Below are 92,166 nucleotides of genomic sequence, written 5' to 3'. Positions count from 1 at the left end.
GGGGGGGTCCCCCCCTGCCGGGGCGCGGGGGGCGCTTGGCCGGGGGGGGGGGGGGGCGCGCCCCCCGGGGGCCCGGCGCCCCGGGCCCCGCGGGGCCCCCCCGCCCCCCCCGGCTGCGACGGGAGGAGCGACCGCAGCCCGTCCCGGTAGTGCACGGCCAGCGCCTCGCGCTCCGCCGGCAGCACCAGGCGGTACGGATCGCTGTTCTCCTTGAGTTGTCCCGCTGCCGCCTCCATCAGCGGATCGGCCCCCGGTCTCGGCGCGGCGTGCAGCACGACGGTGCCCCGCCTCCCGGGCATGAGCGTCACCGACGCCAACGCCTCGTACGGCACCCGCCTTTCGCGCAGCGCTTGGAAGAGCCTCGGCGTGCGGATCCCCCGTTCGAAGCGGATGACGAGGGCGTCGCTCTCGAGTTCCCAGGTGGCATGAATTCCGGCCAGCACATCACCCATACGGCTCATCGTAAGCGGCGTGCGCCCGTGCGTCGCCCCTATGAAAGGTCCCGACATTGCGTGATCTACGCGCGTCAGTGCCCTTCCGGGCCGGATATTCCTTCGCGACAGGCACTGTCGGGGCGTGCGCGGACCAGGCGCGGTGCGCTCCGACGACCTCCGGGCGCGGCCGCGCCGGTCACCCGGGCAGCCCCCGGGCCCCGTGGGGCCTCAGGGGCGGGGCCTCATGCCGGTCGGTCCCGCCAGCGCTGGGCGAGGGCCGGTCCGAGGTGGTCGAGGTACTCCTCGGTGAGGGCGCGGATGGACTCCAGGCTCTGCTCGCCACCCCGGCCCCACATCTGCCCGGTCACCCGCATCACCCCGCTGAACGCGGCCACCGCGATCCGGGGGCGCGGGTCCTCGTCGACGTCGAGGCCCTCGCGCCCGGCGATGATCCGGGCGATGGTCTCCTCCATCTCGGTCGACCGGCGCAGATGGACGGCGAGGAGCGCGGGCGTCGACTCGATCATCTGATAGGTGCGCAGGTAGAGCTCCACCGGGACGACCTCTTCAATGGCCTCGCCGATGGTGTCCCAGGCGCACAGCACGGCGTTGCGCATCGCGTCGAAGGGGCCCTCGTCCGGGGGGCGCCGCCCGAGGGCCCGGACGAAGCGCTCCTCCACCATCTGCTGGACGTCGAAGGCGACCTCCTCCTTGGAGGAGAAGTAGCGGAAGAAGGTGCGCTGGGAGACCTCGACGGCGTCGACGATCTCGTCGACGGTGGTCTGCTCGTACCCCTGGGTCGTGAAGAGTTCCAGCGCCACCCGAATCAGTGCGTCGCGCGTGCGCTGCTTCTTCCGCTCGCGCAGTCCGGGCACGGGAACGGTCACGTCTCAGGTCCTCTTTCCAGCCGTTTCGTCCGACTCAGCGTACCTGTGAGCTACGTGACAGTTACCGTCGCGTGAATCGCTTTGTCAATTGTCAGTGACTGTCATTAGCCTCGTTCCCATGACTAGTCAGACCACCGTGGAAAAGGCCCCGCAGGGTCAGGGGGGTGCCCGGGAACCCGCCTCGGTCCCGGCGAAGGGACTGCGCGGCCACCCGTGGTTGACGCTGTTCGCCGTCGCCGTGGGCGTCATGATGGTGGCGCTGGACGGCACGATCGTCGCCATCGCCAATCCCGCCATCAAGAACGACCTCGGCGCCACCCTCGCCCAGGTCCAATGGATCACCAACGGCTATCTGCTCGCACTGGCCGTCGCCCTGATCACCGCCGGCAAGCTCGGCGACCGCTTCGGTCACCGGCAGACCTTCCTCATCGGCATCGCCGGTTTCGCCGCCGCCTCCGGCGCGATCGGCCTGTCCCACTCCATCGGCGCGGTGATCGCCTTCCGCGTGCTGCAGGGCCTCTTCGGCGCCCTGCTGATGCCGGCCGCCCTCGGCCTGTTGCGCGCCACCTTCCCCGCCGAGAAGCTCAACATGGCGATCGGCATCTGGGGCATGGTCATCGGCGCCTCCACGGCCGGCGGCCCGATCGTCGGCGGCCTGCTCGTCGAGCACGTCAGCTGGCAGTCCGTCTTCTTCGTCAACGTGCCGGTGGGCGTGGTCGCGCTCGTCCTCGGCCTGCTCATCCTCAAGGACCACCGCGCCGAGAACGCGCCGCGCTCCTTCGACCTCCTCGGCATCCTGCTGCTCTCCGGTGCCATGGCGTCCCTGGTCTGGAGCCTCATCAAGGCCGGTGAGTCCTGGGGCTGGTCGAGCGGCATGACCTGGGGCTGCCTGCTCGGCGCGCTCCTGCTGTTCCTGGTGTTCGCCCTCTGGGAGACCAAGGCCAAGGAGCCGCTGATCCCGCTGGCGATGTTCCGCTCCCTGCCGCTCTCGGCCGGCGTGGTGCTGATGGTGCTGATGGCCTTCGCCTTCATGGGCGGCCTCTTCTTCGTGACCTTCTACCTCCAGGGCGTGCAGGGGCTCAGCCCGGTCGACAGCGGCCTGCACCTGCTGCCGCTGACCGCGATGATGATCGTCTCCTCGCCGCTGGCCGGCGCCCTGATCACCAAGTTCGGCCCGCGCGTGCCGCTCGTCGGCGGCATGGTCTGCACGGCCGTCGCCATGTTCGGCATGATCTCGCTCACCGCCGACACCGGAACCCTCGCGATGTCGCTCTGGTTCGCGCTCCTCGGTCTGGGCCTCGCCCCGGTCATGGTCGGCGCCACCGAGGTCATCGTCGGCAATGCGCCGCTGGAGCTCTCCGGCGTGGCCGGTGGCCTGCAGCAGGCGGCCATGCAGGTCGGCGGCGCGCTCGGCACGGCGGTGCTCGGTGCCGTCATGTCCTCGAAGGTCGCCGATGCCTTCGCGGGCAACTGGCAGGAGGCCGGCATCCCGGCCCCCTTCGACCCGCGACTGGAGCAGGCCGCCGAGTTCGGCATGGCTCCGCCCGAGCTGGCCCAGGCGCCGGGCATGACCCCCGGTCTCCTCCAGCAGATCACCGGCGTCATCCACGACACCTTCCTGGAGGGCATGGGCCTCGCCTTCACCGTTGCCGGCGTCGTCGCGGTCGTCGCGGCCCTCGTCGCCATGCTCACCAAGCGTGGCGAGAACGCCGAGGCCGGCGGCATGGGCGGCGGTCACATCTGACGTCGACCGGTTCCCCTCGGGGGTTCCGTCGACCGGTTCCCTTCGGGGTTCCCGTAGGGGGTCGTCACCCGTTCGCGTGAACGGGGGCGGCCCCCCTTCCGTCGCCGGGTTCGCCTCCGCCATGCTCTTCATTACAGAGAGTGACGAAACGGGGGTTCCTCGACATGCAGAAGAAGACCATTCCCCTGGGCACGGCCCTCACGGCCGCCCTCCTTGCCGCCCTGCTGGCGGCCCCGGCCGCGCCGGCGGTGGCGAGCCCGGTCACGGCCCCGTCCGCCCGGACGGCGGCGGTGCCCCCACCGGTCGCAGCACCCCGGACCGCCCCCCGGTCGGGCACGGCCCTCGGGGCGTGCGGCCCCGGTCGGCTCTGCCTCTGGCCCAAGCCCGACTTCAAGGGCAGGCCCTGGACGTACGAACTGGCCGGCACCGACATCGAGAGCTGCATCGCCCTGCCGCCGGGCACCTCGGCCCAGTCCCTCGCGAACCGCACCGGGCGGCCGGTCACCACGTACCAGTCGGCCGAGTGCGGGGAGACGGGAGAGTTCGAGACCTATCCGGGACGGGGGACGTGGGTGCCGCGGGAGGCCTATGAGGTCAGGGCCTTCAAGATTTGGGAGCGCTAGGCGAGGGCACCTCGTGGTGCTCCCGTTGCTCCGGCGGGGTCGAGAGGCGCGCCACCTCCGCACGGAGCTCGCGGACCTCCAGGGTGAGCGACTCCAGGAGCTCGATCTGCCGGCGTTCCATCACGTCGTCGCGCTCGAAGCGGGAGATGAACCACGCTGCGATGTTGGCCGTGACGACACCGAGCAGCGCGATGCCCGAGAGCATCAGGCCCACCGCGAGGACCCGGCCGAGCCCCGTGGTCGGGGCGAGGTCTCCGTAACCGACCGTGGTCATCGTGGTGAAGGACCACCAGACCGCGTCGCCGAGCGTCTTGATGTTGCCGTCCGGGGCGTCCCGCTCGACGTGCAGCACGGCCAACGAGCCGAACATCATCAGTCCGGCCACCGAGCCCGCCACATAGGTGGTGAGCGTTATCTGCGGGGCCATTCTGGCCCGCCGGCCCACGAGGAGGAGCGTGGCGACGAGTCGCAGCAGCCGCAGCGGCTGCATCATCGGCAGTATCACCGCGAGCAGGTCCAGCAGATGGCTGCGTACGAAGGACCAGCGGTCCGGGGCGAGCCAGAGACGGGCGAGGTAGTCGAAGGCGAAGGCAGCCCAGACGATCCACTCGACGTAGGTGCAGATCTGGTGCACCCACGGCTCGGCGCCGGGCGTCACGATCGGCACCGCATAGGCGGCGCCGAAGGCGATCGCGAGCACCAGGAGCGGCGTTTGGGTGCGCTCTTCCCAGCGGGACTTCATCACGGGCATGCCTGGCATGGTAGGTAATGGCGAAGGGCGGCGGAATCGGGTCCCACCGCCCTTCACCAGCTGAAATCAGGTCGACCGGAAGGTCTCGATCAGGCGTCGCCGCCCGCGGCGCCCGGGTCGGCGGCCGTCACGTCGAGCAACTGGTAGCGGTCCACGGCCTGCTTCAGGGCCGACCGCTCGACCTTGCCCGTGCGGGCGAGCTCGGTCAGCACCGCGAGCACGATCGACTGCGCGTCGATGTGGAAGTAGCGGCGGGCCGCACCCCGGGTGTCCGCGAAGCCGAAGCCGTCCGCGCCCAGCGAGGTGTACGGGCCGGGCACCCAGCGTGCGATCTGGTCCGGCACCGCGCGCATCCAGTCCGAGACCGCGACGAAGGGTCCCCCGGCGCCCTGGAGCTTGCGCGTCACGTAGGGGACGCGCTGCTCTTCGTCCGGGTGGAGCAGGTTGTGCTCCTCGACGGCCACGGCCTCCCGGCGCAGCTCGGTCCAGGAGGTCGCGGACCACACGTCGGCCCGGACGTTCCACTCCTCGGCGAGGATGCGCTGTGCTTCGATCGCCCAGGGGACCGCGACGCCGGAGGCCATGATCTGTGCCGGGATCGCGCCGGCCTCGCCCGCCTTCAGACGGTGGATGCCCTGGAGGATGCCGTCCACGTCCACGTCCTCGGGCTCTGCCGGGTGCTGGATCGGCTCGTTGTAGACGCTCAGGTAGTAGAAGACGTCCTCGGCCTCGGGACCGTACATGCGGCGCAGGCCGTCCTTGACGATGTGCGCGATCTCGAAGCCGAACGCCGGGTCGTAGGAGATGCAGGCCGGGTTGGTCGAGGCCAGCAGGTGGGAGTGGCCGTCGGCGTGCTGGAGGCCCTCACCCGTCAGGGTCGTCCGACCGGCCGTCGCACCGAGCACGAAGCCGCGTGCCAGTTGGTCGGCCATCTGCCAGAACTGGTCGCCGGTCCGCTGGAAACCGAACATCGAGTAGAAGACGTACACCGGGATCAGCGGTTCGCCGTGCGTGGCGTAGGCGGAGCCCGCCGCGATCAGCGAGGCCGTGCAGCCGGCCTCGGAGATGCCGTCGTGCAGCATCTGGCCGGTCGGCGACTCCTTGTAGGCGAGGAGGAGTTCGCGGTCCACCGCCTCGTACTGCTGGCCCAGCGGGTTGTAGATCTTGGCGCTCGGGAAGAAGGCGTCCATGCCGAAGGTGCGGTACTCGTCGGGGGCGATCAGCACGAAGCGCTTGCCGATCTCCTTGTCCCGCATGAGGTCCTTCAGGATGCGGACGAAGGCCATCGTGGTGGCGATCGACTGCTGCCCCGAGCCCTTCTTGGCCGCCGCATAGGTCTTGTCGTCGGGGAGGGCCAGCGGCTTCGCCCGCACGACGCGGGTGGGGACGTACCCGCCCAGCGCCTTGCGGCGGTCGTGCATGTACTGGATCTCTTCGGAGTTCCGGCCCGGGTGGTAGTACGGCGGCAGGCCGTCCTCCAGCTGCCGGTCCGTCACCGGGATGTGCAGCCGGTCGCGGAAGCGCTTGAGGTCGTCGACCGTCAGCTTCTTCATCTGGTGGGTCGCGTTGCGGCCCTCGAAGTTCGGACCCAGCGTCCAGCCCTTGACGGTCTGCGCGAGGATCACGGTCGGCTGGCCGGCATGGGCCTTCGCCGCCGCGTAGGCCGCGTAGATCTTCTTGTGGTCGTGGCCGCCACGGCCCAGGTGCAGCACCTGTTGGTCCGACATGTTCTCGACCATGGCCCGCAGCCGGTGGTCGTCTCCGAAGAAGTGGTCCCGGATGTAGCCGCCGGTCTCCGTGGCGTAGGTCTGGAACTGCCCGTCCGGGGTGGTGTTCAGCTTGTTCACCAGGATGCCGTCGCGGTCCTGGGCGAGCAGCGGGTCCCAGGAGCGGTCCCAGATGAGCTTGATGACGTTCCAGCCGTTGCCGCGGAAGATCGACTCCAGCTCCTGGATGATCTTGCCGTTGCCGCGGACCGGGCCGTCGAGCCGCTGGAGGTTGCAGTTGACGACGAAGGTGAGGTTGTCCAGTCCCTCGCGGGCGGCGATGGAGAGCTGGCCGAGCGACTCGACCTCGTCCATCTCGCCGTCGCCGAGGAACGCCCAGACGTGCGACTTCGAGGTGTCGGCGATGCCGCGCGCCTCCATGTACCGGTTCATCCGGGCCTGGTAGATCGCTCCGAGCGGGCCGAGGCCCATGGAGACGGTCGGGAACTCCCAGAAGTCCGGCATCAGCCGCGGGTGCGGATACGAGGACAGGCCGTTCGGGAACTTCGACCTCTCCTGGCGGAAGGCGTCGAGCTGGGTCTCGTTCAGCCGGTCGAGCAGGAAGGCGCGGGCGTAGATGCCGGGGGAGGCGTGTCCCTGGAAGAAGATCTGGTCGCCGCCGTCCCCCTCGTCCTTGCCACGGAAGAAGTGGTTGAAACCGACGTCGTAGAGCGAGGCGGAGGAGGCGAAGGTCGCGATGTGGCCGCCGACGCCGATGCCCGGGCGCTGGGCGCGCGAGACCATCACGGCCGCGTTCCAGCGGGTGGCGTTGAGGACCTTGCGCTCGATCTCCTCGTTTCCGGGGAAGAAGGGCTCGTCCTTGGTGGCGATGGTGTTGACGTAGTCCGTGCTGCGCATCTCGGGCACGGCCACGCGCTTCTCGCGGGCCCGCTCGATCAGGCGGAGCATGAGGTAACGGGCCCGCTCGCGGCCCCGCTCGTCCACGGCCGCGTCGAGGGAGTCGAGCCATTCCTGGGTCTCTTCCGGGTCGAAATCCGGGACCTGGCTGGGAAGGCCGCCAATGATGATCGGGTTGCGATCGGATCCGGGAGCCACGCTCTTCCTTCGCTGTTCGGTGGTGCCCACGGGGCCACGGGCTGGTCGGGATGTCCATCGTGTACCCCGCCGACGCCAGACGTCACATTTACCGAGGGGTAACCCCCGGGGGGTGCTTCGCCCTGCCTTCCAGGTGTCCGGTGCGGTCAAATCGCAACCTTACGCCCAACTCGCGCATGCGTTTCGTCCGGGCGTTCGGCAGACTGAAACCGCAGAAGTCAGCAAACCGGGATGAAGCATCTGTCCACGAGTGAGGCGGAAGGGGCGACGATGCCGGAAGTTGCGGCGAGACGGCCCCAAACGTCACCGTTTCGGCGGTCTCCAGGGCCGGGTACTTGCGCGATCCACCCCGGCACGTGTGGACTACGGCCAGAGCCACGCGCCCACGCGTGGCCCACAGCATTTTCCGAATGAGCAGGAGGCAAGCCGTGAGCGCGACCGCGGACCACGCGGAGGAGCGGACCAACCCGGCAGCGAGGCTGGGGTTCGAGCCCGGACAGGTGGTCCAGGAGATCGGCTACGACGACGACGTCGACCAGGATCTCCGTGAAGGCATCGAGTCCGTCATCGGGACCGAGCTCATGGATGAGGACTACGACGACGTCGCCGACGCCGTCGTGCTCTGGTTCCGTGACGAGGACGGGGACCTCACCGACGCACTGGTGGACTCCATCGGTCTCCTGGAGGACGGCGGCGTGATCTGGCTGCTGACGCCGAAGACCGGCCGTGACGGCTACATCGAGCCGTCCGACATCAACGATGCCGCGCAGACAGCGGGTCTCTCCCAGACCAAGAGCATCAGCGTCGCCAAGGACTGGGCGGGTGCCCGCCTGGTCGCCCCCAAGCGCTGACCGACACGTGGTGAGAAGCCCCCGCCGCCCGCCGGCGGGGGCTTTCGCGTGCAGGCCGTAGGGTGGGTTTCACCAGTACGGCCCCGTGCCCGGGCCCCGTTGGAAGGGACGAGTGAGCGATGGCGATCGAGGTCGGCACCAAGGCTCCGGAATTCGAGCTCAAGGACAACCACGGCAGGACCGTGCGGCTCTCCGACTTCCGGGGCGAGAAGAACGTGGTGCTGCTCTTCTACCCGTTCGCCTTCACCGGCGTCTGCACCGGTGAGCTCCGTGAGCTCCGGGACAACCTCCCGACCTTCGTCAACGACGACACGCAGCTGCTCGCCGTCTCCAACGACTCCATCCACACCCTTCGGGTCTTCGCCGACCAGGAGGAGCTGGAGTTCCCGCTGCTCTCCGACTTCTGGAAGCACGGCGAGGCGTCCCGCGCCTACGGCGTCTTCGACGAGGACAAGGGCTGCGCGGTCCGCGGGACCTTCGTCATCGACAAGGAGGGCATCGTCCGCTGGACCGTGGTGAACGCCCTGTCGGACGCCCGCGAGCTGGACCAGTACGTCAACGCCCTCGACGCCCTTTGAGCGGTTCCGGACCGACACCAGTCGATTCACGGGGTGAATCGACTGTTTCGACCGGGAACCCGTCACTAGGATCCAGACGTTGATCCGATGCCAATGCACGACTGGGGGCGCTGCCCCTGGAAACCTATGGAGGGACTCGTGGGAGTCAGCCTCAGCAAGGGCGGCAACGTCTCGCTGACCAAGGAGGCCCCTGGCCTCACCGCCGTGACCGTCGGTCTGGGCTGGGACGTCCGCACCACCACCGGTACGGACTTCGACCTCGACGCCAGCGCCATTCTGGTGAGCGAGGCCGGCAAGGTCCGCAACGACCAGGACTTCGTCTTCTTCAACAACCTGAAGAGCGCCGACGGATCGGTCGAGCACACCGGCGACAACCTCACCGGCGAGGGCGAGGGCGACGACGAGCAGGTCAAGGTCAACCTGGCCGGCGTCCCGGCCGACGTGGCCAAGATCGTCTTCCCGGTCTCGATCTACGACGCCGAGAACCGCCAGCAGTCCTTCGGCCAGGTGCGCAACGCGTTCATCCGCGTCGTGAACCAGGCCGGCGGCACCGAGATCGCGCGGTACGACCTCTCCGAGGACGCCTCGACCGAGACCGCGATGGTCTTCGGCGAGCTGTACCGCCACGGCGCGGAGTGGAAGTTCCGTGCCGTCGGCCAGGGGTACGCCTCGGGTCTGCGCGGCATCGCGCAGGACTTCGGCGTCAACGTCTGAGCCGAACCGTTCGAACCGTCCGGCGCCGCACGTCCCGTGCGGCGCCGGACGTGCCTCATTACCACCGGGGAGGAACCCGATCATGGGCGTCACGCTCGCCAAGGGAGGCAATGTCTCCCTCTCCAAGGCCGCACCCAACCTCACCCAGGTCCTCGTGGGGCTCGGTTGGGATGCGCGCTCCACCACCGGAGCCCCCTTCGACCTCGATGCCAGCGCCCTGCTGTGCCAGGCCGGCCGGGTGCTCGGGGACGAGTACTTCGTGTTCTACAACCAGCTCCGCAGTCCCGAGGGGTCCGTCGAACACACCGGCGACAACCTCACCGGCGAGGGTGAAGGCGACGACGAGTCCCTGATCGTCGACCTCACCAAGGTGCCGGCCCACTGCGACAAGATCGTCTTTCCGGTGTCCATCCATGACGCCGATAACCGCGGGCAGAGCTTCGGCCAGGTCAGCAATGCCTTCATCCGCGTGGTGAACCAGATGGACGGGCAGGAACTCGCCCGCTACGACCTCTCCGAGGACGCTTCCACGGAGACCGCAATGATCTTCGGCGAGCTCTACCGGTACAACGGCGAATGGAAGTTCCGTGCCGTTGGCCAGGGGTACGCGTCCGGCCTGCGGGGCATCGCTCTAGACTTCGGGGTCAACGTTTCGTAAAGCCATGTAATTTCATGATGGGGTAGACAGTGATTCTGAAAACCTTCGGCTGGTCGTTCGCGATCACTGCCCTCGGTCTGGCGACGGCGGTGCTCTACGGAGGCTGGGAGGCCTTCGGGATCGTTGCGATCCTCTGCGTTCTCGAGATCTCGCTCTCCTTCGACAACGCCGTGGTCAACGCCGGAATCCTGCAGAAGATGAATGCCTTCTGGCAGAAGATCTTCCTCACGATCGGCGTGCTCATCGCCGTCTTCGGCATGCGCCTCGTCTTCCCCGTCGTGATCGTCGCCATCAGTGCGAAGATCGGCCCGATCGAGGCCGTGGACCTCGCGCTCAACGATGCGGACAGGTACCAGGAGCTGGTGACCGACGCGCACCCGTCGATCGCCGCCTTCGGTGGCATGTTCCTCTTGATGATCTTCCTCGACTTCATCTTCGAGGACCGTGACATCCAGTGGCTGCGCTGGATCGAGCGTCCGCTCGCCAAGCTCGGCAAGGTCGACATGCTGTCGGTCTGCATCGCGCTGATCATCCTGCTCATCACGTCGATGACCTTCGCGACCCACGCCCACCAGCACGGTGGCGCACACGTCGACAAGGCGCAGACGGTCCTGATCTCCGGCATCGCCGGCCTCATCACGTACCTCGTCGTCGGCGGCCTCTCCGGCTACTTCGAGAACCGGCTGGAGGAGGAAGAGGAGCGCGAGCACGAGGTCGAGGAAGAGGCCCGGCGCAGCGGCAAGAAGGTTTCCGCGGTCCAGCTCGCCGGCAAGGCCGCCTTCTTCATGTTCCTCTACCTGGAGGTCCTCGACGCGTCCTTCTCCTTCGACGGCGTCATCGGAGCCTTCGCCATCACCAACGACATCGTCCTGATGGCCCTCGGCCTCGGCGTCGGTGCCATGTACGTCCGTTCGCTGACGGTCTACCTGGTCCGCCAGGGCACCCTCGACGACTACGTCTACCTGGAGCACGGCGCCCACTACGCCATCGGCGCCCTGGCCGTGATCCTGATGGTCACCATCCAGTACGAGATCAACGAGGTCATCACCGGCCTCGTCGGCGTCGTCCTGATCGCCTGGTCCTTCTGGTCCTCCGTCCGCCGCAACAAGGCGCTCGCGGCGGCCGAAGGCGGATCGGGTTCCTCGGACGACAAGACCGAGGTGCCGTCCGGGGTGTGACGCCCCCGGCAACGAGGAACGCTTCACTGCGGGGCGGCGGGTGCACCCGCCGCCCCGCAGGCGTGCGCACGGCAATGACGATCAGTGGGGGTGAAGGCGGCATGGCCTTCTGGGACAACCTTTTTCCGGGGAGGGCGGCGCAGTTCGACTCGGGCAGCGCGGCGTCGAACGCGATCGACCTGACGAAACGGCGGCCGTCCGTCTCGCTGACCAAACAGGACGCCGCCGGCGGCAACCTGCGGGTGAACCTCTCCTGGCGGATGCGCAGCTCCGACATCGAAGGACGGTCCCGCCAGAGCGGGCGACTGCTGCGCAACCCCTCCCAGCTCTTCAAGCCCGAGGTCGTCCAGGCCCACACCCAGGGCATGGTCAACGTCGACCTCGACCTCGGCTGCCTCTACGAGCTCGCCGACGGCAGCAAGGGCGTCGTGCAGCCGCTCGGAGGCTTCTTCGGGGACCTCAACACCGCCCCGTACGTGAAGCTGAGCGGGGACGACCGCTTCGGCGGCTCCTCGGGAGAGACGATCTTCGTCAACCTGGACCACAAGGACGAGATCAAGAGGCTGCTGTTCTTCGCGTACATCTACGACCAGACGCCCGCCTTCGACCGCACCCACGCCAAGGTCACGCTCTACCCGAGCAACGGCCCCCGCATCGAGATCGAACTCGACGAGCGCGCCCCGCAGGCCCGCTCCTGCGCGGTCTTCTCGATGGACACCGTGAAGGGCGAGCTGATGGTGCGCCGCGAGGTGCGCTTCGTGTACGGCTTCCAGGCCGAACTGGACCGGCTCTACGGCTGGGGACTCCAGTGGGGGCGCGGCTACAAGACCAAGGCGTAGCGCCCTGCGGTCACGTGCGGACGAACTGCGGACCCATCGGCGGCATCCGGAACTCCGCCACCGGGTTCTGCTCCGGAGCGGCCACCGGCTGCGGATAGCCGTACGCCGGTGCCGGGGCGCTCTCCGGCCGCTGCGGATAGCCGTACGAGGGCGCCCGGTCCGGCATCGGAGGCACGGCCGGCTGCGGCGGCACGGGGCGGTGGACCACGGTCGCGTCGAGGTCGGGGGAGGCGGAACCGGTGGCGTGCGGCTCCTCGGCCGCCGCGGGCCCCTGGGCTTCGGAGGCGTCGTCGGAGCCCGGGGCGTTCGAGGCGGCCTCCTCGTCGGCGTCCTCGTCGACCGAGACGCCGAAGTCCGTGGCGAGGCCCACGAGCCCCGTCGGATAGCCCTGACCCACGGCGCGGAACTTCCAGCCGTCCCCGCGCCGGTAGAGCTCCCCGCAGATCACCGCTGTCTCCTCGCCGGTCTCCGCCGTCACGTCGAACAGGGCCAAGGGCTCCTGCTCGGGCCCGGCCGCCGCGTCGTACAGCAGGATCCGCAGGTCGGAGACGGACCGGAAGGTGCCGCCGTCGGAGGACGCCGCGACCACCACCCGGTCGACCGAGTCGTCGAGCGCGGCCAGATCGGCTTCCAGGGTGTCCGTCAGCCCGTCGGAGACCCGCTTCTTCGGCAGGTGCCGCACCAGGCCCGAGGGATGGCGCGGCTGGTTGTAGAAGACGAAGTCCTCGTCGGACCGCACACGCCCGGAAGGCCCGACGAGGAGGGCCGAGGCATCCACGTCGGGGACCCCGGGGCCCGGGGTCCAGCAGAGCACGGCCCGTACGGCCGCGGTGTCGAGAGGGACGTTGGAGCCCTTCAGCATCGCGTGCGTCATGACCGCAATCCTGCCCTCCCGCCCGACCCGCGGACAACGCGGGGGCACCATCGAAGGTGGGAAGGGGAGACGGATGCTGACGAGTTACCTGAATGTCATGCATGGAGGGAACTACGGACACCCGCACCTACGTACTATTACCGGCCACATCTCATCAGGGCCTGGAGAGGCAGACGGGGGCTTTACATGCGTCATTTCGGGCACCTCCCGCCCGCTGTGCGGGCAGGACTGTTCCACCGCGAGCCGGCCGAGTTCACGGCCGACTCGCCCGCCCGTACGCTTGCCGTGGCCCTGGGGGCCACCCTCTACAGCCCGGCCACCCGGCCCCAGCTCGCCGACGCCGTCCGCAAACAAGCCCGGCGCGGAGTGGTCTCCATGGTCCTCTGCCTGGAGGATTCCATCAGCGATGCCGAGGTCGAGACGGGCGAGGCCAACCTCGTCCGGCACTTCGCCGACCTCGCGGCCGGAGCCGCGGCCGACGCCACCCCGCTGCCCCTGCTCTTCATCCGGGTCCGGGAACCGCACCAGATCACCGACCTCGTCGACCGCCTCGGCGACTCGATCGGGCTGCTGTCCGGATTCGTACTTCCCAAGTTCACCGAGCACCGTGGACGCCCCTTCCTCGAAGCGCTCACCCAGGCCGAGCAGACGAGCGGCAGGCCCCTCTTCGCCATGCCCGTCCTCGAGTCCCCCGAGCTCCTCCACCTGGAGACCCGGGCCGAGACCCTCGCCGGGATCGCTTCGATCACCAACAAGTACCGCGACCGCGTCCTCGCCCTCCGCCTCGGCGTCACCGACTTCTGCTCCGCCTACGGGCTCCGCCGCTCGCCCGACATGACGGCCTATGACGTCAAGATCGTCGCGAGCGTGATCGCCGACGTCGTCAACGTCCTCGGTCGTTCCGACGGCACCGGCTTCACCGTCACCGGACCCGTCTGGGAGTACTTCCGCCCCGGCGAGCGCATGTTCAAGCCCCAGCTGCGCCGCAGCCCCTTCCTGGAGGGCAGCGCCGAAGACCTCCGCACCGCCCTCATCGAGCACGACCTCGACGGACTGCTCCGCGAGATCGAACTCGACCGGGCCAACGGCCTCCTCGGCAAGACCTGCATCCACCCCACCCACGTGGTGCCGGTGCACGCCCTCTCCGTCGTCAGCCACGAGGAGTGGAGCGACGCCCAGGACATCCTCCGACCCGAACGGGACGGGGGCGGAGTGCTTCGCTCCGCGTATACGAACAAGATGAACGAGGTGAAGCCGCATCGCGCGTGGGCCGAGCGCACCCTCCTGCGCGCCGAGGCCTTCGGCGTCGCCAGGGAGGACGTCGGCTTCGTGGATCTGCTCACCGCCGGGCTCGCCGGCTGACGAAGGGACATCGACGACGTGGTGTGGACCGGAACGTGGGTCGCGGAGCGACTGGGCGTCGAACTGATCGGCGACGAGGCGCTACCGGCCCTGTTGGGCCTCGCACTGCGCCGCAACCCCAAACGCGCGCACCTGCTGGTCTCCAGCGTGCTCGGCAAGCACGTGCCGCAGCGCCCCTCCGTCGTGTACGGCTCCGGCCTCGACCTCGGCCGGCGCGTCCGCGAACTCCTCGGCGACGAGGAGGCCGCCCGGTCCGTCGTCCTCGGCTACGCGGAGACCGCCACCGCCCTGGGACACGCCGTCGCCGACGGCCTCGGCCCCGCCCCCTACCTCCACTCCACCCGGCGACCGGTGGCCGGCGCCGTCCGCGCGGGCGGCTTCGAGGAGTCCCACTCCCACGCCACCTCCCACCTGCTGCTCCCCGAGGACCCGGAGCTCCTCGCGGGCAACGGGCCGCTGGTCCTCGTCGACGACGAGTTCTCCACCGGCAACACCGTCCTCAACACCATCCGCGCCCTGCACGGGGACCACCCGCGGGAGCGGTACGTCGTCGTGGCCCTCGTCGACATGCGGTCCGCCGCCGACCACGACCGCCTGGACGCCTTCGCGACCGAGATCGGCGCCCGCATCGACCTGATCGCCGGTGCGGCCGGCACGGTCCGCCTCCCGGACGGCGTCCTGGAGAAGGGCCAGGCCCTGGTGGCGGAACACGAAGGCGCACCCGGGACCCACGCCCCCGCACGAGCACCGGAGACCGGCCCCGCCGGGGACGTCCCGGGCCTTCCCGCAGCACCGCCCCCCGAGCCCCTCCCACCGGCGTCCCGGGGGCCGCACGTGCGGGTGGAGCTCGGATGGCCCGGGGGGCTGCCCGACGGCGGCCGGCACGGCTTCACGACCGAGCACCGGGAACGCCTGGAGACGGCCCTGCCCGCCATGGCGGACACGATCGCCCTGGCCCTCCCGCCGGCGGCACGCCCCGCAGGCCCCCGGCCCCGCGTCCTCGTCCTCGGCTGCGAGGAACTGATGTACGCGCCGCTGCGCCTCGGCACCGCCCTGGAGGACGCCGGCCACGACGTCCGCTACTCCACCACCACCCGCTCGCCCGTCCTCGCCGTGGACGACCCCGGCTACGCGATCCGCACCCGGATCGTCTTCCCCGCCCACGACGACCCCGCGGACGGCCCCGGCGAGCGCTACGCCTACAACGTGGCGGGCGCCGGCTTCGACGCCGTCGTGCTCGTCGTCGACTCCGCCGCCGACACCCCGTTCCTCCACGCGGCGGACGGCCTGCTGGCCCGACTCGCCGCGCACGTTCCGCACGTCGTGCTCGCCGTCGTCCCCTCGTACGTGCCCCGGGGCACCGGAGCGCCCGAGGCGCCCGACACCCCCGAAGCTCCCGAAGCTCCCGAAAGGAGCTCCATGCTGCCCGAGCCCCTCCGCGGCCCCGCCTTCTCCTCGTACGCCCCCGAAGAGGTCGGCTGGCTGCTCCAGGACCTCTCGGACGTCGAACTCGAAGCCCCCACCGAGGAACGCGAGGAGGCCATCCAGAGCGGCGGCGCCCACTACGCCGAATCGCTCCCCGTCGAGTACCAGCCCAGCGCCCGCTACCAGGAGCTCTTCCGCACAGCCCTGGAAAGCTCCGCCACACGGATGGCGCGCGCCGTCGGCACCGTCACCGAAACCGTCCTCGCCGAACGCTCCCCCCGGCCCGTGCTCGTCTCCCTCGCCCGTGCCGGCACCCCCGTCGGCGTCCTCATGCGCCGCTGGGCGCAGGCCCGGCACGGCCTCGACCTCCCGCACTACGCCGTCTCCATCGTCCGCGGTCGCGGCATCGACGCCAACGCGCTGCGCTGGCTCGCCGCCCACCACGACCCCACCGACGTCGTCTTCGTCGACGGCTGGACCGGCAAGGGCGCCATCACCCGCGAACTCGCCGAAGCGATCGGCGGGTTCGCGGGCTTCGACCCGGAGATCGCGGTCCTCGCCGACCCCGGCTCCTGCGTCCGCACCTACGGCACCCGCGAGGACTTCCTCATCCCCTCCGCCTGCCTCAACTCCACCGTCTCCGGACTGATATCGCGCACCGTCCTCCGCTCCGACCTCGTCGGACCGAACGACTTCCACGGCGCCAAGTTCTACCGCGAGCTCGCCGGAGCCGATGTCTCCCGGGCCTTCCTCGACGCCGTCGCCGACCGCTTCGACGAGGTCGCCGCGGCCGTCGACACGGACGTCAAAGAACTCCTGGCCACCGACCGCACCCCCACCTGGGAGGGCTGGGCGGCCGTCGAGCGGATCAGCGAGGAGTACGGCATCCACGACGTCAACCTGGTCAAGCCGGGCGTCGGCGAGACCACCCGCGTCCTGCTGCGCCGCGTCCCCTGGAAGATCCTCGCCAAGCGGGGCGCCGGCGCCGACCTCGCACACGTCCGCCTGCTCGCCGAACAACGCGGCGTACCCGTCGAAGAGGTCGACCACCTCCCCTACAGCTGCGTGGGACTCATCCACCCCCAGTACACGAAGGGCGCGACGGGCGCCGACGGGAAGGCGGTGGCGTCCCAGTGAGCACCCCCACGCACGCCCGGACCCTGGTCGCGAGCGACCTCGACCGCACCCTCATCTACTCGTCCGCGGCCCTCGCCCTCGGCATGCCCGACACCCAGGCGCCCCGACTGCTCTGCGTCGAGGTGCACGAGTCCAAACCGCTCTCCTACATGACCGAGCAGGCGGCGGACCTCCTCGCGCGACTCACCGACGAGACCGTCTTCGTCCCCACCACGACGCGCACCCGCAAGCAGTACCAGCGCATCCAACTCCCGGGCACCGCACCGGCGTACGCGATCTGCGCCAACGGCGGACACATCCTCGTCGACGGCGTCCCCGACCAGGACTGGCACGCCACCGTCCTGCGCAGGATCGCCGACGCATGCGCCCCGCTCTCCGAGATCCGCGCCTACCTGACCGCCACCACGGACCTCTCCTGGGTGCGCAAGCACCGGGTGGCCGAGGACCTGTTCGCCTATCTCGTCGTCGAGCGGGAACGACTTCCCGGCGACTGGCTGGACCGCTTCGACGGCTGGGCGGGCGACCGCGGCTGGACGGTCTCCCTCCAGGGCCGCAAGGTCTACGCCGTTCCGAAGCCGCTCACCAAGAGCGCGGCCGTCCGCGAAGTCGCCCGCCGAACCGGCGCCACCCTCACCCTGGCAGCCGGCGACTCCCTCCTCGACGCCGATCTCCTGCTCGCCGCCGACCGGGCCTGGCGCCCGGGCCACGGGGAGCTCGCCGACAGCGACTGGACCGCACCCCACCTCGACGTCCTCGCCGAACGCGGAGTGGCGGCGGGGGAGGAGATCCTCCGCCGCTTCCGGGCCGCAGCCGCCGCCTGAACCGGGCTCAGCCGCAACAACCCCCACCGCAACAACCGCCACCACCACCGCCGCCACCCGCGCTCCGCGCGGGCGCGGCGGTGCTTCCGCCGACGGCCACGGCCGACAGCAACTTCACGGTGTCGTCGTGACCGGCCGGGCAGTCGGCCGGAGCGGAGGACTCGGCCATGGGACGGCTGAGCTCGAAGGTGTCGCCGCAGGTGCGGCAGCGGTATTCGTAACGAGGCATGCCACCAGGCTAGCGGCGCGGGCCCTCCGACAGCAGGGCCCGGCCCCGTCCTCAGTGCCCCGGACCGGAGCCCCGTTCCTCCCGGATCTGGCCGACGACCCGCGAGACCGTGGCACGCACCGCCTCCAGCTCGCCCAAGAAGTGCCAATAGTCGGGATGGCGCCCCTCCAGCCCCTCCACCGCCCGGTCGATCCGGGCGACGGCGTCGTCAAGGGGCCGGGCATGGCGCGGATCGGGAGTGTTCCGCCCCGCCATCGCGAGCCGCTGGGCGTCCCGCACCGCGAACCGGGTGCGGTCGATCTCCGCCTTCGGATCCTTCGCGACGGCGTCCAGACGGCGCAACCGCTCCCCGGCGGCCGAGACGGCCTCGTCGGTCGAGTCCAGCAGCGCACGGACCGTGGCGAGCAGCGACGTCGCATCGGGCCAGCGCTGCTCGGCCCGCGCCTGCCCGGCCTCCGCCAACCGCTCCCCGGCCTGCCGAAGGGACGCGGCGGCCTGCTCGGGAACCTGCTGGAGGTCCTGCCAACAAGCCGCCGAGAAACGCCGCCGCAGCTCGGACAGGACGGGCTCGACGCCCCCCGTCCGGGTGGTCAGCGCCTCGGTACGGGTACGCAGCGAAACCAGGCGCCGGTCGATCTCGGCGGCCCGCTCGGGCAGCCGCTCGGCCTCGGCCCGCACCGCCTCGGCGGCCCGCAGCACCCGATCGGCCCGCTGCAGGGTCTCGGCCACACCGTGCTGCCCCGCCCCCTCGTTGAGCCGGGTCAACTCGGGCCCCAGCTGGGCGAGGCGCAGGGCGAGGTCATCGGCGCGCAGCCCGCCCTCCCGCACCGCATCGAGGGCGCCGCTCGCACCCCGCAGTGCCTGACGGGCCCGCTCCACGGCCGGCGCGAGCCGGGCGAGCTGCGTCTCGGCCCGCCCGAGGAGCGGCCCGAGCCCCTCCTCGAACCGGTCCAACTCGCCCTTGACCCGGTCCAGCTCCTCCTTGGCCCGGGTCAGCTCGGAGCGGGCCCGACCGGCCGTGGCCGCGTCCAGCTCGTCCCGGTCGAGGTCGTGGGCGTCGACGGCGGAGATGTATGCGTGGCTGACCTCGTCGATCCGCCTCCCGAGGGCCTCGAAGCCCTCGACGGCACGACGGGCCTCGGGCGAACCGTCCACGGCAGTGATCGTCTCGATGGAGATGCGCAAGCCGCGCTGCGCGGTGTCCAACTCGTAGAAGGCGGCAGCGGCGGCGTCCTTGGCGGCCTGCGCCTCGGCCCGCTGTCCCTCACCGCGCCCGCCGAACCAGCGCCGGGTGCCGCCGCCCGCGAAGGACTGCGGCAACAGCGCACCCACCAGGAGCGGCAGCGCCCACGCCAGCCGGAACGTGGAGGAAATCCTGGGCGTCGCACTGCCCCTTGCGTCGCTCGCCGCCACGTACCTCTCCCGTGCTGTGTCCGTCGTGCCCGGTCCGGTTCATTCTCCCACCCGGTGAGGACGAACACACGGGCCGGTCAGTTCACCGTCCGGGCGGTGACGTCGCCGTTGTTGCTCCGCAGGTTCACGGAGCGCCCGCTGCCGTCGCCGCGGGGCACGCCGAGACGGACGCGACCGTTGCCGCTGCTGCCGGACACCTCGTACACGGCCGTGGGCAAGCCCACCGTGACGTCGCCGTTGTCGGTGACGACGTCGACCGCGCGGGGAACGGCCCCGAGGGTGATCCGTACGTCACCGTTGCCGGACCGGACCGGACCGGACCGGGCCGTGACCCGGGGCGCGGTGACGGAGCCCTCGACCACGACGCTCCCGTTGTCGCTGCCGAGGTCGAGGTCCGCGCTCGCTCCGACCACCCGCACGTTCCCGTTGCCGGACCGCACCTTCAACGGCGTGCTCAACCCTTCGGCCACCACGCCACCGTTGTCCTCCTCGACGGTGACGGTGACCCTGCGGGGCACCTGGATCCGGTGCACGGCCGCACAACTGGCGGCGACCGCGTCGCAGACCACCCGCAGCGTGAGCCGCCCGTCCACCAGCTTCCAGCTGGCCTCGGGCCCCGACCCCATGAACACCCACCCGTCGACCTGCCGCTCCACCCGCACCTCGTCGATGTCGGCGGGCGCGATCACCAGCTTGGAATCGTCCGAGTCGATGGTGAGCGCCCCACCGGCGAACGCGAACGCCTTCCGCTCCACCGGAGCCCTCTGCGCATCGGCACCTCCACAACCGGCGACCGCGACCACGGCGATTCCGGAAGCGAGCAGTGTGACAAACGCACGGCGGCGTACGGTCATGACGATCAAACCCCCAGGGACGGCACCAACGGTCCCCCCCGAACGTAGGGCCCCGCTACCCCCCGTCACCACGGTGCGACCCACCGCCCCGAAGGTGGGGCCACCCCCACCCCCCGCCCCACCGAAGACCTCCCTGTGCCGCATCCCCCCGCGGGCCATGTACGCTGTTGTCCCTTCCACGGGTGCGTAGCTCAGGGGTAGAGCGCTGCTCTTACAAAGCAGATGTCGGCGGTTCGAAACCGTCCGCGCCCACCAGTAGGTCGTACGACAAAGGCCCAGGTCACCGGTACTGAACCGGGGGCCTGGGCCTTGTTCGTTCTTTGGGCGGGGAAGCGGGGGAGGGGCGTCGTGCCAGTTACGTGCCAGATGACTCGTCGGACTCCGCAGGCCGGACCTTTTTGATCTGCTCGTCGACATGGTCGGCGATCGCCTGGTCACGACCGTTCACCAGGTGCTGATAGATCAGCGCGGCCCGCACCGACGAGTGCCCCATCCGCTGCATCAGCTCACGCGTCGTGGCGCCGCCGGTCGCGGCGAGGGTGTTCCCGGTGTGGCGCAGATCGTGGAAGTGGACGTCTCGGAGGCCGGTGGCCTTCAGGGCCCGCAGCCACAGCCGGCGGAAGTTGTTCCGGCGCAGCTGCCCGCCGCGGGCTCCGGTGAAGACCAGCCCCGTCCGACCGGGCTCGGCATAGACGGCGAGATGAGTGGCAAGGACTTCCGCTAGCGAGGCCGGGAAGGCGACAGTGCGCACACCGGCCGCGCTCTTGGGCGTCTTGACCAGGATGCCGTCGGTACGGGTCTCGGCCAGGGAACGCCGTACTGCGACGGTTCGCCGGTCAAGGTCGACGTCATGCCGTTGAAGCGCGGCGAGCTCCCCGAAGCGGAGCCCGGTGAAGGCTGCCAGCAGGATGAACACCCGGAAGCGCGCCGGCACGGCGTCGGCGAGCTGAAAGACCTCGGTGACGTCGAGGAACGGCCGCTCGGCCGTCTTGGCCGCTCCGGCACCCTTGATGCGGCAGGGGTTGCGCTGGATCAGCTCGTCGTCGACCGCGGTGTTCATGATGGCGCGGAGGATCTGGTACGCCTTGGCGACCGTCGGCTCGCCGACACCCGACTCCAGGAGGCCGGCACGCCAGCGACGGATCTGGGGTGTGGTGATCTCACTCAGGACCACCTCCGCGAAGGTCGGCAGGATGTGGAGGCGCAGCGCGCTGCCGTTGCGTTCGCGGGTGGTCGCGGCATAGTCGCGCTCCTTGAACCAGGCGTCGGCGTACACCCCGAAGAGAACCTTGTCGTCCGGGTTCTTCCACTTGCCGTCGATGATCTCCGCTTCCTTGCGGACGAGCCACCGATCGGCGTCGGTCTGCGAGGCGAACGTCTCGGGAGCCGATCGCGTGATCCCGTCGGGTCCCTGATAGCGAGCCTGGAACCGTCCTGACGGCAACTTGCGTACGGCACCGAAGCGTCGCCGCTTTCCCTTGCCGTTCGCCATCAGGCCACCGCCGCGAATCGTCGACGAGTAGTGATCGGCTGGACGGTATGGGCGACAACGAATTCCTCCAAGGCCCGCTCAGGAATGCGGACATGCCGCCCCACCTTGACGAAGGCGATCCGGCGCTCGGCGATGAGCCGACGCGGAAACCTCTCGGTGGTGCCGAGGAGTTCGGCGGCCTGGCCCACGGTCAGCAGTCGGTCGGTCATGCGGGTGCTCCCTCCAGGGCGAGTTGGTCGCGTAGGGCTTCGCGGGCGGTTTCGCGGTTGAGCTGGATGTCCCGGGCGATGGAGGCGGCGAGGGCGGCCTCACCAGGGGAGTGGCCTTGGCCGACGTAGGACCAGGAGGTGAGGACTAGGACGGTGTCCGGCTCGATGTCGTCGAGGCCGCGGGCGGTGCGATCTTGGGCGGCGCGGTAGTCGGCGCGGGTCTGGCGGAGCTCGCTCAGAGTGGTGGAGTACTGGCGGGACTTGGTGGAGAAGTGGCCGCGGAATCCGAGCATGTGAGCCCAGGCGAGGAGGCGGCGGTCGGGGTAGAGCGGGTCGAGGTCGAAGCAGGCTTCGACGAGGCGGCGAGTGTGGTCGGGGACGCCGAGGAGGACCAGGGCCTCACGGTTGCCGATGCGGCGGTCGAGGCTGCCGGTGGTCTCGGCGGCCTTAGTGGCGTACTTGGCGATGTAGGAGGCGACGGCCTGTTCGGTGATGTCGGAGCCGTCACCGAAGGCTTTGACGGGCCGGATGTCGAGCTGGGTGCCCCAGCGGAGGCGACGTAACGGCTGATGGCCAGTGGCGGGGACGGTGACGGTCGTGTACGCGTGGGTGGCGGCGGCGCGGATGGCGTCGGTGAGGTGTTCGGTGGTCGCCCACGACGGCGGCGGGGAGTCGGGGCCGTCTGGGCCGTCGATGCGGACGACGGAGTGGAAGTGGACGGCGCCCCGCTTCTGGAACTCGGCGACCTTCCCGTACGAGATGCGGGCGACTTCCTTCAGCTCCCTCTGCGAGAGGCCGGCCACGGCGGCGATCTCCCGGCGGAGGCGAGTAGTGAACCGCTGCCAGAGCTGCCCGGCGTGGTTGTTGAAGAGGACGGCGGCGGCGTAGTCGTACGAGTTGGGGTCGAGCGGCGTGCCAAGGGCAGCATCGTCCTCGGAGTGGCGGGCGCCGCAGCGACAGGGCCGGGTGCCGGGACGGTTGTGGACCGGTCCGAAGGACGGGGCGGTGAGAGTAAGGAACACGCGGGGGTGATCGCGGACGGTGGCGGGGATGTCCCGGCGGGCGTCTCCGGCGAGGCCGGCGCGGATGAGGTGGAAGGTGTCGCCCGCGTACGTCCAGGCGCAGGCGGGGCAACGGGAGGCTCGGCGGTTGCCGCAGGCGATCCGGAGCCGTGCGCCCGGTTCGGCGTCGGTGGAGTATCGGTGGAGGGTCTCGCCGGTGGTCTTGTCCCGGGCGAGGGTCCAGCCCTGGAGGTGGATGGGGTGGGAGCAGCCGCCGGTGCGGTGGATCTGCTCCTTCCAGCGGTCGAAGCCGGGAGCCCCGGCCACCAGGAGCATGTCGCCCAGGGTGGCGGTGTCGAATCCCGCCGACGAGGCAGCTGGGACGGTCATCATGGAGTGCTTCCTTCTGGTTCTGCGAGCTGGGTGGGAGCAGGGCTTCCGGGCGGCGGAGACTTGGCGGTTGAGCCGCCCGGAGGCCCGACTAGCGGCGCCGGTGCTGGCCGTTGAGGAGCGAGCGCACGACGACGGCGCACACGGCGACCGAGGCGGCGCTGACGGCGACAGCGAGGAGCATGGACACCAGAACCGTGCCGACGACCAGGACAGCTCCGACGCCGCCGGCGACGGCCACGGCCAGGCCGGCCGGGGTGAGGCGCACGGCGGAGGAGTGCGCCGGGCTGGGACCAGGGGCCGGGGCGGGGTGATGGTTGCAGGCCGCCGGCTCGATGTCGGCCGACGAGGTCTGCTGGACGAGCGGGGTGACGATGCCGGTCGGGAGCGGGTTGACCGGGATGCGCGGCTGGAACATGACGGTTCTCCCTACTTGCTGATCGTGGTGTCGATGAGAGGGGCGAGGACGCTGTCGGCGAGCAGGTAGCCGCCGAGGAGGATCACGGCGACGAGCCACCAGGGCGGGCGGATGAGCTTGATGCCGAGACCGCCGACGACGATCAGGGCGAGCCAGAGCGGGACGTCCATGACGGGGTTTCCTTCGAGGTCAGCGGGGCTTGCAGCGGTGGGTGCGGGCGGCGAGCTGGGCGGCCGAGGAGCTGGAGTACTCGGCGGACCAGCCGCATCCGTCGGACGTGCACACGGAGGCGTACTTGGTGCGGCCGTGGCGATCGCGGTGGGTGCCGATCTGCACCGGACCGATCCGCATCACGGAGTGGAAGTGGTCGCGAGCGGCCATTGCTCAGGCCTCGCCGGTGAAGTCGTCGGCGTGGTCGATGAGCCACTGACGGATCTCGGCCGACTCGAACTCATCGGCGGCCGTGATCACCGGCTCTGCGGTGGCCATGGCCTCCACCAGGCGGTTGTTCCGGGTCAGCTCGGCGGAGCGCTCCAGGGCGCGCCGGGTCGAGTCACGCATGGTCGATCTCCTTCTCAGGCGAGTTGGGCGGCGATGGCGTTGGCCATCGGGGGCGGGACGCCGAGGCGGGCGCGCAGGGTGTCGGCGTCGATCGGGTAGCCGGTGCGGGCGCGGTAGTCGTCAGCGACCTTCCGGGCGTGAGCGACGAGCGCCGGCGGTACCGAGATGGGGGCGGGGTCGGGCTCTGGTGCGGGTTCCGGGATCGGCTCCGGTGAGGGGAGGGCCGGTGCGGCGTCGATCTCCGGCGCAGGCTCGGCTACGTCATCCCGCTCGATGACGGCTTCCACGGCTGAGGGTTGCTCGGTGGTCGTGTCGGGTTCGGCAGGCGCCACCGGATGCCCAGGCGAGTGGACAAGGAGTGTGCCGCCGAGGAACGCGAGGGCGGGCCAGCCCGCGACGAGGATGCGCAGCCAGGCGGGAACGTGGCCGAGGTCGAGAAGCCCGGCGGTGGCGACGTTCGCACCGAGCGACGCTGCCAAGGCGACCATGAACCACGTCCAGGCCGAGCGGGCAGGCACACCGGCAGCCCGCGAGGTCCGCAGCCGATGCCAGGCGGCGACGAGCAGGAGGTCCACGGAGACCGGGTAGGCCCAAGCCTTCCAACCGGACTGTCCGGCAGCCGCAGCCAGGTCGTGGAGGTGAGCGAAGGACAGGGCGCCGGCGATCACGGCTTGTATGAGGACGGCGTCCGGTCGGCGGATGGGACGCATCGGGGGGTCCTCCTTCCGGTTTCGGGCATGGGCGGGGTAGGGACCTGGCGTGAAGCGGTCACGCCGCCGTGGAGCGAGGGGATTCAGGCGATCGCAGGAGCCGTGACGGTCGAGGGTGCCGCGGCTTTGCCCAGGGGCGGCAGGACGGGCCGGAAGGCGTCCAGCGCGGGGATCTCGGGCGTGCGGTGAGCGTGGGAGTTCGCGATGTTCACGGCCCGCCGGAGCGTGAGGTGGGGAGTACGGATACGGACCCACCCACCGGAGGAGTCGCCGGCGACAGCGGTGCCGGGCCGGTCGGTGCGGATCTGGACCGTGGCGAGGACGGCGTCCGGGGCGATGTCGCCAAAGGCCATGTTGGCGGAGGTTTCGTCGTTGACGCGGTGAGCGGTCCGGCCGGTGAGCTGGGCACGGAGCATGGTGATGCCCTTGCCGAGCTCGGAGCCGAAGCGCTGCCCGCAGATCTCCAGGTAGATGCCGGCAGCGCGGCCGAGCTGGGCGAGCCGGACGAGGGAGGTGATGATCCGATCCCGCCGCTTCTCCTCCTCCTTCGTGGCGAAGAGAGCGAGTTCGGCGACCTCATCGACCAGGAGCACGATCGGGTTCGGTCGCAGGTGATCGGGCAGGTCCCAGATGTCGGCGGTGATCTCCGCATCCGGCAGGTCCGCACTCAATCTCTGCTCGCGGCGGATCAGTTGGTAGACGTCCTCCATGTGCTCGACGAGGGTGTCGAGGAGGTCGGCGGCGGCGTCAGGGTTGTCGGCTATCGCGGTGAACCGCCGTGCGAGCGGGGCGAGTTCGACTCCCTGCTTGCAGTCGATCCCGACGAGGGCGACATCCAGCATGGCGAGCGCGGCGACGAGGTTGCGCTGATAGACGGACTTCCCGGACTGGGTGGCACCGACGTTCAGTGCGTGCGGGGTCTGGCGGTAGTCGCGGTAGTAGACCTCCCCGTCCTCCCGCATGGCGACCGGAACGCGCATCACCCCAGCACGGGCAGCCGCGGGCATCTGGACCCGCTTGAGGACGTCGTATCCGGTCATCCGCAGCTCGACGACACCCGAGCGGACCTCCCGGGTGGTGACGTTCTGCATGACGAACGAGTGCCGCAGCCGGTCCGAGGCGGCGGAGAAGTCGAACGCATCCTGACCGGGCCGCAGCTTCACCCGCAGCACGAGCCCGGTACGCGTCGGCCGCAGCCGCAGGATCCGGGGCGCCCGCGAGTCGGGAACGGGCCGGCCAGTCATCCGGGCCAGCGCCAGGCGCCAGCGCGAGGGCGGGACGGTCAGCCCACACGCGTCCATGACCGACGCGTACCGGGCAAGGATCCGCACCACCGCGAAGACGACACCAAAACTCATCCAGTACCAGGCCGGACGCTGCCACCGCAGCAGCAGCGCGACCGTGGCCACCAGCGCGAGGGTGACCGTTAAGGCGGTCACGGGTCAGCCGACCTTCGCCGCGGCGAGCGAGGTGACGGCGACGGCGCGGAAGCTGATGCCGTGGCGCTTCTGGCCGTTGAACTCGTTCTCCCACGGCCGGGCGACGACGCCGGTCAGGGCGACCGGGGTGCCCATGGACAGCTCCTCGGAGATGCCGGTCTTGGGCACGGTCAGGTTGAGGATCTCGGCGTTGCCGTCCATGACGAACATGACGTCGACCGTCATGAGCGGGGCACCGGTGTCCCGGTCGGTGGCGATCTCGCCGGTCTGGCGATTGGCGATCTTCGGGGCCGGGGGCTGGGCCACCATCACCATCGCGGCGGAGGTATCGACGGGGATCTGACGCACAGTGGATCACTCCTCTATAGAGGTTGGACTCCTTCACTCCTGTATAGGAGTGACATGAAGAAGAGTGCACCACTCCTGTACATGAGTCAACCCGCCACGGTAAGAAACCGCAGCGGGCTGAGGGGAGTTGAGCGAGCGTCAGTCGGTCGCAGGGATCCGGTACTGGAAGACGAACTGGTCAGCGGCCATGAGGGTGTCGCAGACCTCCACGACGCGGCCCTTCGTGGTCACCGCATCCCGCACCAGCTGAATCACGGGGGCGCCAGGACTCAGAGCCAACTCGGACGCCTCCGCCTTCGCGGCCGGCCGAGCCTGGAGGGTCTCCACGTACTCGGCGAAGGTGTGACCGTGGTCTTCGAGCCGGGCGTAGATGCCACCCGGGCCGGGGTTCTCGGCGAACAGCTCGGGGATGTCCTTCACCACGTCCCACGGCAGGTACGACGAGGCGGTCTCGACGGGCGTCCCGTTCCGGAAGTACAGCCGACGGCGCGCGAGCACCTGCGTCCCCACCTCGACACCAAGCCGCTCAGCGATGTCCGCGGGCGCCTCCATGGGCCCGATGTAGAGAACGCTGACCTTGGCCGTGGCGCCGGACTGCTCGGACTCGGCGAGGTAGGCCGCCTTACCGCCCCGCCGGTGAGAAGCGCGGAACCGATCCGAAGACCGAAGCCGCACGGGAGGCCGGTCCTTCACAATCGACCCCTTGCCGTGCCGGGTCTCGACGAGCCCACTGGCCCGCACCTCGATCATGGCCTTCCGAATGGTCCCACCGGCGACCCCGTACCGCTCGACGAGCTCGGACTCGCTGGGCACCATGTCACCGGCGTTGAGTACGCCGGACCGGATCTGCTGAACGATCTCGTCGGCGATCTGCACGTACCGAGGTACGGCCCTGCCGGCTCCTGCTGGAGTTCCCACGGTCCTACCCACTCTCCTATGCTCCTGTACATGAGTAACGGGAGCGCGGGAACAAAGTCAACGCCACTCCACTCGGTGTCCGTGGCCGGGGCGGTGGTGCGCGAAGACGGCCGCCTCCTGGCCATCCGCCGAGCGGACAACGGCACGTGGGAACTCCCTGGCGGAGTCCTCGAACTCACCGAGGCCCCGGAAGCGGGCGTCGCCCGGGAGGTCCTGGAGGAGACGGGCATCCATGTCGAGGTGGACGAGCTGACGGGCGTGTACAAGAACACGACCCGCGGCATCGTCGCCCTGGTCTTCCGCTGCAAGCCCTCCGGCGGCACCGAGCGAACCTCAGCCGAGTCCACCGCGGTCGACTGGCTGACGCCGGCCGAGGTCGAGGAGCGCATGGCCGAGGTCTACGCGATCCGCCTCCTGGACGCCCTGGACGGAAACGGCCCCCACGTCCGAAGCCACGATGGCCGCCACCTCTTGGGCACGTCCGCATGACCGGCGCGAAGCCCATCAGCGAGTGGCACGACGTCTATGACTTCCTGGACCAGGTCCGCATACGGCCGGGGATGTTCGTGCGCGCCGGTTCCCGCCTGGAGCTCCAGGCAATGCTGTACGGCTACCGAGTCGCATCCGAGATCCACGGCCCCCAAGCCATGACGGACTTCGAGCACCAGGGCCTGTTCGCCGAGTGGCTGTGGCCGCGACTTGGCCACACGTACGCCAGCCCATTGGGGTGGGCGATCGAGATCACGAAGGCCGCGGAAGCAAGCGACAGGGCAGGCATCGACCTGTTCTTCGACCTGCTGAGCGAGTTCAAAGCGGAGCGAAGCCCGCAAGCGCGGTAAGACTTTCTCTACTTCATCAAGGCACCCGCCGCGCACGGCGCGGCGCGCGCGGCCCGTCGCCCGGGCCTGCGCTCCTGTCTCCGCCCCGCTCCAGCCCGGCCGCCGTCCGCACGCCTGACAGCTCGGGTTGATGGGTGACGAACCCACGACGTGGCCGAGGCGGTACGCGAGTGCGGCTCAGGGCGATGCCTCCGGCGGGGGCGCTCAAACTCCGGGATGGAGGGGGCTTCATGGGCGGGTGCCGGCCCGTGGGTTGTTGAGGTGGGGGACTCCCATCCCGTCTGCCGTCGACCCAGGCAGAGCCGAGCAGACACGGCACCGGGCGTCCAGGTCGTTCGTACAGTGGCGCGCTCCACCTGGACGCCCGGCACCGCGCCTGCTCCACGGTGTGTGGGTCGACGACAGACGGGATGGGAGTTGGGGTAAGTGGTGGGCGAAGATCCGGCATCCGGTGTAGGTAGCGATCCCGGGGCTGATTCATAGTCTCGGCGGCTTCGAGAACCTGCAGGGCACAGTGGGGCATCGAGGTCGTCCACCACATCAGGGACACGACCTTCACCGATGACGCATCCAAGATCCGGACCGGGCACGGACCGGAGAACATGGCCACCCTGCGCAACCTCGCGATCAACACCCTCCGCCACGCCGGCCACCGCAGCATCGCCGCCGAACTCCGAGAGATCTCCCACGCGCCATTCACCCGCCCACTCGACCTGCTCGGACTGCCCCTGACCTGCACCGCAACATGATCAACCAGACAATGAATCAGCCCTGCCCTGACATCACGGAGCGCAACTCTCCCCATCTCCAGGTATGTTGACTGCTGACTCTGCCGATCGATCACGGATGAGTGAGGGAGGAGCGCATGTTGGAGGGGGACTCCATGGGCCTCCAAGGGGAGTTAGTAAAGCTTTACGCGGCCGCGAATACCCCTGGGTTCTCAGTGTTGGCCAAGAAGCTCAGCGTTGACCGCGAAACCGTCGCCGCCTGGATGAAGGGTGACCTATCGGAACCCGATCGAATGATGGAATTCATCCATCTACTTTCGGAACTTTCTGGGTGTTCTTCCCTTCCGGCAATGAGAGAGTTGCGGGAGCTCCAGACGCGGAGCGAGTCAAGGGAGGAGCCGCCTCTCGGATCCCTTCTTGAATGGAAGTTCGGAGCTGCAATTCTTGTCGGCGTGCACTCATATGCGCACCTCGGAAACCGGCCGGCGATTTCAAACAATCTCGCACGAATGCGAGACATCTTAACCTCTCCAGTCGTCGGGATCCCCGAGGATCGATGCATCGTACTAGAGAATCCAACGGATGCCCGCACCATTCTCGAAATACTGGATGAGACGGCTCGCTCCAACCCCAGTTCACTTTTCTTCTATTACGCGGGGCACGGGACACCACATCCGACCACTGGGCGACTCCTCCTCTCGCTCTCTAATTCCCGACCACACGCCTACTATACCTACCTAAAATTCGACGATTTGCGGGAACAGATCGCTGAATCAGGTGTAGGGCGTCGCCTGGTCGTACTCGATAGTTGCTACAGCGGATCGGGACTCGACAGTCTCGCTACGTTCGACTCCGGACTTATGGCCATCAAGGGAAGTTACGTGATGGCTTCATCTGGGGCAACGGAGGAATCCCTGGCACCCCAGGGCTCCACTTATACAACCTTCACCGGTGAATTCCTACGCTTGCTAGAAGATGGCGTACCGGGTGGCCCCCAGGTGCTGGACGCCGATTCGCTATTCGAAGCGATTGTAAAATCGTGCCGAGATAACGACTATCCAGTTCCTGAGCGCCAGGCCAGAAACGATGGAAGCCGAATCCCCCTCACCATTAACCGATCCTTCGATGCCTCTGCGTATGCCAGTCGGGCCAAGCCTGAAAAGCGTCTAGCCACTTCACACTTGGGTTCCAAGAGCATGGACTGGATCCAAAGGCGGATCTACGGCATGTTCGTAAAATTGCTGTGGGCTGGAATTCTCGCGACCACTGCAGTTTTTTTGACGCTCTACCTCACAGGCGTACTTTCGGGCTGGGACGCAGGCGCTATCGGATTCGGCGTAAATTGCTTCATCTTTACGCTCTGGAAAAGCCTGCGATCCATTCCGATCCATCAATTCACTACACCTCTCATTGAGGGGCGAGAGGAGAGAAGGAGAAATCGTGAGTGACGGGATCTTGCTAACAGCTCCGGTTGACGATGCGCGGGCAGCAGACTCATTGCGTCGATGGTTGATGCGCGACGGCGCAGTCCAGCGCGCCGAATTGAGGTCGACCGGCAAAGAGCGCGAAGGCGTACTTGCTGACCCGGTCGCAATTATCGCGATCATCGTTTCGGGCGTGCTAGCACTTCCGGGGGCAATCGACTCGGTAAAGAGGTGGCGCAAGACTCAGCCATCGACAACGAGTCCCGTAGTGCTGCGAATTGGATCTATTTCCGTAGAGATCACCGGAAACGAGGATGCAGCTACGCTTTCCCGTTATGTAGAACTATTGCAGCAGGCGGAAGGGGTGACTCAGGAGAGCGTGAACCCTGACGCGTCGTGAAACACCCGGATATCGGTTCACCCATCCTCGGTGACGCTCTTTAGAGATCGCCATCACCATTGTCTGGTTGATCATGTTGCGGTGCAGGTCAGGGGCAGTCCGAGCAGGTCGAGTGGGCGGGTGAATGGCGCGTGGGAGATCTCTCGGAGTTCGGCGGCGATGCTGCGGTGGCCGGCGTGGCGGAGGGTGTTGATCGCGAGGTTGCGCAGGGTGGCCATGTTCTCCGGTCCGTGCCCGGTCCGGATCTTGGATGCGTCATCGGTGAAGGTCGTGTCCCTGATGTGGTGGACGACCTCGATGCCCCACTGTGCCCTGGGGGGTCTGACACTGGCTGCTCGGTAGGTCGTGGGGTGGGGCGAACCTAGAGGAAGGGCCCTGGGCTACCTGTGGGCCATTGAAGGGTGTCCAACGGCGGCCGAGCGTGACAACGGGCGGCCCTTCGACTGCAGGTCACAAGCAATCAATCAGACAACGCCCCAGGTCGGAGCACGACTAGGGCAAGAGGTTGTTGGCGCGGCCGAGCAGATGACCGTGTACGTCGCCGGATACGGCCTATTTGTGGACCGAAAGCGCTTGGCCACCCACTCGCAGGCCGCTGACCTGCATAGAAGCCAAAGGTTCACGCGCCCTCCGGAGCCGTGTGCACGAAGCCCCGGGCTTTGGCCCGGGGCTTCGTGTCGTTGTGGCGCGTGACTGTTAGCCGAAGGCGCCTGCCGACAGGTGGGGGGCCTCGTTGCTGTCTCCGTGGTCGGAGGTGCCCAGCGTCGGGAGGCGGTGGCCGCGGCTTGCGGCTACGCGGAGTGCGTCTCGCAGGGCGCCGGTGAGGTCTGACGCCACGAGACGGAGTTCTTCCGGGGCCGACGACTCGTCGGCGAGTACCTCTTGGGCGTGCTCCAGGAGCTCGGCGGCGACGTCGAGTTGGGCGGCTTCGGTGTGGTCGGCCAGGCGGGACAAGGGGCCGCCGGTGCCGTCGGTGCTCAGGAAGCAGGGCTTGCCGTCGGGGCCTGACCATGGGAGGAGTCGGAGCTCGTTGTGGGGTGTCATCCTTCGGCCCTTCTGCCTTCGGGCGTGTGGTGGGTGGTGAAGACGGCTTCCGCGCGGTCGCCGGGGAGGGCCAGGAGCGCGGCCTCGACGACGCGGCCGGCGGTGTCGGTCGCTACGCGGGTGATCGCCAGAACGGCGAGGGTCGGGCTGATTCGGAGGGTTGCTGCTTCCATCGGGGTGGGGAGGCGAGCGCAGAGTCTCTCCTCGACCTCGGCCAGTGGCGTCGCCACGGATGTGGGCCAGGTCGACTCGTCGGGTCTGACAGCCGGCGCCAGATCGCGGGGGATGTAGACGCGGGACAGGCTGTGCGGCGAGGTTCCGTCGTGACTCAGGCACTGGAATTCGGTGAGGGGACTGCCAGCCGGCACCCGCAGCAAGACGGGCAAGTGGCCGCGCGCCCGGATTCTGGTGGTGCGGACGCTGATCTGCAAGCCCGGAGTCGGCAGTGCCGAGCCGCCGCCGAGGTACGTGATCCTGCGAAGAGGGAGACGGACGAAGTTGCCCTTGCCATGGACCTTTTCGACGAGGCCTTCGGCTTGGAGGAGCGCGAGGGCGCTCCGCAGGGTCGGCGTGCTGACCGTGTAGCGGGCGGCGAGTTGGGCTTCGGAGGGGAGACGTTCGCCAGCCTTGATGTGGCCGGTCGTGATCTGTGCCCTGAGGTCATCGGCGATGACGTGACGGCGAGAGGCCACGGCGCTGATCACCAACTCTCTGCATCCGCAGGGCGATGAGCCGGGTTCGGGAGTGCATGGTCAGCAGTTCGCCCGACTCGAAGAGGAGTCGCTTTGTGCCGCCTGGAAGTTGGATGAGGTCGGCCACGCGGCACGGCTGGCCGCCGATCTGGATGACGTCGCCCCGCTGGACGTTGGCCGAGGTGATCTCGACGTTGGAGGCCAGCACGCCGCTCGGCGTCCAGCTCCTCATGGGGTCGCCTCCTTCGGCGCTTCCCGGCCGGCAGTCGGGTGGCAGGGGCAGTCACACACTTCGTAGATCACGGGGATGCCGACCGGTGCCAGGGAGGGTGAGGACTGCGCGCACTCGTGGTGCGTGCCGATCCGACACGAGCTCGATCGGTAGGGGATGGCTTTCGCATACATCAGTTGACCTCCGGCGGCACGAAGCACGGCGGCCCTAAAGGGCGCACTCTGGTGCACCCAACTGCGCGGCAGATACGGTTTAACACGCTGATCAGCTCCTATCGCTGATGGCCAGGTCCCCGGACATCGCCCGTCGCGGGGGCCATTCTGTGTACGGCGGCCCATAAGGTGCGGCCGTTCAAGCTGCTGGCCTGGAGTCCGAATCGATCGGCCTCCGCCACCACTTCCAAGGCCTCCCGCCATGTTTCGGCGGGGAGCGATTCCGGCACCTCCGCTTCGATCCACGTGTGACGGGCGTGCTCCTCCATGCGCGTGGTGAGTCCGAGAGTGGACAACTCGGCGGCGATGTCTTCCGCGCTTGCTGCCGAAGCGGGCACAGGAGAGCCTCCGTCGCCAAGGGATCACGTTGCGTGAAGCTAGTTAACTAGATTAGGGCTAGTGGACTAGATTTTCCATATGCCTGAGCAGCAGCCGCCGTATCTCCGCATCGCTGACGAACTCCGGCGGAGGATCGCGGAGCACGAGTGGGAGCCCGGAGACCGGCTCCCCTCGCGTGCCCAGATCGGCCAGGAGTGCGGCGTCGGCGAGAACGTCGTCCGTCGGGCGCAGGAGCTGCTGATCTCCCAAGGGGTCCTGGAGGGGCGGGCGGGATCCGGAACGTACGTCGCGGAGCCCCGTCAGCGTGTGCGCGTGGTCCGCTCATCAGCGCGTGAGCAGAGCGACGCTTCGCCGTTCCGAGCCGACATGAAGGCCTTGGGCAAGCAGGGTGACTGGGAGAGTCGGACCGAGGCCAAGGTTCCGGCGCCGGCGGAGATCGCCGCACGGCTCGGCATCGTCGAGGGCGACCTGTGCGTCCGCACGGTGTACGAGTTCCTCGCCGACGGTCGGCCCGCGCAGTTGTCGACGAGCTGGGAGCCGTACGACCTCACCGGCGGAACTCTCGTCGTCCTTCCCGAGGGCGGGCCACACGCCGGGGCCGGCGTCGTGAACCGGATGGCTCAGATCGGCGTTACCGTCGGCCATGCCGTCGAGCAGCCGGAGCCGCGGCAGGCCACTGCTGAGGAGGCGTCTCTTCTCGGGATTCAGAAAGCCTCGCTCGTCACCCACATTCGGCGGACGTACTACAGCGACGAAGGACGGCCCGTTGAGACGGCGGACATCGTCGTCCCTGCCGCCCTCTGCGAGATTGTCTACGAGATCCCCATCAACCGTTAAGGACGGCATCGTGGATGCTCAGCAGACACAAGACCTGATCTCGGTGCTGCTCGACATCGAGGCCGACACCGGAGGCCGGGACGACGCGGCCATGGATCTCTATGCGTCCGATGCCCTGGAGGCCCGTCGAGCGCTCCTTTCGGTCGCCAGCGACCCGCGGACGCCGGACATCGTTCTGGCCAGTACGGGTGAGTCTCTCGGGCAGATTGCCACGAGGATCGGGTGTCCACTGACCCATCAGGAACGTGCGGGCCTGATGCCCGAGGCTCGGCACGAGTACGACGACGCTACGGCTTTCACAACTGGTATCCACGCCGATGGACGCCCTTCCTGAGCTGCAACCGCACCGGGGAGCCCCCAGGTGAGCTGGGTTGTCAGTGCTGCGGCGTAGTTTCTCGCCATGGCGAATAGACCCCCTGAGAACTGGCGTGCCTGGATGGCGGAGGTGGCCCGAGACGTCGAGACCGGGATTTTGGAACCCGAGTGCGCCGGGGCGGCGGAGATGTACCCCGAATCCTTGCTGAGGGCGACGGACTCAGCGCTGGAGGCGTTCGAGGCGGAGGTATGTGCGCTCGTCGGGCCTTCCGATGAAGAGGTCTTCGGGGTTGTTGAGAGGGTTGTTCTGGCGCTCAACGCCGTCGACGGGGACGACAGCCATGGTGGCGCTGGCTACTGCACCGAAGAGCGGGAGCAGCTGTGCGAATACATCGATCTCACCTTGGGCGAGCACGGTGTGGACGTGACTGCTCTGGCGGAGAGGAGAGGCATGAACCGGGCCGAGATCACTGATGCATGGCGCGACTGGTGACCGTGGCTTCCTGTACTTCCCGCAGTGTTCTACGTACGAGGACAAGTGCCCTGGTCCCTTGACCCGGTCCGTGCAGCGGCATCATGAGTTCCATGACTTCCGGAACCGGCTCAGCGCCGATCGAGAGCACTCACGTCACGGCCGCCGTTGAGGGCACGGGGCTCCGCTTCACCTGGGACGCCGATGCCCGGATCGAGGTGCGGAACCTCGGGGTCGAAGTCGTCATCGAGGCGAACGCCGCGGGGCTCAGGACGCTTGCCGGGCACCTTCTGGTGCTGGCAGGCGAAGGAGTTCCCGATGGGGCCCATCTGCACCTCGAAGACGGCAACGGGCTGGAAGACGGGTCCGTCGGCCTGGTCCTGGAGCGCAGCGACGAAGAGTGACCAGGTTCCTCGCGGTTGTCGCGGGAGCTGACATCCAAAACTGAGTGACCAGTGGCCCGCTGCTGATCGGGGGCACGGTGGACGAACGTGCAAGGCAGGTGTCGGCGCCAGGGCCCGTGCCAGATCCGTGCCAGATCGGGCAGTCAACCACGGTCAATTGGGGTCCGCGGCGGTGCAGGGAAGCGTGGGGCCCGGAGCGTCGGTGTACGCCCGTTGACCAGCCAAGACCGCTGTGTGAGCGGCGCCAGGCTTACAAAGCAGATGTCGGCGGTTCGAAACCGTCCGCGCCCACCAGTGCAAAGGCCCCCAGCCGATCTTGGCTGGGGGCCTTTGACGTCCATATCTGGCATCGACGTCCATGGTCACGTGGGCTCTGGGTTTGTTCGGCCGATCGTGACGAGTGGCAGTCCTGTGATTCCGTCGTAGGGGGAGCGGTGGAGGGCGTTCTCGACATGACCGGCAGGCTGCCGGAGGGCTGGATGCACGCGATCTTCCATGGCGGCCCGTACGGGAAGAGCGTGAGGCGCTGCGTTCCTGGCCCTCCCGAGGCGGCACCCCTCGCCGTGCCGCTGGTCGCGGGAGGCGTTCATCTCTACCGCCTGTGGACGATGGGTTCGTGGTCCTATCCGGGCGATCCCGCAGTTGTCTATGACACCTGGCGGGCCCCCGGGCCGTCGCCTCCATGGACCACGGAACGAGTGCGGTGAAAATTTCCCTACCTCATTCAAGGCACCCGCCGCGCGCGGCCCGTCGCCCGGGCCTGCGCTCCTGTCTCCGCCCCGTTCCAGCCCGGCCGCCGTCCGCACGCCTGACGGCTCGGGTTGATGGGCGGGGAGAACCGCGGTGCGGCCAAGTCGGTGCGCGAGTGCGGCTCAAGGTGCTGCCTCCGGCGGGGGCGCTCAGGCTCCGAGATGGACGGGCTTCGTGGGCGGGTGCCGGCAGCGTTGCGGTGAAGGTGGGATGGAGCGGGGCGAGTGGTCGGCAGCGTCGGTCAGCCGAAGTCCGCCACGTAGAGTCCCACGATCACGAGCACGAAACCCAGGCTGCACGTCACCCGCTGGTTGCGCGTCCAAGCGCTCCATCCGCGTTGGCCTTTGCTGCCAACGACTACGCCGATCATGCCTACGACGAAGAGACTCATCCCAAGGCCGAACATGAGGACATCCCACCACCGCGAACCGCGGTGGTCAACGGACCAGCGTAGGGGTCGGAACCAACCACCCGAGCCTTTTGTGCGCCGGACGAGCCGGATGTGGAGCGGGAAGCACGGGGAACGAGGTTTTCGAGACCGTCTGCTCCCAACAGCGCGAAGGCCCCTGTAGCTTCGGTGGTTTCCAAGGGCCTGTGGCATGCCCATCCGGCACCGTCATCCGTGGTCATCGCGGCCCGGGGCGTTCTCGAACCTGTGGGCGTCGTGCCGCCGTCAGTGAGGGGCAGGTGGCGTTTGCTGCCGGGAGAGGGTCAGCTTGCGCTGCACCCGGTCGACTTCCGTGACGACGACCGTCACCTCGGCGCCCGCTTCTGCGACGTCCTGTGGATCTGCCCCGGGTGCCGATGCGGGTTCTCGAAGGTGGACCAGCCCCTCGATGCCGTCGGCGACCCGGACGAAGACGCCGAACGGGAGCACTCGGGCGACCCGTCCACGCAGTCCTTGGCCGACCGCGATGCCGTCGGCGAATTCCTGGAAGGGATCCGTTCGCGTCCTCTTCAGGGAGAGTCTGGCTTCTCCGTTCCACGTGTCGAACGGGAGGAACTCGCAGGAGACGCGCTGCCCGACCCGAACGACGTCCGTGGCCACTTCAAAGCGTTGCCAGGACACTTCGGTAAGCGTGATGAACCCGATGCCGGGGAAGACCGGGTGGTCGGGGCCGCCGTCCAGCGCCACGAGGCCGCCGAACCGCTCGATGGCCGCGATCGTGCCGGAGAGGATCTCGCCGGGGCGACGCGGCGTCAGGAAGGCCCGCGGCTCTGGGGTCTCGGTGGCGGTCATGGCCGACCGCGCTCGGCCTTCGTCCAGACCGTTCCGCTGCAGAGGTCGCCGATGCGGACTCCTGCCAGGAACTCCCGAGAGTCCTGATGGGTCGATGCTGCCCCCCATGCCGCCCAGACTTTCACGGCGGCCGTGCGCTGGCTCGGAGCCGGAGCCGGAGCCGGAGCCGGAGCCGGAGCCGGAGCGAGAGCGGGAGCCGGAGCGAGAGCGGGAGCAGGGCCGGACCCGGTGTCGGTGTCGGTGTCGGTCGTACCTGCGTTTCCGGTGGTCGGGGCCGGTGTGATCGGATGAGCGGATGAGCACCCTGTACTTGTTCGCAAGCGCTGCCGAGCCCGTGTTCGACATCGCCCGGGTCGTCGAGGACGCGCAGGCCGACGGCTGGGACGTCTGCCTCGGGCTCACCCCCACGGCGGCCCGTTGGCTCGCCGGTTCGCTCGACGGGCTCGCCGCGCTCACCGGACACCCCGTGCGCTGGGACTACAAGCTGCCCGGTGAGCCGGACGCGTGGCCGGAGGCCGGTGCGATCCTCTTCGCCCCGGCCACCTTCAACACGGTGAACCAGTGGGCACTCGGGATCACGGACAAGTTCGTCCTCGGCGTCGTCGCGGAGGGCATCGGGAAGGGGATCCCGATGGTGACGATGCCGTGCCTGAACGCCGCCTACGCGCAGCACCCCCAGTTCGAACAGTCCCTGGGGGTGCTGCGCGGCGCCGGTGTCTCCGTGCTGTACGGCGAGGACGGGTTCGCGCCGCACCGGCCGGGGGAGGGGAACCCGGCGCGCTTTCCGTGGCGGCTGGCCCTGGACGTCGTCCGGGAGGCAGGGCGCTCCTGAGGACCTTGGTGTCCCGTGCCGTGCGTCAGGGGCCGGAACGGGCTGCGGGACGGAGAGGGTTGGCCCGCCCGGCCCCGCAGCCCCCTCCGACCGCCCGAAGGAGCGCGGGCGAATTGACGGGAGCGTGTCCCGGCCGGTGTACTCCCGGCATGGCTGAGGTGGGGGATGCGCCCGAAGCGGGCCTGCAGTGCGGCGAGATGACGCCGCAGCGGTACATCGAGACCAGGCTCGTGCAGTACCAGGGGTGGTACGACGCCAAGGCGACCCGGATGAAGGCGATGCACCTGCGGATGCGCACCGTCTCCGTCGTCGGCGGGGCGCTCGTGCCGGTGTTCGTGAACCTGGACCTGGCGTTCGCGCGGGTGACGGCCACCGCCCTGAGCGTGGTGGTCGTCGCCGCGGTGTCGCTGGAAAGCGTGTACCGCTACCGCGAGCAGTGGAAGAACTACCGCTCGACCGAGCAGTTGCTCGGGCACGAGCGGGTCTACTTCGAGACCAAGGTCGGGCCGTACCACCACCTGGCCGCGTCGGAGGCGTTCTCCGTCCTCGTGGCCCGCGTCGAGAAGGCCATCGCCAATGAGAACTCGGCCACGCTGAACGTCATGACCCTCGGTGGGCAGGTCAACTCCGACGTGCAGCAGCACGGGATCCCGACGGCTCGGCAGACGACGGAAGCCCGTTGAGCGGCGCGGAGCGGCACCGTCGACCCGCCGACCGCGCGACCTCTCGTGTCGGGGCGGTCCTCGGGGGCGGCGGATGAGCGGCGGCGCACTGCGGATCACCGTCCTCGGGTCCGCCACCCCCTTTCCCCGCCCCGACAACGCCTGTTCCGGTTACCTCGTCGAGGGCGGTGGCGTCCGGGTGTGGGTGGACGCCGGTACGGGAACCCTCGGGGCCTTGCAGGAGCACGTGGGCCTCGGGGAGGTCGACGCCGTGTGGATCTCCCATCTGCACGCCGACCACAGCGCCGATCTGCTCACCGCCTTCTACGGCTTGCTGTACGCGGGGCTCGACCTCCTGCTCCCCGTGCCGCTCTTCGGGCCTCCCGGCACCGCCGATCGGCTCGCCGACTTCCTCAGCAACGGTCCTGATCGCAGTCCCGTCGAAGAGGCCTTCGCCATCGAGGAGTTGTACGACGGGCACGTCGTGCGGGTCGGCGGACTGACCCTGCGCTCCCGCGCCGTGGAGCACGGCGGCCTTCCCGCCTTCGCCCTGCGGGTGGAGGCGGACGGGCGCTCGCTCGTCTACTCCGGGGACTGCGAGCCCTGTCCGGCCCTCGTCGAACTCGCCCGGGAATGCGACCTGTTCGTTTGCGAAGCCGATGGGGGCGTGCCCGGTCACCACTCGGCGGCGCAGGCCGGGCGGAGTGCTGCCGCTGCCGGCGTCGGTCGTCTCCTCGTGACGCACGTCGGCCCCGGGACGGATCCGGCCGACGCGGTCGCCCAGGCCGCCGCCGAGTTTCCCGGGGACGTCGCCCATGCCGCCCCCGGGCTGCGGTGCGAGGTCGTCATGCGTCGAAGCCGTACTCCAATACGTACGACGAGGAGTCCAGGGTCATCTCGTTGAGTTCCACCGCCCTGCCGGTCTCGGTGTAGGCCGTGCGCTCGATGAGGACCACCGGCGTGCCGAACTCCAGGGCGAGGCGGTCCGATTCGTGCGCCGTCGGCATCCGGCAGCGGATCTCCTCCCGGAAGTGCACCGGTCGCTGCCCCAACTCGGCGAGCCGGGCGTAGGTGCCGCCGGGGCCCGTGTCGGGTTCGACGATCTGCGTTCCGCGCACGAGTTCGGCGGAGAGGTACGACACGGAGAGCAGCACCGGCCTTCCGTCGAGGACGAAGCGGCGGCTCCGTACGCAGAGGAGGGTGCCCGGCGCCAGGTCCAGCACCCGTGCGATCCGGTCCCCGGCGGGCTTCTCGCCCACCTCCAGCCGGTCGACGACGAGGTCCCGGTCCTCGACCTCCGTGGACCAGACCGAGTGGCCGTTGCCCCACCGTTCCCCGGCCAGGCGCGGGATGCCCCGGCGGCGCAGCGGACGGAAGGTGCGGACGAAGACGCCGGCGCCCTTGCGGGCCTCGGCGAGTCCTTCGGTGCGCAGGACGGAGAGGGCCTGGCGGGCGGTCATGCGGGCCACGTCGTAGGTCGTCATGAGGTCGTTCTCGCCGGGGAGCCGGTCGCCCGGCGCGAAGTCGCCTGACTGGATCGCGGTTCTCAACTCGTCTGCGATGCGCTGGTACTTGGGCTGACGAGCGCTGTCCTGGTCAGTCACGGGTGGACCACTCCCTTCGTCTGCGGGACACCCTACGGCGCGCCCCCCGACCCGGGTGCACACGTGTGCGCCGTCCCACCCGGTCGATCCATCCATCGGGGGACATCTCTAGAGATACGTTGACAGGGCGAGGTCGTCGCGCTTCCCTGAATGTCCCCAGGCTTCAGGAACCGGGACGGAGGAGATGCGTGCAGTCACTGCCCGAGGTCGGTGACCTCGTCCGCGACACCGCCACGGGGCGGGTCGGTTTCTACGTGCGGAGCGTTTCCGGGCGTTGTCTGATCCGCGCCGTCCACGGTGGTGCCGAGTGGGAGGCCGACCCCGTCGACGTCCAGGCCGCCACGCCCCTGCACGAGCTGCGGGCCCGCACCGCCGAGATCAACGCACGGAGCAGGAGGGGGCTCGGCGGCTGACGCGGTGCGGCGGTGCCGGGGCGCCCGGGGCTTCCGTCCTCGCGGCCGCCGACCCCTTCGACCGCTGTCCACGGTCGCCGTTCCCGGCCGCCGACCCCTTCGACCGCTGCCCCGGCGGCCGTCCACGGCCCGCTCGAAGACCTCGCGGTCGTCGGGCAGCGGCAGGGGCGCGACCACCGGAACCCGAGTTCCGGCGTCGATGTCAGTGGGGCGCGCCACACTGGGGGCATGTGCCGCAGCATCAAGACGCTCCGCCCGCCCGTCCTGCCCGAGGAGGCCACCGAGGACGACATCCGCGCCGCAGCCCTGCAGTACGTCCGCAAGGTTTCCGGGTTCCGTGCCCCGGCCGCCCACAACCGCGAGGTCTTCGAGCGGGCCGTGGAGGAGATCGCCGGGGCGACGGCGAGGCTCCTCGACGGCCTGGAGGTGCGCGGTGCGCGCCCCGGGGCCGTCAGGACGCCGGAGCAGGAGCTGCGCTCGGACGCCGGATGAGGTACGCGGAGAGGCCGCCGGCCAGGAAGAGCGCCAGGGTCGACACCCCCGCGCTGAACCAGGTCGCGCCGAGCCACTGACCGCCCAACCAGCCGAGCCCCACGCTGTACGAAGCCCAGGTCACCCCCGCCACGGCCGACCACGGCAGGAACTCCTTGACCCGCCGCTTCGCCGCGCCCGCGCCCAGGGACACCACCGAGCGTCCGGCCGGGGCGAAGCGCGCGAGCACCACGAGCAGTCCGCCGCCCCGGGCGAGGGTGGTGCCGAGACGTTCCTGCGCCAGTGCGAGGCGGCGCGAGCGCGCGAGGGCGCGGTCCAGCCTGGCACCGCCCCTCCGGGCCAGGCGGTAGGCGAGGAAGTCGCCGAGCACCGAAGCGGTCGCGGCGCAGAGGAGCAGGGGGAAGAGCGAGGGCACGCCGGGGGAGACCACGGTCGCCGTCGCCGTTGCCGCCGTGGCTGCGGTGATCACCAAGAAGCCGCTCGGCAACACGGGAAGGAAGACGTCGAGCAGGATCGACGCCGCCACCACCGGATAGATCCACGGGCCGGCGGTGAGCGACTGCAGGAAGTCCATGCCGTCGAGCAGATTCACAGGGCCAGAGCCTACGCGGGGCCAGGGGCTCGACCGCCGCCGGGTGCGGGACGGGGGAGGTCCGCTGCGGTGCGGGGGAGGTCCGCCCCGCCCACCGGGGGCGAAGGGGCGCGGGCCGAGGGGCCGGGAGTCAAAGGGGGAGGGGGTCGAGAACGGGCTCCTTCCCCCGACGGTCCGGGTCCGTGTGGTCCCGCTCCTTCCCCCGACGGTCCGGGCCCGGCCTCGTGCGGGGCCGGGCCCGGACGGGGTCAGGCCGCGACCGGGGTGCCCCGTTCTTCCCGGGCATCCGGTGCCGTGGGACGGCCGGAACCGAAGAGGCCGTCCAGGGCGAGGGCGCCCGGACCGGTGAAGACGAGGAGCAGGAAGGCCCAGCAGAACATCGCCGCGCTCTCGCCGCCGTTCTGGAGGGGGAAGAGGGACTCCGGCTGGTGGACCGTGAAGTACGCGTACGCCATGGAGCCCGAGGCGAGGAGGGCGGCGCTCCGGGTGCCGAGCCCGCTCATGACCAGGACGCCCGTGCAGAGTTGGATGACGGCTGCGTACCAACCGGGCCAGCTGCCGGCCGTTTTGACGTCGCCGTCGAAGAGGCCGAAGAGCGAGGCGGCGCCGTGGCAGGCGAAGAGCAGCCCGGTGACGATGCGGAAGAGGCCGAGGGCGTAGGGCTGTGCCCGGTGCAGACGACCTGTGAGATTCGTTTCGGTGGCGCTCGTTTCGGTGGCGCTCGGGTCGGTCACGGGGGACTCCTTCGGTCTGGCCCCGTCCACGGTGGACGGGGTGGGGGACGGAAACCGATGAGGCCGTAAGGTTAGGCACTCCTTACCAGTACTTGCAAGTTCAACATTCGGTCATCGTGGTGGGCGGCGGGGCGCCCTCCGGTGCTGGTCGTCGCCGTGGGGTTGGCGGACGGGGTCAGCAGCCGTTGAGCACGGATTGGAGGGCGCTCTTCTCCGCGGAGTTGACGCTGAGCTTCCAGTGGTACTTCACGTGCACCCAGGCCCGGACGTAGGTGCAGCGGTAGGTCGTTCGCGGGGGCAGCCACTCCGCCGGGTCGCGGTCGCCCTTCGACTGGTTGACGTTGTCGGTGACGGCTATCAGTTGCGGCCGGGTGAGGTCGTTCGCGAAGGCCTGGCGCTGTGAAGTGGTCCAGGAGTTCGCGCCGGAGTGCCATGCCTCGGCGAGCGGGACCATGTGGTCGATGTCGAGGTCGGAGGCGAGGGTCCAGGTGGCCCCGTCGTACGGCGAGTACCAACTACCGCTGATGGCTGCGCACGTGGAGTCGGTGACGACATTGACGCCGTCGCGCTTGAGAACGGTCTCGCGGGTGTTGCAGGTTCCGGACTGGGTGATCCAGTGCGGGAAGAGGCTTCGGCTGTAGCCCGAGGTGGAGCCCTCCGCCTTGACCGTGAGCGTGGCCAGGTAGCTGCGTGCGGTGGCGGCGCTGACCGGGGTGGGCATGGCGGCCTGTGCCGTCGGGGTGCCGGCCAGGAGGGCTGTGGCGGTGAGGGCGGCGGTGGCGGAGAGCGAGGCGAGTTGACGCGCGTAGACCTTGCGGACGGGCATGTGAACTCCCTTGTCGGGGCAGGCGTCCTGGCGGTGCGTCCCGTGGACGCCCGTGGGTGGGCCCGGTCATCGTGGCGGCGCCAGGTTTCCGTGGGGGGTGTGCCAGGTAACAGGGTGACGTCATGGACACGTCACATCAAGGGATGGGTTCAATCTGACGCAGCGGCAGATTTCTTGGGTGCTTCAGGAGCGGGTGATGCATCGGGTGTGACGTGCCCGGGCGTGCGGATGCGCGCGACCGGAAGGTCCGGGCGCGCGCAGGGGAGGGGAGGGGCGGCTACCGCAGCACGGTCAGCGTGATCGAACCGTCCGTCGCGGGCTCCACCGTCAGGCCGGCGAGGTCGGGCACGTGCACGTCCGGCGCGAAGGCCGCCGCGCGCGGACCCACGCCCACGATGCGCATGCCGGCCGCCCGGCCCGCCCGGATGCCGGCCTCCGAGTCCTCGAACACCACGCAGTCCTCCGGGGCGAAGCCCAGTGCTGCCGCGCCCTTGAGGAAGCCCTCCGGGTCCGGCTTGCTGGCTCCGACGCTCTCGGCGGTCACCCGGACCTCTGGCATCGGCAGGCCCGCCGCGCCCATCCGTGCCTCGGCGAGGTTCCGGTCCGCCGAGGTCACCAGGGCGTGCGGGAGGCCCGCGAGCGAGGCCAGGAAGGCGGGGGCGCCGGGAACCGGTACGACCCCGTCGAGATCGGCGGTCTCCTCGGCCAGCATGACCCGGTTGTCCGCGTGGTTCTCCGCCATGGGGCGGTCCGGCAGGAGCAGGGCCATGGTCGCGTATCCCTGGCGGCCGTGCACCACCTTGAGCGCCTCGGTCGCGTCCAGGCCGTGCCGCTCTGCCCAGCGCCGCCAGCAGCGCTCGACGACGGCGTCCGAATTGACGAGGGTGCCGTCCATGTCGAGGAGGAGGGCGCGGGCGGTCAGCGTTGCCGGGGTGGTGGCGGCCATCGGGTCTCCAGGAGGGGTGGCGCGGAGAACGAAGCGGTCCCGCCCACCGGTCAGGGAGTGCGGGCGGGGCCACTTTGTTCTTTCACGATACAAAACGGGGAGCCCTCTTGGCCAACCGGCCCGCGATCCGCCGCTCCGGGGTGCACGGGAACGCGTCGAAGGGGGCCACGGCGAGGAAGGTGTGGCGGTCGCCGGCCCCCCGGCAGCACGGGCGTCGCCGGCCGCTGCGTCCGGGGTCGCGGGAGAGGTCCCCGCCCCCCCGCACACCAAGGGACGGGACCTTCATCGGCCCACTAGAGCCAGGTGCTCCGCTCCAGTGCCTTGCGCGTCTGGGGGCCGTACACGCCCCTCGGGTCGTCCTCGATGTACATCCAGGACTGGTAGGTCTTCACCGCGCGCCAGACCTCCTGGTCGTACTGTCCGTCCACGGCGCCGCGGTACGCGCCCACCAGCGTCAGTCGCGCCTGGAGCTCCAGCACCTCCTCGCCCGACGAGCCGATGCTCAGCGTGACCGTGGCCTCCTCGGTCGGCTGGGGCGGCTGTGAGGACGGAGGGGGCGTTGACGGTGCGGTCGTCGTGGTCGCCGAGGGGGCGGCGGTCGGAGGGGCCGCCGAGGTGGCGGACGCGCTGGGGCTCGCGGTGGTGGGGCTCGGGGAGGAGGAGGGGGACGGCGAGGCGGACGTCTCGTCCGGGGACGGGGAGGAAGCGGTCGGTTCCGGGGTCTCGGAGGAGGGGGAGGGGGCCTCCGAGACGGCGACGTTCAGGGACGCGCTCGTGGTCACCTCGGGCACGGCCGCCCGGTCCTCGGTGTCCTTCGCGCCGCCGAGAACGGCTGCCGCGAGGGCGGCGGTGCCCGCCACGGCGACCGCGGCCACCGAGGCGACCGCCATGCCGCGCTTGCGGCCCCGGGCCCGGCCGCCGCGGGGGCCCGGCGGTACCTCGCCGAGCCCGCGCAGCAGCAGCGGCATCGTCTCGGAGGCGTCACCGGCGCCGGGGTGAGGCTCCGGACCGACGGGACCCGGCTGCGGCCCGGGGGTCGGGGCGGGCGGGTACGCCTCCGGGCCCAGGCCCGTCCGGTACGGGTCGTGCTGCCCCCCGATCGGGACCTCGGCCGGGAGCGGCGCCGTGAGGGCGTCCGTCGGGGGGACGGCGGCCAGCTGGGTGGTCGGGGCGTCCGTCGGGTGCGCGGACGACGGTGCGGGCTGCTGCCAGCCGATCGTCGGGCCCCCTTCGGGTCCGAAGGGCCCCTCGAACCCCCCGGCGCCCGCCATGCCGGCCGGGTGCGCCGTGTGTGCGCCGCCGCCGGCCCCGTGGGCCGGCGCCGGCACGGCCCCGGCCTCGTACGGACTCGCCGGCCCCTCGGCCGCGTCCAGGGTCACGTACGGCCTGATCCGCAGCGGGTCGAAGTCCCCGGCCGCAGCCGTCTCCGCCGTCCGGGCGCAGGCGCAGCCAGGTCTGTGTACACCGCATTCAGGACAGTCGTGTCCGGTCATGATGGGTCCCCTCCCCGATACAACTGCGAGCGATTATGCAGCCCGCCCCTGTCAGGTGGGAGAACGGTGGTGCTTTTCCACAGGCCATAACCGGACATTCGCACCAGGATGGAGAAGCCCGCCACGATACGGAGACGGAGAATCCATGGCCCAGGACACCCGCCCGTCCCGGAACGACGGTGACACCCCCCTGCCCGGGGAGGGGCGGAACCGTCGCACGCTGCTCCTCGCGATCGGCGCGCTCCTGCTCGGCATGCTGCTCGCCGCACTCGACCAGACCATCGTCTCCACCGCCCTGCCGACCATCGTCAGCGAGCTCGGCGGCATGGAACACCTCTCCTGGGTGGTCACCGCCTACATGCTGGCCTCCACGGCCGGCACGCCCCTGTGGGGCAAGCTCGGCGACCAGTACGGGCGCAAGAAGCTCTTCCAAGCCGCCATCGTCCTCTTCCTCATCGGCTCCGCACTCTGCGGCCTCGCCCAGAACATGCCCCAACTCATCGCCTTCCGCGCGCTCCAGGGCCTCGGCGGCGGCGGACTCATGGTCCTGTCGATGGCGATCGTCGGCGACCTCGTCTCGCCCCGGGAGCGCGGCAAGTACCAGGGCCTCTTCGGGGCCGTCTTCGGTGCCACCAGCGTCCTCGGCCCGCTCCTGGGCGGGCTCTTCACCCAGCACCTCTCCTGGCGCTGGGTCTTCTACGTCAACCTGCCGATCGGCGTGGTCGCGCTCTTCGTGATCGCGGCGGTGCTCCACGTCCCGGCGCGCTCCACCCGGCACACCATCGACTACCTCGGGACCTTCCTCATCGCCTCGGTCGCCACCTGTCTGGTCCTCGTGGCCTCCCTCGGCGGTACCACCTGGGCATGGGGCTCGGCACAGATCATCGGACTCGCCGTGCTCGGGGCCGTGCTCCTGGTGTGGTTCCTCTCCGTCGAACGCCGTGCCGCCGAACCCGTCCTGCCGCTCACACTGTTCCGGATCCGGACCTTCAGCCTCGTCTCGGTCATCAGCTTCGTCGTCGGCTTCGCCATGTTCGGTGCGATGACCTACCTGCCGACCTTCCTCCAGGTGGTCCAGGGCGTCAGTCCCACCATGTCGGGCGTCCACATGCTGCCGATGGTCCTCGGCATGCTGATCACCTCGACCGGATCCGGCCAGATCGTGTCCCGGACCGGCCGCTGGAAGGTGTTCCCGATCGCCGGCACCGCCCTCACCGGCCTGGGCCTGCTCCTCCTCCACCGGCTGACGGAGACCAGCTCGACCTGGGAGATGAGCGCCACCTTCTTCGTCTTCGGCGCCGGGCTCGGGCTCGTCATGCAGGTCCTCGTCCTGGTCGTGCAGAACGCCGTCTCCTACGAGGACCTCGGCGTCGCCACGTCCGGTGCCACCTTCTTCCGTTCCATCGGGGCCTCCTTCGGCGTCGCCGTCTTCGGCACGCTCTTCACCCATCGGCTCACCGGCACGCTCGACGCCGTGTTCGCGGGCGCGGACCTTCCGGCCGGCACCGGAGCCCAGCAAGTGGCCGCCGACCCGCGCGCCATCGCCGCGCTGCCGCCCGAGCTGCGCCCCCAGGTGTTGCACGCGTACGCCACGTCCATCACCGACGTCTTCCTGTACGCGGCCCCCGTCGTCCTCGTCGCCTTCGTCATCGCCTGGTTCCTCACGGAGGACCCGCTGCGCGGCTCCGTCACCGCCCCCGACACCAGCCAGACCCTGGCCTCCAACCCGGTCGAGCGCTCCTCGTACGACGAGTGCGCCCGCGCCCTGTCCGTCCTCGGCTCCCGAGAGGGACGGAAGGAGGTCTACGAGAAGATCACCGCCCGGGCCGGGCTGGACCTGGTGCCGGCCGCGAGCTGGCTGCTGCTGCGGATCCGCCGCCACGGCACCGTCGAGCCCTCCCTGCTCGCCGAGACCACCCCCGTGCCCCTCCAGGTGATCACGGAGGCGTCCCGGCAGGTGGAGGAGCGACGGCTGGTGGCCCGGGAGGGGGTGCAGCTGATCCTCACCGAGGAGGGCGTCAGGACGGCGACGGTGCTCGCCAAGGCCCGGGAGGACTCCCTGGCCGAGCTGCTCGGGGACTGGTGGGGTCCCGACCGGCCCACCGACCTGGTGAAGCTGGTGGAGGAGCTGACGGCCGAACTGAGCGGCTCGGACGGCGAGGGTCCCCCCGCGCCCGAGCCGCCCCGCGGCCACCGTGTCTGAGCCGGCGGCGCCGGCCGGTGCCGGACCGGTCCGCGGCCCGGTGCTCAGAGCTCCTTGCCGTACCAGATCTCCATGTAGGGGCCGGTGCAGTACGCCGGTATCTCCCGGTAGCCGTGCCGTGCGTACAGGGCGCGCGCCTCGACCAGGTCGAGGCGCGTGTTGAGGACCGTTCGACGCGCGCCGAGGGCCCGGGCCGCGTCCTCCAGGCCCGTCATCAGGAGGTCGGCACCGCCGAGCCCGCGGAACGCGTGTCGCACGAACACCCGCGTCAGCTCGGCCCGCTCGGCGTCCAGGAGGATGACTCCACCGCACGCGGCGGCCTTCCCGTCGTGGCGGCCGACGAGGAACTCCCCGGAGGGCGGGGCGAGTCGGTCGAGACCCTCGCTCAGCATCTCCTCGTCGTACTCGTCCTCCGCCAGGGGGCGTCGGAAGTAGCGGCCCGCGACGTCACCGAAGTAGTCGCGGCGCAGCGAGGTCGCGTCCGGGGTGTCCACGCGTTCGGGGGAGAAGATCCAGGGCATGCGGGCCATTCTGCGACCCGCATGACCCGCCTCGCCCCCGAATTACCGGGGCGCCGCCTGCTGGACGACCTCGAACGACCACAGCGTGGATCCCGATGCGGCGGGCTTCGGACGCTCGCCGCCCTCACCGCCCTGGTGGGCGGCCTTCATAGAGCCGTTCATCCAGGCCTGGAAGTCCTCCTCGCTGCGCCAGCCCGACGAACGCAACTGCGTGTTCTGAGGGAGAGCCATGACGGCGACGGTGTTGGAACGGAACGTACTGGTCCCCACAGGGGACATGACCCCTACCACCAGCAACCCCCTAGCGGGCACTGTCTTCGCCGAAACCCTCCGGGGCGTTCGCTGCGTTCGGCTGTCCGTACTGACCGACGAGACCACCAGCCCGGAGCGGCAGCGCGAAGCCGGCGACATTGCAGCGGCAGCACACAACATCGGATTCGGCGAGGGTGACCAGCTTCGCGAAGCCGTCGACCTAGACGTATCAGCATCCAAGGTTGGTCCCTTCGACCGCCCGCAGCTCGGGGCGTGGCTCGCGAAGCCGGACGAGTTTGACGCTCTGGTCTGGTGGCGCTTTGACCGTGCCATCCGGTCCATGAGCGACATGCACGACCTTGCCAAGTGGGCTCGCACCCACCGGAAGGTTCTCATCTTCGCCGAGGGCATCGGCGGCGGACCGATGGTTCTGGACTTCCGCAACCCGCTCGACCCCATGAGCGAACTCATGGTGATCATGCTCGCTTTCGCGGCGCAGGTCGAAGCACAAAGCATCAGTGCTCGTGTGGCCGGTGCCCAAGCGGCACTCCGTGCGATGCCGCTCCGGTGGGCTGGTGGCGGGGCGCCCCCGTACGGATACATGCCCGTCCCCATGCCCGAGGAGCACGGCGGGATTGGCTGGACGCTTGTTCCGGACCCGGATGCCGTCAAGGTGCTTGAACGGATCATCCGTGAGTTCCTGGAAGGGACGTCGCTTAACCAAATCGCCATTGCTCTGAACGCGGAAGGTGTCCCAAGCCCCCGGGACCACTGGTCGATTAAGAAGGGACGAGTAAAGGACGAGAAGGTACTCGACTCTCGCGGACGTCCTCGCGAGCGAAGCAAGTGGACCGGTGCCAACATCGGGAAGCTGTTGCGCAACCCGGTGTTGATCGGATGGAAGATGCACCGCGGGAAGCCGGTACGGACCAAGTCCGGCGAGCCGGTCATGATCACAACTGCGCCCATCCTCACGCGCGAAGAGTTCGACCGGATCGGGAAGGTACTGGACGACCGGCACCACAAGGTTGTCTTTACGGCTCGCGTCGACAGTCGGGCCCTCTTGCTCGGCGTCATCCACTGCGCAGGGTGCGGCGGGCGCATGTATCTGCGGGACAGCGAGCGGGTACAGGCGCGGCAAGCCCCCTTCTATATCTGTAGCCCGCAGTCCCGCGGTGAGGTCTGCCCGCAGCCGACCAACGTGCGCGCGTCATGGGTGGACGACTACGTAACCGCCGAGTTCCTTCGGCGCGTCGGCTCCATACAGACGACCACGGTTGTGGAGGTTCCCGGCTACGACCCCGAGCCCGAGCTAAAGGCCACTCTCGCCGAGTTCCAGGAGCACCAGGAGCAGAAGGGGCGGCAGAAGTCGAAGCACGCCGCTCGCGCATGGCAGGAACGGGCGGATGCGCTTGACGCACGGATTGCCGAGCTGGAAGAACGCGACAAGGTGGAGCCGCAGCGGGTTGTAACCCACACGGGACGCACGTTCGGCGACGAGTGGGCCACTGCGACCACCGAGGAGCGACGGGCCATGCTGGTGGAAGCGGGGGTGCGGCTCGATGTCCGCAAGGGACGCTCGGGCGGGTGGCGGAAGCTCGATACCCGACGGGTGGACTTCACCATGTCGGGGGAGCTGGACCCTGCCGCGGAGTCCGTTGCCGTTGCTGCGGGAGACGACGAAGCGATGAAGCGGAACGAAGCACCCCCGGCCCCGGGTAGCTCTGCACGGCTCGTGGAGACGTGTCAAGAGCGGGTGACTGCGGCTGCGTAAGCCGGTTACCCTCGCCGTAGCCCGTGCCGGTATGGAGAGCGCGGGCTAGGCACGGCGCATCCTTGGAACCCGTTCCGGAAATGCAGTACACCCGTGCCGCCCTAGCCAAGCCCCGGTAGTCCCTCGCGGACCGCCGGGGCTTTGCTGTGCTCGCAGCGGGGCCGACCAGCGGGCGGAGCCATGACGGTATGACGGTTCAGACTGTTTTTTCGTATGCACAAGAAAAAATAAGGAGAAAACCAAACCGTCCGTCGAAACACCATCCCGTCATGCTCGGCCCTCGGGAATCCGGTGGTCCCCACACCACAGTGAGGGACCGAGCGGCACGGCTCGCGGCCGGACAGACGGCGCGGGAATCTGCTGGTCCCCACAACACAGTGAGGGACCGCACGAAGCCACCGAGCACGCCGCACGGCGGGTGCCGGGAATCTGCTGGTCCCCACAACACAGTGAGGGCGGGACTACCGCGCACCCACCCCAAGGGGGATCTCGGCGGACCGAGTGCCCGCCCTCACACCAGCTCTGCCCGTGCACCACGCACCCCGCCGTTACGGGGGTGGCCGCAGGGGTCGTGAGGCAGAGCGCGGGGACCGCACCGCCCATGAGTAACCGCCCCTTGACCGGGGGCGCCGAAAGGGGTCGTAAGCGCGTGCGGTCCCCACCGTGTCCGGACCGGTCCCGCCGGCGAGGACGACCAAGCCCACCTGACCCAACAGAGCAGAGGTGCGCGGTACCGGCCCGGCTCGTCCGGGATATCGGCCGCAGAGTTCCGGGTTCGAGTCCCGGGGTGGGCACGCGGCACCACCAGCCCGCCTAGCCCAATGGCAAGAGGCGTCGCGCTTAGACCGCGAAGGTTCCCGGTTCGAGTCCGGGGGCGGGCACGCAGAGAACGACGACCAGGCCGACGACATCGAGGGGGCGCCATGCGCTGTATCGACTGCACCGAGCCGGCGACCCATCGGGGCCGCTGTAAGACCCACCACACCGCGTACGAGCGGCGACCGACCGTCCGCACACGGCGAGCACGGAGCCGACGACGAGCGGCCCGCAACGACGCTGCTGCACGACTCCGCCGGATCATCGAGCGGAAGGGGACCGCGTGGTGTGACTGGTGTCTAGACGACTTCCCCGCGGCAGACGTGGACGTGGACCACGTGCGACCCCTCTCGATGGGAGGGACCGACACGGACGGCAACGTTCAAGTGCTGTGCCGGGGCTGTCACCAGCTCAAGACCAGCACCGAGTTCGGCAGTACCCATGCCGCGTAGACCCCGCCCCCCGTGCTCGGTACCCGGGTGCCCCGAACTGACTGCCCGTGGCGGACGCTGTGCCGCTCATGAGCGTGAGGCGACTGCACTACGGGAGACACCGGGGACGAGCGCGTACGGGCGACGGTGGCCGAACATCCGGCGCCGCTACCTCTACGCCCATCCGTGGTGCGTGCTGTGCACGAAGCCGGCGACGGTGGCTGACCACTTCCCGGAGTCGCGTCGCTCGCTGGTCGCACGTGGCGTGTCCGATCCCGATGCGTGGTCGCGTCTGCGTCCGCTGTGCACGTCGTGCCACAACCGCGAGACCGCGAAGCACCAGCCCGGCGGATGGGCTGCCGAGCGTGTCCGTCCTCGCTTGCCCGAGCCCCCGACCAGGGGGTGACCCCCTCCCCGAGCCCTGAAAGCACGGCAGGGAGGCAAAAAACTCGCATGGCTCATCAGAGCGTTTCGGTGGAGGTGAACCCCCATGGCAGTACCCGGGCAAAAGCCCAAGCCCCATATACAGGCAGTCCGCGAGGGCACGTTCCGCCCGGACCGCAACAGCGAGGGTGCGCGCTTCGCCCCTGCCGAGCCGATCGAACCGGACTGGGACGAGCTGTTGCCGGGCGACTCCGCCGAGGACGTGCGGGGCAAGGCTCGCGATGTGTGGCGCCGGACGATTCCCGCCCTGGTGGTGGCAGCCGGCTTGACCGACTCGCAGCGCGAAACGGCCATTGAGTACTGCCTAACGGTGGCTCGGCTCTGGCAGGCAGAGCGGGAGCTTTCCCGCACGGGGCTGGTAGTCGAGACAGAGCGCGGGAACGTGAAATCGCCGTGGGTGACGATTGCCCACCAGTACCGGAGTCACTTCCGCTCGCTGGTGGGTGAGCTTGGGCTTTCGCCCGCGTCGGCAACCCGGATCACCCCGCCGGACTTTGGTGGGGATGATGACGGAGACGTATTCGACTGACGGTCTGCCCGTCCCGCTGGACGCACTGCGCGAACTCGGCCTCTCCGAGGACGAGATAGCCGACGCGTGCCGCTCGCGGCCCCTGGTGGTGGCAGCACAAGCCGCGGACGCCCCGGGCGCCTACTTCGATGTGTCAGCCGCTCGCCGAGCCGTGGACGCTATCCAGTCGTTCAAGCACACGAAGGGGCGGTGGGGGAACTCCCGGCTTCGGCTCTCGCCGTGGCAGATCGTGTGGGTAATCGCCCCAATCTTCGGATGGCTCGCCCATGACCCGGAGTTGGGCCGCGCGGTGCGAGTCATCCGCTCGGCGTGGATCGAAGTACCGCGAAAGAACGGCAAGTCCACGCTTTCGTCCGGCATCGGTCTGGTGCTGTTGCTCGCGGACCGCGAGATCGGCGCAGAGGTGTACGCGGCTGCTGGCTCGCTTCCACAGGCCGAGCGTGTCTTTGACGACGCTAAGCGCATGGCGCTCACTTCGCGGGCCGTACGGGGCCGTGTGGAGGTTCTACGGGGCCTTATACGGGTGCCGCGTACGGGCGGTGTCTTCCGAGCCCTCTCGAAGATCGCCGAGACCGCCCACGGCTTGAACGTGTCCGGCGCGATTGTGGATGAGGTGCACGTGCACAAGCGGCGTGACCTTATCGACGCTATCGAGACCGGCACGGGCGCCCGAGATCAGCCGTTGGTCATCTTCATTACGACGGCTGACGAGGGTACCGAGGGCAGCATTTACGACGAGAAGCACACGTATACGCGCCGATGCGCGGACGCCGTGGTCTCGGACCCGGGCCACTACGGCGTGATTTGGGCTGCCGAGGAGAAAGACGACCCGTTCGCAGAGAGCACGTGGCGTAAGGCGAATCCGGGGCTCGGCGCGTCTCCCTCGCTCGCGTACATGCGTCGTGAGGCGAACAAAGCCAAGTCGACGCCGAGTTACTTCGCAACGTTCTGTCGTCTGTCGCTCAACCGAAGGATGCGGGCCGCTTCGCGGTGGCTGCCGCTATCGCTGTGGGACGAGAACAACGGCCCCGTGAACGACAAGACGTTTCGGTATCGGCGAGCGTGGGGCGGGGTCGACCTCTCCGCGGTCTCCGACTTGTCGGCGTGGGTTCTCGCTGTTGAATCCCGCGTGCCCGGTGTGGAACTGGAACTAGTGGCCCGGTTCTGGCTGCCCGAGGAACGGGCGGACGAGCTAGAGCAACAGCTACAGGTCCCCATCCGGCAGTGGGCCCGCGAGGGGCTGATCACGCTTACCGAGGGCGACGCGATCGACTATGACGCCATCGAGAAACAGATAGTCGCGGACTGTCGCCGGCTGGACGTCCAGCGGATTTCGTACGACCGGATGTTTGCCGGGCAGCTCGTCCAGCGCATCGAGGCGAAGACGCGTGGTGTCGACGTCGTTCCGGTCGCGCAGACCTACCTAGGCATGTCTCCGGGCTGCAAGGAACTTGAACGGCTGTTGCGCGAGGGCCGAATACGGCACGGCGGTAACCCGGTGCTCCGCTGGAACGCGAGCGTGGTGGAGGTGTACCGCGACGGCAACGACAACATGCGCCCGGTGAAGCCGGACCGCGGAAAGTCGTCCGCGCGTATCGACGGGATTGCCGCTGCGGTCATGGCACTTGACGGCTACGTGCGCCGACCGCTCAAACGTCCTCGCGCTGCGAGCGCTTAGGGGCGAGGCCCCGGGTTTCCCCGAGACCCCGCTTGAGTGTGCGGTCAAATTCCCCGAACCCACATCTTAACGAGGGGTGGGAGACACGTCGCCGCTGCAATTAGCGCAGCGCCGCCCGCAGCCAATGCCGCCCATAGTGCCCCCTGTAGGGCAAAGGCGATAATCCCCGCAATCAGAGCGAAGACCAGTGCCACAAGGATGATGCAGATAACTGCCATCTTGTCCAGGGCGGTGGCGGTAGTCGGGTTGGGTGTACTCATCTCGGATATCTCCATTCGTTAGGTGTCTGCCATAGATCACGTCCTTTAATTGACAACTTGGATTCGGGGGCAAGGTTGCCTCCCTCCTCCATTACGCCAATTTTTAGGGGGCGTTAATCATGCGTGTGCCTCCTAGGCACTCGTGGCAGGGCGACAGACCGTCTGCCGCCCTTGGTGCCACGGTAGCGACTGAACCCGCCCTCGGTGTCACGTTGCTGACGAACCAACAGAAAGTGCGTGCGCCGTGACACGGCGTGCCCGTTGGTGTCTGAAATTGGAGGTGCCTGAGTGGCCGAAACCCCGCTACAGATGACGGTCCGGCTCCGCGCGAAGATCGAGCGACGGAAGAACGAGACCCGCAAGTGGTCCGACGCGTACGAGGGAAAGCGACCGCTGCTGTTCGCGTCGCCCGAGTTCAGCGCGCAGACGGGCGGACTGTTCAAGGACTTTTCCGATAACTGGTGTGCGACGGTCCCTGACGCGACGGTGGAACGGCTTATGCCGCTCGGCTTCCGGCTGGAAGACGGCACGGTGGACCAGGCAGCCGCGACGGCATGGCGGAAGTCCGAGTGCGACGTAGAGATTGGCCTAGCGCTGCTGGAAGCGCTGATCACGGGCCGCTCTTACGCGCTGGTCTGGAAGCCGGACGGGATCAATACCGAGATCACCTTTGAGCACGCGGCAAACGCCATTGTCGAGTACGTCCCGGGTCGCCGCCGGCTCCGCGCTGCGGGGCTAAAGGCGTGGCGTGATGGGACGTGGGAGTTCGCAACGCTGTTCACCCCGGACATGGTGTATCGGTGGCAGCGAAAGGGCCGAAGCCACGAGTGGACCGGCCGTACCGTCGGGCTTCCGCGGGGCGAGCCCTCGCACATCCCGAACCCGCTCGGGGTTGTCCCGCTGGTGGAACTACCGAACCGGGGACGGTTGCACGGAAAGCCGCGCTCCGAGCTGGTGACCGTGCTCCCGCTACAGGACTCCGTTAATACCTTGTGGGCTCACCTGCTCACGGCTTCGGACGGTCTCGCTCTGCCCGCTCGGGCAATCCTCGGGATGGACAGACCCGTTCGGGAGATCATTGACCCCGAGTCGGGCGAAGTCGTCGGCGAGGAAGACGAGCCCATTGACAAGTTCCGCTCGGATCGTCTGCTGTGGCTGGAAAAAGAGGGCGCATCGATCGCCGAATTCTCCGCCGCCGATCTCGACAACTACCTAAGGGTTATCACAAAGGCAGTCGAGCACATCGCGGCGCAGACCCGCACGCCCGCCACGTACCTAAGTGGGCAGCTCATCAACGTGAGTGCGGACGCCCTCGCCGCATCGGAAGCCGGTCTAGTGGCCAAAGTGACCGAGCGGCAACGGCACTTCGGCGCAGGGCTGCGCGAAGTGATGCGGCTGGAAGCCCTCGCAGCCGGCGAGCGGGGACGAGCCGAAGCCCTCGCGCTCGGCACGGTGATTTGGCGTGACCCGCAGTTCCGTTCGGACTCCCAGTACTCGGACGCGCTCGTCAAGCTCAAGAGCATTGGCGTGCCGGATGAGGCTCTGTGGGAGCGAATCCCCGGGGTCACCCCGGACGAGATAGCTCGGTGGAAGCGGATGCGCGACGACCAGGCAGGCGCGATCCTCGGCGGCAACGTGGCCGCGCTGTACGGGCCGAAGCCGCCCGAGGACGACCAGGGCGAAGACGAGCCCGCGGACGAGCTGCCGGACGTCGCGTAATGCCGGACTCCGCGACGCTCGCACAGACCCGTTACACGGAAGTCCAGAGCATCACGCGCAGCGTGGTCGACGCCGTACAAGCTCTGTGGCGGGACGTGACCCCGGACCGCATCCTGTCCGCCATGTCCGGCGAGACCGGCCGCGCGATCCTCGCCGCGGTGACCGCCGGGCAGATGACCGCAGCGGCAGGGGCCCAAGCGTTCGTCACCGCATCCATGCTCGCGCAGGGTGCGGCAGCCGGCCCGCTCGGCCTGCTGAACCCGGGCGCCCTCGCAGGGCTCGCCGCGGACGCTCGTCCGCTCTCCACGCTGCTATACGTCCCGGCTATCAGCACGGCTCAAGCTCTAGCCGGCGGAGCGTCCGCGGAAGTGGCATCCCTGGTCGGGCTGAACCAAATGGCCATGCTCGTGTCGACCACGGTTGCCGACACGGCGCGTGCCGCTACGTCGGTCGCCATGGCTGCCGAGCCCCGGTGCGTGTCCTACGTCCGTGTGGTCCGGCTGCCCGCGTGTGCCCGCTGCATTGTTCTTTCCGGGCGCCAGTACAGCTACAGCACCGGCTTTCGTCGGCACCCTCGCTGTGACTGCGGCATGGAACCGATGACGGATTCCGAGTGGCGCGGGACCGACACCCCGGAAGAACTCTTCCGCCGGATGAGCCCCGAGGACCAGCGGAAGCGGCTCGGCGCCGCAGGGGTCAAGGCACTGGAAGCCGGGGCCGATCTCGGGCAGCTCGTGAACGCTCGGCGCGGACTGTCGACGGCAGCCACGAGCCGGGGCCCGCTGCGGGTGACCACGGAGGGGACGACGAAACGCGGCATCGGCGGGAAGTCCCTCGGACCGTTCGCGAAAGTGCCCGGGGGCGGGCGCTACGAGCGCGCAAAGGAAGCCCGGCTAATGCCGGAAACCATTTTCAAACTTGCTGGCGATGACCGAGAGCACCAAATAGCGATGCTCCGGAAACACGGATACATCACGTGAGGGGACCCATGCCTAACGATCCGAACCCAAACCCGAACCCGACCGGCCCGGAGCCGAAGCCGGGCGAGGGCGACCCGAAGCCGAGCGGCAACCCGCCCGAGGGCACGAAGCCGGGCGAAGGTGGCAACGACTCTGCTGCCGAGCTGTCCGCCGAGCGTGCTGCCCGAGCTGCCGCCGAGACGCGCGCCGAGGAAGCCGAGAAGGAAGCGGCCCGACTCCGCCGCTCGAACGCTGCACAGAAGCCCGGAGACCTTGACGCGCTCCGCGACGAGATCCGGGCCGACTTCATGGCACAGCTCGTCCGCGCCGAGCTTCGCGCGGCGGCAACGGGCAAGCTCCGTGACCCTGCGGACGCGCTCGCCCTGGTCGATCTTGCCGCGTTCACCGGTACGGCGGGCGACGTCGACACCACGGCCATTGCTGCCGCCGTGGACCAGCTCGTCAAGGACAAGCCGTATCTCGCCGCGGAGTCGACCGCATCGAGCCCCGCCCCGTGGGGTGACGTCGGCTCGGGGCAGCGCGGCACCACGGACCCGGCGGACGAGCCGGCGACGCCGCTCGATCGGCTGCGAGACGCGTACAGCACCGCCGAGTAACCCGCACACCCATCCACACCGAGGGGACACACAAAACGTGCGTCCCTTTTTTCATGCCCAAATTCAGGGGGATAGCACATGGCGCTTTCGCTCGCCGAGTCCGCGAAGCTCAGCACCACCAACCTACAGCGCGGAGTCATCGAGACTTTCGTACAGGAATCGTCCATCCTGGACCGCATTCCGCTCATGCCCATTGAGGGCAACTCGTACAGCTACAACGAGGAATCCACGCTGCCGGGAGTCGCTTTCCGTAGTGTGAACGAGGCGTACACCGAGAGCACGGGTACGGTCAATCAGAAGTCGGAATCCCTGGTGATTCTCGGCGGTGACGCGGACGTGGACCGTTTCATCGTCCAGACCCGCGGCAACCTGAATGACCAGAGGGCTATTCAGACCCGCATGAAGGTCAAGGCTGCCGCCTATAAGTACCAGGACACGTTCTTCAACGGTGACACCGCCACCGACCCCAAGTCCTTTGACGGTCTGCGTAAGCGGCTCACCGGCTCGCAGGTGATTTCCGCGGGCACGAACGGTGCTCCGATCGTCGGCAACGGCGGCACCGACGCGCACACGTTCTTCGATCTGCTGGACGGTCTCGTGGGCTCCGTCCCGGGCCTGAACAGCACCAACGGTGCGATCTACGCCAACCGTCAGGTAATCGCGAAGATCAAGAGCGCGGCTCGCCGGCTCGGCGGTTACGAGATGGTGCGCGAGGCTCTTACCGGCAAGCTGGTGGCGACGTACAACGGCATTCCGCTGCTCGACCCGGGCCAGACTGCCGCGGGCGCGGACATTCTTCCGCAGACGGAGACGCAGGGTACGGCCACCGACGCGTCCAGCATTTACGCCGTTCGCTTCGGTCAGACCGAGGACGACCAGGCCGTGACCGGTCTCACCAATGGCGGTGTCATGGTGGACGATCTCGGGCAGCTCGAATCCAAGCCCGCTTACCGCACGCGAATTGAGTTCTACTGCGGTCTCGCCGTGTTCGGCGGCAAGGCTGCCGCGCGTCTTAACGGCGTCCTGGCCAAGTAGCCGAGAGGGGTACGGAATTGCCGCCGCGTAAGCGTGCAGCGTCCGCCCCCAAGATTCCGCACACGGATTCCTGTCCGCCCCCGCCCCGCATTGAGAGCTTCCCGGTTCTCGATTCGGGCGGGGTCGCACGGACCGTGACGCGGTGTCTGGCGTGCGGCGCACAGACAGTCAAGTAACCAGGGGAGGTAACGCGAATGGCACTCCCCGCACTGGCCACCGTGGACCAGCTTGCCGCGTGGATGCAGCGCGAGCCGGCCGAGCTGCCCGAGGGCGCCGCCCTGGTGCTCGATGTGGCGTCCGCGGTGGTCCGCCGGGAAGCCCGGCAGAGCTTTACCCGCGGGACCAGCTCGGCCACGCTCCACCCGGACGGGGGTTGGGTGGTGCTGCCGCAGCGTCCCGTGATCGCCGTGCAGTCCGTCCGTGCGGGCGGGCAGCTCGTCCCGCCGGACCGGTGGCAGCTCGTCCGGGACCGGCTCGCCGTGGTCGACGACCAGGCCGTGACCGTCACCTACACCCACGGATACGCGTCCGTGCCCGGGGACGTGCTCGCGGTCGTGCTCACCCTCGCCGGCCGAGTGCTCACCAACCCGTCCGACCTACGGCAAGAGTCGGTCGGCTCGGTCTCGGTGACCTACTCGGCCGAGACCATCGGAGCGTCCCTCGCCCCTGCGGACCGAGACCTACTCGCCCGGTACCGGCGACGCGTCGCGGTGGTGAGGCTCCGGTGAGCGTGCACTACACACAGACGGTCGTGATCGTCCGGGCCCCCTTCGTGGTCGACCGGTACGGCAACGAGACGACCGTTCGGGATTGGGCCCGCGCGACCAGGACGACCGTCCGCCGCGTGTCCGTCCAGCCCGACGTGTCGACCGAGGACACCGGGGACCGGCCCGTGGTCGTCACCGGGTGGCGACTGACCACACGCCGCGGTGTCGACGTCGACCTACAGCCCGGGGACCGCGTGGTGGCGCTCGGCCGGCTGCTCGATATGGACGGCGACGTGGCCCGCTGGACGCTCTCGGGCCGACACCACCACACCGAAGCCCGGCTAAAGGAGGTGATCGGCTGATGCGCTTCCGCCCGAACCGAGCCGGGATCAACTCCCTGATGCGGACGGACGAAGCCGGGGCCGAAGTCCGCCGAATCGCCGAGCGGATCAAGGCTGCCGCGGAGTCGACCACGGGGGGCGACTTCCGGACCGACTCGGCTCTAGGCGCCCGCCGTTGGCGTGCTGCCGTGATCGGCGACTACGCGAAACACAACGACGCCGAGGGCACACGGCGGGCTCTGCTCGGCGGGATGGACGGTGCCGATTGAGCACCCGCCCCGTGGTCGTCATGCCGGACGCGGTGGCCGTGGTCACGAGCTATCTCCGGTCCGCCCTCGCGGCAGCCGGCGAGCCCGTCCCCGTGGTGTCCCGCATCCCGGCCCCGCGTCCCGCTCGGTTCGTCCGGGTGGAACGGGTCGGAGGGGCCAGACAGACCGTCGTGTCTGACCGGCCCCGGCTCGATGTCCACGCATGGGCCGACACCGAAGCCGCCGCCGCTGATCTCGCCGAGCTGGTCCGCGCCCTGGTCCACGTCATCCCCGGAGTCCGGGGCGGGGTCACGGTCTACACCGTGCGCGAAGTCGGGGGCCCGCAGTGGCTACCCGACCCCGAGTCCGGCTCTCCCCGATACGCGTTCGCCGTGGAAATCCACATGCGCGGGCGCGTCCTTCCCGGCGCCTAGTCCGCCGTTTCCCAATCTCGCATTCCTACGGGGGTACACCCATGTCTCTTAGCGCCAATGCTGTGCGCGTTGCCGTGACTGGCGCCGCATACGTGGCACCGCCCAAGACCACACTTCCGACCGATTCCGAAGCCACGTGGAACGCGGCTTTTACGGACATCGGCTGGATCTCCGACGACGGTATTACCGAGTCCAACTCGGCCGATGCTACCGAGATCAAGGGGTGGCAGGGCGGGCAGACCGTCCGCAAGGTGATCAGCTCGTCCGAGATGACGTTTTCCTTTACGGCCATCGAGACCAGCAAGACGGTGCTTGAGCTTTACCACAAGGGCTCAAAGGTGGTCACCACGACCGGCAAGTCTGTGCTCGCCGTAAAGGCGCCCGGCCCGGACCGCAGGACGTTCGGTTTCGACGTCATCGACGGTGACTCGCATATCCGGATCGTCATTCCGGACGGCGAAGTCACCGAGACCGGCGACATCACTTACAAGGGCGACGAAGCCATTGCGTACGAGCTGACCATTACGGCCTATCCGGGCCCGGACGGCACCGTGGCATTCAAGTACAGCAATGACCCTGCCTGGTCTGCCGCCCCGCCCGCCTAATCCGAACGCAACGACTTTCTAAGTAGGACTCATGACAACCACCGCTTTCGACCTTGACGTATGGGTCAAGGAAGCCCGCCGGGAACCCTTCCGTTTCACCGTGTCCGGTCGTCTCTTCGAGATGCCCGCAGCGGGAGAGCTGGATAAGTCCGTCCTTACGGCGGTCAACATCGATAACCCGTCCGCTCGGGATATTGAGACCCTGCTAAAGGCGGGTCTCGGCGAGGCGTGGCCCGTCTTCAACGAGATACCGATTCCGCTTGCCGCCCTCGGTGAGCTGTTCCGGCGCTGGCAGGCACACGAGGGTGTGCCGCTGGGGGAATCGTCGGCCTCTGCCGACTCCTGAGTGAGCACGGAGAGGCCATCGAAGCGGACCTAGCCCGCTACTACGGTGCCGATATCCGGGACGTCTTCCGACCGGGCTCCGGGCTCACGTGGCGCCGCTTGCGGGCCCTGGTGACCAATCTCCCCGCCGAGTCGGCCCTTGGGAGGTCCCTCGCCGGCGAAGACGCCGGATGGACGCTGGAAACGCAGCTACTCGCAGCGCTGCACGATCGTTTGGCGGAAGCCAACTGGCAGCGAGGGAACGCGGGTTCAAAGACGCCCGACCGTCGCCCCAAGCCCATTTCGCGGCCCGGAGTACGGCCCGACCGAATCGGCGGCACCGAACGGGACCCGCGCGAAGTCGCGGCCTATCTCGCGCGATTGCAGCCCACCACGGGGGGTGAGGGCTAATGGCCGTGGAAGTCGGCATGGGCTACGTGTCCATCGTGCCGGAAGTCCAAGGGTTCGCCGAGGAACTACAGCGGCAGGTAGCCGGTCCCGCCGAGGACGCGGGACAGAACGGCGGACAGGCAGCCGGCGAGGGCTTCACCGGGAAAATGGGTGGAGCCCTTAAAGCTGGTCTCGCTGCGGTCGGCGTGGCTGCTGCGGCAGTTCTCGTCAAGGGCTTTTCGGATGCCCTGGACCAAACCCGTATCGACGGACGCATACAGGCTTCCCTAGGAAGCACCCCCGCCGAGGCGAAACGGTACGGCGAAGCCGCAGGGCAGCTCTACGCCCACGGCATCACGGAATCCGTAGAGGATGCCGCATCGGCAATCTCGGGCGTCATGCGATCGGGCATCCTTCCGCCGGACGCGACCAACGCGCAGATCGAAGAGATAACCGGCAAGGTTGCCAACCTTTCCGACGTCTTCGAATTGGACCTAGGTCAGACCAGCAATGCCGTTGGTCAGATTCTCAAGAATGGCTTGGCCAAGGATGGTAACGAAGCTCTCGACATCCTGACCGCTGGAATGCAGCGGATGGGGCCGAGGGCCGACGACATGGCCGATACGTTCAACGAGTATTCGACCAAGTTCCGGGACTTGGGATTGTCCGCCGCGGACGCTATGGGGCTCATGTCCCAGGGTCTACAGGCAGGCGCCCGAGACACGGACACGGTGGCCGATGCCCTGAAGGAATTTCAGATCAGGGCGACCGACGGCAGCAAGTCCAGCGCGGAAGCCTACAAGGCAATCGGGCTCAATGCCGAAGAGATGACCCGCAAGATTGCCAAAGGTGGCCCCGGGGCCAAAGAGGGATTGCAGCAAGTCCTAGACGGCATCAAGGCCATTAAGGACCCTGCCGAACAGAACGCGGTAGCGGTCGGGCTTTTCGGCACGAAAGCCGAGGATCTAGGCCGCGCGTTGTTCGCGATGGACCCGAAGACCGCCGTAAAGGCTCTCGGAGACACCGCGGGTGCTGCCAACAATATGGGTGACGCGTTGCACAACAATGCGTCGGCCAAGATCGAGCAATTCAAGCGGACGCTAGAAGTCGGCGTATCCAACTTCATAGGTAACAACGTCCTGCCGCCGCTGATTAGCTTTGCGTCCACGGTCGGCAGCGTTCTCGGCCCCGCGCTCAGCGCCGGTAAGGACTTCGTCTCGGGGTTCTTCACCGCTTTTTCCGGGTCAGCCGGCGGGGCTTCCATCGCGGGTTTCGGGCAGGCTCTACTTACGGCCGGAACGACCCTGCGGGATGCGTTCCTTCCGGGGCTGCAAGGGCTCGTGACGCTCGCCCAAACCACGCTGCTGCCCGCCCTAAAGGGGCTCGGGGACGTTCTCTTTAATCAGCTCGTCCCTGCCTTTATGACGCTCTACACCAACGTGGTGGGGGCCGTCGTTCCCACCCTGTCGTCCCTCGGAAAGATTCTGCTAGAGGTCATTTGGCCCGCGATCATGAGCGTCTATACGTCCGTGGTCGAGAATCTGCAACCGATCTTCGCGTCCGTTTCCTCGTTCATATCCGAACGCGTGGCGCCTGCCGTCCAAATGATCGGCGACAAGCTACGCGAGGTAGTCGACAAAGCCCGTCCGCTCATCGAGGTTGTCACTTCGGTTGTGTCGTGGCTCGGTCGGCTCGCGGCGGACATTCTCGGCGCCGTCATTCCGGTAATTATCAACCTGGCCGGGCCGATCTTTTCGGGCTTGTTCTCCGCCCTCGGAACCGTGATCGGCTGGATTGGTGACGTCATCGGCTGGTTTTCCAGTCTGGCAACGGGCATCCGTGATGCCGGACGCTGGATAGCCGATTTCGCATCCGCCGGAATCCGCAAGTTCGGTGAATTCGTAGAGTGGGTGAAGGGTCTCCCGAAGCGCATCAATGATTCGCTCGGAGATTTCGGGCGGCTGCTGGTCGACAAGGGCGCCGATCTGGTCCGTGGTATCTGGGAAGGTCTCCAGAGCATGGGCGGTTGGCTGAAAGACAAGCTGATCGGATGGGCCAAGAGCGCCATTCCCGGCCCTATCGCCGACGCCCTCGGCATCAACTCGCCCTCGCGTCTCATGAGAGACGAGATCGGTCGGTGGATTCCGCCGGGCGTAGTCGAGGGTATCGACGCCGAGCAATCCACGCTTGACGCGCGTATTCGGTCCATGGTGACTGTGCCCCGAATCGACGGGATAAGACCTCCCGGACGCATACGGCCGGCGCGAGACACTGCGGGCCCTGGTGCCTGGTGGTGGGACGAGCTGCGGCGCATCCTCGCCGAGCGTGAGGACCGACGGGAAATCGTGCTGCGGGTGGGACCGCAGGAAATCGCTCGGGCCGTGGCAGCGGGCAACCGTCAAATAGCTAGGAGGTGATCACATGTGGATTGGGGCTGCCGGAAATCTCCGTCAGATAAAGGACGGCGCAACCAAGTTCGAGCGAAGCCCCGAGGTGAGCGTGAAGGAATTCCGGTCGCTCGCTGGTGGGGTCACGACGTGGGCCCCATCCGTCATGCCACGTCGGTACTCCCTCGAATGGGAGGCAATGGCACCGGCCGACGTGGCACACATAGACGCGCTCGCGCGCCGGATTTCCTATACGGGGCCCCTGGTGCTGCTGGACCCGCTCGCCGTCAACATCCTTTCGGGGCGGCAGTCGGAGGGGAAAGGCGACTTCCGCCAATGGGAGTACAGCGCGTCCGAAGTAACGATGTACGCGACCGGCGCGGCACCGAGTTCGGTGGTGGCCAACGTGACGAGCGTGCCCACGGCCGGTGCGGCGATCGGCTGGAAGCACCCGACATGGGCAGGCTTCCCTGTGCCCGCGGGCTCGGTCACGTGGTGGCCGTGGTCTTTCGGGTACTCCCATGCTGCCAAGATCAGCGGGCTTGATCTCAAGTGGTACAGCGCGGGCGGGTCTTGGCTCAGCACGACCACGCAGACCGACGCGTCTCGGCCCATGGTCGCCACCGTGCCGTCCGGGGCGGCATTCGTGTTGCCGTCCCTCCGGATCACGGCAACCGGGTTCTACACGCTCAGCCGGGCTGCTCTCTGTCTTGGGGACGCTGCGGCGTACCTGACATCCGTAGGCAGCTCACTGCCCCTCGGCGAGGGCTGCCCCGGGGTCAGCATCACGGGGTACCGCCATGCCGCCACCCCCGGGGACGGGACGTACCGGGATATCGGCCTGGATCTTGTGGAGGTGACGAGTGCGACAGGCTAGCGCTGCGCTTACGGCTGCTCTCGGAGCCGGCGAGCGTTCCCCCGCCCATGTGGTGCGGCTCGGGGGCGAGGACATGTCGGACCGGGTACAGAGCTGGTCCCTAGACCGTGCGTACTCGACCGATCTCCCCGAAGCGGTCCGGGCTTTCTCCGGGTCGACGAGCGCAGAATTCGCCGTGTCCGTCACGGGCCGCGCCGATCATTCGGCACCGGGCACGCTCGGCCCATGGGCGAGCCGGTACACGGGCGATGCTGCCCGCCCGGGACAGTCCGTCGTGGCCGGATGGGGCATCGCAGGTGAGCCCCTGGACGCGTTCCGGGGCACGGTCCGCAGCCGCTCGGCCGAGTCCGCTACGGACATCGTGTCCGTGACCGCGCTGGACGGGGCCGAACGCCTACGGCAGCCGGCGAAGCTGCCCCGCCCATCCTTTCCGCTGCGAACGATGGACCCCTATAAGGGAAATACGGCGTGGGCCGCTTCGTGCACATGGGTGGTGGACGAGCTACTACGAAAAGCCGGTATCCACACCTGTCCGCCCCCGCGTCCGACCGCGATTTTGTACGCGTCCATGCACGGAGGGGCTGCCCCGTCCATCGGAGAGCTACGGAGCCTTTCCGGTATCTGGAATTGGTGGGTGCAGGATAAGGCACCTTTCGAGAGCTGCGCGGACGCCACCTACTACAGTTCACCGTCCGCGAATTACGGCCCTGTGGCGACTGCGGTAAACCGCGCGATCGGTGACGGTCTCTGGCTGGAAGGGTGGGTCAATACCGAGGGCGGGTCCGACACCATGGACAAGACCATCCGGTATCGGCTGGAGTACGACGTCACAAACGGCGGCACTTCGGATCACCGCTTCCTCGGCCTTGAAATCAACTTCACTACGGGCGTTATCACCGCTAGCCACGGCACCAGTTACGACCCTGCCTTGAATCAGAAAGTGACTTGGACGCCCTCGTTCCTGACGGGTAATTCAGGGGTTCATCACTTCGGCTGGTGGGTCGAGTGGAGCGCAACGGGAGTTCCCACCGTGGTGCCCTACATTTCCCGCTCGTCTGCCGCCTGGTGGTACGGGGGAAACGGGGTGCTAGGTGCCACGCCCTCACCCCCTGGCGACCTGTACGCAATCAATTTGGCAATGACCAACATTCGCGCCGAAGCAATGCAGGTTTCAAAGCTGAAGACGCGTCCCGCCACTCACGCCGAGCGCACTCTTGAAGGGACTTGGATCAAAGGCGGAACGCTCGGAAAGCCGGGTTTCCAACTCGCTTCCATCCCGAAGGTTTCCGGCGACTCCTGGTCGGTGATCACCGAGATTGCCAAGAAGACACTATCCACGGTTGAGTTTGACCGGGACGGGTTTTTCCGAATGCAGGGGTATTCGCGGTGGGCTACGACTCCGAGCACGCCGGCCGTGACCGTGTCCTCTGCGAGGGAGCTAGCTAGCCTCACCGTGTCAGAGGAAATCGACGCGTGCCGCAATGACGTGACAGTCAAGTGGTCCAACTTCGGCGGGCACGACTACGAATACTTGGGCGTGCGAGACGCCAACGTGATTTCCATCCCTTCCGGCTACACGACCATTCGATCCCTGCCGATCAGCGAGGACCGGTACGACTGCGATGCACCCTCACTCAGTACCGCCCTAGAAGGGATTGGGATTCTTGTGCTGCGGACAGGTGCCCTTGCCACCAGTCCACTTGCCCGGGGCGTCGCGGAATGGGAAGTGCGGCGGGACGGTGGCGAAACGCGTCTATCGATTCTGAATCGCGGGCCCTCCACGATCTATTATCACGGGGCAGTGCTCGACGCTGACCGCGACGATTCGTCCACCAAAACCCCTGCCATTTCTGTAGCCGTGGCGCGCGACACTGCGAGTCAGGCGGCGTACGGGGTGCAGGCTTACGAGCACGATGCGACCCCGTGGGTCCAGTTCCCCAATGACGCTTCGGCACTGGCCGACGCGCTTATCAAGGCTGCGGCTTTTCCTGCGCCTCTACTGCAAAGCGTTGAAATCCTGCCCGATCCCCGGATTGATCTCGGGGACGTTGTGCGCGTGGTCGATAGCACGGGGGCCGCTCTGGACACCCTTGCGTGGGTCGTCGGCGTGCGCACCGAGGGGAGCGACGCCGCGGTGAAACAGACGCTCACGCTGCGGGGAGCGCAGACCAATGGAGCGCCAAAGGACCAGGGCTTGTTTCCGGACCCGCCCACCCGGCCCGGAGCACCACCGCCGAGATAGAGAGGGGAGGGACATGGACGACCAGGACGACCCGCTAGGCGTCCGCATCGGCGCGCGAGAGATCTACGACGAAGTGGTAGGGCTGCGCGAGGACGTGCGGTCCCTAGGCCAAGAGGGGGAGAGCGTGACGGAGACGCTAGAAGACCACGAGACCCGTATTCGCGGGCTCGAATCGGAGCGCGCGAAGTATGTGCTTCCGGTCGCGCTGATTACGGCCGTGGCGACCGTGGTTGCCGCCGGGCTCGCAGTGGCCAAGCTCGGCGCGTAGCCCACCACCAGCACCAGCACACGCCCCGTACCGGGCTCACCGGGCGGGGCTTTTTCATGCCCAAAATCAGGGGGATTCATGGGAACCGTAGACGCGATGATCAGCGCTGCCACGGCATCGCTCGGATACAAGGAAGGGCGAAACAACGACACCACGTTCGGCAAGTGGTACGGGCTGAACTACAACCCGTGGTGTGACATGGCTGTGTCCAAGTGGGCTGCGGACAGCGGGAATTCCGCTGTGATCGGCCGCTTTGCCTACTGCCCCAGTCATGTGAATTGGTTCAAGGCTCGGGGACAGTGGCACGGCCGAAGCGTCGCCGCGAAGCGCGGGGACATCGTGTTCTTTTCCTGGGACGGGGGCCCGGTTGCCGATCACGTCGGCATCGTGACCGAGGACGCTGCCCCGGGCGCGGACGTCCGCACCATCGAGGGGAACACGTCCGCGGGCAACGCGGGCTCGCAGGGCAACGGGGACGGGGTGTACCGCAGGACCCGGGGCCGCTCGGTGATTCTCGGCTTCGGGCGACCCGCGTACGACCGGCCCCGCCCCCGTTTCGCGCAGTTCCCCGGGACCGCATGGTTCAAGCGCAACCCGCGCTCGCCGCTGATCACTGCCATGGGTCGCCGGCTGGTCGCCGAGGGCTGCGGGCGCTACTCGTCCGGGCCCGGTCCGCAGTGGACCGAAGCCGACCGCAAGAGCTACGCCGCGTGGCAGCGAAAGCGCGGATTCACGGGCACCGACGCGGACGGGTGGCCCGGCAAGACCACGTGGGACGCGCTCAAGGTCCCTGCCGACGTCTGACACGCCCCGTGAGCGGTTCCCGGCTCCGCGGGGACCAGCTCGGGCACGCAAGCACCCACCCATTCACGCACAGCAACTACAGGGGGACACCCATGACGTTCATCAAGACTCATCCGGCCCGTATCTACGCCGTGGCGGTCGCCGCCCTCGCCCTGGTGGCGCACTACCGGCCCGAGCTGCCGAGCGCGCTCGTCCTCGGTCTCGTGGCTGCCGTCCTCGGTGTCGGTGAGGCAGTCCAGCGCACCGAGAACGGCAAGACCACTGCGGCCGGCGAGCCGGTCCCGAACGACGACCAGGCGGACGCGTTCACCGAGCACCAGGACGCCGAGGGCGCCGCGGAGTGACCTACCGACACATAGGGCTCATGGGCCGCGCGGGCTCCGGTAAGGACACCGTGGGGGCCCGGCTCGTCTCCCGGTTCGCGTTCGCTCGTATCGCGTTCGCGGACCCGCTGCGCGCTCTCGCCCTCGATGTGGACCCCATCGTGGGACACGAACCGACCGGCTTCGAGCCGATCCCGCTCCGTCTGTCGGACGTGGTCCGGCGGGAAGGGTGGGACCGGGCCAAGGGGCGCCCGGAAGTGCGCCGCACGTTGCAGCGGCTCGGGCAGGGAGTCCGCGACCAGGACGCAGAGTTCTGGGTCCGGCTCGCCCTCGCAAAACTCGATGTCGCCGAGCGGTGGCACATCCCTGCCGTCATCACGGACTGCCGGTACGCGAACGAAGCCCGCGCACTCCGCGAACGGGGGGCGCTGCTGGTGCGCATCGAGCGTCCGGGCAGGCACGGCCCCGCCGGCGAGGACGAGCGGCAGCACCGCAGCGAGACCGAGCTAGACGACTTCCCCGCGGACGCCGTGCTGACCAACGGCGGGTCCGTGGACGAGCTGTACGCGCTCGCGGACCGGCTCGCCGTACCGCGCTGATCAGCGCGAGGGGATGACGGCATGACGACCAGGACGCCGTTTTGGTTTTCTCTCTATTTTCTTAGACGCATACCAAAAAACAGTCTGAACCGTCATCCCGTCATCCCCTCGCACCACACACATTCACGAGGGGGACACACCCATGCCCGGAGCCATCCGGACTATCAAGCGCGGCGGCAGCCGCTTCTACGTCAACCCGAGCACCGCCGAAAAGGTACCGGGAGTTACGTCTATCGTCTCGATGCTCCCAAAGCCGTACCTGACTTTCTGGGCTGCTCGGATGACCGCGGAAACCGCCGTGGAGAACCTTGACGCCGTACGGGCTATCGCCGAGCGCGACCCCGCGGGCGCCGTGGACTTCCTGCGCAACGCGCACACCCGATACACCAAGCTCCGGGCAAAGGTGGGGTCGGACGCGCATGACATGTTCGAGCGCATGATTCGGCTGGAAGAGATCGGCCGAGTCCACCCCGACCTAGAGCCGTACCGCATCGGCTTTGCCGAGTTCCTTACCGCTGTGCGCCCGCAGCTTGTCCGTGCCGAAGACGTGGCGTGGTCGGATGAGCACCGTTACGCGGGCAGCTTTGACGCCATTGTGCGTGTGCGGCTCGGCGAGGACGGTAAGCCCGACCACGAAAACGGCGAGTGGCACACGCTCGTTGTCGACTGGAAGACGTCCAAGTCCGCTTATCCGGACGTTGCGCTACAGCTGGCAGCGTACGCGCACGCCGACCGGCTGATTTCCCCGGACGGCACGTCCGAGCCCATGCCGCAGATCGACGGGGCTGCGGTTCTGCACATCACGCCCGAAGGGTGGGTGTTCAAGCCGGTCCGGATCGATGAAGAGATTTTCAATGTCTTTCTGACGCTGCGGCACGTCTTCCACTGGGACCGAGACCTTTCCAAGACCGTTTTCGGCGTCCCGATTGCCGAGAGCGTCCGCCGGCTTGTCACCGGAACGCAGCGGCGAGCCGCTTAAACAACTCCACACCGCACCCAGACCCGGACGAGCGCACCTAGGCGACTCGTCCTTTTTCATGCCCAAAAACAGGGGGATACAGCATGGCTCTGCGCATTTTCGAGACCGACCCGGACGCGATGCCGAAGGGTTCTTTCTCTGACGACACGGTGGGTCGATTCCACTCGGGCCGCTCCGTCAACGGCATTCCGGAAGCCCTTTCCGCGTGGAAGGTTTCCACGGGTGACCCGGAAGTGGCCGACGCAATCGCTCAGCTCATGGGCGGTACTCCCGAGGAGACCGATTCCCAGTCGGAAAACTTCATTGAGATTCTGACCGAGGCGAAGCGCGTCAAGGTGGTTCTCGCCGGCGCGGACGCGATCACGTCGGACATGAAGCTGTGGAACGGCAACGTTCTTATTCACCACTGCGACGGTGTCGAGTTCCTTTCTCCGGATGAGGACCGGGGCAAGGCGTGCGGCTGCCCGGCCCTTATGGAGGACCGTAAGGCGGCTGCGAAGACGAAGCGCGGCCCGTCCCCGAGCATTTCGGTTCTGTTCCGGCTCGCCGAGGATTACGACCTTGGCCTTTTCCGGTTCCAGACCGGTTCGTGGAAGCTCGCGGAGACCCTTCACGAGATCGGCAACGCGCTCGACAAGATCAAGGGCGAAGCCCTCGCCGAGCTGGGCATTGAGCTGGTGGAGTACACGACGAAGAAGGGCCGAGACGTCTCTTACTTCAAGCCGGTCGTCAAGGTTCTCAAGCCCTGGTCGGACGCCGTGGCGGAGCCGACTCCGTACTAGCCGGCGCGGGGCCCGGCACGGTTCGGGCCCCTCTTTAACGGGGGTATCCACATTCCGATTCTGGAACTGTGCGCCGGGTACGGGGGGATCGGTCGGGCCGTAGAGGCACTGACCGGAGAGAGGATCAGATACGTTGCGGAAGTTGATCCGTATGCGTCTTTGATCCTCGCCCACCGGTATCCGCACGCACCGAATCTCGGAGACATTACCAAATACGACTGGTCCACCATTGCGGGTGAGGTGGACATCATTACGGCGGGTTTTCCCTGCCAGGACATCAGCAACGCAGGAAAGCGGGCGGGGATTCACGGTGAGAGGTCGGGTATCTGGGAAAGCGTACTCGGGGCCATTCGCGTTCTTCGACCACGGCTCGTTTTCTTGGAGAACGTATCCGCCATCCGAAACCGGGGCCTCGCGCACGTACTCGCGGGATTGGCCGAGGCACGGTACGACACTCGATGGTGTTGCCATCGGGCGTCCGCAGTTGGAGCCGCCCACCACCGCGATAGATGGTTTCTCATCGCTTCCCCTACTCCCCACCCCTCTGGCGTCAGACGCCACGAAGGGGCCGGACTTCGCGAGGGATGAGCGGGACGGTAGCGGCGGGCAGGATCTCGTTACCGCCGTGGCGCGACTATTCGACAAGGAACGCGCACACAAGCTGTTCAAGACCCCCACCGCGAATTTGGGAACGAACGGCGCTCCGCAACATCCGGATAAGCGACGTGCGGGCGGACACGGGCCGACTCTCGATGATGAGGTTTCCTATCTGCTGCCCGTAGACCCGGAAGTGGCCGAGGAAACTCCGGGCGCCTTTCATAGTCCCCGCGAGTGGTGGGCGGACTACGCGCCGGCTGTGCATCGCTGGGAAGTGCTCATGGGCACCCCCGCACCGATCCCGGTTGAGTTCGGCCCGCGCGGTGGTCGACGTCTCGCCGCAGTGTTCGCGGAATGGCTTATGGGGTTGCCGCGGGGCTGGATCACGCACATTCCGGGGCTCAACCGTGCACGGCAGCTCAAGGCAGCCGGAAACGGAGTGGTGAGCCAACAGGCTTTTGCAGCCTATCTGCACCTACTGAATCACAAGGGGGACGAGCATGGGTAAGCGCGGTGTAGTCACCGACTACAGCGGCGAGGAACTTTACCGAGACGATCTAGTGGCGTATGCCGCTCGGCAGGGGAACCGAGTTCGGATGGTTGACGCCATCGTGGACAAGGTGACCACGCGGCTTGTCGACGGGCGTCTTCGCGCGATGCTGCGCGTACAGCCGACCGGAGTTGAGTCCGGATTCACCAAGCGCCGATCCCTCCGAAAGGAGTGGATTAGCGCCGAACACGTGCGGCTCATCATCCCGGCTGTTACGGGCGAGCGGCACTAAGAGCGACGACCAGGCAGAGGGCCGGGCGACCGAAACGGGTTGTCCGGCCCTCTGCTGTGTGGGGGACGAATGATCTACGAAATATCTGCCGACTACGCGCCCCCCATCGGGGACGTGCGCGAACTCTCGGCCGGTGACGAGCTACACCTTTACGACGGCTGGAAGACCCGCCCGGACTGGCTGCGGTATCTCGCGGCGGCAGCGCACGCCATGGGCCGGGGCTGCGTGATCCGTCAGGGGGCCGACCTTGGCTAACCCGAACAAGGCACGCGGCACGGCATGGGAGAGCGCTGTACGGGACTTCCTGAATCGGTTTCTCGGGCTGGTCGACGAGCGCGGCACGTTCGTGGACCCCTTCGACGGCATGAACGTCCGCCGGGCTGCGCAAGAGGGCGCCGCGGACGTGGGCGACGTGCACGCGGTCCCGTTCATTCTCGAATGTAAGGACGTGGCGAGCGCCGCTGTTCCGACGTGGCTGCGGCAAGCCGAAGTCGAAGCCCGGCACGCGGGCTTCCCGTACGGCGTGGTCGTGCACAAGACCCGCCGGGCCCCGGTCCACGCGGGCCGCGTCCACTTCACTGTCCGTACGTGGACCCGGGTACGGCTCGCCCTCGGGCACACGAGCCGCACCATGGCCGAGCTGTACGGCGGCACGTTCACGGTGCGCGGGCTCGACACGGGCCGCTGGTACGTGTCCCTGCCCCTGTGGGACTTCGCGTCTCTGCTCGCGGACTACCGCGCTCTCCACTCGGGGGTGAGCCGTGCTGTTCGCTGATCTGCTCTCCCGCTTCGGCGACGTCGCCGAGCACCAGGACGGCGGGTACGTCGCACGCTGCCCCGCCCACGACGACGGACGCCCGAGCCTCCGCCTCTGGAGGGGCGAGGACCTGAAAGTCAGGATCACGTGCCGCGCCGGCTGCGACACGGCAGACGTCATCCGGGCCGTGGGGCTCGACTGGTCGGCACTGTTCGACGTGCCCGGCCCCGGAGCCACCGTGTCCGCCGAGCGGCCCGAGCTGGTCCCCGCGCGCTTCGTCGCCGGGCTCGCTGCCTACGTCGACCGCACCACCGCAGCTCTCGGCGACTGGTCTTCCGAGTGGGCCGGGCGGGCCCGGGACTATCTCGCGAAGCGCTTCGGGCTCGATGTCGAGACCGCGATAGATCTCGGCATCGGCGTGGACCCCGGGGACCAGGGCGACGCGTTCCCGTACCTGTCTCGGCAGTACCGGGCTCACCCCCGGCTCACTGTCCCGCTACACGGGTGGGACGGAGTGGCCCGAGGACTACAGGGACGGGACCTCTCCGGCGACTGCCCCGCGCGGTGGCTCTCCCTGGTCAACCCGCGCGGTCACCGCTGGTCCCCGTACGGCGTGTTCCGCGGCGCGGGCGGATACGGCACGGTCCTGGTCTGCGAGGGGCCCGGAGACGCGCTCACGGCCGTTGCGTGCGGCTATGACGCCGTGGCCATCCGCGGTGCTTCCCTGGCCGGCTCGCCCGAGCTGGTTGCCGAGCTTGCCGAGGGGCTGCGGGGCTCGCTCGTCATCCTCGCCGGCGACGCCGACCGAGCGGGATCGGGCTTCACGGCACGGCTCGCGGCCGGTCTCGCCGAGCACGGAATTACGGCGTACGCGATCGAAATCCCGCGTCCTGGTTGGGACTTGACCGACTGGCGCGAGGACGGGCCCGAGCGGTTCGCCACCGAGCTACACCGTGCGGTCAAGGCAGCCAAGCCCGTACGCGACTCCGCGGACGCCGAGGACGAAGCCCGCTCCGCCGAGCTTGCCGAGCGCACCGGAGCCGACGCGGTCACCCGGGACCAGGGCGCCGAAGCCGCCGAGATCCTTGCCCGGCTCGTGGGGCAGCTCGGCGAGAGCGACGCCATGAACGCACACGCGCTTATCGCGTGGTGCGGGGGCCGCATCCGCTATGCCGCGGGGCTCGGGTTCTACACGTGGGATGGCTCGGTGTGGGTCCGCAGTGACACCCGCGTCCGGCAGGAAATCCACCGCATGGGGGCCGCGCTCGTCCTCGCGGGACAGACACAGGCTGCCCGCGGATTCACCATGACCACGCGCATTGACGCACTCATGACGGAACTCAAGTCCGTACCGTCCGTGCGGGTAGAGGCAGCCGATTTCGACAACCGCCCGGATTTGCTCGCTTTCAGGAATGGGGTCGTGGATCTCCGTACGGGTCGGCTCCGTCCGCACGACATGCGCGACATGCTCACGTACGGGCTCGACCTTGATTACCGGCCGGAAGCGGCGTGTCCGCGGTGGGAAACCTTCCTCGCCGAGATCTTCCCCGGTATGCCGGACATGCCCGCGTACATTCAGCGGCTCGTGGGCTACGGCATTACCGGACACGTCACGGAACAGTCATTCGCCGTTTTGTGGGGGAAGGGCGCCAACGGTAAGTCGGTGCTTGTCGACACTCTTACGGCAGTGTTTCGCGCTATCAGTAAGACCACGCCGTTCGCGACGTTTGAAGCCAAGTCGAGCGGCGGCATTCCCAACGACATCGCTGCGTTGCGTGGTGCCCGGCTCGTCATGGCGTCCGAGGGTGAGAGCGGGGCGCCCATGTCCGAAGCGATCCTAAAGCGGGTGACCGGTAAGGACATGATCTCGGCCCGCTATCTGCGACGGGAGTTCTTCGAATTCAAGCCGTCGTTTCTGCTGATGCTCGCGACCAACCACAAGCCGAAGTTTAAGAGTCAGGACGAGGGGCTTTGGCGTCGCGTCAAGCTCTTGCCGTTCCTGCGGTACTTCGCTCCCCACGAGCGGGATACCGAGCTGGACGCGAAGCTACTGGAGGAAGCCGAGGGCATCGCCGCTTGGGCGGTCCGCGGGGCCGTCGACTGGTACCGGGGTGGACTGCGAGACCCGCAGGTCATCACGGGTGCATCACAGGAGTACCGGGAGACGAGCGACCAGCTAGCCGGCTTCTTCCCCGGTGTCCTGGAGCCCGCCGACGACGACCACGTGATGAACGGCAACGAAGCCTTTAACGCGTATCTCGAATGGTGCGAAGCCGAAAACCTACCCGCAAAGGAACGGTGGACCCGACGCGCCTTCTATGACGCCATGGAAGAACGCGGAATCTACCGCCGAAAGACCATGCGCGGTATCGCGCTCGTGGGTCTCCGGGAGGCCGACGCGAGCCCCGACGCAGCGGGGCCAGGAATCTTCGCCAACTGACGCACACCACATACGCGGGTCGTCCACCAATTCACGGTGGGCGGCCCGCTTTTCGTTTAGGGGGACCCATGCTGACTTTCCGGCACACCGTGGCCGGCGAGTCGGTCACCGTGAACGTGCCCGAGGACACCGCCGATCTCAAGCTCTTTTGGGATTGGCTCTACCGGGCCCGGGAACGGGGACCGATCGCGCTGGACACCGAGACCACCGGACTCCACATCTACTCGGCCGGATACCGGCTCCGCACCGTGCAATTCGGCGACGCACACGAAGCGTGGGTGCTGCTGTACGAGCGGGGCGGTTGGCACGCGCAGTACGCCCGTGAGGCAATCCCGCGGTGCCGCGAAGTCCTCATCCACAACGCTGCGTTTGACTGGCTCGTCCTGGACGAGCACGCGGGCATACGGCTAGAAGATCTCGCGCCGTACACCACGGATACACGCATCCTCGCCGCGCTTATCGACCCGCGGCAGCCCTCCGAGGGCGGGGCAGGAACCGCGCTCAAGCCCCTTTCGGCAAAGTGGATTGACCCCGCGGCCCCGGACACGCAGGGCGGGCTTACAAAGGTCTTCAACAGTCTCGGATTCACCAAAGAGACAGGGTGGGCGGGAATCCCGCTCACCCACCCCACGTACCTGCTGTACGCCGGTCTCGACGTCATCTTGACGGCCCGGCTCGCTCCGATCCTTCGCCGAGAGCTGGACCGGCTCGGTGTCCGGCACCAGCTCGTCACGTACGAACACGAGATCGCGCGAATCTGCGCAGTGATGCAGCGCGCGGGGCTGCTCGTGGACCAGGACTACACGTCGACCCTCGCGGGCCGGCTCGCCGAGGAAGCCGAGCGCTACGCGACCGTGGCAGCCCGGTACGGCGTGACGAAGGTGGGCAGCTCGGCGCAGGTGGCCGAAGCCCTCTTGGGCATGGGCGAGCGGCTGACCGAGCGGACCAAGGGCGGGGCGCTCGCGACGGATAAGACCGTCCTACTCCCGCTTGCCGACCTTGACCGGGACTGGCAGCGCATCGGGGCCCGAGAGCCCAACCCGCTCGCGGACGCCGTGCTGAGAGCCAAGCGAGCCGGCAAGTGGGGCAAGACCTACGCCGAGGGGTTCCTAGCGAACCTCAGCACCGCGGGACGTATCCACCCCACCGTGTCACCGCTCGCGGCGCGCACGGGCCGGATGTCCGTCACGGCCGGACTGCACCAACTCCCGTCCTCGGACCACGTGATCCGCCGCGCGATCCTCGCCGAGCCCGGACACGTCATGGTGTCGACCGACTTTCAGGCCGTGGAAATGCGGGTCCTCGCAGCGCTCGCCAACGTCCGTCGCATGAAAGAAGGATTCATCAACGGTGGCGACGAGTTCGACATTCACACGTACACGGCAAAGCTGATCAAGGGCGAGAACGCCACCCCGCGTCACCGAAAGATCTTCAAGGGCGCCGGATTCGGAAAGGTGTACGGGGGCGGAGTCGCAACGATCGCGAAACAGACCGGCGCCGAGGAAGCCGAGATTGCGCAAGCGGTGGCCGCGTACGACCGCGCCTTCCCGGAGATCAAGCGCGCGTCCTCGCGGTGGCAGCGACAGGCTTTCCAAAACCGCATGGTTTTCATTTCTGCGACCGGCCGCCGGCTCCCGTTGGACCGGGACCGCACTTACAGCGTCGTGAATTACGCCTGCCAAAGTGCGGCGCGTGATCTGCTCGGCCAAGCCCTACTGAATATCGAGGGTGCCGGACTGCTCGAATTCTGTCGCCTGCCTATCCACGACGAAGTCTTGGCGTCCGTGCCGCAGCGTGACGCCGAGGGCATCGCGCGGGAGTTCCAGCGCTGCATGTCCATGGACCTGTACGGGGTGCCCATCACGGCTGACCCCGAGATCGGCGGTCGCTCGTGGGGCTCGCTGTACGGCGCGGACTACTAATTCAGCGCCCTGACCTGCGGAAACCACCGTCACCGCGTCCGCGCGGACACGTGATCAAGCGGGAGGGTTGCCCTCCGTTTGGTCACGAATCGAGCAATGACGGCACGTCAGATAACGGTCACGTGCCCAATCCAGAACCTTTGTCCGTTTAAGCGAAGATAACGCACGAATCTATGGCGTTGTCCGCTCCGTGATGCCGACCTAATTTCGGTGCCACGCAGCGACAAGGCAATGCGCAAGCCCCGTCCTGCTCATCCGGGACGGGGCATTTTCATGCCCTCCTGCAAGGCGCATTGCATTCGAGCCGAGGGGCTTTCCTGCCCTTTTCCGCTCCGTTCCGGGAATCCCTTGGTCCCCACAGGGACCAAAGCCCCCAAGTACGGAGCCACGGTCCATGACGCACATCACCCATGCCCAAATCGCTGCTGCTAAGAACAACGAGCTGGACGCGATTACGGAAATCATTCGGGAAACTGAAACGCTTATATCGTCCCGCGCGCGCCACTATGCGGGCTCTGCCGCGGAGAACGGGAACACCCTTGCCGAAGACCTCTCGCAGACCGGCCGCATAGCGGTCTGGCAGTGCATAGGGAAGTTCGAGGGAGACACCCCCGCAGCTTTCATGGCCTACATTGACCGACACGTCAACGCGGCCATGTTGGAAACGCTGCGAGCGGAAACCCGCCCCGGAGTCACCGCCCGCGCGGCCAAGGATTTTGAGTCCGCGCTTGTCCTCGCCGGCGGGGACCCGTACGAAGCCGAGCGCATCGCAGCGAGCGACGCCATGGGCGACCGCAGGATGAACCCCGAGCACGCCTATGCGGCCCGGCTCTCGTGGCTCGGCCTGGACTACCTTGACCGGCCCGTGCCGTGCGAGGACGGAGAAACGTTCACCCTCGCCGAGAAGATCGAGCGCGAGACAGGGACCCCCGCCGAGCTGATCACCTCCGCGGACATCGCGTCGCACCGCCGGACCGTCATCCGCGATCAGGTACACCGCACGCTCGGTCTGCTCTCCGAGCGGCAGCGCCACGTGATCAAGGCGGGTTTCGGCATCGTTCCCGTGGCGCAGTACCAGCCCGGAGCCGACGACGACGAGCTAGCCGCGGACATGGGCTGCACCCGCTATCAGGTGCAGCAAGCGCGGACCAAGGGGAGCAAGCGGTTCGCCGAGCTGTACCGAGCTGGTGCACGCGCATGGTGACGCTCCCGACCCGCGACGGCGGAACCGTGACTGTGACCCGGTGCGGCGCCCTGGTGGACATCCATGTCCGAGACGCCGAGGGGCGGACCGTCGCCACGGTCACACGCCGAGCCGGCGACGCTGCACGGCTGCTCTCGACCCCGCCCCGCCGCGCTGGAACCTGACAAACGCCCGATTACTGCCCGTAGCCCCCGAGGGGGAACAAGCACGCCCACTGTCGCCGTTAAACCCTCAACAACGGCTAGATGCATGGGGGTTGAGAATAAGCCACTCCGTTTCAGTCGCTCGCACCCCGTAAACGCCCCTGACCTGCACACATGATCACAGAATCCCCTTGCCCGTGTCGTGATCGTGACCTAATCTCGATGTCCTCGCCGAAAGGCTGTTCGAATCAAGGGGTGGGGTATGAGCACTGGAAGGGTCACGATCACGACGAACCGCGCGGCATCGGCCGAAGACGCCGCAGCGACGGCCGAGCTGCGCGTAGAGATCTTCCAAGCAGGACCCGGGGGGGTCTTCTGGGAGTGGGTAGCGGCGCACAACGTGCCCCCCGTGAGGGTGGCCGTCTATACGGAATCCGCCCTTGCGGCGGCACTGGCACAGCACGGCCCGCGGGTCGCCGGACTCATGGAAGCCTCACCAGAGGTGACGTGGCGCATTACTGCGCACTGCCTGACCACGGGCAACGTGGTCGGTGAGTGGACGTGGGCCCGCAGCGAGGAAACCGGGCGGTGGGTGCCCGCCGGCGAGCTTTGGTGCGTGTGGGATGACCGGCTTCGGGTGGAAGCCCTACAGCGTGCCAACGAACGCGCTGCGAAGAACGGGGGTCCCGCGTGATCACGGCTGCTGCCCCCACCCGCACGTTTGTCGACGGCTTCGAGTCCAAGACCGACGCTTACGACCATTCCATGCGCATGGCCCAAGTGCTGGTCCGTGCTGGACTGACCAAGCGCTACGGCGTAAGCGTCCACCGCATCCCCGTATCCCGGAACGATGAAGGTTGGGGAGTCTGGCTCACTGACCGGACGCCCGACGAGGACCCGCCCGTGGGTCTGCCTTTCATGCCGCCGATGCGGCCCCGCGCGGCAGCATGACGAAGCCCCGCCCTACTCCCAACTCGGGGGCAGGGCGGGGCCTTTGGCGTTTCAGGCGCCGAGCTGTCCGCCCTTGACGCTCTCCACGAACGCGGAGAACGCGGAAGCGGACAGAGCGAGGGCGGGGCCGGCGGGGGTCTTCGAGTCGCGGACGGGAACGGCACCGATCGTGGCGGCAAGGTTGGTGGCGACTTCCACGCAGTTGCCGTCATTGTTGCTGTAAGAGGACTTGAACCACTGCGGGGTCTGGGACGTCACGGGAGAGCCTTTCGTGCCTCGCGGATCATGGCCACCGTTGCCGCTTGCGACAGGGCTTCGGCTTGCACCTGATGGTAGGTCTTGAGCAGAGCCAACACCGAGTCCGTGTTGCGCTCCATGTGCCCTCGGATCTGAGACTCGGCGTACGCGAGCACGGTCATATCGGGCAGGGTCAACAGGTTGAGCGGTAGGTCAAGCGCCCTGCGCTCGCCCATTTCGTACGGTGCGATCTGTACCACGGTGTTGGGCTGGTCTGCGACCTCCAACAGCCGGTCAAGTTGTTCGGCCATGATCGCAGGACCCCCGACCCTGCGCCGAATGCAGCTCTCATCTAGGACTATGAGCATCATCGGCGGACGATCCCGTACAAGGGCCGCTTGGCGTTCCGCCAGGAACCGAACTCGCCTGTCTGCCCGCCCTGGCGTGATCGCGCCGCGTCGAACGTTGCTCTCCGCCAAGCATCGGGCGTACGCGGGTGTCTGCAACAAGCCCGGCACGATGCCGATTTCATACAAGCGGATCTCTACCGCCTTGCCCTCGTTGGCGACGTACTCCGGGAAACCTTCCAAGAGTGGCCCGGGGCGTGTCTTGTGCCACTCGCGCTCTAGAGAGTCGACGCTTCCCTTCGTCCCAAAGATCTCGTCCATCTGCACCGAGAACGGAAGGGAGGGTGACTTGCGAGCAGTTTCAACAGCGGAAATATGCTGGCTGGAATATGCCGATCGTGCGGCTACGTCCTCCTGCGTCCAGCCGCGTTGGTCCCGCAACCTGCGTAAAAGCACTCCGTAAGCGGCCAGAGGGCTGGACGTGGCGTCCAACTCCTTGCGGTTAGCCACAACTCTTCCTTCCGATCGGGCCAGTTGAAGAGAGGTCGACTGTAAGCCACGCTTACGGCCCCTGGTAGCGGAAGCGCTACGGAGAGGAGCGGTCGTGCCCGAACACAACGCTCGTCCGAGCCCGGAGCCGGCGACGACGGTTCCCGAGCTTGGAACGTTCATGGCGGCAGACACCGCCGAGGGAACGTCCCGGCTCGGGAGGGTTACGGCGTGGGACGGGGACATGGTCCACCTGTCACCCCCGGGTGGGGGCACGAAGTGGACGGCTTCCCCGAACGAGCTGCGCCGACCGACAGAGGTGGAATGCGCGCGCATTCGCGTCCTTACCTCTCCGGTGCCGGTGTCGGACCCGTGAGGCGGGTCTACGGGTACGCGCTGCATCGCATCCGGCGCGACCCCGAGACCGAGCCGGCCGTGTCGGCTAGCTGCCTGTCGGAAGGGTGCGAGTGGAAGTCCACGCCGAGCGCGGAAGTGGACCCCGTGGACAAAGAGTGCATGAAACACACCGGGCTCAACCCGACGCACACCCGCTTCGCTCGGAAGTTCTCGGACGTAGCGCTCGTGACCCCCGTGGGGGTGCCGTGAGTGGGCTGGTCGTCACCACGGCGACCGTGACCACCTGCGCCCTGGTGCTCGTCCTGGTCGTGGCGGTCGTCCGGTGACCAAGCGGCAAGTCCTTTGGGAGTTGGCGCAGTTCCTCGCGGGAGTCGTCGTCGGCTTCCTGCTGATCGTCCATTGAGCCCCGCTCTCCCCATCCGTGGGTCCCGTCCGAATGGGGAGAGCGGTTCCAACCGAAAGCGAGAGATCCCATGCCGATACGGCGGCAGCCGGACCGCGCGTACTGGCCGGACGCGAACCCCTACGGCGTGCCCGTGCCCGAGGGCGAGGACCGGCGCTTGAGCGCGAGCCAACTCCGCCGCGGAGATCAGGTGTTGTTGGGTCGGTGGTGGCGCACGGCGGCTTCGGTGGAGACGCACACCGGAAGGGTGCACACGTGGGTGCACGTGCACTGGGTGACCCCCGCGGGCAGCCGCACCGTCTACCACAGTGCCGCCCTGGTCCCCGTCTACCGCGCGCCCGTCATGTCCCTCGCCGGCCCGGAGCCCGACGACTCCGAGCACATGTACGCGGACGACTCGCAGGTATGGCAGTCGTGACCATCGCCCCCGCGCACCCGGTTCCCGTCATCAGCATTGCGGGTCCGCCGCTCGCCTCTGCGGCGTGCCTGTTCGGTGACTGCGGATGGGGCGTGGGGCCGCTGGAAGTGGCGCAGGTGACCGCTCACTGTGCCGAGCACCAGCGCAACCGTGGGCACGGGATATTTGCCCGCTCGATTGAAGACGTGGTGTTGATCCGGTGACCGCAGAACGGTGCCGAGCCACGGCCCAAACGCGTCTGTGGTGGGCCGGTGGAGGTGTGGTTGTCTGCGTGCTGCCCCCGATGCACGCGGGGACTCACGGCGGTCTGCTCGGCGGCAGCATCACGTACCACTGGCCCCGTGTGTGGCACATCGCGGCCCGCGAAGCTGTCCGTACTGACTGCTGCGGCGTGGATCTCACCGAGATCAACAACCGGGGCGGGCACTGCGTGCGCGGTGCGACGACCGAGCAACGACGCCGTGTCACGTGCCCGCATTACCGCCCACCCATGAACTCCGCTCCCTCGGCACGGCCCCTTACTGCGGGGAGGTCCCGGGGCTGAGGGAGCGGGCAAGACCCGGCCGGCTGTCTGCGTGACGGTCGACGGCCGACCGGATGTGTACGACGACCAGGCACCACCATGAGACAGGAGGAACGACCAGTGAGCACCGTCCAGACCATGCCCGCCCCGTTCGGGGTGCGGCACCTCGTTTCGCCCCCGCCGAGCACCGACGACGCCCCCGTGATCACGTACAGCGAGGGGCTTCAGCTCAACGTCTCCGCCGAGGGGAACCCCTGGCACGCGATCACGGCCGAGCTGCCCGAGACGCAGACGGAGACCAGCAACGGCGACGGCAGTTCGCCGGGGTCCGACAGTGGCACGGACCTCTGGTGACATGCGCCCCATCCTCATCCTGACCGGCCGAGACGATCTCACGGCCGACGCAGTGGTTGAGGAGCTGGTGAGCCGTGGGGAACACGTCGTCCGGTACGACACGGCCGACTTCCCCACGGCTTCCCGTCTGGCCGTTTCCCTCACTGGGGACGGCTGGACGGGGTCCCTCGCCGGCTCTCGCACGGTCCGCCTTGAAACCGTGAAATCGGTGTGGTGGCGCCGCCCGAACGAGTTCCGCACCCCGGATGAGTGGCCGGGGAATGCCCGCGCGCTCGCTGTCTCCGAAGCGCGGTCCGGGCTGCTCGGCGTGCTCGGCTCGCTGCCGGTGCGGTGGATCAACCACCCCTCGCGGGATGCCGCCGCGAACTACAAGCCCGTTCAACTTGCTGCCGCCGCCCGCTGCGGGCTGGACGTGCCCCGCTCCGTGATCACGTCGGACCCCGAGCACGCGCGGACGTTCATGGGGGATGACACGGTCGTCTACAAGGGGCTCGGCGGTGGAGTGCTCGGGCCCGAGGGGCGGCAGTTCCTTCCCGTCGCGCTCGTCTCCGCCGATCAGGTCGACGACGGCGTACGCGGCACCGCCCATCTGTTTCAAGAACGCGTCGATAAGGCGTACGAAGTCCGGCTAACGGTCATCGGTGACCGGATGTTCCCCGTTGCCATCCACGCAGGCAGCGAAGCCGCCCGACTCGACTGGCGCACCGACTACCGGTCGCTCACCTATGAGCCCGTCACCATGCCCGACGACGTCGAGAAAGGCGTACGGGCACTCATGGACGAACTCGGCTTGTTCTTCGGTGCCCTGGACTTCGCCGTCACGCCGGACGGCCGATGGGTGTTCTTCGAGGTGAACCCGAACGGGCAGTGGCATTGGCTCGCCGTCAAGGCCGGTATCCCGCTCGTGGGAGCCATGGCCGACGCACTGCAAGGAGAATCCGAGTGACCAACGTACCCACATGGACCGCCGCCGCTAAGGCACTCGCAGACAGGGTGACCGCCGACGCGCCCGCGTGGCACGACGCCGTGAGCAACACCCCGCGGCATCAGCTCGTCCCGCGCTGGTGGCAGCCCATCCCCGACAGTCCCGAGAGGGAATGGGAGCTGGTGAGCCTGCCCGAGGACTCCGCCGAACGGCTGGACGCCGCGTACGCGGATGCCACGCTGGTAACCCGAGTCGGCCCGCTGCACGCCGACCAGGCCAAGCGCGGCGAACGCGGGAAGGGCGAACCCACGTCGTCGTCCACGCTGCCGGGGCTCATCGTCTCGATGGCTGACCGGCTCCGCGTCGAACCCGGAGACAGGGTGCTGGACGTAGGGACCGGCTCCGGCTACTCGGCCGCTTTGTTCGCGCACCGCTTCGGCGACGAGTCCGTTACCAGCGTCGACGTGGACCCCTACTTGGTGGAAGCCGCCCGTGCCCGGCTCGCCGGCTTCGGACGCTCGCCCCGCATCGAAGCGCTCGACGCCACGGGGGAACTCCCGGACGCCGAGTACGACCGCATCATGGCGACCGTGTCTGTGCGCCCCGTTCCCCCGTCGTGGCTGCGCGCGCTGCGCCCCGGTGGTCGGCTCGTGACGACGATCGCTCACACGGCGCTGCTGATCACGGCGGACATGGGGCCGGACGGAGTCGCCCGGGGCAGCGTCCAGCCCGACCCGGCAACGTTCATGGAGACTCGGCAGAACGCGGACTACCCGCCCAAGCTGAACAACGTCTTCGTGTCGGCCCGTGTCCGCGAGGGCGACGACGTACGGACCCCGGACGGGCCGATCCCCGACCTGTGGCAGGAATGGCCGCTCCGGTGGCTGTACGAGCTGGACACGCCCGAAGTCGAGACCCGCTCGGCCGAATACCCGGACGGCAAACGTGTGGTCTGGCTGCTCGCCGCAGACGGATCATGGGCCCGCGCCGAGGACGCCGAATCGCCCATCGTGCACCAGGGCGGCCCCCGCCGACTGTGGGACAACTTGGAAGCGGTACGCCGACGCTGGGACGAGAACGACCGGTTCGCCATGCACGACATGCGGGCGGAGATCTCGCCCGAGGGAAGCCGTCTGCTCGCCCCTACGGGCAAGTGGGACTTGCCGATCTGACCCGGCCCCGCGGTAAGGCTCACACCACGCTGCCCCGTCCGTGCGTTACCCCCGTGGCGCATGGGCGGGGCTCCCATTTCGCCCCGCCACCTTGAGACCCCAGCAGATGAGCAAGCAGGTTCTAGTCACTTCCAGCCCGCACTACCTGGGGCACAGACATCACGTTGTACGGAACACGTGGTCGGGACGGATCGTCGCGCTCCGATGCCCGGCATCAGACTGCCTACGTCTCGTCTACACCGACGAGCACTCGCGGATGGCCGTTCACAGGCCGCTCGGTAAGGAGGGCACCTGTCCCCTGTCTGGCGCGCCCGTTGTCGACACGGTTCGAGCGACAGAGTTCTAGTCGTCCTCGTTGCCCGAGCCGGCGGCAGGGGCGACGAAACTGCCCTTCCCCCATCGGGTCTCGATGAGCCCGCGCTCACGAGCGATGCCGATTGCTCGGCGTGCGGTCATCCGGGCTACGCCGTGCCGTTCGCAGAGTTCGGACTCTGACGAGATCGGCTCACCCGGGCGCTTCCCCTTGATCTCTGCCAAGAGCGCGTCCAGCACATCCATGTATGGGGCGCGGGGGCCGCTCGGGGTCTCGGGCATGGGGGCAGCGTAGACAAACCGCCAAACAACAGCGAGTTAGACGTGTAGATGAGCTAGACGAGTAGACGAGTTAGACGAGTTGGCTTAGCGTGATTCCCCGAACACACGAAAGCCCCGGAAGACCGGTCCTACGCGGTCCGCCGGGGCGTGCCGATCAGCTATAGGGAGCTGAAAGACATGCGCGAGTTTATCGCCCTCGCATCCATCGGACTCGGGTCCGTGCTCATCCTCTGGTGCGCCCTCGGGCTCACCCCCCGCCGGCCCGGACGCCACTCCGCCGCCTATCGGGCGCCCGAGACCCTGCCTACCCCCATGCCGCCTCACATGAAGCCCTGGACCACTCCCACCCCGGACCACGTCCACGCTCGAAACACGATGCTCTGCGGTGAAGACACACCCTTGATCCGCCCGTACGTCCTCGCGGAGAACACGATGAAGCTCGGAGCCGTCCGGGAACGGCGTACGGCTGCCGTTCTCGCCACACTCGGCGTGGACTACCCGTACGGATACGCGGGAGACCACTTCGAAACCCTCGCCGCTCTCACCACTGCGGGGGTGACCGCATGACCCCGGCCCGGTTCGTCGCCGCACTGCTCGGCACCGACCCCGAACCGTTCGGCGCTCACTGCGTCCGCTGTAAGCGATGGACATGGGCCCCCGTGGAAGTCGGCTACATCGAGCGCCAGAGCGGCCCCGGAGTCGTCCTCTACGGCTGCCCGAGCCACGCCGTAGCCCTGAACCCCCGCCCCATGCCCGGAGAGCTTGAGCGGGACGTGTAGTCCTCGCAGACAGCAAAACGCCCCGTTCGGCCAAGTGCCGGGCGGGGCTTCTGTGTTGTATGTGGTGGTCTGCGTTGTATCGTCAGTACTACTAGTGAGGATCGTCGGGACAGCGGGTGTAGACCAGGTACTGGTCGGTTCCCTCCAGCGGGCGCAGCAGTTCGAACCACTCGAACCCGTCGGCCCCCTCCACGGCACCGGCCCGCGAGGCGAACCGCTTCTCCAACACCTCGCGCTGTTCGGCGGGCACGGTCAGGACGTTGATCTTCACCACGCTGGGCACAGGACACCTCTCGGGGAGCGCAGGTCGGGCACCGTGCCCAGCCTTGATCGCGTGGGTGCAGTCTCCTACATCCCCCGGTCAAAGCGGCGTGAGGACGGGATCCGGGCGCCGCCCGTGGCGCAGCGGGAGCGGCGCGCGTCCCTCTCGCTGTTCCACCGACCTGTACGGCTGCGGTCGAGCGCCACCCCGCCGGTGCGGGGGCAGTGAAGCCCCCTGTGGACCCACCGGATCCCGCCGACGCGGGTGAGGGCGGATCGCCGGAGGGCCCGCGCCGGGACGTCGTTGCGGGTGGCCGGGCGAGCGGCAGCGGTCACCGCGTAGGACCCGAGGTTCGGGGCGGACGGTGACGCGGAGCTCGTGGCGTCCGCCCCGAGAGCGCATCGCGCCGGCTATGCGGCGGGGGTGAGTTCGGCTTGGCCGAACAGCAGGGCCCAGCCGGTGGGGAGCCGGTGGAGGATGCGGGTGATCAGCTCGGGGGCGGCATGGGCGGTGACCGCGGCGAAGACGGAGCCCGTGTCCCAGCGGCTGGTGGCCAGGGAGGCGCCGGAGCGGGTGGCGAGGTCCTTGACGAAGGCCCAGCCGGTGAGCGGCCGGAGGTCGGGGATCTGTGTGGTCAGTGCACGTGCAGCCTCCAGGGGCAGGCAGGCGGCCAGGTCGACGCGTTCATCGCCGGTCAGCTGACGCCCGAGCCCGGCGAGGACCAGGCGGACGGCTTCGTCGGCCCGTTCGCGGGTGGGGTAGGCGCCCTCGTAGCGGACCTTCTCCAGCATCTGCTCGTACGCCATCGAGTACGGCTGCTGCTCAAGCGGTACGCGCGTGTCGGAGATCACTGTGGTGCATGCCTTTCGCGGAGCCGTGGGGCGTCGGGCACGACACCCCGATCTTGGTCAGGTGGGTTGGGGGCGGCCGAAGAGGAGGTCGTAGCCGACGGGCAGCTGGAACAGGATCTGCCCCGTCAAGTCCTCGCCCGCGGTGTCGGCGACGGTGGACAGCACGGCGCTGACGTCCCAGGCCGCGGTCTGTTCGGTGGAGCCCTCGATCCACGCGGCGGTCGCGCGGACGAACCGTTCGGGGGTCAGCGGTTCGGCGCTCTGCAGTGGGTTGAGCAGGATGAGGGCGAAGCCCTCTGGCAGGCGTGCCGCGAGCCGGGCGCGGACGTGGCCGACCAGGTGCGCGCCGAGCAGGGCGAGCACCACGCGGATCGCGCGCTCGGCTTCCTCCGCGGTGTCGTATGCGCCACGGTGCTTCACCCGGTCGAGGAACGCTTCGTGCCGCAAGGTCATCGGTCGCCACCCCTTTGTGCGGTCGGACTGTCCACGGGCGTGCGGAGGACGGGGAGGGGGAGATGTCCGCCCTCCGCACCGGTCCGGGCCGGCGTCAGCCGGAGATCTCCTTGCGGCCGGAGCCGACGCCGATGGAGATCTTGCGGGGCTTGGCGCGCTCGGCGATCGGGATGCGCAGGGTGAGCACGCCGGCGTCGTAGTCGGCTTGGATGCGCTCGGTGTCCAGGGTGTCGGCGAGCACGATCTGGCGGGAGAAGACCCCCAGCGGCCGCTCGGACAGCTCCATCTTCACGTCGTCTGCCTTCGCCACCGGCCGGCGCTCGGCCTTGACGGTCAGCATGTTCCGCTCGACGTCGATGTCGATCGCGTCCGCGGTCACCCCGGGGACGTCGAAGGCCACCACGTACTCGTCGCCCTCGCGGTAGGCGTCCATCGGCATCACCGACGGCTTCGACCAGGTGCCCGGGCCCATCAGCTGCTGCGCCATCCGGTCCAGCTCACGGAAGGGGTCAGTGCGCATCAACATCGTGAAACACCTCCAGCAGGTTGAGCAGTTGCTGCCAATGCGCTGCACTGACACTGTTGTAACATGTCATCCAATGGATGACAAACACGATGTCGTCGACCTGATGACTGCCTGAAGGGGGTGCCCGTGACCGCAGCCGACCAGCCGTCCACGAGCAGCACCGACGCCCACGGTCCGGTGTCCTTCCTCGCCGCGGCGGCGGCCCTCGCCGCCATCGACGACGTCCTGTGTGATGCCCGGCACGAGACGCCCGACGCCGCCGGTCCCGGACCCGAGCAGGCGCTGGCCTCCCTGATGCTGCTGCGTCACGTGCGCGAGCAGCTCGCCGGATGGGAGACCGGCCTGATCGAAACCGCACGCGATGCGGGAGCCAGCTGGGCGGATCTCGCCGGCCCCCTCGGCGTGGCCAGCCGCCAGGCCGCCGAACGCCGCTACCTGCGCGGCCGTCCCGGCGCCGTCGGCACCACCGGCGAGCAGCGGGTGACGGCCACCCGCCAGGCCAGGGCGGCCGAACGCGCCACCGCCATCTGGGCCCGCGGAAACGCCGCCGACCTACGCCGCCTGGCCGGACAGATCGCCGGGCTCGCCCACCTCGCGCCCGAAGCGCGCTCGGCCCAGGCCGCCCTGCACGCCGCTCTCGGCGCTGCCGACGCTGCCGAGCTCGTCGCACCCCTGGCTGACATGCGTCCCCACCTCGATGCGCGCCACGCCGGTCTCGTCGAATCCCTGGACGCCCTCGAAGGTCGGCGCACGACGGCAGTCGCTGACGACGCCTGACTCCCGCCACGCGGAGTCACGGGGTGTGGGTGCGGTCCGGCCCGCCCCGAAGACGCCGACGGCGCACAACGGCCCGCCGGGGCCATGATCCAAGTCCGTTCATGCCGTTCGCACAGAAAGGAACCCCCATGGGGAACAGTGCCGAGACGTTGGAATTCCAGGCGGAGACCCGCCAGTTGCTCCGACTGGTGATTCATTCGATCTACTCGAACAAGGACATCTTCCTGCGTGAGCTGATCTCCAATGCCTCAGACGCCCTGGACAAGCTGAGGCTGGAGTCGCTGACCGACGCCAGCCTCGCCGAGGTCGACACCGCCGGCCTGCACATCTCGTTGGAGGTCGATGGGGACGCCCGCACGCTGACCGTCCGTGACAACGGGATCGGCATGACCCGGGACGATCTCGTGGAGCTGATCGGCACGATCGCCAAGTCCGGCACCGCCGGCCTACTGGAGAAGATCAAGGAGTCCAAGGACGCCGCCACCGCCGAGAGCCTGATCGGGCAGTTCGGCGTCGGGTTCTATTCGGCGTTCATGGTCGCCGACAGGGTCACCCTGCGCACCCGGCGAGCCGGCACCGACTCCGGCGTCCAGTGGGAGTCCGACGGTGAGGGCACCTACACCGTCCATGCCGTCGACGGCCTGCCCGTGGGCACCTCGGTCACCCTGCACCTCAAGCCCGTCGACAGTGAGGACGGGCTCGCCGACTACCTTTCCGAGTCGAAGATCCGTCAGATCGTCAAGCGCTACTCCGACTTCATCCGCTGGCCCATCCGGATGGCCACCGAGCGCACCGACGCCGAGGGAGGGAGCGTCCGGGAGGTCGACACGCTCAACTCGATGAAGGCGCTGTGGGCCCGGTCGCGCACCGAGGTGACCGAGGGCGAGTACAACGAGTTCTACCAGCAGATCAGCCACGACTGGCTTCCCCCGGCCGAGACGATCCACATGCGCGCCGAGGGCACCTTCGAGTACGAGGCGCTGCTGTTCATCCCCTCGCAGGCGCCCTTCGACCTGTTCTCCCGTGAGACCAAGCCCGGTGTGCAGCTGTACGTCAAGCGCGTGTTCATCATGGACGACTGCGAAGCGCTCATGCCCCACTACCTGCGCTTCGTCAAGGGTGTCGTGGACGCCCACGACCTGTCCCTGAACGTCTCCCGCGAGATCCTCCAGCACGACCGACAGATCCGCGGCGTGCGCCGGCGTCTGGTCAAGAAGGTCCTCGGCGCCTTCAAGGACATGCAGTCCAAGGACGCCGAGCGCTATGCGAAGGTGTGGGCGCAGTTCGGCCGGGCGCTCAAGGAAGGCCTGGTCGAGGACACGGACAACACCGAGGCCCTGCTCGAGCTGGTGTCGGCCGCCTCCACGCACGACCCGGAGAAGACCACCACGCTGCGCGAGTACGTCGCACGGATGAAGGACGGCCAGGACACCATCTACTACCTGACCGGCGAGACCCGCGCGATGGTGGAGAACTCCCCGCACATGGAAGCCTTCGCCGCCAAGGGGTACGAGGTCCTGATCCTCACCGACCCCATCGACGAGGTCTGGGTGGACCGGGTCCCGGCCTTCGACGGCCACCGTCTGCAGTCCATCGCCAAGGGCCAGGTCGACCTCGACGAGTCCACTGACGACGACCGGGAAACCGACTCGGAGAAGGCCCGGCGAGAGCAGGACTTCGCCGCCCTGCTGCCGTGGCTGACCACCACCTTGTCCGAGCAGGTCAAGCAGGTTCGCCTGTCGTCGCGCCTGACGACCTCGGCGGCGTGCATCGTCGGCGACGCCCACGACGTGACACCGACCCTGGAGAAGATGTACCGGGCGATGGGACAGCAGTTGCCCACCGTCAAGAGGATCCTGGAACTCAATCCCGCACACCCGCTGATCACCGCCCTGCGCACGGCGCACGCAGCAGGCCCCGACGACCCCGCACTGGCGGAGATCGCCGAGCTGGTGTACGGCAGTGCGCTGCTCGCCGAGGGGGGCGACCTGCCCGATCCGGCCCGCTTCGCCCGCTTGCTCACCGACCGCCTGCCCCGCACTCTGTGACCACGGGGCCGGCCCGGCGTAGGCGTAGCACCCGGCCCGCCCCTCCCTCGCCGCCCCCGCACTCCTCATGAACCGCCTGCGCCCGCCCCCCCGACGGGGGGGCCG

At 68.3% G+C, this 92,166-nt stretch carries 104 protein-coding genes, 2 tRNA genes and 2 pseudogenes; 68 read left to right on the top strand and 40 right to left on the bottom strand.

Annotation, left to right across the window (positions count from 1 at the left end; genetic code table 11):
* Nucleotides 1–452 (bottom strand): DUF4429 domain-containing protein (locus ACFW22_RS14420; RefSeq protein WP_386403107.1); only part of this gene is annotated, 452 nt, incomplete at its 3' end.
* Nucleotides 453–676: 224 nt separating this feature from the next.
* Nucleotides 677–1,321, bottom strand: a complete 645-nt coding sequence (locus ACFW22_RS14415; protein ID WP_386403104.1) for a TetR family transcriptional regulator — start codon at nucleotides 1,319–1,321, stop codon at nucleotides 677–679.
* A 118-nt stretch (nucleotides 1,322–1,439) separates the two neighbouring features.
* Between ACFW22_RS14415 and ACFW22_RS14410 the strand changes: the two genes are divergently transcribed.
* Both ACFW22_RS14410 and ACFW22_RS14405 read left to right on the top strand, forming a co-directional pair.
* Nucleotides 1,440–3,065, top strand: a complete 1,626-nt coding sequence (locus tag ACFW22_RS14410; protein WP_386403101.1) for an MFS transporter — start codon at nucleotides 1,440–1,442, stop codon at nucleotides 3,063–3,065.
* A gap of 164 nt (nucleotides 3,066–3,229) precedes the next feature.
* Nucleotides 3,230–3,688 (top strand): peptidase inhibitor family I36 protein, encoded by a 459-nt coding sequence (locus ACFW22_RS14405; protein WP_386403237.1) that lies wholly within the window; start codon nucleotides 3,230–3,232, stop codon nucleotides 3,686–3,688.
* Here the strand turns inward: ACFW22_RS14405 and ACFW22_RS14400 are convergent.
* Together ACFW22_RS14400 and aceE are read right to left on the bottom strand one after the other, a co-directional pair.
* Nucleotides 3,669–4,448 carry a potassium channel family protein gene (locus ACFW22_RS14400; protein WP_386403098.1) on the bottom strand — a complete coding sequence of 260 codons (780 nt, stop codon included), beginning with the start codon at nucleotides 4,446–4,448 and terminating at the stop codon, nucleotides 3,669–3,671. The genes ACFW22_RS14405 and ACFW22_RS14400 overlap by 20 nt on opposite strands.
* Nucleotides 4,449–4,528: 80 nt before the next feature.
* Entirely contained in the window at nucleotides 4,529–7,261 is a 2,733-nt protein-coding gene (gene aceE / locus ACFW22_RS14395) for a pyruvate dehydrogenase (acetyl-transferring), homodimeric type (RefSeq protein ID WP_386403095.1), read from the bottom strand.
* 428 nt (nucleotides 7,262–7,689) lie between these two features.
* Here aceE and ACFW22_RS14390 point away from each other — a divergent pair, with 428 nt between their 5' ends.
* The 6 genes from ACFW22_RS14390 (at nucleotide 7,690) to ACFW22_RS14365 (ending at nucleotide 12,079) form a co-directional block, all read left to right on the top strand.
* The gene (locus tag ACFW22_RS14390; protein ID WP_386403092.1) at nucleotides 7,690–8,112 is read left to right on the top strand and encodes a DUF3052 domain-containing protein; all 423 of its coding nucleotides are present in this window, start codon (nucleotides 7,690–7,692) and stop codon (nucleotides 8,110–8,112) included.
* Nucleotides 8,113–8,231: 119 nt separating this feature from the next.
* Nucleotides 8,232–8,690 (top strand): peroxiredoxin, encoded by a 459-nt coding sequence (locus tag ACFW22_RS14385; RefSeq protein WP_386403089.1) that lies wholly within the window; start codon nucleotides 8,232–8,234, stop codon nucleotides 8,688–8,690.
* Between the two features lie 138 nt (nucleotides 8,691–8,828).
* The gene (locus tag ACFW22_RS14380) at nucleotides 8,829–9,404 is read left to right on the top strand and encodes a TerD family protein (protein WP_384885889.1); all 576 of its coding nucleotides are present in this window, start codon (nucleotides 8,829–8,831) and stop codon (nucleotides 9,402–9,404) included.
* Between the two features lie 82 nt (nucleotides 9,405–9,486).
* Nucleotides 9,487–10,062 carry a TerD family protein gene (locus tag ACFW22_RS14375; RefSeq protein WP_384885452.1) on the top strand — a complete coding sequence of 192 codons (576 nt, stop codon included), beginning with the start codon at nucleotides 9,487–9,489 and terminating at the stop codon, nucleotides 10,060–10,062.
* Nucleotides 10,063–10,091: 29 nt separating this feature from the next.
* Complete coding sequence (locus ACFW22_RS14370; protein ID WP_386403084.1) at nucleotides 10,092–11,240, top strand: DUF475 domain-containing protein; 1,149 nt, start codon at nucleotides 10,092–10,094, stop codon at nucleotides 11,238–11,240.
* Between the two features lie 101 nt (nucleotides 11,241–11,341).
* The gene (locus ACFW22_RS14365) at nucleotides 11,342–12,079 is read left to right on the top strand and encodes a Tellurium resistance (RefSeq protein WP_386403234.1); all 738 of its coding nucleotides are present in this window, start codon (nucleotides 11,342–11,344) and stop codon (nucleotides 12,077–12,079) included.
* A 10-nt stretch (nucleotides 12,080–12,089) separates the two neighbouring features.
* Here the strand turns inward: ACFW22_RS14365 and ACFW22_RS14360 are convergent, their stop codons facing one another.
* Entirely contained in the window at nucleotides 12,090–12,962 is an 873-nt protein-coding gene (locus tag ACFW22_RS14360) for a TerD family protein (protein ID WP_386403231.1), read from the bottom strand.
* A gap of 177 nt (nucleotides 12,963–13,139) precedes the next feature.
* Between ACFW22_RS14360 and ACFW22_RS14355 the strand changes: the two genes are divergently transcribed.
* The 3 genes from ACFW22_RS14355 to ACFW22_RS14345 are packed head-to-tail and all read left to right on the top strand — an operon-like array spanning nucleotide 13,140 to nucleotide 17,698.
* On the top strand, nucleotides 13,140–14,315 hold the full coding sequence (locus ACFW22_RS14355) for an HpcH/HpaI aldolase/citrate lyase family protein (protein WP_386403081.1): 1,176 nt from the start codon (nucleotides 13,140–13,142) through the stop codon (nucleotides 14,313–14,315).
* Between the two features lie 18 nt (nucleotides 14,316–14,333).
* Nucleotides 14,334–16,877: a phosphoribosyltransferase gene (locus tag ACFW22_RS14350; RefSeq protein ID WP_386403079.1), complete on the top strand. Its 2,544-nt coding sequence runs from the start codon at nucleotides 14,334–14,336 to the stop codon at nucleotides 16,875–16,877.
* Nucleotides 16,874–17,698 carry an HAD family hydrolase gene (locus ACFW22_RS14345; RefSeq protein ID WP_386403076.1) on the top strand — a complete coding sequence of 275 codons (825 nt, stop codon included), beginning with the start codon at nucleotides 16,874–16,876 and terminating at the stop codon, nucleotides 17,696–17,698. Before ACFW22_RS14350 ends, ACFW22_RS14345 begins: the two co-directional genes overlap by 4 nt.
* Nucleotides 17,699–17,705: 7 nt before the next feature.
* Here the strand turns inward: ACFW22_RS14345 and ACFW22_RS14340 are convergent, their stop codons facing one another.
* The 3 genes from ACFW22_RS14340 to ACFW22_RS14330 all read right to left on the bottom strand — a co-directional run bounded on the left by ACFW22_RS14340 (nucleotide 17,706) and on the right by ACFW22_RS14330 (nucleotide 20,194).
* On the bottom strand, nucleotides 17,706–17,927 hold the full coding sequence (locus ACFW22_RS14340) for a zinc ribbon domain-containing protein (protein ID WP_386403073.1): 222 nt from the start codon (nucleotides 17,925–17,927) through the stop codon (nucleotides 17,706–17,708).
* A 51-nt stretch (nucleotides 17,928–17,978) separates the two neighbouring features.
* Nucleotides 17,979–19,301, bottom strand: a complete 1,323-nt coding sequence (locus ACFW22_RS14335) for a hypothetical protein (protein WP_386403228.1) — start codon at nucleotides 19,299–19,301, stop codon at nucleotides 17,979–17,981.
* Between the two features lie 116 nt (nucleotides 19,302–19,417).
* Entirely contained in the window at nucleotides 19,418–20,194 is a 777-nt protein-coding gene (locus tag ACFW22_RS14330; protein ID WP_386403070.1) for a hypothetical protein, read from the bottom strand.
* A gap of 180 nt (nucleotides 20,195–20,374) precedes the next feature.
* Between ACFW22_RS14330 and ACFW22_RS14325 the strand changes: the two genes are divergently transcribed.
* A tRNA-Val gene (locus ACFW22_RS14325) sits at nucleotides 20,375–20,449 on the top strand.
* Nucleotides 20,450–20,549: 100 nt separating this feature from the next.
* Here the strand turns inward: ACFW22_RS14325 and ACFW22_RS14320 are convergent.
* The 11 genes from ACFW22_RS14320 to ACFW22_RS14270 all read right to left on the bottom strand — a co-directional run bounded on the left by ACFW22_RS14320 (nucleotide 20,550) and on the right by ACFW22_RS14270 (nucleotide 27,638).
* The gene (locus tag ACFW22_RS14320) at nucleotides 20,550–21,686 is read right to left on the bottom strand and encodes a tyrosine-type recombinase/integrase (RefSeq protein ID WP_386403067.1); all 1,137 of its coding nucleotides are present in this window, start codon (nucleotides 21,684–21,686) and stop codon (nucleotides 20,550–20,552) included.
* Nucleotides 21,686–21,895 carry an excisionase family DNA-binding protein gene (locus tag ACFW22_RS14315; protein WP_148002459.1) on the bottom strand — a complete coding sequence of 70 codons (210 nt, stop codon included), beginning with the start codon at nucleotides 21,893–21,895 and terminating at the stop codon, nucleotides 21,686–21,688. Before ACFW22_RS14315 ends, ACFW22_RS14320 begins: the two co-directional genes overlap by 1 nt.
* A complete protein-coding gene (gene repSA, locus ACFW22_RS14310) occupies nucleotides 21,892–23,289 on the bottom strand; it encodes a replication initiator protein RepSA (protein ID WP_386403063.1) in 1,398 nt (465 codons plus the stop codon). Before repSA ends, ACFW22_RS14315 begins: the two co-directional genes overlap by 4 nt.
* A gap of 88 nt (nucleotides 23,290–23,377) precedes the next feature.
* A complete protein-coding gene (locus tag ACFW22_RS14305) occupies nucleotides 23,378–23,704 on the bottom strand; it encodes a SpdD-like protein (RefSeq protein ID WP_386403061.1) in 327 nt (108 codons plus the stop codon).
* An 11-nt stretch (nucleotides 23,705–23,715) separates the two neighbouring features.
* A complete protein-coding gene (locus ACFW22_RS14300) occupies nucleotides 23,716–23,874 on the bottom strand; it encodes a hypothetical protein (RefSeq protein ID WP_107425749.1) in 159 nt (52 codons plus the stop codon).
* A gap of 19 nt (nucleotides 23,875–23,893) precedes the next feature.
* The gene (locus tag ACFW22_RS14295) at nucleotides 23,894–24,085 is read right to left on the bottom strand and encodes a mobile element transfer protein (protein ID WP_386403058.1); all 192 of its coding nucleotides are present in this window, start codon (nucleotides 24,083–24,085) and stop codon (nucleotides 23,894–23,896) included.
* A gap of 3 nt (nucleotides 24,086–24,088) precedes the next feature.
* Nucleotides 24,089–24,265, bottom strand: a complete 177-nt coding sequence (locus tag ACFW22_RS14290) for a hypothetical protein (protein ID WP_386403055.1) — start codon at nucleotides 24,263–24,265, stop codon at nucleotides 24,089–24,091.
* Nucleotides 24,266–24,279: 14 nt separating this feature from the next.
* On the bottom strand, nucleotides 24,280–24,975 hold the full coding sequence (locus tag ACFW22_RS14285; RefSeq protein WP_386403052.1) for a DUF2637 domain-containing protein: 696 nt from the start codon (nucleotides 24,973–24,975) through the stop codon (nucleotides 24,280–24,282).
* 83 nt (nucleotides 24,976–25,058) lie between these two features.
* Nucleotides 25,059–26,414, bottom strand: coding sequence for an FtsK/SpoIIIE domain-containing protein (locus tag ACFW22_RS14280; protein WP_386403049.1), 1,356 nt, complete (start codon nucleotides 26,412–26,414; stop codon nucleotides 25,059–25,061).
* 3 nt (nucleotides 26,415–26,417) lie between these two features.
* Nucleotides 26,418–26,762, bottom strand: a complete 345-nt coding sequence (locus ACFW22_RS14275) for a hypothetical protein (RefSeq protein WP_030688073.1) — start codon at nucleotides 26,760–26,762, stop codon at nucleotides 26,418–26,420.
* Between the two features lie 138 nt (nucleotides 26,763–26,900).
* On the bottom strand, nucleotides 26,901–27,638 hold the full coding sequence (locus ACFW22_RS14270; RefSeq protein ID WP_386403225.1) for a GntR family transcriptional regulator: 738 nt from the start codon (nucleotides 27,636–27,638) through the stop codon (nucleotides 26,901–26,903).
* Between the two features lie 60 nt (nucleotides 27,639–27,698).
* Here ACFW22_RS14270 and ACFW22_RS14265 point away from each other — a divergent pair, with 60 nt between their 5' ends.
* The 5 genes from ACFW22_RS14265 to ACFW22_RS14245 all read left to right on the top strand — a co-directional run bounded on the left by ACFW22_RS14265 (nucleotide 27,699) and on the right by ACFW22_RS14245 (nucleotide 31,071).
* Nucleotides 27,699–28,169, top strand: a complete 471-nt coding sequence (locus ACFW22_RS14265) for an NUDIX hydrolase (protein WP_386403046.1) — start codon at nucleotides 27,699–27,701, stop codon at nucleotides 28,167–28,169.
* Complete coding sequence (locus ACFW22_RS14260) at nucleotides 28,166–28,519, top strand: hypothetical protein (RefSeq protein WP_386403043.1); 354 nt, start codon at nucleotides 28,166–28,168, stop codon at nucleotides 28,517–28,519. Before ACFW22_RS14265 ends, ACFW22_RS14260 begins: the two co-directional genes overlap by 4 nt.
* A 602-nt stretch (nucleotides 28,520–29,121) precedes the next feature.
* Nucleotides 29,122–29,268, top strand: a complete 147-nt coding sequence (locus ACFW22_RS14255) for a hypothetical protein (RefSeq protein ID WP_386403034.1) — start codon at nucleotides 29,122–29,124, stop codon at nucleotides 29,266–29,268.
* 116 nt (nucleotides 29,269–29,384) lie between these two features.
* Complete coding sequence (locus tag ACFW22_RS14250; RefSeq protein ID WP_386403040.1) at nucleotides 29,385–30,695, top strand: caspase domain-containing protein; 1,311 nt, start codon at nucleotides 29,385–29,387, stop codon at nucleotides 30,693–30,695.
* Nucleotides 30,688–31,071, top strand: coding sequence for a hypothetical protein (locus ACFW22_RS14245; RefSeq protein ID WP_386403037.1), 384 nt, complete (start codon nucleotides 30,688–30,690; stop codon nucleotides 31,069–31,071). Before ACFW22_RS14250 ends, ACFW22_RS14245 begins: the two co-directional genes overlap by 8 nt.
* Before the next feature lie 71 nt (nucleotides 31,072–31,142).
* Here ACFW22_RS14245 and ACFW22_RS14240 read toward each other — a convergent pair whose 3' ends face one another.
* The 5 genes from ACFW22_RS14240 to ACFW22_RS14220 all read right to left on the bottom strand — a co-directional run bounded on the left by ACFW22_RS14240 (nucleotide 31,143) and on the right by ACFW22_RS14220 (nucleotide 33,589).
* A complete protein-coding gene (locus ACFW22_RS14240) occupies nucleotides 31,143–31,289 on the bottom strand; it encodes a hypothetical protein (protein WP_386403034.1) in 147 nt (48 codons plus the stop codon).
* A gap of 478 nt (nucleotides 31,290–31,767) precedes the next feature.
* The gene (locus ACFW22_RS14235; RefSeq protein WP_386403031.1) at nucleotides 31,768–32,115 is read right to left on the bottom strand and encodes a hypothetical protein; all 348 of its coding nucleotides are present in this window, start codon (nucleotides 32,113–32,115) and stop codon (nucleotides 31,768–31,770) included.
* A complete protein-coding gene (locus tag ACFW22_RS14230; RefSeq protein WP_386403029.1) occupies nucleotides 32,112–32,807 on the bottom strand; it encodes a GntR family transcriptional regulator in 696 nt (231 codons plus the stop codon). The genes ACFW22_RS14235 and ACFW22_RS14230 overlap by 4 nt, the downstream gene beginning before the upstream one ends.
* Nucleotides 32,776–33,039, bottom strand: coding sequence for a hypothetical protein (locus ACFW22_RS14225; protein ID WP_386403026.1), 264 nt, complete (start codon nucleotides 33,037–33,039; stop codon nucleotides 32,776–32,778). Before ACFW22_RS14225 ends, ACFW22_RS14230 begins: the two co-directional genes overlap by 32 nt.
* Before the next feature lie 271 nt (nucleotides 33,040–33,310).
* The gene (locus tag ACFW22_RS14220; protein WP_386403023.1) at nucleotides 33,311–33,589 is read right to left on the bottom strand and encodes a hypothetical protein; all 279 of its coding nucleotides are present in this window, start codon (nucleotides 33,587–33,589) and stop codon (nucleotides 33,311–33,313) included.
* 79 nt (nucleotides 33,590–33,668) lie between these two features.
* On the opposite strand from ACFW22_RS14220, the gene ACFW22_RS14215 reads away from it, so the two are divergent.
* From ACFW22_RS14215 to ACFW22_RS14200, 4 genes are all read left to right on the top strand, one after another.
* Nucleotides 33,669–34,427 (top strand): GntR family transcriptional regulator, encoded by a 759-nt coding sequence (locus tag ACFW22_RS14215; RefSeq protein ID WP_386403020.1) that lies wholly within the window; start codon nucleotides 33,669–33,671, stop codon nucleotides 34,425–34,427.
* Between the two features lie 10 nt (nucleotides 34,428–34,437).
* Nucleotides 34,438–34,761, top strand: a complete 324-nt coding sequence (locus ACFW22_RS14210) for a hypothetical protein (RefSeq protein WP_386403017.1) — start codon at nucleotides 34,438–34,440, stop codon at nucleotides 34,759–34,761.
* Nucleotides 34,762–34,827: 66 nt separating this feature from the next.
* On the top strand, nucleotides 34,828–35,235 hold the full coding sequence (locus ACFW22_RS14205) for a hypothetical protein (RefSeq protein WP_386403014.1): 408 nt from the start codon (nucleotides 34,828–34,830) through the stop codon (nucleotides 35,233–35,235).
* A 92-nt stretch (nucleotides 35,236–35,327) separates the two neighbouring features.
* Entirely contained in the window at nucleotides 35,328–35,618 is a 291-nt protein-coding gene (locus tag ACFW22_RS14200) for a hypothetical protein (protein ID WP_284579360.1), read from the top strand.
* A gap of 1,423 nt (nucleotides 35,619–37,041) precedes the next feature.
* Here ACFW22_RS14200 and ACFW22_RS14195 read toward each other — a convergent pair.
* Complete coding sequence (locus ACFW22_RS14195; RefSeq protein ID WP_386403010.1) at nucleotides 37,042–37,608, bottom strand: S1 RNA-binding domain-containing protein; 567 nt, start codon at nucleotides 37,606–37,608, stop codon at nucleotides 37,042–37,044.
* A gap of 295 nt (nucleotides 37,609–37,903) precedes the next feature.
* Between ACFW22_RS14195 and ACFW22_RS14190 the strand changes: the two genes are divergently transcribed.
* The 3 genes from ACFW22_RS14190 to ACFW22_RS14180 all read left to right on the top strand — a co-directional run bounded on the left by ACFW22_RS14190 (nucleotide 37,904) and on the right by ACFW22_RS14180 (nucleotide 40,006).
* Nucleotides 37,904–38,440, top strand: coding sequence for a flavoprotein (locus tag ACFW22_RS14190; RefSeq protein ID WP_386403007.1), 537 nt, complete (start codon nucleotides 37,904–37,906; stop codon nucleotides 38,438–38,440).
* Between the two features lie 149 nt (nucleotides 38,441–38,589).
* On the top strand, nucleotides 38,590–39,123 hold the full coding sequence (locus tag ACFW22_RS14185; protein WP_386403004.1) for a DUF4231 domain-containing protein: 534 nt from the start codon (nucleotides 38,590–38,592) through the stop codon (nucleotides 39,121–39,123).
* A gap of 73 nt (nucleotides 39,124–39,196) precedes the next feature.
* Complete coding sequence (locus ACFW22_RS14180; RefSeq protein ID WP_386403001.1) at nucleotides 39,197–40,006, top strand: MBL fold metallo-hydrolase; 810 nt, start codon at nucleotides 39,197–39,199, stop codon at nucleotides 40,004–40,006.
* Here ACFW22_RS14180 and ACFW22_RS14175 read toward each other — a convergent pair.
* On the bottom strand, nucleotides 39,948–40,706 hold the full coding sequence (locus ACFW22_RS14175; RefSeq protein WP_386402998.1) for a GntR family transcriptional regulator: 759 nt from the start codon (nucleotides 40,704–40,706) through the stop codon (nucleotides 39,948–39,950). The genes ACFW22_RS14180 and ACFW22_RS14175 overlap by 59 nt on opposite strands.
* A 188-nt stretch (nucleotides 40,707–40,894) precedes the next feature.
* On the opposite strand from ACFW22_RS14175, the gene ACFW22_RS14170 reads away from it, so the two are divergent.
* Both ACFW22_RS14170 and ACFW22_RS14165 read left to right on the top strand, forming a co-directional pair.
* Complete coding sequence (locus tag ACFW22_RS14170; RefSeq protein ID WP_384876728.1) at nucleotides 40,895–41,119, top strand: hypothetical protein; 225 nt, start codon at nucleotides 40,895–40,897, stop codon at nucleotides 41,117–41,119.
* Nucleotides 41,120–41,347: 228 nt separating this feature from the next.
* Nucleotides 41,348–41,611 carry a DUF2277 domain-containing protein gene (locus ACFW22_RS14165; protein WP_386402995.1) on the top strand — a complete coding sequence of 88 codons (264 nt, stop codon included), beginning with the start codon at nucleotides 41,348–41,350 and terminating at the stop codon, nucleotides 41,609–41,611.
* On the opposite strand, the gene ACFW22_RS14160 is transcribed toward ACFW22_RS14165, so the two are convergent.
* The 5 genes from ACFW22_RS14160 to ACFW22_RS14140 all read right to left on the bottom strand — a co-directional run bounded on the left by ACFW22_RS14160 (nucleotide 41,571) and on the right by ACFW22_RS14140 (nucleotide 46,202).
* Nucleotides 41,571–42,185, bottom strand: a complete 615-nt coding sequence (locus ACFW22_RS14160) for a DedA family protein (RefSeq protein WP_386403222.1) — start codon at nucleotides 42,183–42,185, stop codon at nucleotides 41,571–41,573. The genes ACFW22_RS14165 and ACFW22_RS14160 overlap by 41 nt on opposite strands.
* Before the next feature lie 266 nt (nucleotides 42,186–42,451).
* Entirely contained in the window at nucleotides 42,452–42,937 is a 486-nt protein-coding gene (locus tag ACFW22_RS14155) for a DoxX family protein (RefSeq protein ID WP_386402992.1), read from the bottom strand.
* Nucleotides 42,938–43,112: 175 nt separating this feature from the next.
* The gene (locus tag ACFW22_RS14150) at nucleotides 43,113–43,763 is read right to left on the bottom strand and encodes an HNH endonuclease family protein (RefSeq protein ID WP_386402989.1); all 651 of its coding nucleotides are present in this window, start codon (nucleotides 43,761–43,763) and stop codon (nucleotides 43,113–43,115) included.
* Between the two features lie 277 nt (nucleotides 43,764–44,040).
* Nucleotides 44,041–44,709, bottom strand: coding sequence for an HAD family hydrolase (locus tag ACFW22_RS14145; protein ID WP_386402986.1), 669 nt, complete (start codon nucleotides 44,707–44,709; stop codon nucleotides 44,041–44,043).
* Nucleotides 44,710–45,002: 293 nt separating this feature from the next.
* The gene (locus ACFW22_RS14140; RefSeq protein WP_386402983.1) at nucleotides 45,003–46,202 is read right to left on the bottom strand and encodes a peptidoglycan-binding protein; all 1,200 of its coding nucleotides are present in this window, start codon (nucleotides 46,200–46,202) and stop codon (nucleotides 45,003–45,005) included.
* Between the two features lie 145 nt (nucleotides 46,203–46,347).
* On the opposite strand from ACFW22_RS14140, the gene ACFW22_RS14135 reads away from it, so the two are divergent.
* Nucleotides 46,348–48,405 carry a DHA2 family efflux MFS transporter permease subunit gene (locus tag ACFW22_RS14135; RefSeq protein ID WP_386402980.1) on the top strand — a complete coding sequence of 686 codons (2,058 nt, stop codon included), beginning with the start codon at nucleotides 46,348–46,350 and terminating at the stop codon, nucleotides 48,403–48,405.
* 44 nt (nucleotides 48,406–48,449) lie between these two features.
* On the opposite strand, the gene ACFW22_RS14130 is transcribed toward ACFW22_RS14135, so the two are convergent.
* Together ACFW22_RS14130 and ACFW22_RS14125 are read right to left on the bottom strand one after the other, a co-directional pair.
* On the bottom strand, nucleotides 48,450–48,935 hold the full coding sequence (locus ACFW22_RS14130; RefSeq protein ID WP_386402977.1) for a GNAT family N-acetyltransferase: 486 nt from the start codon (nucleotides 48,933–48,935) through the stop codon (nucleotides 48,450–48,452).
* Between the two features lie 33 nt (nucleotides 48,936–48,968).
* Nucleotides 48,969–49,118 (bottom strand): annotated as a pseudogene (locus tag ACFW22_RS14125) (antibiotic biosynthesis monooxygenase); the annotation flags it as partial.
* 37 nt (nucleotides 49,119–49,155) lie between these two features.
* Between ACFW22_RS14125 and ACFW22_RS14120 the strand changes: the two are divergent.
* The 32 genes from ACFW22_RS14120 to ACFW22_RS13965 all read left to right on the top strand — a co-directional run bounded on the left by ACFW22_RS14120 (nucleotide 49,156) and on the right by ACFW22_RS13965 (nucleotide 80,546).
* On the top strand, nucleotides 49,156–50,952 hold the full coding sequence (locus ACFW22_RS14120; protein ID WP_386402973.1) for a recombinase family protein: 1,797 nt from the start codon (nucleotides 49,156–49,158) through the stop codon (nucleotides 50,950–50,952).
* An 807-nt stretch (nucleotides 50,953–51,759) separates the two neighbouring features.
* Nucleotides 51,760–51,833, top strand: a tRNA-Leu gene (locus ACFW22_RS14115).
* Nucleotides 51,834–51,875: 42 nt separating this feature from the next.
* On the top strand, nucleotides 51,876–52,220 hold the full coding sequence (locus ACFW22_RS14110; protein ID WP_386402969.1) for an HNH endonuclease: 345 nt from the start codon (nucleotides 51,876–51,878) through the stop codon (nucleotides 52,218–52,220).
* Nucleotides 52,221–52,689: 469 nt separating this feature from the next.
* Nucleotides 52,690–53,172: a P27 family phage terminase small subunit gene (locus ACFW22_RS14105; RefSeq protein WP_386402966.1), complete on the top strand. Its 483-nt coding sequence runs from the start codon at nucleotides 52,690–52,692 to the stop codon at nucleotides 53,170–53,172.
* Nucleotides 53,150–54,850, top strand: coding sequence for a terminase large subunit (locus ACFW22_RS14100; protein WP_386402963.1), 1,701 nt, complete (start codon nucleotides 53,150–53,152; stop codon nucleotides 54,848–54,850). The genes ACFW22_RS14105 and ACFW22_RS14100 overlap by 23 nt, the downstream gene beginning before the upstream one ends.
* Nucleotides 54,851–55,398: 548 nt before the next feature.
* Nucleotides 55,399–56,829: a phage portal protein gene (locus tag ACFW22_RS14095; protein ID WP_386402960.1), complete on the top strand. Its 1,431-nt coding sequence runs from the start codon at nucleotides 55,399–55,401 to the stop codon at nucleotides 56,827–56,829.
* Nucleotides 56,829–57,809, top strand: a complete 981-nt coding sequence (locus ACFW22_RS14090; protein WP_386402957.1) for a hypothetical protein — start codon at nucleotides 56,829–56,831, stop codon at nucleotides 57,807–57,809. Before ACFW22_RS14095 ends, ACFW22_RS14090 begins: the two co-directional genes overlap by 1 nt.
* Before the next feature lie 8 nt (nucleotides 57,810–57,817).
* The gene (locus tag ACFW22_RS14085; RefSeq protein ID WP_386402954.1) at nucleotides 57,818–58,405 is read left to right on the top strand and encodes a hypothetical protein; all 588 of its coding nucleotides are present in this window, start codon (nucleotides 57,818–57,820) and stop codon (nucleotides 58,403–58,405) included.
* A gap of 78 nt (nucleotides 58,406–58,483) precedes the next feature.
* A complete protein-coding gene (locus ACFW22_RS14080) occupies nucleotides 58,484–59,440 on the top strand; it encodes a major capsid protein (RefSeq protein WP_386402951.1) in 957 nt (318 codons plus the stop codon).
* Nucleotides 59,441–59,634: 194 nt separating this feature from the next.
* Entirely contained in the window at nucleotides 59,635–60,168 is a 534-nt protein-coding gene (locus tag ACFW22_RS14075) for a hypothetical protein (RefSeq protein ID WP_386402948.1), read from the top strand.
* On the top strand, nucleotides 60,165–60,509 hold the full coding sequence (locus ACFW22_RS14070) for a hypothetical protein (protein WP_386402945.1): 345 nt from the start codon (nucleotides 60,165–60,167) through the stop codon (nucleotides 60,507–60,509). Before ACFW22_RS14075 ends, ACFW22_RS14070 begins: the two co-directional genes overlap by 4 nt.
* Nucleotides 60,509–60,757: a hypothetical protein gene (locus ACFW22_RS14065; protein ID WP_386402942.1), complete on the top strand. Its 249-nt coding sequence runs from the start codon at nucleotides 60,509–60,511 to the stop codon at nucleotides 60,755–60,757. The genes ACFW22_RS14070 and ACFW22_RS14065 overlap by 1 nt, the downstream gene beginning before the upstream one ends.
* Nucleotides 60,754–61,170: a hypothetical protein gene (locus ACFW22_RS14060; RefSeq protein WP_386402939.1), complete on the top strand. Its 417-nt coding sequence runs from the start codon at nucleotides 60,754–60,756 to the stop codon at nucleotides 61,168–61,170. Before ACFW22_RS14065 ends, ACFW22_RS14060 begins: the two co-directional genes overlap by 4 nt.
* A 41-nt stretch (nucleotides 61,171–61,211) precedes the next feature.
* Nucleotides 61,212–61,775: a hypothetical protein gene (locus tag ACFW22_RS14055; protein WP_386402936.1), complete on the top strand. Its 564-nt coding sequence runs from the start codon at nucleotides 61,212–61,214 to the stop codon at nucleotides 61,773–61,775.
* A gap of 31 nt (nucleotides 61,776–61,806) precedes the next feature.
* The gene (locus ACFW22_RS14050) at nucleotides 61,807–62,121 is read left to right on the top strand and encodes a hypothetical protein (protein ID WP_386402933.1); all 315 of its coding nucleotides are present in this window, start codon (nucleotides 61,807–61,809) and stop codon (nucleotides 62,119–62,121) included.
* Between the two features lie 388 nt (nucleotides 62,122–62,509).
* Complete coding sequence (locus tag ACFW22_RS14045; RefSeq protein WP_386402929.1) at nucleotides 62,510–64,906, top strand: phage tail tape measure protein; 2,397 nt, start codon at nucleotides 62,510–62,512, stop codon at nucleotides 64,904–64,906.
* 4 nt (nucleotides 64,907–64,910) lie between these two features.
* Nucleotides 64,911–65,753, top strand: a complete 843-nt coding sequence (locus tag ACFW22_RS14040) for a hypothetical protein (RefSeq protein ID WP_386402926.1) — start codon at nucleotides 64,911–64,913, stop codon at nucleotides 65,751–65,753.
* A gap of 634 nt (nucleotides 65,754–66,387) precedes the next feature.
* Nucleotides 66,388–67,995: a hypothetical protein gene (locus ACFW22_RS14035; RefSeq protein ID WP_386402923.1), complete on the top strand. Its 1,608-nt coding sequence runs from the start codon at nucleotides 66,388–66,390 to the stop codon at nucleotides 67,993–67,995.
* Between the two features lie 13 nt (nucleotides 67,996–68,008).
* Nucleotides 68,009–68,263, top strand: coding sequence for a hypothetical protein (locus ACFW22_RS14030; protein WP_386402920.1), 255 nt, complete (start codon nucleotides 68,009–68,011; stop codon nucleotides 68,261–68,263).
* A gap of 78 nt (nucleotides 68,264–68,341) precedes the next feature.
* Nucleotides 68,342–69,067 (top strand): peptidoglycan-binding protein, encoded by a 726-nt coding sequence (locus ACFW22_RS14025; protein WP_386402917.1) that lies wholly within the window; start codon nucleotides 68,342–68,344, stop codon nucleotides 69,065–69,067.
* A 92-nt stretch (nucleotides 69,068–69,159) separates the two neighbouring features.
* On the top strand, nucleotides 69,160–69,411 hold the full coding sequence (locus tag ACFW22_RS14020; RefSeq protein WP_386402914.1) for a hypothetical protein: 252 nt from the start codon (nucleotides 69,160–69,162) through the stop codon (nucleotides 69,409–69,411).
* A complete protein-coding gene (locus ACFW22_RS14015) occupies nucleotides 69,408–69,989 on the top strand; it encodes a hypothetical protein (protein ID WP_386402911.1) in 582 nt (193 codons plus the stop codon). The genes ACFW22_RS14020 and ACFW22_RS14015 overlap by 4 nt, the downstream gene beginning before the upstream one ends.
* Nucleotides 69,990–70,131: 142 nt before the next feature.
* Nucleotides 70,132–70,968: a hypothetical protein gene (locus ACFW22_RS14010; RefSeq protein WP_386402908.1), complete on the top strand. Its 837-nt coding sequence runs from the start codon at nucleotides 70,132–70,134 to the stop codon at nucleotides 70,966–70,968.
* Nucleotides 70,969–71,051: 83 nt separating this feature from the next.
* On the top strand, nucleotides 71,052–71,750 hold the full coding sequence (locus ACFW22_RS14005; RefSeq protein ID WP_386402905.1) for a hypothetical protein: 699 nt from the start codon (nucleotides 71,052–71,054) through the stop codon (nucleotides 71,748–71,750).
* A 45-nt stretch (nucleotides 71,751–71,795) separates the two neighbouring features.
* Nucleotides 71,796–72,338 carry a DNA cytosine methyltransferase gene (locus tag ACFW22_RS14000; RefSeq protein ID WP_386403219.1) on the top strand — a complete coding sequence of 181 codons (543 nt, stop codon included), beginning with the start codon at nucleotides 71,796–71,798 and terminating at the stop codon, nucleotides 72,336–72,338.
* A 37-nt stretch (nucleotides 72,339–72,375) separates the two neighbouring features.
* On the top strand, nucleotides 72,376–72,855 hold the full coding sequence (locus tag ACFW22_RS13995; RefSeq protein WP_386402902.1) for a DNA (cytosine-5-)-methyltransferase: 480 nt from the start codon (nucleotides 72,376–72,378) through the stop codon (nucleotides 72,853–72,855).
* Between the two features lie 343 nt (nucleotides 72,856–73,198).
* The gene (locus tag ACFW22_RS13990) at nucleotides 73,199–73,384 is read left to right on the top strand and encodes a hypothetical protein (protein WP_386402899.1); all 186 of its coding nucleotides are present in this window, start codon (nucleotides 73,199–73,201) and stop codon (nucleotides 73,382–73,384) included.
* Nucleotides 73,377–73,904, top strand: coding sequence for a hypothetical protein (locus ACFW22_RS13985; RefSeq protein ID WP_386402896.1), 528 nt, complete (start codon nucleotides 73,377–73,379; stop codon nucleotides 73,902–73,904). The genes ACFW22_RS13990 and ACFW22_RS13985 overlap by 8 nt, the downstream gene beginning before the upstream one ends.
* On the top strand, nucleotides 73,891–76,326 hold the full coding sequence (locus ACFW22_RS13980) for a phage/plasmid primase, P4 family (RefSeq protein WP_386402893.1): 2,436 nt from the start codon (nucleotides 73,891–73,893) through the stop codon (nucleotides 76,324–76,326). The genes ACFW22_RS13985 and ACFW22_RS13980 overlap by 14 nt, the downstream gene beginning before the upstream one ends.
* Nucleotides 76,327–76,394: 68 nt before the next feature.
* Nucleotides 76,395–78,248 (top strand): DNA polymerase, encoded by a 1,854-nt coding sequence (locus ACFW22_RS13975; RefSeq protein WP_386402891.1) that lies wholly within the window; start codon nucleotides 76,395–76,397, stop codon nucleotides 78,246–78,248.
* 394 nt (nucleotides 78,249–78,642) lie between these two features.
* Entirely contained in the window at nucleotides 78,643–79,452 is an 810-nt protein-coding gene (locus tag ACFW22_RS13970) for a sigma-70 family RNA polymerase sigma factor (RefSeq protein WP_386402888.1), read from the top strand.
* An 833-nt stretch (nucleotides 79,453–80,285) separates the two neighbouring features.
* On the top strand, nucleotides 80,286–80,546 hold the full coding sequence (locus ACFW22_RS13965) for a hypothetical protein (RefSeq protein ID WP_386402885.1): 261 nt from the start codon (nucleotides 80,286–80,288) through the stop codon (nucleotides 80,544–80,546).
* Between the two features lie 51 nt (nucleotides 80,547–80,597).
* Here ACFW22_RS13965 and ACFW22_RS13960 read toward each other — a convergent pair whose 3' ends face one another.
* Both ACFW22_RS13960 and ACFW22_RS13955 read right to left on the bottom strand, forming a co-directional pair.
* Complete coding sequence (locus ACFW22_RS13960) at nucleotides 80,598–80,804, bottom strand: DUF397 domain-containing protein (RefSeq protein ID WP_386402882.1); 207 nt, start codon at nucleotides 80,802–80,804, stop codon at nucleotides 80,598–80,600.
* A complete protein-coding gene (locus ACFW22_RS13955; protein ID WP_386402879.1) occupies nucleotides 80,801–81,640 on the bottom strand; it encodes a helix-turn-helix transcriptional regulator in 840 nt (279 codons plus the stop codon). Before ACFW22_RS13955 ends, ACFW22_RS13960 begins: the two co-directional genes overlap by 4 nt.
* 809 nt (nucleotides 81,641–82,449) lie before the next feature.
* Between ACFW22_RS13955 and ACFW22_RS13950 the strand changes: the two genes are divergently transcribed.
* The 5 genes from ACFW22_RS13950 (at nucleotide 82,450) to ACFW22_RS13930 (ending at nucleotide 85,771) form a co-directional block, all read left to right on the top strand.
* On the top strand, nucleotides 82,450–82,797 hold the full coding sequence (locus tag ACFW22_RS13950) for a hypothetical protein (RefSeq protein WP_386402876.1): 348 nt from the start codon (nucleotides 82,450–82,452) through the stop codon (nucleotides 82,795–82,797).
* Nucleotides 82,794–83,000 (top strand): hypothetical protein, encoded by a 207-nt coding sequence (locus tag ACFW22_RS13945; RefSeq protein ID WP_386402873.1) that lies wholly within the window; start codon nucleotides 82,794–82,796, stop codon nucleotides 82,998–83,000. The genes ACFW22_RS13950 and ACFW22_RS13945 overlap by 4 nt, the downstream gene beginning before the upstream one ends.
* A 440-nt stretch (nucleotides 83,001–83,440) precedes the next feature.
* A complete protein-coding gene (tgmA, locus tag ACFW22_RS13940) occupies nucleotides 83,441–83,674 on the top strand; it encodes a putative ATP-grasp-modified RiPP (RefSeq protein WP_386402870.1) in 234 nt (77 codons plus the stop codon).
* Between the two features lies 1 nt (nucleotide 83,675).
* Nucleotides 83,676–84,620, top strand: coding sequence for an ATP-grasp ribosomal peptide maturase (gene tgmB, locus ACFW22_RS13935; protein ID WP_386402867.1), 945 nt, complete (start codon nucleotides 83,676–83,678; stop codon nucleotides 84,618–84,620).
* Nucleotides 84,617–85,771, top strand: coding sequence for a methyltransferase domain-containing protein (locus ACFW22_RS13930; RefSeq protein ID WP_386402864.1), 1,155 nt, complete (start codon nucleotides 84,617–84,619; stop codon nucleotides 85,769–85,771). Before tgmB ends, ACFW22_RS13930 begins: the two co-directional genes overlap by 4 nt.
* A 342-nt stretch (nucleotides 85,772–86,113) precedes the next feature.
* Here ACFW22_RS13930 and ACFW22_RS13925 read toward each other — a convergent pair whose 3' ends face one another.
* Complete coding sequence (locus ACFW22_RS13925; protein ID WP_386402861.1) at nucleotides 86,114–86,365, bottom strand: GntR family transcriptional regulator; 252 nt, start codon at nucleotides 86,363–86,365, stop codon at nucleotides 86,114–86,116.
* A 177-nt stretch (nucleotides 86,366–86,542) separates the two neighbouring features.
* Here ACFW22_RS13925 and ACFW22_RS13920 point away from each other — a divergent pair, with 177 nt between their 5' ends.
* Both ACFW22_RS13920 and ACFW22_RS13915 read left to right on the top strand, forming a co-directional pair.
* Complete coding sequence (locus tag ACFW22_RS13920; protein WP_386402858.1) at nucleotides 86,543–86,932, top strand: hypothetical protein; 390 nt, start codon at nucleotides 86,543–86,545, stop codon at nucleotides 86,930–86,932.
* Nucleotides 86,929–87,144, top strand: a complete 216-nt coding sequence (locus ACFW22_RS13915) for a hypothetical protein (protein WP_386402855.1) — start codon at nucleotides 86,929–86,931, stop codon at nucleotides 87,142–87,144. The genes ACFW22_RS13920 and ACFW22_RS13915 overlap by 4 nt, the downstream gene beginning before the upstream one ends.
* Nucleotides 87,145–87,256: 112 nt before the next feature.
* On the opposite strand, the pseudogene ACFW22_RS13910 reads toward ACFW22_RS13915, so the two are convergent.
* The 4 genes and pseudogenes from ACFW22_RS13910 to ACFW22_RS13895 form a co-directional block, all read right to left on the bottom strand.
* Nucleotides 87,257–87,427: pseudogene (locus ACFW22_RS13910) on the bottom strand (antibiotic biosynthesis monooxygenase family protein); the annotation flags it as partial.
* Nucleotides 87,428–87,816: 389 nt separating this feature from the next.
* Nucleotides 87,817–88,257 carry a DUF2267 domain-containing protein gene (locus tag ACFW22_RS13905; RefSeq protein ID WP_386402852.1) on the bottom strand — a complete coding sequence of 147 codons (441 nt, stop codon included), beginning with the start codon at nucleotides 88,255–88,257 and terminating at the stop codon, nucleotides 87,817–87,819.
* A 57-nt stretch (nucleotides 88,258–88,314) separates the two neighbouring features.
* Nucleotides 88,315–88,710: a DUF2267 domain-containing protein gene (locus tag ACFW22_RS13900; protein WP_386402849.1), complete on the bottom strand. Its 396-nt coding sequence runs from the start codon at nucleotides 88,708–88,710 to the stop codon at nucleotides 88,315–88,317.
* A gap of 94 nt (nucleotides 88,711–88,804) precedes the next feature.
* The gene (locus tag ACFW22_RS13895) at nucleotides 88,805–89,236 is read right to left on the bottom strand and encodes an Hsp20/alpha crystallin family protein (RefSeq protein WP_386402846.1); all 432 of its coding nucleotides are present in this window, start codon (nucleotides 89,234–89,236) and stop codon (nucleotides 88,805–88,807) included.
* 126 nt (nucleotides 89,237–89,362) lie between these two features.
* Here ACFW22_RS13895 and ACFW22_RS13890 point away from each other — a divergent pair, with 126 nt between their 5' ends.
* Both ACFW22_RS13890 and htpG read left to right on the top strand, forming a co-directional pair.
* Entirely contained in the window at nucleotides 89,363–90,013 is a 651-nt protein-coding gene (locus tag ACFW22_RS13890) for a type III effector protein (protein WP_386402843.1), read from the top strand.
* 128 nt (nucleotides 90,014–90,141) lie between these two features.
* Entirely contained in the window at nucleotides 90,142–92,061 is a 1,920-nt protein-coding gene (gene htpG, locus ACFW22_RS13885; RefSeq protein ID WP_386402840.1) for a molecular chaperone HtpG, read from the top strand.
* The last annotated feature ends 105 nt before the right edge of the window (nucleotides 92,062–92,166 follow it).

The organism is Streptomyces sp. NPDC058872 (genome assembly GCF_042743065.1).
Lineage (GTDB): Bacteria > Actinomycetota > Actinomycetes > Streptomycetales > Streptomycetaceae > Streptomyces.
The sequence above is the reverse complement of the archived record's forward strand: the minus strand, read 5'-3'. Positions and strand labels throughout refer to the sequence as shown.

Excerpts from the sequence above, each read along its gene's own strand:
- ACFW22_RS14240 (WP_386403034.1), bottom strand. The coding sequence starts at position 31,289 with ATGGCCACCCTGCGCAACCTCGCGATCAACACCCTCCGCCACGCCGGC.
- ACFW22_RS14315 (WP_148002459.1), bottom strand. The coding sequence starts at position 21,895 with ATGACCGACCGACTGCTGACCGTGGGCCAGGCCGCCGAACTCCTCGGC.
- ACFW22_RS14080 (WP_386402951.1), top strand. The coding sequence starts at position 58,484 with ATGGCGCTTTCGCTCGCCGAGTCCGCGAAGCTCAGCACCACCAACCTA.
- ACFW22_RS14320 (WP_386403067.1), bottom strand. The coding sequence starts at position 21,686 with ATGGCGAACGGCAAGGGAAAGCGGCGACGCTTCGGTGCCGTACGCAAG.
- ACFW22_RS13920 (WP_386402858.1), top strand. The coding sequence starts at position 86,543 with ATGCGCGAGTTTATCGCCCTCGCATCCATCGGACTCGGGTCCGTGCTC.
- ACFW22_RS13900 (WP_386402849.1), bottom strand. The coding sequence starts at position 88,710 with ATGACCTTGCGGCACGAAGCGTTCCTCGACCGGGTGAAGCACCGTGGC.
- ACFW22_RS14405 (WP_386403237.1), top strand. The coding sequence starts at position 3,230 with ATGCAGAAGAAGACCATTCCCCTGGGCACGGCCCTCACGGCCGCCCTC.
- ACFW22_RS14205 (WP_386403014.1), top strand. The coding sequence starts at position 34,828 with ATGGCGAATAGACCCCCTGAGAACTGGCGTGCCTGGATGGCGGAGGTG.
- ACFW22_RS14085 (WP_386402954.1), top strand. The coding sequence starts at position 57,818 with ATGCCTAACGATCCGAACCCAAACCCGAACCCGACCGGCCCGGAGCCG.
- ACFW22_RS14330 (WP_386403070.1), bottom strand. The coding sequence starts at position 20,194 with ATGACCGTACGCCGCCGTGCGTTTGTCACACTGCTCGCTTCCGGAATC.
- ACFW22_RS14165 (WP_386402995.1), top strand. The coding sequence starts at position 41,348 with ATGTGCCGCAGCATCAAGACGCTCCGCCCGCCCGTCCTGCCCGAGGAG.
- ACFW22_RS14030 (WP_386402920.1), top strand. The coding sequence starts at position 68,009 with ATGGACGACCAGGACGACCCGCTAGGCGTCCGCATCGGCGCGCGAGAG.
- ACFW22_RS14020 (WP_386402914.1), top strand. The coding sequence starts at position 69,160 with ATGACGTTCATCAAGACTCATCCGGCCCGTATCTACGCCGTGGCGGTC.
- ACFW22_RS14105 (WP_386402966.1), top strand. The coding sequence starts at position 52,690 with ATGGCAGTACCCGGGCAAAAGCCCAAGCCCCATATACAGGCAGTCCGC.
- ACFW22_RS14135 (WP_386402980.1), top strand. The coding sequence starts at position 46,348 with ATGGCCCAGGACACCCGCCCGTCCCGGAACGACGGTGACACCCCCCTG.
- htpG (WP_386402840.1), top strand. The coding sequence starts at position 90,142 with ATGGGGAACAGTGCCGAGACGTTGGAATTCCAGGCGGAGACCCGCCAG.
- ACFW22_RS14110 (WP_386402969.1), top strand. The coding sequence starts at position 51,876 with ATGCGCTGTATCGACTGCACCGAGCCGGCGACCCATCGGGGCCGCTGT.
- ACFW22_RS14285 (WP_386403052.1), bottom strand. The coding sequence starts at position 24,975 with ATGCGTCCCATCCGCCGACCGGACGCCGTCCTCATACAAGCCGTGATC.
- ACFW22_RS14305 (WP_386403061.1), bottom strand. The coding sequence starts at position 23,704 with ATGTTCCAGCCGCGCATCCCGGTCAACCCGCTCCCGACCGGCATCGTC.
- ACFW22_RS14225 (WP_386403026.1), bottom strand. The coding sequence starts at position 33,039 with ATGAGGAGCTGGACGCCGAGCGGCGTGCTGGCCTCCAACGTCGAGATC.
- ACFW22_RS14090 (WP_386402957.1), top strand. The coding sequence starts at position 56,829 with ATGCCGGACTCCGCGACGCTCGCACAGACCCGTTACACGGAAGTCCAG.
- ACFW22_RS14260 (WP_386403043.1), top strand. The coding sequence starts at position 28,166 with ATGACCGGCGCGAAGCCCATCAGCGAGTGGCACGACGTCTATGACTTC.
- ACFW22_RS14300 (WP_107425749.1), bottom strand. The coding sequence starts at position 23,874 with ATGGACGTCCCGCTCTGGCTCGCCCTGATCGTCGTCGGCGGTCTCGGC.
- ACFW22_RS13895 (WP_386402846.1), bottom strand. The coding sequence starts at position 89,236 with ATGTTGATGCGCACTGACCCCTTCCGTGAGCTGGACCGGATGGCGCAG.
- ACFW22_RS13925 (WP_386402861.1), bottom strand. The coding sequence starts at position 86,365 with ATGCCCGAGACCCCGAGCGGCCCCCGCGCCCCATACATGGATGTGCTG.
- ACFW22_RS14005 (WP_386402905.1), top strand. The coding sequence starts at position 71,052 with ATGGCTCTGCGCATTTTCGAGACCGACCCGGACGCGATGCCGAAGGGT.
- ACFW22_RS14375 (WP_384885452.1), top strand. The coding sequence starts at position 9,487 with ATGGGCGTCACGCTCGCCAAGGGAGGCAATGTCTCCCTCTCCAAGGCC.
- repSA (WP_386403063.1), bottom strand. The coding sequence starts at position 23,289 with ATGATGACCGTCCCAGCTGCCTCGTCGGCGGGATTCGACACCGCCACC.
- ACFW22_RS14150 (WP_386402989.1), bottom strand. The coding sequence starts at position 43,763 with ATGCCCGTCCGCAAGGTCTACGCGCGTCAACTCGCCTCGCTCTCCGCC.
- ACFW22_RS14145 (WP_386402986.1), bottom strand. The coding sequence starts at position 44,709 with ATGGCCGCCACCACCCCGGCAACGCTGACCGCCCGCGCCCTCCTCCTC.
- ACFW22_RS14120 (WP_386402973.1), top strand. The coding sequence starts at position 49,156 with ATGACGGCGACGGTGTTGGAACGGAACGTACTGGTCCCCACAGGGGAC.
- ACFW22_RS14140 (WP_386402983.1), bottom strand. The coding sequence starts at position 46,202 with ATGACCGGACACGACTGTCCTGAATGCGGTGTACACAGACCTGGCTGC.
- ACFW22_RS13915 (WP_386402855.1), top strand. The coding sequence starts at position 86,929 with ATGACCCCGGCCCGGTTCGTCGCCGCACTGCTCGGCACCGACCCCGAA.
- ACFW22_RS14100 (WP_386402963.1), top strand. The coding sequence starts at position 53,150 with ATGACGGAGACGTATTCGACTGACGGTCTGCCCGTCCCGCTGGACGCA.
- ACFW22_RS14190 (WP_386403007.1), top strand. The coding sequence starts at position 37,904 with ATGAGCACCCTGTACTTGTTCGCAAGCGCTGCCGAGCCCGTGTTCGAC.
- ACFW22_RS14340 (WP_386403073.1), bottom strand. The coding sequence starts at position 17,927 with ATGCCTCGTTACGAATACCGCTGCCGCACCTGCGGCGACACCTTCGAG.
- ACFW22_RS14130 (WP_386402977.1), bottom strand. The coding sequence starts at position 48,935 with ATGGCCCGCATGCCCTGGATCTTCTCCCCCGAACGCGTGGACACCCCG.
- ACFW22_RS14025 (WP_386402917.1), top strand. The coding sequence starts at position 68,342 with ATGGGAACCGTAGACGCGATGATCAGCGCTGCCACGGCATCGCTCGGA.
- ACFW22_RS13990 (WP_386402899.1), top strand. The coding sequence starts at position 73,199 with ATGATCTACGAAATATCTGCCGACTACGCGCCCCCCATCGGGGACGTG.
- ACFW22_RS14200 (WP_284579360.1), top strand. The coding sequence starts at position 35,328 with ATGACTTCCGGAACCGGCTCAGCGCCGATCGAGAGCACTCACGTCACG.
- ACFW22_RS14250 (WP_386403040.1), top strand. The coding sequence starts at position 29,385 with ATGTTGGAGGGGGACTCCATGGGCCTCCAAGGGGAGTTAGTAAAGCTT.
- ACFW22_RS14075 (WP_386402948.1), top strand. The coding sequence starts at position 59,635 with ATGGCACTCCCCGCACTGGCCACCGTGGACCAGCTTGCCGCGTGGATG.
- ACFW22_RS14185 (WP_386403004.1), top strand. The coding sequence starts at position 38,590 with ATGGCTGAGGTGGGGGATGCGCCCGAAGCGGGCCTGCAGTGCGGCGAG.
- ACFW22_RS14265 (WP_386403046.1), top strand. The coding sequence starts at position 27,699 with ATGCTCCTGTACATGAGTAACGGGAGCGCGGGAACAAAGTCAACGCCA.
- tgmB (WP_386402867.1), top strand. The coding sequence starts at position 83,676 with ATGCGCCCCATCCTCATCCTGACCGGCCGAGACGATCTCACGGCCGAC.
- ACFW22_RS14050 (WP_386402933.1), top strand. The coding sequence starts at position 61,807 with ATGACAACCACCGCTTTCGACCTTGACGTATGGGTCAAGGAAGCCCGC.
- ACFW22_RS13975 (WP_386402891.1), top strand. The coding sequence starts at position 76,395 with ATGCTGACTTTCCGGCACACCGTGGCCGGCGAGTCGGTCACCGTGAAC.
- ACFW22_RS14355 (WP_386403081.1), top strand. The coding sequence starts at position 13,140 with ATGCGTCATTTCGGGCACCTCCCGCCCGCTGTGCGGGCAGGACTGTTC.
- ACFW22_RS14295 (WP_386403058.1), bottom strand. The coding sequence starts at position 24,085 with ATGGCCGCTCGCGACCACTTCCACTCCGTGATGCGGATCGGTCCGGTG.
- ACFW22_RS14160 (WP_386403222.1), bottom strand. The coding sequence starts at position 42,185 with ATGGACTTCCTGCAGTCGCTCACCGCCGGCCCGTGGATCTATCCGGTG.
- ACFW22_RS14215 (WP_386403020.1), top strand. The coding sequence starts at position 33,669 with ATGCCTGAGCAGCAGCCGCCGTATCTCCGCATCGCTGACGAACTCCGG.
- ACFW22_RS14065 (WP_386402942.1), top strand. The coding sequence starts at position 60,509 with ATGCGCTTCCGCCCGAACCGAGCCGGGATCAACTCCCTGATGCGGACG.
- ACFW22_RS14410 (WP_386403101.1), top strand. The coding sequence starts at position 1,440 with ATGACTAGTCAGACCACCGTGGAAAAGGCCCCGCAGGGTCAGGGGGGT.
- ACFW22_RS14180 (WP_386403001.1), top strand. The coding sequence starts at position 39,197 with ATGAGCGGCGGCGCACTGCGGATCACCGTCCTCGGGTCCGCCACCCCC.
- ACFW22_RS14235 (WP_386403031.1), bottom strand. The coding sequence starts at position 32,115 with ATGACACCCCACAACGAGCTCCGACTCCTCCCATGGTCAGGCCCCGAC.
- ACFW22_RS14195 (WP_386403010.1), bottom strand. The coding sequence starts at position 37,608 with ATGACCGCCACCGAGACCCCAGAGCCGCGGGCCTTCCTGACGCCGCGT.
- ACFW22_RS14010 (WP_386402908.1), top strand. The coding sequence starts at position 70,132 with ATGCCCGGAGCCATCCGGACTATCAAGCGCGGCGGCAGCCGCTTCTAC.
- ACFW22_RS14045 (WP_386402929.1), top strand. The coding sequence starts at position 62,510 with ATGGCCGTGGAAGTCGGCATGGGCTACGTGTCCATCGTGCCGGAAGTC.
- ACFW22_RS14290 (WP_386403055.1), bottom strand. The coding sequence starts at position 24,265 with ATGCGTGACTCGACCCGGCGCGCCCTGGAGCGCTCCGCCGAGCTGACC.
- ACFW22_RS14365 (WP_386403234.1), top strand. The coding sequence starts at position 11,342 with ATGGCCTTCTGGGACAACCTTTTTCCGGGGAGGGCGGCGCAGTTCGAC.
- ACFW22_RS14040 (WP_386402926.1), top strand. The coding sequence starts at position 64,911 with ATGTGGATTGGGGCTGCCGGAAATCTCCGTCAGATAAAGGACGGCGCA.
- ACFW22_RS14055 (WP_386402936.1), top strand. The coding sequence starts at position 61,212 with ATGTCTCTTAGCGCCAATGCTGTGCGCGTTGCCGTGACTGGCGCCGCA.
- ACFW22_RS14385 (WP_386403089.1), top strand. The coding sequence starts at position 8,232 with ATGGCGATCGAGGTCGGCACCAAGGCTCCGGAATTCGAGCTCAAGGAC.
- ACFW22_RS13950 (WP_386402876.1), top strand. The coding sequence starts at position 82,450 with ATGCCGATACGGCGGCAGCCGGACCGCGCGTACTGGCCGGACGCGAAC.
- ACFW22_RS14400 (WP_386403098.1), bottom strand. The coding sequence starts at position 4,448 with ATGCCAGGCATGCCCGTGATGAAGTCCCGCTGGGAAGAGCGCACCCAA.
- ACFW22_RS14255 (WP_386403034.1), top strand. The coding sequence starts at position 29,122 with ATGGCCACCCTGCGCAACCTCGCGATCAACACCCTCCGCCACGCCGGC.
- ACFW22_RS13970 (WP_386402888.1), top strand. The coding sequence starts at position 78,643 with ATGACGCACATCACCCATGCCCAAATCGCTGCTGCTAAGAACAACGAG.